Genomic DNA, 113,918 nt, shown 5'->3' on the forward strand with positions numbered 1-113,918 from the left:
GCGCGTGAATTCGCGTCAGAAGCTGCTGCAGCGACGGTGCCTGCGCGTCGAAGGCTAGGCCGACGATGTGGATGGTGATGCCACGATAGGTGCAGGACAGCTCGACGCCGTCAATCAGCTGCGCGTCATGCTGCTTCGCCGCTGCCCGCGCCTCGGGCAGACCGGCGACCGTGTCGTGGTCGGTCAGCGCGACGTGGCGCAGCCCCGCCTCGGCCGCCCGTGCCAGCAATGCGGTGGGTGACAGCACGCCGTCAGAGGCGTGCGAATGCATGTGCAGGTCGACGCCGCCGGGCGCCGGCGCACTTGGGTGCACCGGCGCATCGGGGGACGCTTGTGCTTCGGCGATGATCAGTTGCCCGCGTTCTTCAGCCACTCGAGGAAGGATACGCCGACACCCACGACCGCGGCGGCGGCGTCGTAGCTCATCAGCTTGAAGCGCTGCCAGAGTGTTCCCTCTCCCTGCTGCCGGTCCAGCTCCTGGTGCCCCAGCTCGATGAGATAGGCATGGACGGCCATGGCCTCATCCTTGGTCATGGTGCCGTCGAAGCCGGGCATGCCCTCATCCTTCTGGCTGCCGCCCAGCACGATGCCGAGAAAGTTGCGGTGCGTGGCTGCATCCATGGTGCGCAGGTCGGCGATGTTGGGATGGCCGATAGCGCGGGGCCCGTGGCAGTAGACGCAGTAGTAGTGGTACAGCTGATTGCCCTTGGCCAGCGTCTTCTTGTCAGCGACTTGCTCGGGGGGCTCGGGGGTACGCTTCTGGCGCAGGACTTCCGGCAGAACGCCCGGCCCGTCCAGCTTGAAGGTCAGCAGGCGTCCCTGCGTCGAAGGCTCCTCCAGGGTATTGCTGGCGAAACCGAAGGACATGCCGAAGGCACCGCCCCAGCCGACGAGAATGCTGACGTACTGCTCGCCGTCGATCGTGTAGGTGACAGGCGAGCCGATGATGCCCTGCTGGGCATTGAAGGACCACAGCTGCTCGCCGCTGGCGGCGTCGATGGCGCGGACCTCGCCACGGCCGGTGCCGTCAAAGACGAGCCCGCCGCCGGTGCACAGCGCGCCGCTGTTCCAGGGGCTGCCGGCGTCCGCGCGCCAGACTTCCTTCTGCGCCTGCGGATCCCAGGCTAGTAGGAAGCCCGCCGCCATGGCCGAGCCCACCTTGCTGACCAGCTCGGCATCCATCCAGGGTGGCACGGTAATGTCCTTCATGACATCCATGCCGACGTTCCAGAACTCGGGCTGGTACTCGAAGCCTTCCTCGGCACGGTAGATCATGGCGAGCTGGCGCGCCGGGATGTAGACGTAGCCGGTATCCCGCGAGTAGCACATCGGCTGCCAGTTGTGCCCGCCCATGGGCGAGGGGAACTGATAGACGGGGCCTTCGCGGTAGTCATTGTCGGTTTCGATGGGCCGGCCGGTTTGCATGTCGATGCCCTCGGCCCAGGAGACCGGGACATAGTTCTCGGCCGACAGCAGCTCGCCGGTTTTTCGGTCGAGCACGTAGAAGAAGCCGTTCTTAGGCGCCTGCATGATGACGTCACGCGGCTCGCCGTTGATCTCCAGCTCGGCGAGGATCAGGTGCTGCGTAGCGGTGTAGTCCCAGCCTTCGCCCGGGGTGGTCTGGTAGTGCCAGACGTACTCGCCGGTGTCCGGATCGAGCGCGACGATGGAGGAGAGGAAGAGATTGTCGCCACCGGCCGGGCTGCGGATGTGCTTGTTCCAGGGCGTTCCGTTGCCGACACCGATGTAGAGAAGGTCGAGGTCCGGGTCGTAGGCCATTGAATCCCATACGGTTCCTCCGCCACCAATCTCCCACCAGGGGCCGCCACCCCAGGTTTCCGCGGCTTTCTCCAGGATCGGGTTCTCGAAGGGTTCCTCGGGGTTGCCGGGTACGGTGTAGAAGCGCCAGAGCATCTCGCCGTCGTCGGCGTCGTAGGCGCTTATGTAGCCGCGCACGCCCAGTTCGCCGCCGCCGTTGCCGATGAGGACCATGCCGTCCACGACGCGCGGGGCGCCGGTGATGCTGTACGGCCGGTCGAGGTCGATGGTGAGCTTGTCCCAGATGATCTCGCCATCTTCGGGATCGAGGGCCACCAGCCGGCCGTCGATGGTGCCGACGAAGAGCTTGCCTTCCCAGACCGCCAGGCCGCGATTGACGACGTCACAGCACATGTACTTGGCGCGCGACTTGTCGACGTCGAGATCATTGCGCCACAGGATCCTGCCGCTGCGGCCGTCGACGGCGATTACTTCGCTGTATGTGCCCGTGAAGTAGAGCACGCCGTCGATGACCAGGGGCGTGGCCTCCAAGCCGCGCTTGGTGCCCAGGTCGGTGTACCAGGCCAGCCCAAGCTGGTCGACGTTGTCGCGATTGATGGCATCAAGCGGGCTGTAACGCTCCTCGGCGTAGTTGCGTCCGTGGGCGATCCAGTTTCCCGGCTCGCTGTCCGCGTTGATGATGCGCTCGGCATCGACGTCGAGAGAGGCGCTGGCGGGGGCGAGCGCGCAGGCGGCGATCAGGGCCGCGGCGAGCCGCAGCGGGAGGGTGGGGCGCGACATGAGGACGTGTCTCCTGCTTGTGCTTGCTATTTCTGTAGGAATCGTTTCACTGAACGATCATTCATTTATAGCACGGACGGGGGCTTTCGGGCAGCCCTCAGCCCAGAAGCTGATAGGGGCCACCGCGCTCCAGCGCGCGCTGATAGGCGGGCCGGGCCTGTGCGCGCTGGACGAAATCGGCGATGGCGGGCCGGTTTCCCTCGGTGCGCGCGCTCGCTGCTTCCAGCGGAAAGCTCATCAGAATGTCGGCGGCGCTCCAGCTGCTGCCCACGAAATGGCCGGTGCCCTGCAGCCGACCCTCGATGTAGTCGAGGTGCAGATCAAGCTGCGGGCCGAGGAAGCGCTTCATGACGTTGCCTTCGATGCCTCGCATAAGGGGTCGCATCAGCTTCGGCGCCTGCTTGGGCAGTTGGCCGAAGATCAGACGCATGACCAGCAGCGGCATGATCGAACCCTCCGCGTAATGCAGCCACTGTCGGTAGTCCAGGAACTCGGCACTGTCGCGCGCCGGCGCTAGTGCGCCGTCGTCGAAGCGTTCGACGAGATACTCGACGATGGCGCCGGACTCGGCGATGACGGTGTCGCCGTCGCTGATTAGCGGTGACTTGCCGAGCGGATGCACGGCCTTGAGTTCGGGTGGGGCGAGCATCGTCTTCGTGTCGCGCTGGTAGCGGCGTACTTCGTAGTCGGCCCCGAGTTCCTCCAGTAGCCACAGAATGCGCTGCGAGCGCGAATTCTCAAGATGGTGGACGACGATCATGCCTGCTCCCCTTCGTGTGCGATGGGCTCAGTCTGCCGGAGCCGTTCCACCGGTGTCGTCGCTGTACCAGTAGGCCATCGCGTCTCGTCGCACCCCTTCGCGTGTGCTGGCGGCCGGGCACCACTGCTGGTGGGAGCGCGCGGCCTGCATCAGAAACTCGAAGAGGGTGGTGTGCTGGCGCAGGATGCGACGATGCCGGTGTGGCGATAGCGGGTTGAAGATGCCCAGCCGGTTCAGCAGCTGCGAGGGCGATTTCTTGACCCAGAGCCAGGACCCCAGCTCCAGCGTCAGCGGCAGAAAGGTCGGTGCATGCGTCAGATCCCGGCTTTCCAGGTGCAGGTAATCCCAGAGGTCGCCATGGGTGGTGTAGCGGCGCGCCTGCGGCTCGATCTGATAGATGCTGTGGTACGGGTGTGCGGCTCGGAAGCGGCAGCGCAGGGCGTAGAGTTCGGCCAGGCAATCGATCGGCCGCCGCGTATAGGCATAGGGGAACCACAGCCTGTCCTGCGCACCAAAGCCGGAATGACAATCCAGAGTGATTGCGAAAGGGTGCGCGAGCAGTCGTTGCGTCACGAGCTCGCAGACCGCCTGCGCCTCGGCGGCCATCGGTGCGCCGGCGCGGCCGCGATACCAGGGCAGCCGTCGCGACAGCCGCTGTCCGCCCAGCGGCCAGGGCGGGCGCTCGGTGGCGTCGAGGGGGGCGTTGCGCATCAGGTCGATGCCTTCCGGATTTCCGCGGCGGCCGGCGCGCATGCCTTCGGGGTTGACCAGCGGCACGAAGACGACGCGCAGGTGGCGCAGCGTCTCCTGCAGCGTCTCGTCCCATTCCAGACGCTCGATCAGTGAATGCAGAAAGGCCAGCACCACCTGGCTGCCGATGCGCTCGACGCCGTGCACACCACCGAAGAAGCCGATGGCGGGCGCGGATGCAGACTGCGTGCCCAGCTCGATGCAGTGGATGGGCAGTTCCTCGGTGCCGACGCGGGCGATTACCTCGCTCCTCAGTCGATTGCCGCCGCGCGCGATCAGATAATGCAGATGCGCCAGTTCGGGCAGTGTGCCGGCACGCTGTAGGGGTTGCAGGGATTCCATCCGCGAATGTTGGTGGGTGCGCGTTTCAGCGAAATGACCTCCGCCGGCATCCCGATGCGCCTGCGGCACGTAAGGTGGACGATGAAAAGCAAAACAAGCATAAAGACAATCGTGCCCCGGCTCCGTGGCGCCGCCATTCTGGCCGCGAGCTTGCTGCTGGCAGCCTGCGCCACGCACAGCAACCGGCCCGAAACACCAGCCGCGTCGATGCCGGAGCGCGACTTCGAGCGCCACGAGCAGCTGCGCTACAGCCCGGAGGGCTGGCCCGAGGCGCTGCACGCCGACATCTACCAGCCGACGGGCCAGGGGCCATTCCCGGCCGTGCTGCTGGTGCACGGCGGTGGCTGGGCGCGCGGCGAGCCCGCCGACATGACCGCCATCGCCGAGGAGCTGGCCGGCGCCGGCTTCGTCGTGATGAACGCGGCCTACCGATTCGCGCCCGAATACCGCTTCCCGGCGCAGTTGCACGATTTGCAGCAGGCGCTGCGCTGGCTGCGCGAAGAGGCGCCGCAATTCGGCGTGGATTCCGAGCGTGTCGCCGGCTTCGGCTACTCGGCCGGCGCGCATCTGGTGGCCCTGCTTGGCCTCTCGGCGGCCGACGAGGCGCTGGATGCCCCGCACGGCAGCACTGATACGCGCCTGCAGGCCGTGGTCGCGGGCGGCACGCCCACCGATCTGCGCAAGTTCGACGGTGGAAAGCTGGTGCCGCAGTTCCTCGGTGGCGATCAGCGCCAGGCGCCGGAGGCGTACCGACTGGCTTCGCCAATCGTCCACGTCACACCGGCGGCGCCGCCCTTCTTCCTCTATCACGGCGGTAGCGACATGCTGGTCAATGTCGACCACGCAGAGGATTTCGCCGCGGCGTTGGAAGCCGCCGGCGTGCATGTCGAGCTTTACCGTATGCGATTGCGCGGGCATATCACCGCTTTCCTCAGCGATGGCACGGCGGTGGCGCGTGCCATCGCTTTTCTGCGGGTCCAGCTTATGTCCGAGTAAGCCTCGATCGCGCTCAGTTGCTGCACTGTGCGTGGCCGCGGGTCTGAAGGGCTTGGCGAAAGCGCCGAGGACTCTGGCCGCTCCAGCGCCGAAATGCGCGGGTGAAGGCGCTCTGCTCGGAATAGCTGAGTAACTGCGCGATCTCGCCGAGTTGCAGCCGCTGATCGGCGAGATGATCGCAGGCTAGCTGGTAGAGGCATTCGTCGCGCAGCGCGCGGAAGCTCTGGCCTTCGGCAGCCAGGTGGCGATGCAGGCTGCGCAGCGACAGGTGCAGGCGCCCGGCGACGGTTGGGGCATCGGCGCGCCCTTGCTGCAGCAGCTCGGGGATGAGGGTGCGGATGGCTGCGCCGAACTCGCCGCGTGGTGGCAGCCGCCGGAGCTGCTCCGCAGCCTGCGCGCGCAGCAGGGCGAGCAGCTGCGGGTCCGGATGGCGCAGCGGCATGGCCAGCCACTGCACGGGGATGCGCACGCGCGTGCTCGTGGAGTCGAATGCCACCGGGCAGCCGAGGATGGCCTCATGCGGGCTGCGATCGGCTGGCGCGGGATTGACGAAGTCGATGGAGATGGGCGCCATCGTCGGTGCCGCGGTTATGTCGCGTGCCAGGGTCACCAGCGCGGTGACGGCGGCTTCATCGGCCAGTGCTCCCGGCCGGCCCGCTTCGGTACCCCATTGCAGAATCAGTTGCTCGTCCTCGGCATGCACGCGCAGCGGACTCACGTCGTAGAAGAGGCGCTCGAACTCGCGCAGGCGTTGCAGTGCCGCAGCCAGATTCTCGCAGGCCAGCAACACATAGCCCATGAGGCCGAAATGCGCCGGGGTTACACGCTCGCCCAGATGGAGCCCCAGCAGCGGGTCGCCCAGGCGCGCGGCGGCGGTCTCCAGCAGGGCTTTCCAGCGCGTCACCGGAAAGCGGGTGGGGGACTCGGCGTGGCTCGCCGGAGGTGGCGCGCCCAGCAGCACGGTCGCGTCCAGTCCCTGCTCGGCGAGGTAGTCGTAGAGCAGCAGCACATAGCTGTTGGGTACCGCGCCGCGCAGTGGCAGATCCTGGCTCATGGCAGGAAGTGTCAAAAAATAGGCGCCGTCCGTCAATCGCAGGGCCCTGCTTTCGGGCACATTGGCGAACAGGACAAAAGCAGGTAACGACGATGGAGACGATCATCAGCCAGGTGCACGCCCTGCTAGGGCCGCACGTCGACTGGAAGCAGGTGCTGCTGAGCGCGATGGTGCCGTTGTTTCTGATGGCTTTCGTCATCGAGTACACGGCCATGCGTCGGCGCGGGCGTACCGAGCCCTTCGAGTGGCGCGACATCCTGACCAATCTCGGCCTCGGCGGCAGCTATCAGATCTTCGAGACCATCGCGCATCTGCTGGTCACCGGGGCTGCTGTGCTCTGGATCTGGCAGTTCCGGCTCTTCGAGATTCCGGTCAACGCCTGGACGATCGGGCCCATCTTCCTGGGCGTGGAGTTCTGCTACTACTGGTTCCATCGCGGCAGCCACCGCATCCGCTGGTTCTGGAGCGCGCACGTCGTGCATCACTCCAGCGAGCGCATGAATATGACCACGGCCATGCGCCAGAGCCTGCTGTATTCGATCACCGGCTGGTGGCTCTTCTTCATGCCGCTGGTGCTGCTCGGGGTGCATCCGGCCGTGGTCTTCTTCCTCTACGGCGTCAATCTCACCTACCAGTACTTCGTGCACACCGAGGCGGTCGGCAAGCTGCACCCCTGGATCGAGTACTGGTTCAACACGCCCAGTCACCATCGCGTGCATCACGGCAAGAATCCGCAGTACATCGACAGGAACTTCGGCGGCGTTCTGATCTGCTTCGACCGCTGGTTCGGGAGCTTCGAGCCGGAGGCCGAGAAGGTGATCTACGGCATCCCGCGCCAGATCCACAGCTACAACATCCTGACGCTGAACCTCCACGAGTTCCGGGATATGTGGCGCGACGTGCTGCGGCCGGGGCCGATGCGGCAGCGTCTGAAGCATCTGTGGGCGCCGCCCGAGTGGGAGCGGCCGGTGTCGGCGAGCGCAGATGGTCGCGCTGCGGCATCCTGAGGACACGCATATCGCATAACAAGAAGGAGACGCATGGTCGACAAGACCCGGAACCCCACCGGCTGGGGTTATGTGGAGGACGCGCTGGGCGCCGCCGAGCGCAAGGCCATCGCCCCCATGGCGGGTGCCCTCTTCGGCGGCGGGCTGCCCGATGCCCAGGCGGCGCCGGCGGCCGAGGCCATCGCGCTGCCCGATTCGCGCCTGCGAGTGCCCGATGCGCTGTCCGGCTGGGTTTCCACCGGGCACGCCGATCGGCTGCTGCACGCGCGCGGGCGCAGCTTTCCAGATCTGGTCGAGCTGCGTGGTGATGCGCTCGCGGATGTACCCGACGCCGTCGCCGAGCCCGGCAACGAGCAGGAACTCATGGCGGTCCTCGACTGGTGCGACAGCCGCCGCTATGCGGTGATTCCCTTCGGCGGCGGCTCCAGCGTGGTCGGCGGCGTCACGCCCGAGGGCGTCGGCGATGTCGCGGCCGTGGTGACCCTCTCGCTGCAGAAGATGCGCGCGGTACACGCCATCGACGCGCGCTCGGCGACCGTGCACGCCGACGCCGGCATCCTCGGTCCGGATCTCGAAGCGGCCGTGAAGCATCAGGGTCTGGCCGTGCGGCATTTTCCGCAGTCCTACTTCCACTCCTCGCTGGGCGGCTGGGTCGCCACACGCGGGGCGGGGCATTTCTCGACGCAGCACGCCAAGATCGAGGATCGCGTCCAGGCCCTGCGGATCATCCTGCCCGACGGGCGTATCTGCCAGACGCAACGCCTACCCGCGGGCAGCGTCGGTGTCGACCCGAACCGGCTGTGGTGCGGTTCCGAGGGCACGCTCGGCGTCATCAGCCAGGTCTGGCTGCGCTGCGTGCAGGCGCCGAGCCTGCGCGACGGCTGCGGTATCGCCTTCGCGCGCTTCGAGGACGCGCTGGAGGCGGCGCGCACGATGCTGCAGTCGGGCATCTATCCCACCCAGCTGCGCATTCTCGACCCCTACGAGCACATGGTCTCGCGCATGGTGGCCGGCAAGCCGGCGCAGGGCGCCCTGATGGTGCTGGCCTTCGAGTCGGCGGGCGCGCCTGTCGGGCCGCAGATGGCGGCTGCGCATGAGATCGCGCAGCAGCACGGCGGCAGCATCCAGGACTCGGCGGGCGAGGAGTCCACCGGCGACTGGAAGAACACCTTCTTCCGTCAGCCCTATCTGCGCGACGCCATGCTGGACCACGCCGTCGTGCTGGATACCTTCGAGACGGCCGTGCTCTGGTCACAGGTTCCGGCGGCCTATCACGGCATCCGCGAGGCCGTCATCAAGGCGCTGGAGGCCGAGTGCGGGGGCGGGGCGGTCACATGCCGCGTCACGCATGCCTATCCCGATGGCTGCTGTCTCTACTTCGGATTCTTCGCGGCCGGTCGTCGCGGCAGCCTCAATAGCCAGTGGCAGGCGATTCGCGACGCGGCGGCCGCGGCGGTTGCCGAGTATGGCGGCACGGCTTCGCATCATCACGCCATGGGGCGCACGCATCGCGGCTATGCGCGCGAGGAGCTGCCCGAGGCCTTCATCGACGCGCTACACGGCGCACGCGCGCGCCTCGACCCGCGCGGCATCATGAATCCAGGGCTGTTGCCGGATGCCTGACGGGACTTGACCGCAGGCGTAGTATTGCGCCGCAACATTACTTCGGAGAAAGGCCCAATGACCGAGTTCGATACCGACGCGCCGGTCTGTGTGACGGGTGCCTCCGGCTATATTGCCGGCTGGATCGTGCGCTATTTGCTCGAGGCGGGCCATACCGTGCACGCCACCGTGCGCGACCCAGGGAAGGCGAGCAGTGTCGCGCATCTGCAGGCCATCGCGGAGCAAGCCCCAGGCACGCTCAAGCTCTTCCAGGCCGATCTCAATGTGGAGGGCAGCTTCGACGAAGCCGTCTACGGCTGCGGCGTCGTCATGCATACGGCCTCGCCTTTCGTGCTCTCCGGTTATCGCGACGCGCGCAGCGCGCTGTTGCGACCGGCCGTGGAGGGCACCCGCAACGTACTGGGCTCCGTGGATCGCTGCGCGTCGGTGCAGCGGGTGGTGCTGACCAGCAGCGTTGCAGCCATCTTCGGGGACAATGCGGATATCGGCGACACGCCGGATGGCGTCTTCACCGAAGCCCAGTGGAATACCAGCAGCAGCCTGCACCACAACCCCTATCAGTACTCTAAGGCCGAGGCCGAGCGCATCGCCTGGCAGGTCTGCGAGGCGCAGTCGCGCTGGGACATGGTGAGCATCAACCCGGCGATGGTCTTCGGGCCCTCGCTGACGCCGGCCAGCCGATCGGGCAGCATCGACACCCTGCTGCAGCTCGGTGACGGACGCCTGCGCGACGGCGTGCCGCGTCTGGGCATGGGTGTGGTCGACGTGCGCGACGTGGCGCAGGCGCATCTACTCGCGGCCTTCACGCCCTCCGCCGAGGGTCGCTACATTCTCTGTGCTGGTACGCGCACCATGCTGCAGATGGCGAACAGTCTGCGCGGTCGCTTCAATGGCGCGTATTCCTTTCCGAGGCGCGAGTTGCCGAAGTCGCTGGTCTGGCTATTCGGCCCCATGAAAGGGCCGGTGACGCGGCGTTTCGTGATGCGTAATGTCGGGGTGCCGCCGCGCTTCGACAACAGCCGCAGCAAGGCGCTGGGCGTGCGCTACCGCGAGGTTGAAACCACGCTGGCCGAGCATTTCGAACAGGCGGTCAAGGACGGGCTGTTAAAGCCGGCAGGCAGAAGCGCCGCCTGAAGCAGCTGACATCGTAGCGTCATGCGTGCTTGGCAGCATTGCTCGGATGCAAATGCAAAAAAGAGAATCCCTGGACACCCGGGGTATCCAAGCTGATGTCACGCTCAGCGGCGAAGCCGCGCTGCATTTCCGCAAGCTGCTGCGCCACGGACGCGCCGTAGCCGCGTTGACACCCTCCGGGCGGGCTCTGGCGCGGGCCTGCTGCCGTTTCATCGACCCGACACGGCCGCAGACGATCGTCGAGCTGGGTGCGGGCACCGGCGCCGTGACGCGCTGTGCGGCCGCGCGCATGCACCCGGACAGCCGGCTGATCGCCATCGAGCGTGATCCCGATTTCGTAGCGATGCTGCGCGCCTCCTTGCCCCGAGCCGAAGCGCTGGAAGGCAACGCCGAGGCCATGTCGGCGCTGCTGGCGGAGCGTGGCGTTGCGCGCGTCGATGTCGTGCTCAACGGGCTGCCGATGCCGAGCCTGCCCGAGCCGGCGCGCGCCGCCGTGCTGGCCGCCATCGCGGCGCTGCCGGGAAATCCCTGGGTGGCGCAGATCACGGTCATGCCCTGGGTCTTCCGGCGCTTCTACACACGCTTCTTCGAAGAGGTGCGCTTCGAACTCGCCTGGCGCAATCTGCCGCCGGCCGGGGTGTACCACTGCCGCGGGGCGCTGGCCGCAGTCTGAGCGCTCAGCGCGAGGCGTTGGTGCCGGCGAGGTCGTGAACCCTGCCCGGCGCGCCCTTCTCCAGCGCGCTGCGGAAGGCCTCGGGAATCTCCCGCTTAGCGAGTTCGGCGGTGACACAGACGTAGATCGTTTCCGCGGTGGCCAGTGCCGTGCCATCGGTGGCGCGCAGGAAATCCGTGCGCAGGCGGAATGAGGTCGTTCCGATGTGGCTGACGTGGATGTCGGCTGCAATGATCTCGTCAAAGCGCGCCGGTGCGCGCCACTCGATGCTCTGGCGCACCAGCTGGTAGTCGAGCCCTCCCTGCACGAAGTCTTCGGCGAAGCCCAGTGCGCGGATGAATTCGGTGACGGCAACATCGATGTAGTCGCCGTAGCGGGCGTTGAAGACGACGTTCTGGGCGTCACAGTCGCCGTAGCGAACGCGCAGCAGGCAGCGATAGGGGGCTGCGCTCATCTGCGACGCTCCGTGCGTCGCGGCGCGGACTGAAGGATCATAGTTTGCATGCAAAGCTCATTTCGAAAGCGGTTGCGCATCCTGCCGCAGCTGCTGGTGCTGTTGCTAGTCGCGGCCTGCGGCAGCGGCTACGAAGGGCCACGTCTACCACCCCTGGGTGCGGACGCGACCATTCTCGCTTTCGGCGATAGCCTGACCTACGGCACCGGTGCGGAGGCGGATGAAGCCTATCCGGCGCAGCTGGAGCAGCTGTCCGGCCGCGAGGTCGTCAATGCCGGTGTGCCCGGCGAGACCACTGCCGAGGGCCGCGAGCGGCTTCCGGGTGTGCTCGAAGAAACCGACCCGGATCTGGTGCTGCTCTGCCTGGGCGGCAACGACATGCTCCAGCGCAAGTCGCGCAGCGCGATGGTGGAGAATCTACGCGCGATGATCGAGTCGATCGAAGCGCGCGGTATTCCGCTGCTGCTGATCTCGGTACCCGAGTTCAAGGGACTCTCGGTGACGCCGCAGCCCGTCTTCGCGGAGCTGGCGGCCGAGTATCAGCTGCCGCTGGCGGAGTCGACGCTTGCCGATGTGATTGGCAAGGGCCGCCTGCGCTCGGATGCCATCCACCCGAACGCGCGCGGTTACCGGCTGGTCGCCGAGGATCTGCACGATCTGCTGCGCGCGGCGGGTGCCTTGCGATGAGGTCGCCACATGGCGACGCGGTGAGATCACTGGCGAGAGAGATGCCATGGAGCAGGTAACACGCAATGTTATCGGCCGGCTGGATATTCGCGAGCAGCTGGAGCTGGCGCAGCACATCTCAAATTTCGGTGTTTACCATCTCGACCGCGAAGGCCGTATCCGGAGCTGGAACCCGGGGGCAGTGAAGCTGACTGGGCTGAGCGCCGATGCCGCGATCGGCGCGCCTTACGCGCAACTCTTTCATGAAGACGGCCGGCGCAACAATCAGCCGCAGCAGGCCCTTGAGTTCTGCCGTGCCTATCAGCATCTGCGCGAAGAGCAGATGCGCGCCAGGGCGGACGGCAGCTTTTTCACCGCCGATGTGTCGATGGATCTGGCGCGCGCCGACAGCGGTGAGATCCGGGCCTTCGTGGAAGTCTTCGAGGACATCACCGAGGCCAAGCAGAGAGAAGAGGCGCTCTATCGGCAGGCGACGCGTGACGCCCTCACCGGCGTAGCCAACCGCGGGCATTTCGGCGAAGTGGCCGGCAAGGAGATCGAGCGCGCGCTGCGCTTCCATGAGCCCTTGTCCATGGCGCTGCTCGACATCGACCACTTCAAGCAGGTCAACGATACCTACGGACACGAGCCCGGCGATCGCGCGCTCATCGCCTTTGCGCAGGAGACCGAGGCGAATGTACGCAGCATCGATCTCCTTGGCCGCATTGGCGGCGAGGAGTTCGCGCTGATGCTGCCGCGCGCCAATGCCAGCGCGGCCGCCGAGATGCTGCAGCGCCTGCGCCAGGTCGTCGCAGCCATCCGGGTGTCGGCGGACGTCGGTCAGGTCTTCGGCTTCACGATGAGTGTGGGGGTGTCAGAGCTGCGTCCGCAGGCGCGCAGTCAGAAGGATCTTCTGCGCGAGGCCGATGCGGCTCTCTACCGGGCCAAGCGCGAGGGGCGCAATCAGGTGCAGATCTGGCGCGACTACGAGCCGCAGCGCCCGCGGCGCTGAGTCAAGTGACGCTCGCGCCGGACAGCCAGCCTGGCAGCTCTGCGATGCTGGCGATGACGCCGTCCGGCGTGGTCTCGGAGCGCGCGACGAAGTCCGCGCGATACTTGCCGGTTTGCACCAGCAGCCCGCGCATGCCGGCGGCCTGGGCCCCGCCGATATCGCTGTCGACGTCATCGCCTACCACGACGACCTCGGAGGGCGGGCAATCGAAATCGCCGGCAGCGAGATTGAAGAAGGCCGCATCCGGCTTGCCGACGACCGTTGCCGCGCGGCCGGTGGTTGCCTCCAGCGCCGCGACGTAGGCGCCGATATCGAGGCGCAGGCCGTTACCTGTCTGCCAGAAGCGGTTGCGGTGCAGCGCCACCAGCTCCGCGCCCTGCATGAGGGCGGCGAAGATGCGTTCCAGCAGCTTGTGATCCCAGCTGGGACCGATGTCGCCGATGAGCACGCAGTCGGGCGTGGCCGTGTCGATGGCCCAATCGGCAAAGACCGGCCGGATGCCGTCACCGACAACGGGCCAGATGCGTCGGGCACCGCTGCGTTCGAGATGCCGCCGCGCCGCGCTGACCGCGCTGAAGATGGCGGCGTCGGCGACCGGCAGCCCCATGTCGCGCAGTTTCCCGCCCAGGGCTTCTGGGGTCCGTGTGCTGGTATTGGTGATGAAGCGCAGGGGAATCTCCGCTTCGCCCAGTGCCTCCAGGGTTTCGGCGGCTCCCGGCAGCGCTTGATCGCCGACGTGCAGCACGCCGTCGATGTCCAGCAGCAGACCTCTGGCACTGTTAGGCGTCGATTTCACCTTCATGACCGCTGCGACGCAGGATGCGTGCCAGCGGCGCTACTGCAGCGCGTGGCGCCGCAGGGTGTCGATATCCACAACCTCGAGCGTGGCTTCGTGACAGGCGCTGGGCACGATCGGCGGGGCGACGCCGGCTTCGACGGCCTCGGCCCAGCGCGCTGCGCACAGGCACCAGCGGTCGCCGGGCTGCAGGCCGGGAAAGCCCATCTCGGCGCGTGGCGTCGACAGATCATTGCCCTGCGCACGACTGAAGGCGAGGAACTCCTCGGTCACGATCGCACAAACGGTATGCAGGCCGGCGTCGCCGCGGCCGGTATTGCAGCTGCCATCGCGGTAGAAGCCCACCGGCGGGTCGTTGCAGCAGGCGACGAGGGCGCCGCCAAGAATGTTGCGTGCCGGCGAATTGCTCATGCCATGTGTCCAGAAGGCTTTGACCCATCATGCCAGTGCGGTAGGCGCGGCGTTGTGCGCTGCCTGGGCGTCCGGGCGCTCGCGTTAGTGCAGCGCATCATTCAGGCTTGGCGTTACATGCGCCATCTGCTCACGGATCCAGAGACTCCGGCGCAGCACATGTTCGTCCGGTGGTTCGGCTTTCCAACGCCGTGGTGCCGGAAGCACTGCCGCTAGTCGAGAGGCCTGATTGGCATCGAGTGTCGCGGCGCTGTGCTCGAAATAGTGCATCGCGGCCGCCTCGGCGCCGAAGACGCCGGGCGCGAGTTCGGCGATGTTCAGATAGATCTCGAGGATGCGCCGCTTTGGCCATAGCAGCTCGATGAGTACCGTCAGGCCGGCCTCGATGCCCTTGCGCGCGTAGCCGCCTCCCGGCCAGAGGAAGAGGTTCTTGGCAACCTGCTGGCTAATGGTGGAGGCGCCGCGCTGCGGTCCGCCGTCGCCGCCTTCCCGGATGGCGTCGCTAATGGCCGCGAAATCAAAGCCGTGATGACGTGGAAAGTTCTGATCCTCGGAGGCGACCACGGCCTGGGCGAGCACCGGCGCGATAGCCTCCAGCGGGGCCCATTGCTGGCGAACCGGCTGTACCGGGCTCTGCAGCATGAAGGCGGTCGTCGGCGGCGGCACCCAGCGCATTGCCGCGATCGCAACGACGGGGGTCGCCAGCAGCAGCAGAGCGGCAATGAGCAGCTTTCGCCGGATGCCGCTTCGGCGCCGCCGGCGGCTCATGTCACCCCGTGTCGCGGTGTATCAACGCCGATCGGGAGGCGGTGATCATTTGGCGTCATAACCCACAAGACCCTCGCGATAGCGCCGCCCATTATCGACATAGTGTTCCGCCGAGGCCGCGATCGCGGCGCGCTCCTTGTCGCCGCACTCGCGCACGACCTTGCCCGGCGCACCCATGACCAGGGAGCTGTCGGGAATTTCCTTACCCTCGGGGATGAGGGTGCCCGCGCCAATGATGCAGTTGCGCCCGATCTTCGCGCCGTTGAGCACGATGGCGCCGATACCGATCAGGCTGTTGTCCCCGATGCTGCAGCCGTGGAGCATCACCATGTGGCCCACGGTGACGTTCTCGCCCACCCGAAGCGGGAAGCCGGGATCGGCGTGCAGCACGCTGCCGTCCTGGATGTTGCTGCCGGTGCCGATGTGCAGCGCTTCGACGTCACCGCGCAGCACGCAGTTGAACCAGACGCTGGCGCCGGCTTCCAACCGGACGCGGCCGATGACCGTGGCATTGTCGGCGACGAAGACATCGTCGGCCAGCTCGGGTTGGATATCGTCGATGGTGTAGAGCAACGCGAGGCTCCCTGTTGGACAATGCCTTGTACTATGCCATTGCGCCTGAGCGCGCAGGGGGAAGCATGCAACTGCAGAACCGGGTTGTCTGGATCACGGGCGCTTCGGGCGGTATCGGCGAGCAGCTGGCGCTTCAGGCATCGCAGGCCGGGGCGCGGTTGGTGCTCAGCGCGCGACGGCAGGACGAGCTGGAGCGCGTGCGGGCTGCTTGTGCGAATCCGGGGCAATGCGCGGTACAGCCACTCGACCTCGCAGATTTCGACGCTGATTCCGCGCGCGAGCAGGCCGAGGCTTTCTTCGGCCCCATCGACATTCTGGTTAACAACGCCGGCATTTCGCAGCGCAGCCTGATTGCCGATACCGATATGGCTGTGTATCGACGACTGATGGAGCTGGATTTCTTCGCGGTGGTGGCGCTTTCCAAAGCCGTGCTGCCCGGCATGGTCGCGCGCGGCGGCGGTCATGTGGTGATCGTCAGCAGTGTTGTCGGCTACATCAGCTCGCCCCTTCGCAGCGGCTATTCCGCAGCCAAGCACGCTCTGCACGGCTTCTTCGATTCGGCCGCGGCGGAGTACTGGGACGTCGGTGTGCGCTTCACGCTGGCCTGCCCAGGCTTCGTTGCCACGCAGGTTTCGGCCAACGCGCTGACTGGTGATGGCAGCTCGAACGGGCGCGTCGAGGCCAGCACCGCAGGCGGCATGGACCCGGCCGAATGCGCGGCGCGCATCTGGAAGGCCGTGGCCGCCGGGCGCTATGAATTGCTGATGGGGCGGGAGCGCGTTTACGTTTATCTCAAGCGCTTCCTGCCGGGGCTCTTCGCGCGCTTGTTGCGCCGCGCCGAGCAGCGCTGAGCCGTCGCTATACTGGCGTTCCAGCTTTTCCCCTCGAGGACTCCGAAATGGCCATCTATGATCATTACGTACTGCCCGTCGTTCTCGACTGCTGCTGCGGCATGAAGCCGATTCAGAAAGAACGGGCCGGACTGTTGCCGCGGGCGCGTGGACGGGTTCTGGAGATCGGCATTGGAACCGGCCGTAATTTTCCCTTCTACGCGCCGGAGCAGGTGTCCTCGCTGATCGGCCTGGATCCGGCCGAGCAGATGAACGCCAAGGCGCGCAAGCGCGCCGCGGAAGCCGGCATGAGCGTTGAGTTGATGGGTGTTTCGGCCGAAGGTATTCCCGCCGAAGACAACAGTTTCGACACTGTCGTCTGCACCTTCTCGCTTTGCACGATTCCGGATCCGGTCGCCGCGCTGCACGAGATGCGACGGGTACTCAAGCCCGAAGGCGAGCTGCTCTTCTCCGAGCACGGTCTTGCTCCGGAGCCGAAGGTGCAGCGCTGGCAGCACCGTCTCTCGCCGGGGTGGAGCAAGATTGCCGGCGGATGTCAGCTGGACCGCGACATTCCACAGCTGCTGGATGCAGGCGGATTCGCCATCGACGAGATGCGCGAGGGCTACCTCAAGGGGCCGAAGCCCTGGACTTATGTGCGCACCGGCTGGGCGCGCGCCGCCTGAGAACCCTCAGCTGCGGTCGCGGCGCAGCAGGAAGAGGAAGACTTCGTCCATCCCCTTCATGTCCATCGCGCCGAGCACCGTGTCGTCGTCGACGCGGCGGAATACGTCATGGATAGGGCGCTGGTCGTAGCACATCGTCGCGCTGATCTTGCCGCGAAACTCGGTCATGCGCAGCCGCGCCTTCGAGCCACTGGTAGCCATGAGCGGTTGAATGAGGCGGAAGGCGCGTGCTGAGGCGTCGTTGTTGAGCTGCGGAAAGCGCAGACCTAGCGCCAGCGGCATCAGCGCCGGATTGACGCGGCGGATACCGCCACCGGCCGTCGAGAAGAGCAGGGGATGCACGTTGTCGGCATCGACGAATTCCTTGCCGTACCAGCCGAAGCGCTCCAGTACGCCGTCCAGGGCGTGGCCGGTACTGAAGCCGTCGCCGCGCCAGCGGCCGATCATGGCGTCGCAGTCGACCGGATCAAGGCTGTCGTAGAAGGCGAAGGCGGCCTCGGCGGATTCCCGTCCGGTGCCGAGTTGCTCAGTGGCGTCGAAAGCCATGCGCGTTCTCCTGATGAGGCCTACATATTACGCCGGTACTCGCCCCCCACCGCGTAGAGGGCGTGGCTGATCTGCCCGAGGGAGTAGTACTTCACGGCCTCCAGCAGCTGGTCGAAGGTGTTGCGGCGCTCGGTGGCCGTGCGCTGCAGCTCGGGGAGCACCTCGCCGGCAATGGCGTTGCGCGCGGCCCGGAAGCCCTCGACGTTGCGGATCTGCTGCAGGCGTTCCTCCTCGGTGGAACGGATCAGCTCGATCTCGGTGGTGATCTCGCCGCCGTGGTCCTTGGGCAGGAAGGTGTTGACACCGATGAGCGGGAGCGAGCCGTCGTACTTCTTGTGCTCGTAGTGCATCGACTCGTCCTGGATCTTGCCGCGCTGGTACATGGTGTCCATCGCACCCAGCACGCCGCCGCGCTCGCTGATGGCCTCGAACTCCTTGTAGACGGCCTCTTCCACCAGGTCGGTCATCTTGTCGATGAAGTGGCTGCCCTGCCAGGGGTTCTCGCAGAAGTTGATGCCCAGCTCCTTGTTGATGATGAGCTGGATCGCCACGGCACGGCGCACCGATTCCTCGGTGGGCGTGGTGATCGCCTCGTCGTAGGCGTTGGTATGCAGGCTGTTGCAGTTGTCGAGCAGCGCGTAGAGGGCCTGCAGCGTTGTGCGGATGTCGTTGAACTGGATCTCCTGCGCGTGCAGCGAACGGCCGGAGGTCTGGATGTGGTACTTCATCATCTGGCTGCGCGCCGAGCCGCCGTAGCGCTCCTTCATCGCGCGCGCCCAGATGCGGCGCGCGACACGGCCGATCACCGAGTACTCCGGATCCATGCCGTTGGAGAAGAAGAAGGAGAGATTCGGCGCGAAGTCGTCGATCTTCATGCCGCGCGCCAGGTAGTACTCGACGATGGTGAAGCCGTTGGAGAGCGTGAATGCGAGCTGGCTGATCGGGTTCGCGCCGGCCTCGGCGATGTGGTAGCCGGAGATGCTCACCGAATAGAAGTTGCGCACCTCCCGTTCCACGAAGGCCGCCTGGATATCGCCCATCATGCGCAGCGCGAACTCGGTGGAGAAGATGCAGGTGTTCTGCGCCTGATCCTCCTTGAGGATGTCCGCCTGCACGGTGCCGCGCACCACCGCCATGGTCTCGCGCTTGATGCGCTCGTAGGTCTCGGCGTCGACGACCTCGTCGCCGGTCACGCCCAGCAGGCCGAGGCCGAGGCCGTCGTTGCCCTCGGGCAGCTCGCCGCAGTATTCGGGGCGCGGCGTGTCCTTGTAGACCTCCGCGATCTTCTTCTCGGCGGCCTCCCAGCGCTTCGGGTCCTCGCGCAGGTACTTCTCGATCTGCTGGTCGATGGCGGTGTTCATGAACATCGCCAGGATCATCGGCGCCGGACCGTTGATGGTCATCGACACGGAGGTCGTCGGCGCACAGAGATCGAAGCCCGAGTAGAGCTTCTTCATGTCGTCCAGCGTGGCGATGGACACACCGGAATTGCCGACCTTGCCGAAGATGTCCGGGCGCTCGGCGGGATCCTCGCCGTAGAGGGTCACCGAGTCGAAGGCCGTCGAAAGCCGCGCAGCTTCGCCGCCCTGGGAGAGGTAATGGAAGCGGCGATTGGTGCGCTCCGGCGTACCCTCACCGGCGAACATGCGGGTCGGATCCTCGCCGGCGCGGCGATAGGGGTAGACGCCGCCGGTGTAGGGGTAGGCGCCGGGCAGGTTCTCCTTGAGCAGGAAGCGCAGCTGTTCGCCCCAGTCCTTCGTCTCGGGCGGAGCGATCTTGGGGATCTGCTGATGCGATAGCGATTCGCGGTAGTTTTCGACCTTGATGGTCTTGTCCCGCACGGTGTATTCGGCGACCTCCTCGGTCACCGCCTTGTAGCGCTCGGGCCATTCGCGCAGCGCCTGCAGGGCGTCGGCGTCGAGGCTGTCGATGGCGTCCTGATAGCACTGGCGCAGGCGCAGCAGGCTGCGGTCACCCTCGTCCTGCAGCGCATCGCGCTCGTAGCCGGCCAGCGGCTCGGGCAGCTTCGCGTCCTCCAGGCCGGCCAGCGCAGCGTGGTAGTGCTGCGCGCGCGCGGCGGCCTCGGCCTGTTCGTCGACCCGGCTGTTGGTCGCGCGGCCGCTCTCGGCGATCTCGGCAAGGTAGCGGTTGCGCGCGGCCGGAATCAGCACGGTTTCGCGCGGTTCCTTGAGGCTGGTGTCGACCGCCGGTGTCCACTCCTCGGCGGGCAGCTCGAGCCTCTCGCGCAGCAGCCGGCACAGCTCGGCGAACATCCAGGTGATCCCCGGGTCGTTGAACTGGCTGGCGATGGAGGGATAGACGGGGACCTCGTCGTCGGCAAGCGAGAAGGCCGTGCGGTTGCGCTTCCACTGTTTCTTGACGTCTCTGAGCGCGTCCTCGGCACCGCGGCGGTCGTACTTGTTGAGCACCACCAGTTCGGCGAAGTCGAGCATGTCGATCTTCTCGAGCTGGCTGGCCGCGCCGTAGTCGCTGGTCATGACATACATCGGGAAGTCGACCAGATCGACGATCTCGGAGTCGCTCTGGCCGATGCCGGCGGTCTCGACGATGACGAGGTCGAAGTCCTGAGCGCGCAGGAAAGCGATGGCGTCCTGCAGCATGGCCGTGGTGGCCGCGTGCGCGCGGCGCGTGGCCATCGAACGCATGTACAGACGCTCCGAGCGCAGGCTGTTCATGCGGATGCGATCGCCCAGCAGCGCGCCGCCGGACTTGCGCCGCGTCGGGTCCACGGCCAGCACGGCGATGCGCTTGTGCTCGAAAGCGCCGAGAAAGCGCAGCATGAGCTCGTCGACCACCGACGACTTGCCGGCGCCGCCGGTGCCGGTGATACCCACCACCGGCGTCTTGCCGCCGGCGAGCTGCCATTGGCGGTGCAGCTGGGCGCGCTCCTCCTCGGAATGGATGCCGTCCTCGATGGTGGACAGGGCCGTGGCCAGGGCCGGATCGTCGGCGCAGGGCTGACCCAGCGCCTCGGCCGTCGGCGGCGTATAGCCGCGCGCGGACCGTGCGTCAGCCGTGCGCTTCACGAGATCGTCGATCATGCCCTCGAGGCCGAGCTGCGCGCCGTCGTTGGGGTGGTAGATGCGCTCGACGCCCTTGTCGTGCAGCGCCTTGGCCTCGTCCGGCGTGATGGTGCCGCCGCCGCCGCCGAAGACGCGGATATGCCCGGCACCGCGCTCTTCCAGCATCTCGACCATGTAGGCGAAGAACTCGTTGTGGCCGCCCTGGTAGCTGGACAGCGCAATGGCGTCGGCGTCCTCCTGGATGGCCGCGCGCACGATGTCCGCCACCGAGCGGTTGTGGCCGAGGTGGATCACTTCGGCGCCTCTGGCCTGGATCATGCGCCGCATGATGTTGATGGCGGCGTCGTGGCCGTCGAAGAGGCTGGCGGCAGTAACGACGCGCAACGGGCTTTCGGTGGGCTCGGTCTGGGCTTTCTGGTCGTGCTGGCGGGCGGCGGCAGTGGTCATGGCGTACTCAAAATGAATCTGTATTCAGAATTGTGAGTATGCGCGCGTCGCCGATCATCGTCCAGCCACTGGTGAAGCAGGCTGATCGACGTCGTCGTCCCTGAAGATTCCCTCATGAGGCCGCGTCCGGCGTCATAGCCGTGCGGTTCGGCAGGGTGAGCGGCAGTAACGCGGCCAGGATTTGGGCCCAAAAAGCGATGATCCAGCGCATCAGCCACCGTAGGTTGTAGCCGGCAGCGGCCAGCACCGGGTTCATGGCATCGCCGAGCGCGCCCTTGAGGTGGCAGCGTCGCATGCGGTTCTCTTCCTTGAGGTGCCCGATGGTGGGTTCTACGGCCTGTCGGCGTTTGAGCAGGCGTTTCTGGCTGGGTGTCAGGGTCTTGGGCTTGCCGCGATGGATGACGGCGACGCCTTCAGGTTGGCGACCGCGATAGCCGAGGTCGACGATGGCGGTGGTTGGTGGGATGCCGGTGAGGATTTCGGTCTGTTCCAGATGCTCGGCCAGGGTGTCGCCGTCATAGGGATTGCCGGGGAAGCTGCGGGCGCCGACGATGAGGCCTTGCTTCGCGGTGATGGCGATGCCGGCCTTGACGCCGAACTCGTAGGGCTGGCGGGCCTTGCCCTTGCCAATGCACTCGACTTCCGGGGCGTGCAGGGCGTAGAGCTTGTGCTTGTCTTTCTTCTGCTGGCTGCGGATGCGCTCGGCGCGCGTCAGCAGGGTGGCGAGCTTCTGCTGTTGCTCGGTGGTGGCCTTGCGCTGGATATCGCGGATCAGCCGGCCAACGAGGGTGCGCTGCTTGCCCAACACGCGCCGCAGGCGCTTGTACTGCTTGGCATGCGCGTAGCCGCCGGCGCGGCGGCGCAGGCTGGGGCCGATGCGGGCGTAGCTTTGCCGCAGGCCGATGCCTTCTGCCTGGGCGGCTTGGACGAGCTTGCCTCGGGCAATCTCCAGCAGGCGGCTGTCGGTGGGATAAGCCACGGCCTTCTCCTGCACGGTGCTGTCGATGACCACGCGTTCCAGATCCCGAGGCCGGATGGCCTTCATGGCCTTGGCGGCTTCGATGGTCTGGGCCAGCAGCTCTTCGACACCGGCTTCGCCGAGGCGCTGGCGGAAGCGGGTCAATGAGGAGGGGTCGCAGGGCAAGGTGGTCTGAAAGTAGACCTCGCCGCAGAAGTGCTGCCAGTAGGGATTCTCCAGCCAGCGGGCACAGACCTGTTCGTCGGACAGGTTGTAGGCGTGCTTGAGATACAGCAGGCCGACAACCAGGCGCATGGGCAGCGCCGGGCGGCCCGCACCGGCCGGCTCCGGTGGCAGCACGCCGGAGAGCCGCTCGGCGATGGCCTCCCACGGCATCTTCTCGGCCAGCTTCACCAGCGGGTGCTCATTCCCGATCATCTGATCGAGCCGCGCCCGAAACAGATCGTCGCTTCGTCCTTCGGGGCCTTCGCAGGCCGCAGGCTTGTGGCGCATCAGCAGGCGTCCAAGTTTTGCAAGGTTTCGAGGCCCATTATCGCCGTTGCTGGCGATTTCGGAAAGCAGAAATCTCTGATTTCTCGCGCCTGGTCAATGGGTTGCGGATTGTTCAGGGCCGACGACGTCGCGACTCCGGGGATGGCGATCCGGCGCTGCGCCGGTGGAAGGCGAGCCCGTCTAGCCTTCGGCCGTATTCGGCGCCTGCCGCTGATGGCCGGATTCTTCCTGCACATCGCGCTCGTGGATGGCGTTTCGAATCTGGTCGAGATTCTCGCGCAGTATGTCCGCGACCAGCGCGTCGGTCCGCGGATCGTTGAGGATCTCGAGCACGACGCTCAGCGAAGTATCGGCGCTGACCTGGGCGACGTCGCGATAGAAGGGCAGGCGTGAGAGATAGCCCGTGCGCGAGTCCGCTGCTACCTTTTCCAGGATGGTTTTGGTCAGCGTCTGACGGTTGGCTTCGAGCGCGCGCGAGATGTTCTGCGTGTAGTGCCCCTTTTGCAGCACGTCAGCGACCTCGCCGATGATCGCAACCGTAAGCGGGCGCTTGATCATGCCGATGACCATGCCGAGTACCCGGCGCACGACGCGGTAGACGACCTCTTCGCCGAGCGCTCTGTCAGCTGCTCGGCCCAGTCGTGAGAGCAGGATGACCACCCGGATCACGCGCAGCAGCCGCAGCCCGCGCAGCGCCGGATCTGAGACCGGGATCATGCCCAGCACTTCGTACCAGCGACGTGCCGGGAAGCTGAGTTGCCAGCTCGCTTCGCGCCAGCGGAACAGAAACTCGACAAGAAAGATGCTGCAGACGACGTAATCGCCGATGACGACCCAGCGCATTGTCTCCTCGGAGACGTCGCCGAAGGTCGCCCAGCTCAGCACCACCACCGAAATCAGCGCCAGAGCCAGCATCAGCCAGTCGATCAGTCGCACGCTCTCGCGCCCGAAGACGGCGTTGAAACTCGGGTCCTGTGCGCTGGGCGCCGCTTCGGAAGCGTCTTGGGATGGTGCGGACACGGTTTGGCCTTGTTGTGCTTTGCTGGGCACGCTAGGGCGACGCTGCCGGGCGGTCAAGCGCGGCAGCACTCGGCCTTCGAGTCGGAAGGCCGCTGCGGGCACGAGTGTGCAGGCAGCGGTGCGCTCCCGCCGGCAGACCCTGCGCATGTCGCGAAGTCTGGGTAGTTCGCCTGCGAATTTCGCGCATCAATCGCGAACGTGCTGGCCGCATCTTCCGGCCGGACGCCGCGCTAAGCTACCGCCGAATACTGCGAGGATCCAGCATGACTACGCATCGTTGGGACGTCGCCATTATCGGCGCAGGTACCGCCGGCATGGTCGCCTATCGCGCCGCCACCGCCCATGGCGCAAAGACGCTGCTGATTGAGGGCGGCGTTTACGGCACTACCTGCGCGCGCATCGGCTGCATGCCTTCCAAGCTGCTGATCGCCGCAGCCAATGCCGCGCACGGGGCGCGTGAGGCGGATGGCTTCGGTGTGCAGATCCCGGAAGTGCGCATTGATGGTCCGGCCGTCATGCGGCGCGTGCGGGCCGAGCGCGACCGCTTCGTCGGTTTCGTCGTCGAAACGGTCCAAAGCTGGCCGCAGGCGCACCGCCTGCATGCCTACGCTCGCTTCGAGGCACCGGGCGCGCTGGCGCTGTCCAATGGCGACCGCGTCGAGGCGGCGCGTGTAGTCATCGCTACCGGCAGCACGTCGCAGTTGTCCGGCCCGCTGGGTGCGCTGCCGCGCGAGCGCCTGGACACCAACGAAACGATCTTCGAGTGGCCGGATCTGCCCGAGTCGGTGGCGGTATTCGGCACCGGAATCATTGGCCTGGAGCTTGGCCAGGCCTTGCACCGCTTGGGTGTGCGTGTGCACGTCTTCGGGCGCAGCCGGCGCCTTGCCGGCATTACGGATCCTGAAGTCGCTGCCCAGGCGCGGACCATCTTCGGCCGAGCGTTTCCATTGGTGCTCGAGAGCGAACTCCTCGATATCACCGACGAAGGCGAGGCCTTCAGCGTGCGCTGGCGCGACGACGAAGGCGAGCACAGCGAGCGCTTCGCACGCGTGCTGGCCGCGACCGGTCGTGCGCCGAATGTCGACGGCCTGAACCTGCAAGCCGCCGGTGTGCCGCTGAATGACGAGGGTCTGCCGCAGTTCGATCCGCTGACAGGGCAGTGCGGTGATAGCCCGGTCTTCATCGCCGGCGACGTCAACAACGAGAAACCGCTGCTGCACGAGGCCGCCGACGAGGGTCGCATCGCCGGCGACAACGCCGGCCGCTGGCCCGACGTGCGGCGGGGGTATCGCCGCACGCCACTATCGGTGGTCTTCAGCGAGCCGCAGGTGGTTGCGCTGGGGCAGTCCTTCCGCGCGCTCTGCGAGTCGGGCACCGATTTCGCGGTGGGTCAGGTCGATTTCGCCGGCCAGGGTCGCGCGCGCGTGATCCGCGAGAATGCCGGTCTGCTGCGCGTCTACGGCGCCCACGACAGCGGCCGGCTGCTGGGTGCCGAAATCATTGGCCCGCGCGCCGAGCATCTGGGCCATCTGCTGGCCTGGTCGGTTCAGGCGGGGCTTACGGTGGACGATGCGCTGGCGATGCCCTTCTATCACCCTGTCGTCGAGGAGGGGCTGCGCACGGCACTGCGCGATCTTGCCCACGCACTGAAGAAGGGGCCGGCGCCGGTTCCCGGCTGCGATATCGACGGCCCTGGCGGCTGAGCGTCGCCCGAGCTGATAATGTCGGCCTGTCGCCCGGGGTACGGGCAGCTCACCATATCCAGCCAGGACCGCTGCCATGCTGAAGAGTCTCGATCTCCCCTTTGAGAAGCGCGCGTCGGACAATATGCTTACGGCGGGCCAGCCGGATGCGGAGCAGTTCCGCGCGGCGGCCGATGCGGGTGTCCAGCACGTCATCAATCTGCGGCCGATTCCGGAGCAGGGCGAGGACCAGACGTCGATGGTCGAGGACCTGGGTATGCGCTATCACCATCTACCCATCGCCAGCGAGCACGACCTCAATCCACATACCGTGGCCATGCTCGACGGACTGCTCGGCGAGATCGGCGACAAGCCCACCGTCTTCCACTGCGCTTCGGGCAATCGTGTCGGCGCGCTGCTGGCGCTGCGCGCGGCCTGGCATGAGGGCAAGAGCGCCGAGGAGGCGCTCGAGATCGGTCGCGCCACCGGCATGACGAAGCTGGAGCCGGCGGTGGCACGGTTGCTGCAGCAGGGCAGCCCCCAGCAGTAGGCGCGCATGACTACGGCACCGCGAGCGGCGCGCGCGCTGCGCGTGCCCCACACCCTGGTACTGCTCTTCGGCATGATGGTGGCGGCCTGGGCGATGACCTGGCTGCTGCCGCAGGGAGTGTTCGAGACGGCGCAGAACGAGGCCGGCCGCGCCATCGTTGTTGCCGGCACCTACGAGACGGTCGACGAGCGGGTGCGATTGTCTCCGCTGGCACTGCTGACGGCGATTCCGCGTGCCATGGCGGACGCCGCGCCCATCATCTTCTTCGTGCTCATCGTCGGTGGGGCCGTGGGCACGCTGCGCGCCAGTGGTGCCATCGACGCCGGGCTGGGTCGGGCGCTCCATCTGCTCGGCGCCCGCCCGGGCTGGCTGATCAGCGGCGGTGTGACACTCTTCGCGATCGCTTCGGCCGCTCTGGGAACTTCGGCTGAATACATCCCGCTGGTCGCAATTCTGGCGGCGTTGGCGGTCAGCCTGCAGTTCGACCGCATGACCGCGGTAGGCATTGTGCTGGCCGGCTATGGCGCCGGCTACGGCGTCGCCTTTCTCAACCCCTTCACGGTTCTCGCCGCGCACGAGGTGGCCGAGCTGCCGCCAGGCTCGGGCATGTGGTATCGCTTGCTGCTCTTCGTGCCCTTCGTCGCCATCGGCGTGCACCACGTCTGGCGCTACGCCGCGCGCGTGCAGGCCGATCCGACGAAGAGCCTCGTTGCCGGTCTGCCAGCCAATATCGAGCCGGTCTCCGAGACGACCGCGCTTACTTGGCGGCACCGCGCCTGTCTGCTGGCCACCGCGGCGGCAGTAGGGCTGCTGATCTGGGGTATCGGCTCGCAGGGCTGGTACCTGAACGAGTTGACCGCGACCTTCTTCGGGCTGGCCGTTGCCATCATCGTCATAGGCCGGCTCGGGGCCAGTGACGGCGCCACGCATTTCGTCAACGGTGCGGCCGAGCTGGTGGGCACCGCCCTGCTCATTGGCTTCGCGCGCGGCATTAGTCTGCTGCTTGAGGATGGCCAAGTGCTGCACAGTATCGTGCACGGACTGTCCATCCCGCTGCAGATGGTGGGCGAGCACGCCGCGGCCGTGGGTATGCTGCTGGTGCAGACGCTGCTCAATCTCTTCATTCCATCTGGCAGCGGCCAAGCCTACGCCACCATGCCGATCATGGCGCCGGTCGCCGACATCGTCGGCATCCCGCGCCAGGTGGCCGTACTGGCCTTCCAGTTCGGCGACGGCTTCTCGAATATCGTCGTGCCGACGAATCCGGTGCTGATGGGGATCCTGGGCGCGGCCGCCATTCCCTACGGCCGCTGGTTGCGCTTCGTGCTGCCGTTGCTGGCGAAGTGGCTGGTGGCGGCGGCTGTGGCGTTGGTGGTGGCTGTGATGATTGGGTATCAGTGAGTTTGCGGTGGCAAATTCGTAGACGTTGTCCACCTCCACTTTTAAGGCCGTATCGACCCGGTTTCGCTTGCGGATTCCGCGCCGGGTACCTCAGAGCTACCGGATGTTCCCGCGCGATCGGTGCGGGTCACTTTGGTTACGGCCAAAGTGACCAAAGCCATGGTGCCCGCCGGGTGGCCTGCCGCGGGTGAGCCCGACCGAAGTGCCGGTCGCACTTCGCAGTGGGCGAACGCCCGGACAAGGAGGTCCGGGCCGGGTCACTTAGCGAGGCAGGAGCCGAGCTTAGTGACAGCGGCAGTTCGGCAGTAACGCTTGTGCCGGATAGCCCCTGTGTTCCGGAGCGCGAAGATCGCCGCAGTCACTAGGCTCGGTCATCCAGACCTCGCCAAGTGACCCAGGCTGGGCCTTCCATGGCCCAGCCGTAATCCGCGCTGCGACTTGCCACCGGCAAGTCGGTCGCGGATCACCCCTCAAAGGGCACAAGTCGTTCTGGCTCACCGCTTCGCGGCATCGCTGTTGGCCTATAGCGCCGTGCCGCTGAAGTCGAAGCGTAGGCCGAGATAGAGCGAGCGGCCGGGGCGGGGCGCGACATCCTTGAGGAAGGACGTGGCGTCGCGCCGGGTCTCGTCGAGCAGGTTGCGGCCGCGGGCGTAGAGGGTGACTTCGCCGGCGGTCGTGCGCAGCGTGTAGCCGATGTCGGCGGATAGCAGGTCGTGGGCCGGGGTGCTCGTCTCCAGCGGTGCGGTGCGGTCCTGCTCGGTGACGCGGGTGTAGGCGAGGTTGAGCGAGACGGCGCCGATGCGGCCGTCGGCGCCGATGCCGACGCGCGCCGGTGTGATGCGCGGCAAATTCTCGTCGTCGTCGCGTAACCGCCCGCGCACCAAGTCGCCGAAGGCGCGGACACCGAGCCCGTAATCGCCTGCGTCCAGCACGGCGAAACGCGTCTGCGCCTCGGCGCCGAAGAGTTCGGCGTCGCGCTGGCGATAGTCGAGCAGCAGCAGCTCGCCGTCCGGGTCGAAGTTGCCTTCTTCGTCGACACGGTCCGCTTCGCCGTCGCTTGCGGGCGTACCGCTGCCGTCGGCGTTCAGGCCTTCGTCGACCTCCTCGGCGAAGATGTAATCGTCGATGCGGTTGTAGAAGGCGGTCAGCTCCCAGGTCCAGCGTCCTTCGTCGCGGCTCAGGCTGACGTCGATGTTGTTGGCCGTCTCGGCGTCGATGTCGAGGCTGCCGCGCTCGAAGGAGCTAGTGGCGATGTGCGGGCCGAAGGCGTAGACCTCTTCGATGGCCGGTGCGCGCTGGGCACTCTGTGCATTGACACGCAGATGCAGGTGCTCGGAAATCAGGAAGGCGGTGCCGGCTGAGACGCTCCAGGTGGTGAAGTCGGTCCCCGGTTGATTGCCTTCGGGATCATGCAGGGTGCGGTCGACGCGGCCGCCGAGCTCCAGGCGGTGCGCACCGAAATCCCGGCCTTCTACGAGAAAGAGTCCCGCAGCGCGGGTGTCGGTGGGCGGCACGAAGGCTTCCTCGCCGATGGCCTCGAATTCGCGTTGGCGTAGCTGGGTTCCGGCCACACCGACCCAGTCGCCGAGCGGGACGTGCTCCATCTCGATGCGGGCTTCACGCTCGTCGACGTCGAAGATCGTGCCGACTTCGCCGCTGCCCTCGATCTCACGGTGCTCGTAATCGTTGACGCCGATGCGCGTCTCGGCGCGCGTGAAGCCGGGCAGGGGGTCGTAGAGCAGGCCGCGCAGATCGACGCGCGTCTGTTCCAGGTCGATGCGCACGCCGTCGTGGCCATGCGCTTCTTCCTCATGTCCGTGTTCCTCTTCCTCGTGGTCGTGCTCGCCTTCTTCCTCATCGTGCGCCTCCTCGTGGCCGTGGCCGGGAACGCCGTAGTTGGTCGTGAAGTGGCTGACAGCGGCGCCGAGCATGCCGCGATCGACCACCCAGGCTGCCGAGGCGCCGAATCGCTCGGTGTCGAGCTTGCTGTTGTCCAGAATGCCGCTGCTCTCTTCGGCTTCGTGCGCGTGTTCCTCGTGCTCTTCCTCTTCGTCGTGTGCGTGCTCGTCGTGCAGCTCGCGTTCGGCGGGGCCCGGAATCTCGAAGTTGTCGGCATCGCGTCGCGAGTAGCTCGCGCCGAACTGCCAGGAGCCGATGCCGTAGCCGGCACGCAGCGCGCCGTTCGTTTCGTCGGCGTTGTCGCCACGCGAGATATCACCGCGCAGGCGCAGCCCGGGCGTCACCATATTGGGCAGGCGATCGTCGATGACATTGACGACGCCGGCTGACGCACCACCACCGTAGATAAGCGTGGCGGGCCCCTTCAGAACCTCAATGCGCTCTGCCGATAGCGGGTCCACCGCGACGGCATGGTCGGCGCTAATGGAGGACGCGTCCATGGTGCTCAGGCCATTACTGAGTACCTGCACCCGCGCGCCACTCTGGCCGCGAATAACTGGTCTGCCGACACCGGGGCCGAAGCCAGCGTTGGAAATGCCGGGTCGCTCGGAAAGGGCGTCGCCGATGGTGCCTTGACGCTGGCGTTCGAGCGCCTCGCCGGACAGTACGTCAACGGGCTGTATGAGCTCTTCGGCGTTCTGGCGAAAGGGGCTCGTGACGACGATGGTTTCGAGCTGGGCCGGCTGCCCCTCTGAGCTTTCGGCGCCGAGCAGGGGGGCGTGCAGGGTATAGGCTGTCAGCGCGATGGCTGACAAACCGAGTGCTTGAATTCGGGACATGGGCTTCGATCACGGTTGCTTCCAGAGCGGGACGCCGCCGCGGGGGCTGGCGTCGTGGTTATTCCTTGTGTGGGAAGGAAGGCCCTGGCGGTCCTCGGATCGAGCAGATCGCCTCGTCACGGCGCGGGGTAACCGGGGCAGGCTCCAGCTCTGGCGCCTCACAGCTGCGAGGTGCCAGGGCGAGCTGTGCTGGCTGCATGACCGGCCCGCTGCCGGATCGCTCGGCATGCAGACAGATCTGGCAGCTGAGATCTTCTGCCGGCACCACATGCTCGCTGGCATGCCCCAGCATCAGCCACTGACTGAGTATCAGGGCCATCGCCAGCAGCAGCGTTCGCGTGGGGTTCAGGGACATGCAGTTAGCGATGGGACAGGGGCGCGTTGGTCCAGCGAAGCATGAAGAGTTATACCATAACATTACAACGTAATCGCCGCCGGTGACGGTGACGCAGTACTGTCATGGGGCGCAGCGCTCGCGGCAAGCGAGCCTCACTCTCACTCCCTCGCGATCAGGTGCAGAAGCTTGCCGTTGGCGCTGTCGGTCAGCAGATAGAGTGCGCCGCCGGGCCCGCTCTTCACCGTTCGGATGCGCCCGAACTCGTTACTGAAATGGCGCGCAACTTCCTCAAGGCGTCCAGCTTCAATATCCCAGCGCAGGCGTGACAGTAGCTGCGCCTTGAGTGCGCCCACTATCAGGTCACCCTGCCAGTCGGCGGGCATGGCGCCGTCGCGCGCGATGAAGGCCATGCCGCTGGGGGCGATGGAGGGCTTCCAGTAGAGGGCAGGCTGCGCCAGGCCCTCGGCTGCCGGTGGGCCGATTTCGCCGCCGCTGTAGTGGCGGCCGTAGGTGATCTCGGGCCAGCCGTAGTTGGTGCCGGCTTCAAGAATATTGATCTCGTCGCCGCCGCGCGGGCCGTGCTCGTGCGTCCAGACCGCTCCGGTTTCGGGATGCAGCGCCATGCCCTGGATGTTGCGATGCCCGTAGGTGAAGATCTTCGGGTCGCCGCCGCCCTCGGCGAAGGGGTTGCCCGCGGCCGGGCTGCCGTCTTCGTTCAACCGCAGCACCGTGCCGACGTGATTGCTCGTGTCCTGTACAGCCGCATTGTTCTCGGCCTCGCCGATGCCACGGTCGCCGATGGCTACGAACAGATGTCCCGCATCATCGAAGACCATCCGGCCTGCCATATGCCGCCCGCCCCGGTGGCAGGCATTGGCGCGCAGGACTTCCTCAGCCTCGGCCAGCCGCAGCGTGCCGTTGTTGTCGATCAGCCGCGCGCGCGTCACGGCAGTGGTAGCGCCGCCTTGTGCGCAACGGCTGCCGTAGGAGAGATAGAGCTGACGGTTCTCGGCGAAGTTGGGGTGCAGCAGCACGTCCAGCAGTCCCGACTGGTTCTCTGCGAAGACCTCGGGAACGCCGGAGATGGGCACGCTGACCGTGCCGTCGGTGGAGACGTGGCGCAGTTGCCCGGAGCGCACCGTTACCAGCATGGTGCCGTCCGGCAGAAAGGCGAGGTCCCACGGATGGTCGAAACCCTCGGCGAGCGTTTCCACTTGTAGCTCTGGTGCCTTGACGGACTCGGCTTGCGCGTGGACGGCGACGCCGCCGCCGCCGCCGCCAGCGGAAGCGCCATTGCAGGCCGAGAGCAGCAGCGTGATCGCCGGCAGAAAGCGGAGCATGGGGTTTCTCCATCGTTTGATATCGGTCATAGGGTGCCGTAGATGCTCGGTCAATACACGTCTGTCGGCCTTAGGTCACCGAATGGAAGGCAGGACACCGTGATATAGGCGCGAGAAAAGCTATGCTGCGCGCAGCCAACCTGGAGTCCCAAGAAGATGATCGACGACCTCGGCAACCTCGGCATTCTCGGCATCATTCACCTGGTGATCGTGATCTGGGCGGTGCTGCACATCGTTCAGAGTGGCGCTTCGCCGTTGGCGAAGGCGCTGTGGGTTGTCTTTGTGCTGCTTCTGCCGCTACTGGGCGTCATCGTCTGGTTCTTCTTTGGCCCACGGAGCCGCTGATGACAATGCGCACTGCGTTGTTACTGTTCGTGTCGGCGTTGCTCGCCGGCTGTGGTTCACAGAACGACGCCGTCGACATCACGCTGGGCGATAGCGCAGGCAGCGGCCCTGCCGGAATCTATGAAGCGAGACTGTCTTCCAGCACCGAGAATCGCGAGGAAGACTGGGTCTTCGTGCTGGCGCCACGGCGGCCGATGGGTGAAGACCCACGTATCGCCGGCTACATGCCGGCTGACCCGCAGCGCGTGATGGTGGGGCGCTACCGGCGCGGTCCGGGACAAACGCTGACCGGTGCGCTACGCCTCTACGACGTCATTGAGGTCGAGCGCCCCGTGCTCGACGAGGAAGGCGAGGAGACGGAGGAGACCGAGACCGTGCTGCGGCGACGTGTGCGCCCCTTGAGTATCACCGGCATCTTTAGCCCGGCCGAGAGCCTGAGCGTCTTCTTCTCGGGCCAGGGCGGGAACGACGCCGCTGACGCTGGCGATGGCAGCATCAGCGGTAGCTATCGGGAGCGGCTCTCCGAGCGGCCCAGTAGGCAGGAGCGGATGGTCAGCGGTTGGCGACGCACCGACGAGTTCGGCTCGGATGTCGTGACCTTTAACATCGGGCCGGATGCCGGCATTGCCGGCAACGCGCCGGACCCGGTCTCAGAGCAGCTGTGCCGCTACGATGGCCGCTTCGCCCTGATCAATGCCGCCTTCAACATCTACGAGATCAGCTTCGACCAGAGCCAGTGCGGCGGCGACCCCGACGCCGACGAGGCGCCGCCGCTGCGCACGATGTTCGGGCTCGCATTCCTAGACGACTTTGTGCGCGAAGAGGACGAAGAACTTGCGCGGCCGCGCGAACTGGTCTTCATCATGGGGTCCGCCCCGATTGAGGACGGCAGCGCTGAGGCACGGGTCTATGAGCTGCGCCGGCGGACCGGTCTCTAGGGAATACTCTCCAGGCGGCTATTGACGCTTCGTCGGTCGCTGCGCAGGAGGTCATTGCGCAGCAGGCGAAGGGCAGACGAGCGTCGTGTATAACTGACATATGAGCGAGGATGGACGCGGGCCTGCCGCACAATGGGTGTGTCGCTGGCCCGGGTTCGCCCCAACTCCCGTCATGCGGCGTCATACCCCCCTTATTTGGCGGAACCAAAGGCCCTCCTCGTCCTTACCTGGCACGATTCAGGACTGCAACGCAGTGATCGCCGAAGTGGTAATAGCCCCTAAGGCCAGAGCGGCGGTGGCGCCGGCGGCACGCGGATCGGCTCGGCGGATTCCGTAGTCTGCTGCTGTGTTTCCTCGCGCCCGCGCTGCGCCATATGTGCGAGCCAGTTCTCGGTTTCCAGCAGGTTTTCAGTGATGGTCGCGTCGTCCGGAGCCAGACGCTCGGCGCGCTGAAGCAACTCCGCTGCGCGGCGGAAATCTCCGGTCTCGGCGTAGGCCACGGCCAGGTTGTTGAGCACGACGGGATCGAAGGGATTGCGGCCCAGCGCGTTCTCAAGCTGTGCGATGGCACGGGCGGTCTGACCGTCGCTGAGCAGCTCTGCACCGGTTGCCGCTTCGGGCTGAGCGGTAAGCGTGCCTGGCAGTAGCAAGGCGAGCGCCACGATCAGAGATCTAGCATTCATAGGCCTGAGCCCTCGTAATGGGACGGCAGCCCGCGCGGCGACGCGGGCAGCTCGGGCTGGGCGTTAAAGTAATAACGCAGGAAGGCGGCGAATTGGTACTCGTTGAAGTCGCGGGCATTATCGGTGGCCAGACGGCCGCCGGCGAAGAAATGCCGATTGAGACGATATTCCGCGGCGGCACCAAAGGCGTAGCCGAGGCCGCTCTGCGAGTTGTCGCTGTAGCCGGCGACGAGATCGCTTTCCGGATCAAGCGCGATGCGCTCCTCCAGCTGCGCCTGCAGACCCGGATTGTTCGGGTAGTAGGCGGCGCCATCCTCGTTGAAGGCCTGCAGCCCGACCGCCCCATGCAGCCGCCAGACGAGTTCGTGGTAGCGGCCCTCCAGGCTCACCGGCACGCCCACCGACACGAAGCTCTGCGGTGAGAAGTAACCACCGTGCCCCAGCGTGAAAAAGCGACGGTTCTTGTCGTAGAAGAAGCTGGTGATATTCAGGCCGTAGGTCAGCTCCATGGCGCGACTACGCAGCGCGCGCGCGTAGGCGCCGGCACCTATCTCGAAGGCGCTGTTGTCGTCGGTGTTACGCCCGTCGTAGCCGCGGAATCCGGCGTTGCCGTAGACGCCGTAATCGCCGAATTCGTAGGCGATATCGACGCGCGCGCCGGTGCGGTTGACGCCGCCGAAGCTGAGGCCGGTCAGTGGGTCGCGCGTGCCTGCGTAGCTGAGCACGCTGTCGCTGACGGCGCGCCGCGACAGCGCCATCTCGATCTGCCAGGGGCCGAAGCTGGGCGCCCAGCGGATGCCGCCCACCAGACGCTCCTCGGCGAAGCCTAGCGGCGTGCTACCGACGTCGGCGCGGAAGCTGCCCATGGCGTAGCGCAGTCCGACCGCAATGCCACTGTCGCTTTGGTCGAGATCGAGATCGGTATCGCCGCCGTCGATGAGCGCCAGCGTGCCGAAGCGCAGCCGGCGCGGTCCGGTGATGTCGCCGCTGTCGACGAGCACCGGCGTGACGCGTAGCCCGAAGCGCCCGAGACGGGTCGCTGCAGAGTACAGCTCCATTGGCACCTCGAGGTTGAACAGGCGCGACAAACCGGCTTCGCCGTCGCGCACGCGGCTGTGGAAGCCGCCCGCCGCCCAGCCGCTGGTGCGGCCGCTCAAGGTGTCGATGCGCCGGGCGGTGGCTTCGCCCGCGCCGCCACTCGCGCCCTCGGACGCGCGGGCGGCGCCGGCCGAACGGGCCTCGCGCTGGGCAGGCGCCACGGGTTCGGCGAAGGCGCCGGGGCGAGGGCGCAGCACCTGCTCCGGGGCCTCCGGGCTGCGCTCCTGCATGGCGTCGCGTACCGGTCGCGGAGTCAGCGGCTCGTTGCGCCGGACCTGCTCGATAATGGCGAGTTGTGGCGGCTGTAGGGAAGCTCGGCCCTCGGGCTCACGCGCCCGCAGGCTGCGCGCGCGCTGGTAGTGGCGCAGCGCGAGTCCCTCGTTGCCGCGGGCGTCAGCAAGACGCGCGCGCAGCTCGTACAGCTCAGGATCATCCTTGCCTTCGGTTTCAAGCTCGCGCAGTGCGTGCTCGGCGGGATCGAGATGACCGGCAGCCAACAGAGCGTTGACTCGCGCACGGAGCAACTCCGGTTCCGGATTCTCAAGGCGCGCGACGAGGTTGTCGTAAATCGCCAGCGCCTCGGCGTGGTCGCCCCCGGCCTCGAAGACGCGCGCCAGCGCCATCTGCACGCGCGGTTCGCGTGGGCGCCGGCGCACGACGTCGCGCAGCAGCGAATAGGCCGCGTCGAGCTCGCCTTCCTGACGCTCGCGGTCGGCCATGGCGATGCGGAAACCGATAATGAGTTCTTCGAGCTGCGCCGATTGCGCGGTGTTGAGATCCTGCTCAAGAAGATGCTCGGCTTGGGCCTCGAATTCGGCGTAATGGCCCATCTCCAGTAGCAGGCCGGCGTATTGCAGGCGCTGGCCGATGTCGTCCGGGGCGTCGGCGAAGGCGCGTCGCAGATAGGCGAGCGCGCGCGCCGGGTCGCCCAGCTCGGCCCAGCCGCCCGCGAGCACGCCGGCGAAGCGGGCCTCGTTGCCCGCCGCCGCATCGGCTTCGGATATGGCGCGGAAGGCTAGCGCGTAGTCGCCTGCCTCGCGCGCCAGACGTGCGCGTTCGATCTGGTAGCGGATCCAGGCTCGCCGCTGCAAGGCCTCGGCCTCGCGATCGCGTTGCGCAGCAGGCAGGGCCTCCAGTATTTCCAAGACTTCGCCCCAGCGCTCGGCGTCGGCAAGTGCATAGGCCTGAGCCAGCCGCACCGCCTCGAGTTCCGGATGTGTGCTTGCCAGGCTGTCGAGGAGGCGGTCGGCCTCGCGCTGTTGGCCTTCCTCGCGCAGAATGCGCGCAAGATCAAGGCGGGGCCAGGGCGAGTCCGGTGCCAGCGCGATGGCCTCGCGCAGCATTGCTTTGGCGCGCTCGCGATCGCCGGCGGCATTTGCCTCGCCAGCGCGTTCGCGCAGCGCGCGCGCGCGCGCCGGTGCCAGCGCTGCGCGCGCCTCCGGCGGGGCATCTTCGGCGAGAGCCTCGGCTTCGGCAATCTCGCCGCGCTGGATCAGAATGCGCACCAGCAGCGCTACGGCATTGCCGCTCTCCGGCCGCGCTTGGCGGACCTGGCGCGTCAGCGATTCGGCTTCGGCGATACGTCCCTGGCGCAGGAGCAATTCGGCATAGGGCAGGCGTAGCGCCGGATCCAGACCGGCCGGAGGCGCGGAGAAGGCGCGTTCGTAGGCCGCCAGCGCCAGTTCGTCCTCGCCTTCGGCCTCGGCGGACTGCGCCTGCTCGAAGTTCTGGAAAAAGCGCGCGCTGCGGGCTGCGCTCTCCCAGCGGCCGGCAGTTGCAGGCTGCAGGCGCATGGCCTCGTCGAGCAGCTCGCTGGCTTCGGCGAAGCGCTCCTGGCACAGCCGGACCAAGCCTAATCCGCCGGCCGCCTCGGCGCTGCGCGGGCTTTGGCGGCGCAGCGCGCTGAAGGCGCTCTCGGCAGCGCCTACATCGCCTGAATCGAGTTCCGTAAAGGCCTCCTGTACTGCGGCGTCGCGGCGCGCGCGTGGTGAGCCCGGCAGTCGGTCGGCGAGAGCGGCGCGCTGCTGCGCGACTTCCGCATCCGGGGCATGCTGCGCGAGATAGCGCTCGTAGCGCGGCATATCCGCCGGCTCGGCATCTAGCCACAGCAGAGTCTGGCGCCAGGCGGCCTTCAGCCCTTCCGGTGGATCGGTACGCCGTTGCAGTGATTCGAAGGTGTCCAGGGCGGCGCGGCGGGTGGCCGCCTGGTAGCTCTGTACCCGCGCGCGGGCCAGCGTGTAGCGGGGATCTTCGGGATGGCGGTTTTCCTGATCGCGGAGTCCCTCGATAGCCTCGGCCCGTCGTTCGGGCATGCCACCCATCACCTCAAAGTATTCGCGCGCCAGTGTTCCGGGGGGTGGTGTCTCGCCGTCAAAGGCGCGTCGATAGGCCTCCAGTGCCTCCTCGGGGCGGTCGGTGCCGGCAAGCTCGCGGGCGCGGCGCAGCGCCTCGCGGTCGACCTCCGCATTCAGCCGTGCTTCGCGATAGGTCTGTAGCCAGCGGGAGTCGGGGTTGCGGGCGCGCAGGCGCTCGGCCAGCGCTTCGGCCTCGCCGCGTTCGCCAGCGGTTACGCGCAACGCGGCGAGGCGCCCGAGCGCTTCTTCGTTGTCGGGGTCCGCAGCCAGAACGCGTTGCCAGGCCTCGCTCGCGCGCTGCTCGGCGTCGCGTGCCTCCCAGAAGCGCGCCTGCTCGACGAGCTGCAGCAGCGCCTCGCCGTCTTCGGGCTGCGCTGGGGCTGCCAGTGGCGCCATCATTGCGATAGCAATCAGCAGCGCTCGGAATTGCCGCTTCATGAGGATGTCCATGTCGGGATCAGGCGGCCATCGGCCGCGAATCGGAAGCGCTGTTGTTTCCAGCCATTGGCGAACAATGCCAGCACCTGGTCGTAATAGCGCGCTGGCTCGCCGTAAAGTCCGCCGTTCAAAGAGGCCTCCGCACGCTCGGTGAAGCGTGCAGCGGCAGTGTCGTGACCGGTGTCGTGGAGCCAGGCGGCCGCGCAGAGCTGGAAGCCGGGCGGACCTTCGCCCTGCATCTCGGCGCTGGCAACATCCCAGGACTCCGGCATGGCCTGGCGCTGCCGGATCATGGGCAAGGCGCGCGCCAGCCGCTCGCGCAGCGGCGAGACGACGTCCAGGCCGGGTACGCGCATCGTTGACCAGAGGTAGCAGCGAATCGCGTCAAAGCTGCCGCGCGTTCCAGTGGTCTCGTCCGGGCGGTAACCATCAGCGACAAGCATCAGCCAGTCAGGCGGCAGGCCGTTGGGCAGGAAGTCGGCGCTGGCGCGTACGTGCTCCGCCAGAATTCCGGCCCATGGCCCGTCCGGGTCGTGCTCGGCGAAGAAGCGCATCTGGAAGGGGACAATGTAGCTCGGGTTCAGGCGCACCGACATGTCATCGGTAAAACCCTCCGGCGCTGGCAGCAGCAGTTGCCGTCCGAAGCGTTGCACCGTTTCCCGTTCGCGGACCTGTCGGAGCATGGCACGACCGGTCGCGGTGTGGTCTGCGAGCCGCCAGAGGCGCCCGGCCTCGAGTAGCGTGTAGGCAATGAAGAGGTCGGCGTCCGACGCGGGGTTGGCGTCGAGGACGCCCCATCGGTCGGTATTTTCGTCGTGCCCCCATAGCCAGGCCGGAAGCTGGCTGCTCAGGTCGCCTGCCGCCAGGTTGTCGCGCGTCCACTCGAGGATGCGCCGAAAGGCGGCGCGATCATCGGCGACCAGGGCAAAGAAGAGCGCGTAGGCCTGGCCTTCGGAAACCGTGCGACCGCCGTCCGTCCAGTCAATGACGCGACCGTCGTCCTGAACGAAGCCGTCCAGAAAGCTCTGCCAATGCGGCCAGGCGCCATCTGCCCGTTCGCGCAGCAGCGAGAAGGCTATCGCCTCACCACCCAGCAGCCAGGCCGGTGCGGTCGTTGCAAGCCGAAGCAGGTCGCGGCGGTACAAATCAGGCATCGCCCTTCAGGCGGCGCTGAGCGCGATTCCTGAGCGCGGCACGCAGCGCCCAGACGGCGATCAGAGCGGCCAGTGGCAGCAGTATGAAGACCATCCAGGGGCGCTCGGCAATCCAGCGTTGCAGCGCCCAGTCCCAGGGGAGACTGCCCACGGCGTAATCCGGTCCGAGGGTGTAGCCGGAAACTTCCTCGCGATCGCTGAGGGTCAGGCCGCCCCGAATGAACTGGCGCGTGCCGGCTTCGAGCAGCAATCGCGCGGTGTCCAGTACCGAGCCCTTGTTGCCCGCGGTCACTACGAGGACGCTGGCGCCGTCTGTAAAGGTTGATTCGGCCGCCATGATGGCCCCGAGGCGGTTGCCGGCATCGTGGACAACGCGGGCCGCATAGCTGTGCGCTTCGAGATAATCGGTGCCTCGCATGCGGCCCGAAAGCTGCGCCAGCGTGCCGATATCGCGCAGCGTCACGTCGTTCTCGTCGAAATGCAGAGGCAGTCCCAGCTGTTCGTCCGAGGCAGCTTGCAATCGTTCTGCGCCGCCGACGTACAGCAGGTCAAGGGCGGTATCGGCACCCACGGCGCGTTCGGGGAGGACCCCGGCGCGATTGAGCACTGCACCCGTGGTTGCGCCAAGGAAGCCAGCCACGGTCAGGGTCGCGGCAATATCTTCGTTGTTGGGCGAATCCGGCAGGACGAAGGCCATGCCGGCACCGTCGGCAAATCGGCTGAAGGGGAAGCCGCCATTGGCGAAGAGGGCGAGCTCGGGCAGGCGCGCGTAGTAAGCGTGCCGGGGCAGCTCCAGACGGATGTCCTCGTCCACGGAGGCGCGTAGCAGCTGCGGCTCGAAGACTTCGCAGTATTCGCGCTGCGACCTCAGGATGTCGAAGTCCAGAGTGATTCGGTTCGAATAGCGCGCGGCCATGGCCGGTAGTTTCATACGCAGCGACTGCTGAAAACCTCTGCTGCCGTCATCGTACAGACGCACGTCGTTGACGAATTGGTCGTTGAAGCGCAATCCCATCATGGAGCCCTCGGCGGCTGCGGCGCCGGCGCGCGCAGTCAGCGCCAGCTCCATAGCGCCACTCTCATGCATGTAGAGATGCGGTGCCAGACGGAAGTCGAAGCGCAGGCCGCGCGTTCCCAGCCCCTGCACCGACAGGCCCTCGCGCGCCATTTCAGCAATCTTTGCCGGATCCTCCGGCGATAGCCAGCGCGGTGCTTCGTGCTCGGGCAGGGCGGCGGGGCGTTCGAAGTTGCGGATGCGCGCTCTCTCGCCACGCATGGAAGACGCGCCGAAGGCGAGAGCCTCCGCGGCGCGTTGAAGCCCACGCACGTCCGGTGCGCTGATCAGCAGTACACGCAAGGCGCGCTGATCGGGATGGGGCAGTATCCGGATCTCGGGTTCGTCGCTGAGCGGGATATGCTCGAAGGCTGGAATGTCGCGTGCCGATGTGCGCAGCGCAACGCTGTGCATGTCATCGGCCAGCGTGGCGCGCACCGGGAACTCAGCGCCGCGCCAGTCCGCGAGGCCTCCGAACCAGGAACTCAGGGTGACAGCGGCGCGGATAGTCGCGTGATCGGCGTTCGCAGGGAGGACAAAGGGTAGGCGCAGCCGCCGGGTATCGGCCTCGTCAAAGAAGGGGGCCGGCAGCCTGGTGAGATCCGGTTGCAGCGCAAGCGGGGCCAATTCCAGGTCCAGATGGCTGTCGCCGTCGATATCGATCCACAGGCTGGGATGTGTCGGATCCTCGCATTCGTCGCGCGCATAGCTAGCCACCGAAGCAAGCTGCAGGTCGTTGTAGCGACCGAAGAGCTTGGGGTCGATCGCGATCTCCCGGCGGTTTTCAGCAGGCGTTTCGCTGTCCAGCAACCAGGTATCGACGACCTCGCCATTGAGCAGCAGGCGCAATTGGCTGATGTCGGGCCGCAGCGCTGGCGAGTAGCGGTAGTCCAGCGTGAGCTTGGCGTTGGTGACGACCTGATCGTCCCGCACATTGACCGGCAGGCTGCGCGCAGCAGCGATGTTGCGCATGCGGATGGTCGATTCGGTGCCGAGATCGGAAAGGCTCAGGACGCGTTCGGTGTCATCCAGCCGCGTGACCGGAATGTCTTCCTGTGCCGGCGCGGGGGCGGCTTGCATGAGGCCGGCCAAGGCGACACTGAGCACGATGGCGCCGGCGGCGCGGCTGGTACGGCGAAAAGGAGCGAGCATGCTGGTCCACATCCAGGTCAGAAAGATAAACAGGCCCTCGTAGCCGAAGTGCAGCACGCTTCGGAAGGCCTGCAATGGTTTGTCGGGGCGAGCGTTGTTGCGCCAGCGCAGCCAAGCGTCGGCGCGGCCGTAGATGGCGTAGACGAGCTGGCGTTCCTGCTCGAGATCCAGCGGTTCGAAGGAGAGGGCGGCGAGCCCGTTGTCGAGACGCCTGACTGTCGCCGGCGTCCAGACCTCGGCAAACTCCGGGATCAGCGCGACCCAGATCCGATCGCCTTCCTGCAGGTCGTGGTTATCGGGCAGATGGACGGCGGCTCCGCCATAGGAAAGGTTCAGGGTTGTCGTTTCCAGCGTCGCACCGTCGCGCTCGCGCTGGATGCTGGCAGGTACCTGGCAAGCGACGCGGACGGTATGTCGTATCTGCCGCTTCTCCGACGCCACACGCAGGGCCGCGCCAATCAGCACAAGGTTGAAGACCGTCCAGCCCATGGTGATATAGAGCGTGTCGACGTCCGGGTCGAAGAAGAGGAGTCGAACGACGCCGAAGATGACACCGAAGGTATTGATCAGGAAGAGCCAGAGGTAGGGTTTGGCGAGATCCTTGTCGAAATAGTCCCGGTCGACGATGCCGCCTTTGGCGGTGACGTTGAAGGCGCCCGAATGCGGTCGGATGATGGCCAGTGTCGTCGGGATGATGATGAATACCGCCAGCACCGTTTCGTAGACCTCGGCGAAGAACGAATGCCGAAAGCGGCCCTGCAGGCGCGAGTTGGTCAGGATGGCGCAGAGCAGGTGGGGCAAGGCGAAAGAGATGATCATCAGGCCCTGCGCGGCGATGATGCGCGCATCCAGCAGCAAGAAGGCCAGCGGTGCCGTGAGGAAGACCAGCCGCGGAAAGCCATAGAAGAAGTGCAGCATGGCGGTGCCATAGCACAGCCGCTGCCCGATGCCGAGCCCGCGCCCGAAAAAGGGGTTATCCAGTCGGAAGATCTGGGCCATGCCGCGAGCCCAGCGGATGCGTTGTCCGACGTGCGCGGATAGCGATTCGGTGGCGAGCCCGGCCGCCTGAGGAATATTGATGTAGGCGGTGCGCCAGCCGCGTCGGTGCATCTTCAGCGAGGTGTGAGCGTCCTCGGTGACGGTTTCGACGGCGACCCCGCCGATCTCTTCGAGGGCCGCACGGTTTAGCACGGCGCAGCTGCCGCAGAAGAAGGTGGCATTCCAGTAGTCGTTGCCGTCCTGCAACAGACCGTAGAAGAGCTCGCCTTCGTTCGGCGACTCGCGGAAGACTTCGAGATTGCGTTCGAAGGGGTCGGCGGAGAAGAAGTGGTGCGGCGTCTGCACCATCGCCAGCCCCGGATCCGCCACCAGCGCGCCCATCGTCATCTGCAGGAAGGAACGCGTCGGGATATGGTCCGCGTCGAAGATCGCGACGTACTCGGCTGAAGTCTGCTTCAGCGCCGCGTTGATGTTCCCGGCCTTGGCGTGACGATTGTCGTCACGCGTGAGGTGGATGGCGCCGACCTTCTCGCAGAATGCCGCGAAGTCGCTGCGGCGGCCGTCGTCGAGCACATACACACGCAGCTTGTCGCGCGGCCAGTCGAGATCCAGCGCCGCGACCACGGTCGGTCGCACAACGTCGAGCGATTCGTTATAGGTCGGGATGAAGACATCCACAACCGGCCACTGCGCGGGATCTTCGGGCAACGGGACGGGCTTGCGCTGCAGTGGTTGCAACACCTGGAAGAAGCCCAGCACCAGAATCGCCCAGGCATAGATTTCGGCGAGCAGCAGGCCCACCGCGAAGGCGAGATCGAAGGCGTCGAAGCCCCGGCCGATGGGTAGCGTCTCGGTGATGCGCCAGTAGATGTATCGTGAGGTGGTGAGGGTCGATATTGCCATCAGCGCGTAGGAGGGCCCCCAGCCACCGGGTGCGCGCTTTAGCAGCAACGCTGCGAGCACGGACATCACGCCGAGCAGCATCTGCCAATAGAGGGAGAGATCGGCCGTGATGAAGAGCCAGCCGACTCCTGCAACCAAAAGGAAGGCAGTTGCGATCAGCAGGCGCTGATGCAATGGCATGCGAGCGCTAACCGGGCCCTCGGTTGGCCTATTCATGCCGGTCCATCCCCCCTGTACAGTGCGCGCCGACTACTGTCGGCCGCCCTGTGATTCGAGCAGCTCGAACAGATCCGCGAGCGGCATGTGCATTGGATCGACTGCCGCAGCATCGTCAGCGGCCTTCGTGACGCCCGTTTTGTGCGTATCAAGTTCGGCGAGGCGTTCGAATAGCCCCTTCAGTGGGCTCGGCGGTGTGTCCTGGGGCTTCTCGGGTGCGCTACGCACGAGGTCCAGACGCCGGGCCTTGGGCTCGGACTCGGTCTGCTGCTGGGGCTGCGGTTGCACCGGGACCGCGGGACGCGGCGCGGTTGGCCGCTCGCCGAACTCGCGATAGCCACCGGACAGCCCCTGCGCCTGAAAGAGATTGCGGATGTCCTCGCGCGAGTCGCTCATGCCCTGCTCCCCTGTGCTACGCGCAACTTGGTGCGATGAGCGAAACGGTAGCGCAGCGTGACCGCTACTTCGTCGGTAGCGCCGTCCTCCGACACGTGGCGAACCGCCAGCATTTCACCGGCTCCCATTTGCCGTAGCCACTCGGCGAGCACGCCTTCGAATAGGCCGCAACACCATTCGCCGTGATCGGCGCCGAACCAGGCTGCAAGCGGTGGCGCGCCGTGCCAAAAATCCACTGCTTCGCTGTCGGCTTCGGCCCGAAGCGTGCCCCAACCGCTCTCGCGGAAGGAACGATCTGCCGCTTCGGCAAAAGCCGCGAGATCCGCGCATTCACCGAGCGGTCGCTCCTCTGCCAGTTTGCGGCCGGCTTCGTAGGCGAGGCTGCGGAGTTGCTCGCTGTCGCCGAAATCACGCAGAACACCGCATAGCGCGCGCAGCGTGGAGGCTGCGGCTGCGTCGCGAGGCAGTCCTTCAAGATACTTCAGCGTTGCATCATTCATAAGTTGTTTTACCCCCGGAAACAAAGCCTACGCGAGTTTTCGCTCCAAAAGTAGCTTTACGATCGGCTCTGGCCCGCCGTTTGTCGTTCAACCTGTGCGGCGAGGTTCTCGGGGCTGAGGGCTGCGCCGTCCTTATCGCGTTCCAGTGCGTGCAGCACGCTGCAGATTGCCTCGTTGAAGGGGGCGATATCTCCGTTGCGCGCCGCGATGCGCACAATCTCGCCGTTGAGGGCATCAACTTCGGTGGGTCGCCCGTGCGTCAGATCGCTGACCATTGAGGGATAGGCGTAGTCCGCAATGCCCTGGCGGCGTTGTGCGACCCACCAGGCTGCGTTACCGGGCACTTTCAGGAGTCGCAGGAACAGCGGCGCTGGAACGGCTACTGGCAACTGGTAGCGAATGCCGGCGGCATCCAGGCTACGCATGCCCTCCGCCAGGAGCCGAGCGTAGATGCGGCGGAGTCTGGCTTCGATCAGGACTTCGCGGAAGCTGCTGTGCGTGGCGGCAGCCACTGCTGCGCAAAGGTTGAAGAGCAGCTTGCCCCAGGCGCCGGCTTCACCGCGCGCCTGCAGAATGCCGATGCCGCTGGGCGCGAAGAGCTCTGCCATCTCGGGGTTGTCGCGAGGGATGCCCAGGCGGGGGCGTGCACTGACCCGAGCGTGCAGCGGCTCCAGTCGTTGGGCGTTGAACTGCACGGTCACCGGCACGATACGCTGCGCTGGTAGAGCCTCCCGTAGCTGACGGAGCGCGCCGGCCGCGTTGCCCGTCACACCGATCAGCAGTCCGTCCGGCAGGTCTGGAGGGAGCGCGGCGACGACATCATCGAGATCGGGGTGCTTGATGCAGAGCAGAATCGCGCTGGTGCTGCCGGCATCCACGGTCGTGCCCAGCGGCGGTCGTGGCAGTTGCAGCGGCGGCCCGCCGGTGACGCGCTCCACGATGAGCCCTTCGACGGCCTGTGCCGCGGCGATGTCCTTGGGCGTGCCGATCAGGCGCAACGGGCGGCCGGCGGCGCCGAGATAGCCTGCGAGCACAGTGCCGACCGCGCCGGGTCCGATGATTGCGAGCATCTGCGTCCCCTCGGAGTTGGTTCGGACCTTTTAGCGCAGTCGGCGCCGGGGCGCCAGGTGTACGTCGGTCGCGGCCGGCACGCTACAGTGCGCGTTCTGGATGAAAGCGGTTGAAAGGGAGTAATGATGACAGGGCAATGGCTGGTGGGCCTCGGGCTGGCGGCGGCGGTAGTTGTCGCTGTGGCTGAGGATGGCGCCGCTGAGCGTGACAGCGCGCAGGCAGTGATGGATTGCATGCGTGCGAATATCCCTCAGCGCCTGCAACTGCGCGAGCTGGAGCTGCGCAACCGCGACGCGGAGGGCGAGTCGTCGCGTATCTACCGTGCCCGCGTCTATCTACAGCGTGCGGACGGCCGGGCGCACATGACGAGTTATATAGAGGCTCCGGTTGACATGCGTGGCACGGCCTATCTCTGGCGCGAGCTGGAGTCGCGCGATGAGACTTTCGTCTTCATCCCCGAGCTTAACCGCGTGCGCCGGGTCGTCGGCAGCGGGGCGGACGCCGGTGTGCTCGACTCCGAGTTCAGCATGCGCGACCTGCAGCAGGCTCAGGGCGCCTTTTCAAGCGGCCAGCAGGAGCTGCTGGGCAGTGATGAGTTGGACGGGCGACCCGTATGGCGCATGCGCTTTACGCCCGCCCCGGAAGAGCCGACGCCCTATCTGCATGTTGATGCGGCCGTTGATCGCGAAAGCTGTGTCACGCTGCAGGCCGAGTTCATTGACGGCAAGGGCGTGGTCAAGCGTTACCACGCCGATCCGGACAGCTTGCAGACCATCGGTGATCTGCACTTCGCGCAGCACATCCGCATGGACAATCTCCGCAACGAGCGCAGCAGCAGCGCGCGACTCCGCGAGCTGGAGCTGCCCGAAGAACTGCCGCGTCGCGTCTTCATGCCCAGCGCCTTTTATCACGGTCGCTGAGGCGGTCACTGAGGATGCGCTGGTTAGACGTGATGATGGACCGGCCGCGTCTGGTCATTGCGGCCGTTACGCTGATTTGTGCGCTTTCGGCCGTGGCCGTGGCGCTGACGCGCGACGGTGGTGAATTGATCCGGGTCGACGCCGATCTCAGCGCGCTGACGAGCAGCGATCGGCCGGCGTCTGCCCTGCACGATCGCTACGCCGCGCGCTTCGGTGAATCCGGACTGCTGCTCGCCACCGCGCGGCATGAAGATCTGCTGTCCGCGCCAGGGCTCCGAGCGGTGGCTCAGGCCCACGACGCGCTCGCCGCCTTGCCTGGGGCGGGGCGGGTGCGCTCGCTGGCTTCGGTGCCCAACCTGCTGCGCAACGCCCCGGATGATCCGGTGCTCGACGTCGGCTCGGTGACCGAGCAGCTCGCGCGCGTACCCGACGCTCAGCCCGAGATTGCCGCCAGCGCGCGACGCAACCCCATGCTGGCCGATGTCTTCTTCAATGCCGAGACCGGCACGGCCGCCTTCGTGGTGGTGCCAGAAGGCGAAGGCACGGGCGAGGCGCTGCGCGCGCTGGCTGCGTCGGTGTCGGAGACGCTTGCAACCGTCGATGGTCTGCACGGCGTGGCGGTGACGGGAAACGGCCTGGTCGACGCCGCGGTTGCAGATGCGGTCTGGGACGGGCTCATGGTAACGATGCCGGTGGCCGTGCTGCTGGTGATCGCCCTGCTCGCCTTTTCCTTCCGCAGCGCGCTGGTGGTGGTGCTCGGCGCAATGAGCATCGGCGTCTCGCTGCTGGTGATGTGGGCGGTTGGCGGCATGGCCGGCATTTCGCTCAATATGGTCTCGGCCATCGCGCCACCGGTGGTGGTGGCCTTCGGCATCATGTTCAGCATCCACATGGTTTCGGAATGGTTGCGCCACGATGTCGGCGAGGATGTCGCGCGCGCGCGACGCGCGGTGGGGGGAGTGGCCCTGCCTTTGCTGCTCAACGGCCTGACCACCAGCATCGGTCTGGCGGCACTGGCTCTGTCGCCGTTGCAGGCGGTCAAGGAGTTCTCGCTGCTGGCGGTTACGGGCGTGCTGTCGCTGACCCTGCTCAGCGTGAGCTATCTGCCGGCGCTGCTGCTGCTCATGGGCTCTCATATCGGTCAGCGCAAGCTGCCCGGCGAGGCCCTAGCCGCCGCCGCGGCGCGCGCGTTGGCGAATTTTGCGGTGCGCTGGCGCGTGCCGGTTGTACTGACTGCCGCCCTCGTGCTGCTGCTGGGCCTGTTGGCAGCGCAACGCATCGAGCCCGGCTCGTCCTACATCGCCAACTTCTCGCAGGATGCGCCGGTGCGCGTCGACTATGAGCGTGTCAACCACGATCTGGGCGGTGCTGTTGCTATCGACGTCTATCTGGAGGCGCCGCTGGATCACGTGCTGCTGGAACCGGAGATCGCCACCGCTGTCGATGATTTCGTGCGCTGGGCGCGCATACAACCCGAAGTCGGCGCCGCTGTCAGCTACGCCGATCATCTGAAGGTGCTCAACGCGGCTATGCAGCCGGAGGCCGAGGGCGAGCCCAGCTACCCGGCTTCGCTACGCCTTGCGCGGCAGTTGCTGAGCTTCGGCGGCAGAGACGCCGTGCGCGGTCTTATCGACGACCGCCAGCGTAGCGCCGTAGTTCGCTTGCGCATCCGCGACGATCACAGCGCCCGGGTCACGGCCCTGGCGGAGCGCATGCAGCAGCAGCTTCGCGCTCTGCCGCCGGCGGTGCGCGCGGAGGTGGTCGGGGCGCCGGTGCGCGCGGCGGAGACCGTCGGCCGTATCGTCGATCGGCAGTGGGTGTCAGTGGCGGCGGCGCTGGGTGCGATCGCGCTGGTGCTTTACGGACTCTTCATGTCGGCGCGCGCCGCCATGGTGGCGATGCTGCCCAATCTCGTGCCGGTGGGGGTTTACTTCGGCCTGCTCGGCGTCAGCGGTATCGGGTTGAATCCCGCGACCAGTCTGGTTGCTTGCCTGGTCATCGGTGTGGCGGTGGATGACACCATCCATTTTCTCGCGCGTTTCAACGCCGAAGCCCGCGCGCGCGGCAGCGAGCGGGAGGCAGTGGGGTACGCCCTGGGCAGCATCCTGCGCCCAGTGACGCTGACCACGGCTGCGCTCTGCCTGAGCTTCACGGCCTTCCTGCTGTCGCCGCTCGCCTCGCACGCCGAGTTCGGCGTACTGGCGGCGTTGGCCCTGTTGCTGGCCTGGCTGACTGACATCCTGGTGACGCCGGCGCTGGGCTCGATGGTGCGCATCGTTACCCTCTGGGATCTGCTGCGCGTGGATCTGGGTAGCTCGCCACAGCTCACGATTCCGCTGCTCAGCGGGCTGAGCAATCGGCAGGCGCGGTTGTTCGCCCTGACCGCGCGTTACGAGCGAATCCCGGCCGGTGTCGACGTCATGTGCGAAGGCGACGTTTCTGCCGATATCTGCGTCTGTGTCGATGGGCAGATGGAGGTCTGGGTCAAGCGCGACGGCGAGCGCCGTGTGCTGAACACCATTTTCCGCGGCGCGACCCTGGGCGAGGCCGGCTACTTCGGTCAACGGCGTACGGCGAATGTCACCACGACGCGTGCGACGCGGCTACTGCGCTTCGACGCTAGCGACCTTGAGCGGCTGCGGCGTCGGCATCCGCGCATTGCAGCCATCGTGCTGCGCAATCTGAACCGCATCCAGGCCGAACGCCTGGCGCGAGCGACGGCAATGCTGCGATAAAAAACATATATTTACGGGATAAACCTGCACTGTTTTATTCATTAATATGATCACGAGACGAGGAGATTCCAAATGAGCTTGAAGGACAAGACCCTGTTCATCTCTGGCGGCAGCCGAGGTATCGGTTTGGCGATTGCGCTGCGCGCGGCGCGCGACGGCGCCAAGATCGCCATCGCTGCCAAGACGGACCAGCCGCACCCCAAGCTGGAGGGCACCGTGCACACCGCGGCGGAGGCCATCCGCGAGGCCGGTGGGCAGGCGCTGCCCCTGGTCTGCGATATCCGTGACGAGCGGCAGGTAACCGAAGCCGTGGCCGAGACAGTGGAGCGCTTCGGCGGCATTGACGTACTCGTCAACAACGCCAGCGCCATCTCCCTGACCGGCACGATGTCCACCGACATGAAGCGCTACGACCTGATGAACCAGATCAACGCGCGCGGCACCTTTCTGTGCGGCCAGAAGTGCATTCCGCATCTGAAGAAGGCCGACAATCCACACATCCTGACCTTGTCGCCGCCGCTGGATATGCGGCCGAAGTGGTTTGCGCCGCATGTTGCCTATTCGATGGCCAAGTACGGCATGAGCCTGTGCACACTGGGCTGGGCCGAGGAGTTCCGCAGCGGCGGCATCGCTGCCAACTCGCTATGGCCACGCACCGGCATCGCCACCGCCGCCATCGAGATGATCGGGGGCGACGAACTCGCGCGGCGCTCGCGCTCGCCGGAGATCATGGCCGACGCCGCGCACATCATCCTGACGCAGGACAGCCGCAGCTTCAGCGGCAATTTCTGCATCGACGACGTGCTGCTGCATGAGCACGGGGTACGCGATTTCTCCAAGTATCGGCGCGAGGACGTTCCAGAATCGGAGCTGATGCCGGACTTCTTCGTGCCTGACGATCTGCCCAAGGTGTCATGAGCCGCTGGCGGCCACCGAGCACCGAGCGGGCTTCGCCCTACATCACATCCGCCGGCTACCGGCGGATGCAGCAGGAGTACGACCATCTCTGGCGCGAGAGGCGCCCGGCGGTGGTACGGGCGCTGGCGGCCGCTGCCGCGGAGGGGGATCGCTCCGAGAACGCCGAGTATCAATACCGCAAGAAGGAGCTCGGCGAGATCGATCGGCGCGTGCGTTATCTGCAGCGCCGTCTGCCCGCCTTGCGCGTGCCGCCGTTTCCCGATGATCGGAGCCGCATCCATTTCGCGGCATGCGTTCGTATCAGCGTGGACGGCGATGTCGAGCGCGAACTGCAGCTCGTCGGCGCCGATGAGGCCGAGGCCGCCAGCGGGATGGTCTCGGTGGATGCGCCGCTGCCGCGTGCTCTCCTCGGCCGTTCTGAGGGCGATGTCTTCGTGCATTCCACCCCGGGTGGCGAGCAGGAAATCGAGATCCTGGAGGTGCGCTACCCGGAACCAGAGTGCGCAGATTGAGTCCAATCCACGCTGATGAGCAGGAGAAGCAAATGCTACGAGTGATCCCCCTGACACTGGTTCTTTTTCTGGCCGCATGCGCGACCGCCACGCCCTATCAGCCGAAGATCGGCGGTTATGGCTACGCCGAGCAGCGCATCGCCGAGAACCGCTTTCGTGTGACCTTTTCCGGCAACAGCGCGACTGAGCGCTCCCGGGTCGAGGACTATCTGCTTTACCGCGCCGCGGAGATCACCCTCTCGGAGGGTGGCACGCACTTTCTGATGATGGACTCTTCCACTGAAGCCGAAACGACCTACACCCAGACCATCAACACCGGCTTCGGTTTCGGGCATTTCAGCCACTTCGGTGCGGGCATCGGCGTGGGCACTTCGCGGCCGCAGTCCTCGAGCTATGACGCCCAGGCCATCATCGTCGTGCTGGATGAGGCGACCGAGCGCGACAACCTGCGCGCCTTCAACGCGCGCGACGTCAAGAAGCACATTGGTGAGCGAATCGAGCGTCCGGAGGCCTGAACACCGGCGAGGTAGGGGCCACGCGATAGCGGCGAGCTATGCACGCGATGGGGCAAATGCGCTTGTTTCGCAAATGCGGTTAGATATCATTCTCGGAAATAGAAGCGGAGCATTCCGAGATGACCAAGACCCTCACTTTCGCGATTCTGCATATGAGCGTGGCCTTTTCCGTGGTCTACCTTATGACCGGCAGCGCGATGGCGGGCGGGTTGGTCGCTCTGATCGAGCCGGCCTGCAACACCGTCGCCTACCACTTCCACGAGAAGGTCTGGGCGCGCCGCGAGGCGCGGCGGCGCGAGCAGGCTTCGGGCCTGGCCGTCGGCCACGCCTGAGCGCAACTAAGCCATCCGGACGAGATCAGTGGCCTTGCAGCCGATGTCGTGAGTGCTAGAGTCTTCCCGCACAACGCGGAGGAGACCCGTACTTGACGCACCACAGCGTGCTGGTGACCGGCGCCGCAGCCGGAATCGGCCGGGCAGTTGCCCGGCATTTTCTTGCTGAAGGCTGGCAGGTTGGCGCGATAGACCGCGACCGCGCGGCGCTTGCCGCGCTCAGTGAAGAGTGCGCCTGTGCGCGCTTGTGGACGCAGAGCTGCGACGTTTCCGACGGCGCAGCGTTGGCGTCGAGCATCGAGGCTTTCATGACCGCCACCGGTGGACGGCTCGATCTGCTCGTCAACAATGCCGGTGTGCTCGCCACCGGCGATTTCGAGGCGGTGGCGCCGGCGCGCTACGACGCCCTCATCGACATCAATATCAAGGCCGTCGTGCGTGGCTGTCACGCGGCGCTGCCTTTCCTAATGACCACGCCCGGCGCGCGCGTTATCAACCTCTGCTCGGCTTCTGCGGCATATGGTGCGCCGGGGTTCGCGGTCTATTCCGCCAGCAAATTCGCTGTGCGTGGCCTTACCGAAGCTCTGGATGCCGAATGGCGACGCCACGGCATTCGGGTGATGGCGATCTGGCCGCTGTTCGTGGGCACGGGCATGCTGGCAGGACACGAAACGCGCTCGACCATGCAGCGTTTGGGCGTGCATCTCGGACCGGAAGACGTCGCACGGGTCGTGGGACGGGCGGCGCGTTGCCCGCGCTGGTGGCCCCAGGTGCACTGGAACGTTGGCTTGCGTGGAGCGATCAGTGTGTTGCTGCTGCGCTTTTTACCGACCTGGATCAACCGTCTTGTTGTGCGCAAGCTGGCCGATTACTGATGCGAGCAAGACATCCCGGAAACGGAGGAGATTTCATGACGCGATCACTGCCCGCGGTGGTCATTAGCGGCTGCCTACTGGGACTGCTGGGCAGTACTCCGGCGCTGGCACAGGATGCTGGCGACGCAGTCGAGCGCACTGAGCAGCAGCGCGAATCCGATGCCGCCTCGCAGCGCCGCATCGATCGGCTCGACGATACCGAGCGCGAGGCGCTGCAGGCCTATCGCGCCGCGGTCTGGGAAACCCAGCAGCTCAACGTCTACCGCGAGCAGCTGCAGGAGCTGATCGACCGTCAGGCGGACAAGCTGTCGTCGCTGGAGAATCAGCTCGAGGAGTTGGCCCGTACCGAGCGCGATATTATGCCGCTGATGAAGCGCATGGTGGACGCGCTGGAGCGCTTCATCGCAATGGACATGCCCTTCCTGCAGGACGAGCGGCAACGCCGCGTCGCGGATCTGCGCGACGCGATGACCGACCCCGGTGTTTCGGTCGCCGACCGCTACCAGGCGATCATGGAGGCGTACGCCGCCGAGACCGACTACGGGCGCGGCATCGGCCACGAACGCAGCGAGATCGACGGCCAGGTGCACGACCTCATTCGCATCGGGCGCGTGGCGCTCTATGCGCTGGCGCTGGACGGCAGCGAGGCCAAGCGCTGGGATGCGGCCACCGAGCAGTGGCAGCCGCTGGCCGGGCACTACATCCCGGTGCTGCGCAAGGCCATGCGCATCTCGCGCGAGGTCGTGGCGCCGGAGCTGATGATGCTGCCTGTCGGCGCCCCCGGGAGCCGCCAGGCCTCGCCGGCAGCCCCCGAGCTCGGTGCGGTGCCCGAAGGCGCCGATGACGAAGGCGCTGAAGCGGGCGCTGCCACCGACGAAGAGGGGGAGCAGTAATGCGGGGACATCGATTCGTGATGACCTTGGCGCTGTGCGGCCTGCTGACCGGACTGGTGAGTGCGCCCGCCGCGGCGCAGGATATGCAGGCGCTGCTTCAGGAGATCCGCGAGGCCGGGCGCGAGCAGCAGCGCATCAACCGCGAGCGCGAGCAGCGATTCCTGCGCGAGCGGGACAAGCAGCAGCAGCGTCTGCGCGAGGCGCGCGCCGAGCGCGACGCCGCCCGACGGAAGGCCGAGGCCGCGCGCGCCGAATACGAGGCGGGCCAGCGCGCCATCGCCGAGCGTGAGCAGGAGCTGCAGGAAGCCAGTTCCGATCTCGGTCGGCTGTTCAGCGCCGCACGCAGCACGGCCGGCGATCTGCACGAGCAGGCGCGCACCGCGCCGGTCACCATCGAGATCCCGGAGCGTCTCGACCAGCTCGCGGCAATCGCCGACAACCCGGAGTTGCCCAGCATCAGCCAGCTGGAATCGCTCTGGTTCCTGCTGGTGCAGGACATGACGGCCACCGGTCAGGTAACCCGCTTCGATGGCGAAATCACCGACATCTTCGGCAACAAGCGCGAGGCCGAACTCATTCGGGTCGGCGATTTCAGCGCCTTCACGCGCGACGGCTATGTGCTTCTGCCCGAAGGCGGTCGACGTGCACAGCTGCTGCCCAATCAGCCGGGCGGCGGCTACGTTTCCGCTGCCGAAGATCTCTTCGCCGCCGAAGACGGCGCGCTGAAGCCGGCGTTGATCGATCCTTCGCGCGGGCGCCTGCTCGAGGTCGAGGCCGACAAGCCGGACCTGATGGCGCGCGTGCATCAGGGTGGCGTGGTTGGCTACACCATCCTCGGCATCGGCGCAGTCGGCCTGTTGCTTGCGCTGCTGCAGCTCGGCTATCTGGTGATCACCGGGCGGCGCGTACGCCGCCAGCTGGACGACACCGCGCAGCCGAGCGACAGCAATCCGCTGGGTCGCGTGCTGGGCGCGGCCGGCAGCGACAAGGGAGAAGAGGACGCCGAGCTGCTGGAGCTGCAGCTCTCCGAGGCCGTCGTCAAGGAGACCCCGCGTCTGGAGCGCTTCCAGTCGCTGCTCAAGCTCTTCGTGGCGGTGGCGCCGCTGATGGGCCTTCTGGGCACCGTGACCGGAATGATCCTGACCTTCCAGTCCATCACGCTCTTCGGTACCAGCGATCCCAAGCTGATGGCCGGCGGCATCTCGCAGGCGCTGGTGACCACGGTGCTGGGCCTGTGCGTCGCGATCCCCTTGCTCTTTCTGAACTCGCTGCTCGGCGCACGTTCACGCGCGCTGGTGCAGACGCTCGACGAGGAATCGGCTCTGGTGCTGGCGCGGCGCCTGGAGGAACCCGGCAATGCTTGAGACGCTGATCTGGCGGTTGGCCGGTACGGGGCCGCTGGCCGATGTCGTCGATTTCATCAGCGACGGCGGCCCGGTGCTGCTCATCGTCGGCGCGGCCGGTCTGCTGCTGTGGCTACTGATCCTCGAGCGCTGGGTCTATTTCCGCTTCGTGTTCCCACGCCTGGAGCGCCAGCTGCTCGCCGAATGGCGCGCGCGGCGCTCGAAGCGCAGCTGGAGCGCGCGCCGCGTGCGCGAGGTGCTGATCCGGCGCGCGCATTCGCGGCTCTCTGCGACGCTTCCGCTGATTCAGACGCTGATCGCGGCCTGCCCGTTGCTCGGCCTGCTGGGCACGGTGACCGGCATGATCGCGGTCTTCGATGTCGTGGCGCTGGTCGGTACCGGCGACGCGCAGGCCATGGCGGCCGGCGTGTCGCGTGCCACCATCCCGACCATGGCAGGCATGGTCGTGGGGATCTCGGGCCTGTTTCCGCTCTACCGCTTCAGCGCGCGTGCGCGTGCGGCCACCGACCGCCTTTCCGACCGGCTCGATACCGGCAGGCGGGCCGCGGCATGAAGATGCGGCGTCACAGCCAGCCGGCGGAGGACACGGGCATCGACCTGACGCCGATGCTGGACGTGGTCTTCATCATGCTGATCTTCTTCATCGTCACGACGACCTTCGTGCGCGAGGCTGGCATCAACGTCAACCGTCCGAGCGCGCAGACTGCCGAGCAGCAGGATCAGCAGACCATCCTGGTGGCGATCTCCGCCAAGAACGAGATCTACATCGACGGCCGGCAGACCGATGTGCGCGGCCTGCGCGCGGAGATCGAGCGACTGAAGGGCCAGGCCCCGGATGCGACGGTCGTGGTGCAGGCTGATCGCGACGCTGGTGCCGGCATCATGGTCGAAGTCATGGACCAGGCCCGGCTGGCGGGGGCGCGCAACGTCTCGGTCGCGGCCGAACAGCAGCGCTGAGGCTCACTATGTCGCTGCGCCTCGCGCTGCTGCTGCCGCTCTCCATTCTCATCATCGTCGCGCTGTTCTGGTTGATGCAATGGATGATCGCGCCCGGCGACGTCGTGACTGTTGAGCGTCAGGAGATGCCGGGCATCGATATCGTGCGCGTCGAGGAGGAGGATCCGGCAGAGAATCCGGACAACAGCCCGGCCTCCAGCCCGCCGCCACCGCCGCCGACGCCGCCTTCGCTGCAGCGTCCGGATCTGCCGTCATTCTCGGTGCCCGTGCCGGAGTCCCCATCGGTGTCGGATGTGACGGCACCGATGGATTTCTCGTCGTCGCAATCGCTGGCGGATGGCGAGTTCGGCGGCTTTGTCGGTGGCACAGGGCAGGGGGCCGGAGACGGCTACGGCAGCGGCAAAGGTTTCAAGGGCCGCGAGCTGGTCCCGCTCTCCACCGCCCGGCCGATGATGCCGGAGTGGGCCTGCGAGCAGGAGATCAAGGGCTGGGTCGAGGTCATCTTCACCGTCATGCCCAATGGTCGCGTGCGCGACGTGCGCATCATCGACGCCGAGCCCAAGGGCGTCTACGAGACGGCGGCCATCAAGACCGTCTCCGAGTGGATCTACGAAAGCAGCAGCCGGGCGCGTGAGGTCAAGCAGCGCGTGGAAATGGATCCGGCAGATTGCGCCTTCGACTACCGATGATCATGCTGAAAGCCTTCCGCGGAACCTTGTTGCCGGTCGTATTGCTGATGCTGCCGCTCGCGCTTCCGGCACAGCAGTACCGCAGCGAGACGCGTGTGCTGGATGAAGTTCCGGAGGAGCGGGGCAAGGTCGATCCGGAGAGCCTGCTCGATCAGGCCGATTCCAGCTATGAGCGTGCCCTGCTGCTGCGCGAACTCGCGGGTCGCGCTGCGCGGCAGGAGCGCTACGAGCAGGCCGCCGATTTCCTGGGGCGCGCCTTGCAGGAGGGCGCGCTGTCGCGGCCTGCCCAGCGCGCCATGGAAGAGCAATTGTCGCAGCTGCTGGTCGCCTCCGGCGATCCTGCCGCCATCATCCGCGGCCTCGAGGACAAGGTGCGCGGCAATCGCGATGCGGCGCCGGCGCAGCAGGCTGCGCTGGGCAGCGCCTATGCGGCGCGCGAGCGCTTCCGGGACGCGCTGCCCTTGCTGGAGCAAGCGGTCAGACGCTCGCGCGAGCCGCAGGAAAGCTGGCTGCGCGCGCTGCTCGCCACGCAGATCGGCCTGGATCGCAGCAATGACGCGCGCCGCACGGTCGATCGCCTGCTTGTACGCAATCCGCGCGAGGCTCAGTACTGGCGCCAGGCGGTGGCACTGCACCGCAAGGCGGGCGACGACAAGCAGGCGCAGGCCGCCTTGGAGGTCGCGGCGCGGCTCGGCTTCGTCGCTGACGCCGCGCAGCGCCGCCATCTCGCCGGGCTGACCGCGCGCATCGGCGCGCCCTATTACGCGGCGACGCAGCTTGAGGACTGGATGGAGAGCGGCGCAGTACCGCGCACGCGCGAGACCCTGCGCGAGCTGGCCGGCTACTGGCTGGCATCGCGCGAGGATGGCGCTGCCGTCGAAGCCGTGCGCGCCTTCCTCGCCACTGGCGGCGACGTCGAGATGCGTCGCCAGCTCGGCCAGCTGCACATGGACCGCGAGGAGTATGGCCAGGCCATCGACGCTTTCGAGCGCGTGCTGGCCGCGGTGCCTGACGAGGTCGATACCCGCATGTCACTCGCCGTGGCGCGTTACCAGACCGCCGACATCGAGGGTGCGCTGGCCGCCTTCAAGAAGGCGGCGCAGAGCGACAGGCACGCCGCGCTCGCTGCCGACTGGATCGAGTACCTGGAAAGCGGCCGCGCACGTGACCAGGCGATGAGCGCCGCGCGCGAGCGTGCCGCCTCGCGCGGCGATACCGAGACCGAGCTGGCGCGCGCCGTGCTGGGCGATCCGATGTCGCTGGAAGGAGGCGAGGAGACCGATGCGCACAGCCGTGGCGGACTTACCCCGGTGGGCGCCAACGCGGGCCCCAGCGCCGACGGCGTGATCCCGCCCTGGAACGGAGGCATCACGCCCGATCGCTGGCCGGAAAGCTTTGCTGAAGGCGACCGCCTGGTTGATCCCTTCGCCAGCGACGAGCCCGTCGCTACCGTTACGGCCGGGAACATGGCCGAACATTCCAAGTATCTGAGCGACGGGCACAAGGCGCTGCTGCGCAGCCGCGAAGGCTTCCGGATGCCCGTCTATCCGACACGGCGCAGCGTCAGCTATCCCAAGCGCATTTACGAGGCTACGCGCGCCAACTCGGACCGCGCGCGCCTGATCGGCTCGGACTCACTCGAAGGCGCGCGGCTGGGCTTCCCTTTCCGCGAGCCCGAGAATGGCGTGGAGGCGATGTGGAATCACCGTGTGCGTTATCGCGGCGACTCGGTCATGGCGCGCACCGAGCAGGCGGTGGTGGCGCCCTCGGGCGACGTCGAGCGCCGGCTGTATCAGACCGAGCGCGTCTACTTCCGCTACGGCAATCTGGATGATCCGGTCGACATCGATCGACAGAACATCCTGCTCTACTACCTGAGCTGGTTCTCGCGCGATCGCAGCGGCGTGGATTTCCTGACGCTGGTGCATGAGACCGCCAACGCCGCGGACCGTGGGCGCGCGGTCTGGGTGTTGCCGCCGCGCAGCAATCGACTCTTCCGCGTACCCCCGGTGGGCTACGATCAGCCTTTCCCGGGGTCCGGTGGGCTCTACTTCGTCGATATGCTGGATATGTACAACGGCGCTTTCGACCGTTACGACTGGAAGCTGATCGGCAAGAGGGAGATGTACATCCCCTACAACGGTTTCAAATGGGTCGACGGCAGCTACGAGGTCGACGAGCTGTTGCAGGGTGGTCAGCCCAACCCTGACGCAATGCGCTTCGAGCGTCATCGGGTCTGGATTGTCGAGGCCACCGAGCGTGCCGGCAAGTCGCACGCCTTCGGCAAGCGCGTCTTCTATATCGACGAGGACAGCTGGAATGTTGCCCTGGTCGAGAACTACGATAACCAGGGCAACCTCTGGCGCGTCCAGGAAGGGCACATCCTGCCGCTCTACAACGCGCAGGCGGCGAATGCCTCGCCGGTGGTGACCTACGATCTCAAAGACGGCCGCTACTTCATCAACCGTATCGCCGCTGAAACCGATCCGCCGCAATACGATGTACCCGGCATCCGAGCCGGCGACTATCTGCCCTCGTCGGTGCGCTCGCGCTACGCACGCTGAGTCGCAGGCCGCTCAGTCGGCCTCGCGATTCTGCGTGTTCAGCTCGCGCGCGATCAGCGTGGCCAGCTCCGGGAAGACGCGCTCGACGTCCTTGCGCGCGCCGCCGCGCATGCGGCTGTAGATCGAAGTCACCACACGGTTACTGGAGCGCTGCGCGCGCGCATCGGCCACGGCCAGTACCGCGTCGCAGGCAGCATCCTCGTGGCGCATCAGCTGTGCAGCAAAGTCCGGCTCGGTGCTCGGGTCCCACTTCTGGTAGTAGGGATCGAGGGCGTCCAGGAATTCGGGCAGCAGACGGCGCGAGGATTGTTCGAGCAGATCAGGGCGCGCGCGCTGGGCCGTGTGCAGCGCCGAGCGCAGCGTGAAGCCTTTCATGCCGCCGGCGCCGGAGAGAAAAGATTCGATCATGTGCGCGCACTCGCGCACGACGGTCGCTTCGCGCGGACTCTGCATGATGCGGTCGCGTAACTGGGACATGCGGCTAACGGGGTACTTTGCCCTTGGGGGCGCCATGCTAGCCCAGCAGCGCTGGGAGCGCCTTCACTTGTTCGGGCGAGCGGGCATACTGCGCGCGTTTGTGTACGACGACGAGCGAGCATGGCAAGCGACGACGACAAACCCAAGCGCGCCAGCATGGATCGGCTGACGACGAACCCGATGGCACGCAACTGGGCCATGACGCGACTGGGCGTCGGCACCGGCGCCCGTTTCGCAGCGCACAGCTTCGGCAACTTCTTCCGCGGCGCGGACGGGCGGCGCGATGCCGACCGCACCTTCTATCGCGAGGAGGCCGAGAAGCTGGCTGACGCTTTGGGCAATCTCAAGGGCAGCGTCATGAAGGCGGGGCAGATGCTGTCGCTCTACGCACAGTATTTTCTGCCACCGGAGGCCGTGGAAGTGCTCTCGGGGCTTCAGGACGACACTGCGCCGGTGTCCTGGTCTGTGCTTGAGCCTGTGCTGGAGCGCAGCCTGGGAGCGCGTCGACTCGCGGAGCTCGAGATCGATCGCGAGCCGCTGGCGGCAGCCTCGCTGGGGCAGGTGCACCGCGCGCGCCGAAAGAGCGACAGCGCCGAGCTGGTACTCAAGGTCCAGTATCCCGGCGTGGGCGATGCCATCGAAAGCGATGTGCGTACGCTGCGCCGGCTGCTGGGGATGACGCGGTTGGCGCCGAAGGGACTGGATCTGGAGCCGCTCTTCAACGAAGTGCGCGAGATGCTGCACCGCGAGGTTGATTACGCCAGCGAAGCGCGCTACACCAAGGATTACGGGCGGCGGCTGGCCGAGGACGAGCGCTTCATCGTGCCGCAGCTGTACGAGGAATACTGCGCGGACATGGTGCTGGCGCTGTCCTACGAATCCGGTGTCAGCGTACGCGACGAATCGGTGACGACGCTGCCGCAGGAGCAACGCAATGACCTGGGCTATGCCTTCATGGAGCTCTTCCTGCGCGAGTTCTTCTCCTGGGGCATGGTGCAGACCGACCCGCATTTCGGGAACTACCGCATTCGTATCGAAGAAGGTGCATCTCCGCGCATCGTGCTGCTGGATTTCGGCGCCACCCGCGTCTTCGGCCGCGGTTTCATCGATGGCTATCGACGACTGCTCTCGGGCGCTCTCTTCGGGCCGCGTGAGGACATTTTCGAGGGTGCCACGCAGATCGGTCTGATGGACAAGGGGCACCCGCAGAACGTGCTGGATGCCTTTGCCGAGCTCGTGGAGTTGATCATGGAGCCCTTCCGCCAGCCCGACGAGCCGGGCGCGCGCACCGAGTTGCTCACGGCGGATAAGGCCTATCGCTTCGGCGACTCCGACCTGCTGCCGCGCGCCGCGCAGAAGGCGGCGCGCAATTCGCTGTCTCGCTGGTTCCGTGTGCCGCCGCGCGAAATCGTCTTCCTGCACCGGCGCTTGGCGGGCACCTTCATGGCCTGCGGTGTGCTGGATGCGCAGCTGCGCGGGCGCGGTTTGCTCATGCATGCGCTGGGGTGGAAGGACCCGAATCCGGGCGCAGGCAAATGAACCCTTGTTCATCTACTGTACGCCTGTGCCTCGTATTCTCGTGCAGCGGATGGCAGCGAATGCGTTATTATTGAACGAATGTTTACCCCCCGGAAGGAGACCCATCGGATGACATTTACAAGGAAAACTCTCGCTATTGCAGTAGGTGCCCTGTGGGCGCTGTCGTCGAGCGCGCTGGCCGCGGTGAGCGCGGAAGAGGCGAAGAAGCTGGGCAACGAGCTGACCCCCATCGGTGCCAACCCTGAGGGCAATGAGGCAGGCACGATCCCGGAGTGGACTCCCCAGGATCAGAAGGGCCCGCTGAGCGGCGAGTACCCGAGCGATCCCGAGATCGACGCCGAGGATCCCAAGTTCACCATCACCGCCGCCAATATGGCGGAGTACGAAGACAAGCTGTCGGAAGGGCACAAGCTGCTGCTCGAGCGCTTTCCGGATAGCTACAAGATGAACATCTACCCGAGCCACCGCAACGTCAACTGGCCGGAAGAGATCAAGGAAGCCAGCAAGCGTAACGCCACCACCTGCGAGTTCCGTGGCCCGGACGACATCACCAACTGCAAGCTCGGCTTTCCCTTCCCGGTCCCGCAGAGCGGCGCCGAGGTCATCTGGAACCACAAGGTGAAATGGCGCGGTAACAACGCCCGGCGCTACAACAACCAGATGATCGTGCAGCCGGATGGCGAGTATCAGTTCACGAAGATCGTCGAGGACGTCACCTTCAGCTACGCCAACATCGACGATCCGCAGCCGATCAAGGATGGGCAGGGCGAGTATCTGCGCTATCTCTCCGAGACGGTGGCGCCGGTCCGCCTGGCGGGCACCTTCATTCTGGTGCACGAGAAGGTCGGCACCGGTGAGGCCGGTCGTCGCGCCTGGCTGTATTCGCCCGGTCTGCGCCGCATTCGTCGTGCGCCCTCGGTGTGCTGCGACAACCCTTACGAAGGCACCGACGGCCACCAGTTCTACGACCAGGTCGATATGTTCAACGGTGTCAAGGAGCGCTTCACCTGGAAGCTGCTGGGCAAGAAGGAGATGTACGTTCCGTACAACTCTCACAAGATCGCCGGTCCGGACACCACCTACGATGATCTGGCCTCGCCGCGCCACCTGAACCAGGAGCTGCCGCGCTACGAGCTGCACCGCGTCTGGGTGGTCGAGGCGGAGAACAAGGAAGACCTGCGACATACCTTCGGCAAGAAGGTGCTCTACGTCGACGAGGACAGCTGGAACATCGTGATGATCGATAACTACGACCATCGCGGCGAGCTGATGCAGTTCCAGGAAGGTCATCTCTCCTTCGCCCGGAACGTCCTGGCCACCGGTACGAGCCCCGAGGTGATCTATCACTTCAACACTGGGCGCTACTTCCTGACTGCGCTGGCGCAGCAGGACCGGCCTATCGACAACTCGGTCGAGTACGATGACAGCTTCTTCACCGCCTCCGCGGTGCAGCGCAAGACCTCGCGCTGATCGCAGCGATTATCATGACCGCCGGACCCTCGGGCCCGGCGGTTTTTTTTGGCGGAAGAAAAAAGGAAAGGCATGGCCACCATCGAACGCAGTCAGCAGCTCGATTTCGACGCACCCGTTGACGCCGTCTTGCGCATGCTGACGGACGCGGATTTCTATCGCGCCAAGTACGAGACGCTGGGATTCGAAGCGCTGAAGGTGACCGAAGAGAAGGCCGGCGACGCCGACTTCGCCGTGCGTGCCAACTACCGGACGCAGACCGAGCTACCGCTGCCCGGCTGGGCACGTAAAGTTATGCCCGACACCATCCAGGTCGAGCAGATCGATCAATGGCAGCAGGATGGCGCCGCCGGCAACATCACGATCCGAATCCAGGGCACGCCGGTGCAGATCGAGGCGCGCATGGGGCTCAAGGACCGGGGCGGAGCGTCCTCGAATCACATCGACTGGCGCTTCAGCTGCAGTGTGCCGCTGATCGGCGGCCGCGTCGCCGAGCTGTTGGCCGATGACGTCTGCAGCAAGGCGGAGCGCGACCACGAGTACGGTCGCAAGCGTGCGGCGGAGTACCAGGAGTGAGTCCAACACCCGGCAAGGACAAGTCGCGGAAGGACGAAGATCGTTTGAGCTTCATGCAGTTGCTGCAGAGCGTGCTCGCGGCGCTGCTGGGCGTGCAGAGCGAGTCGGCTCGGACCCGCGACTTCAGCAAGGGTCGGCCGCTGCATTTCATTATCATCGGTGTGGCGGCGACAGTGCTTCTCGTGCTTATTTTCGCCGGCATCGTGCGCCTGGTCCTGAGCGTCTCGGGCGCCGGCTGAGCTAGTCGGCGAGGCCCTTCAGGCGATAGAGCAGCTCCAGCGCTTCGCGCGGGCTGAGCGCGTCTGGGTCGGCTTCCGCCAGCAACGCGCGCAGGCGGTCGTCGCCGCCACTGCCAAAGAGCGGGATCTGCGGAGCGTCCGCTGCCGGAGCAGCAGGCTGGGTCTGCTCCAGTCCCGCAAGTACCTCGCGCGCCCGAGTCAGCACTTCGGCCGGAACGCCGGCCAGCCGCGCCACCTGCACGCCGAAGCTGCGGCTGGCCGCCCCTGGGCGCACCTGATGCAGCAGTACGAAGCGGTCGCCGTACTCGGCGGCCTGCAGATGCAGATTGCCGATGCCCGCAAAGAGCTCGGGCAACTCGGTAAGCTCGAAGTAGTGCGTGGCGAAGAGGCACAGGCAGCCATTGCGCTCGGCCAGCGCCTCCGCCGTGGCCCGCGCCAGCGCCAGGCCGTCGTAGGTGCTGGTGCCGCGGCCGATTTCGTCCATCAGCACCAGACTGTGGCCGTCGGCGTGGTGCAGGATATGGGCGGTTTCGGTCATCTCCACCATGAAGGTGGACTGCCCGCCGGCCAGATCATCGGCAGCGCCGATGCGCGTGAAGATACGCCGGATGTCGCCGATGGTGGCGGCATCTGCCGGCACGAAGCTGCCGGCCAGCGCCATCAGCGCAATGAGGGCGGTCTGACGCATGTAGGTCGATTTGCCGCCCATGTTGGGGCCGGTGACGATCTGCATCCGCGTAGCGGCATCCAGGCTGGCGTCGTTGGCCACGAAGGCGTGATCGGCCTTGATCTCGACGACCGGGTGCCGGCCGCCGGTGATGCGAATCTCGGGCGCGTCGCTGAGCTGCGGGCGGACGTAGCGGTTGGCCTCGGCGCGTTCGGCGAGGCAAGCCAGCGTATCGAGCTCGGCCAGCGCCGAGGCGGTGGCACGCAGCGCCGCCAGCTCGCCGACGAGGCTGTCCAGCATGGCGTCGAAGAGCTCGCGTTCCCGCGCCAGCGCGCGCTCGCGTGCGGACAGCACCTGATCCTCGAAGTGTTTCAGCTCCTCGGTGATGTAGCGCTCGACGTTCTTCAGCGTCTGGCGGCGGCTGTAGTCGACCGGGGCATCGGCCGCCCGGCCGCGCGGAATCTCGATGTAGTAGCCGTGCACGCGGTTGTAGCCGACGCGCAGGGTGTCGATGCCACTGCGCGTCCGTTCACGCGTCTCCAGCTCGGCGAGAAATCCGTCGGCGTTGGTCGACAGCGCGCGCAGCTCGTCAAGGGTGGCGTCGAAGCCCTCGGCGAAGACGCCGCCGTCCTTCACGGATTGCGGCAGCGTTGCGGCGAGCGCCTTGTCGAGATGCTCCGCCAGTTCGCGGTGGGGACCGAGGTCGCCGGCGAGTGTCTGAAGGCGCTCACAGTCCAGTGGCTGCAGGGCGTCGCGCACGGCGGGCAGCGCCGCCAGCGTCTCGGCCAGGGCGGCGAGATCGCGCGGGCGCGCGCTTCTCAAGGCCACGCGCGCCAGCGCGCGTTCGATGTCGTGGACCTCGCGCAGGCTGCGGCGCAGCCCGGCGTGGCGGCCGCCATCAAGCAGGCGCTCGATGGCGTCATAACGCGCGGTGATCTCGGTGCGGTCGCGCAGCGGATGCGCCAGCCAGGCGCGCAGGCGCCGGCTGCCCATGGCCGTGGCGCAGCGATCGAGCACGCCGACCAGGCTGTGGCCTTCCTCGCCGGCCAGCGAGCTGGTGATCTCGAGGTTGCGCCGGCTGCCGGCGTCGATGTGCAGCGCGCGCGCCAGATCCTCGGTACGCAGCGCCGTGATGTGGGGCAGGGCGCTGCGCTGGGTATCGCGCACATAGGCCAGCAGCGCCCCGGCTGCGGCGACGGCCGCCGGCAACTCGTCGCAGCCGAAGGCCTTGAGGTGGGGCGTGCCGAGTTGGCCGCAGAGCAGCCTGCGGGCGGTGGTGGGGTCGAAATGCATGCCCGCCCAGGCCACCGCACCGTCGGTGGCGGCATCTTCTGGCATGAGCAGTTCGGCCGGCTGCAGACGCGCCAGCTCGGCCGCAACGGCGTCGGATTCCGTGTTCTGCAGGCAGGCGAAGTCGCCAGAGGCGAGGTCGAGCCAGGCGAGGCCCTCGGCTTCGCCGTGGCGGCAGTGTGCGGCCAGCAGCGTTGTGCGTGTGGGCTCCAGCAGCGCCTCATCGGTGGTCGTGCCGGCGGTGAGAATGCGCACGACCTCGCGTTCCACCGGGCCCTTGCCGCCGGGCTCGGTCATCTGCTCGGCGATGGCGATGGACTCGCCCATTTTCAGCAGGCGTGCGGCGTACTGCTCGAGAGCGTGCACTGGCACGCCGGCCATGGGGATGGGCTCGCCGGCGGACTCGCCGCGCTTGGTCAGGGTCAGCGCGAGCAGGCGTGCGGCGCGCTTGGCGTCGTCGTAGAAGAGCTCGTAGAAGTCCCCCATGCGGAAGAAAAGCAGCCGCTCGGGATGCTGCGCCTTCAGGCGCAGGAACTGCTGCATGACCGGGGTATGGGCCTCGATGCCGGCGATATCGCTCATGCGGGGCAGACGGTGATGGATGGCGAGCCGCGGATGCTACAGGCAAGCGCACCCGTATGGCGCGCCACGACGTACCATGCGGCCATGAGTCAGGACGCCGGTATTGCCGATCATGTCGCCACCATCGCCGAGACGCTGCTCGCGCGCGGGCAGTGGCTGGCGACCGCCGAATCGTGCACCGGCGGTGGCATCGCCGCGGCCTGTACGGATCGCGCCGGCAGCTCGGGCTGGTTCGAGCGCGCCATGATCAGCTACAGCAACCGCGCCAAGCAGGAGATGCTCGGCGTCGATGCCGGATTGATCGAAGCGCACGGCGCCGTCAGCGAGGCCGTCGTCGAAGCTATGGCGGCAGGCGTGCTGGCGCGCGCGCCGGTGCAGTGGAGCATCGCCGTCAGCGGCATCGCCGGCCCGAGCGGCGGCAGCGCCGACAAGCCGGTGGGCACGGTCTGCTTCGGCTGGGGCACCCCGCAGGGGGTGGTGGTGGAGACGCGCGTGCTGCCCGGAGACCGTGCGGCGGTCCGCGCAGCGACGGTTTTGCACGCGCTTGCGGGGCTGGCCGCCCGGCTGTGAAATAATCGCGCGTCTGGGAACCCCCGAACGCTAGGCAGCTATGGACGACAACCGCAAGAAGGCGCTGGAAGCAGCGCTGTCGCAGATCGAAAAGCAGTTCGGCAAGGGCGCGGTCATGCGCCTCGGCGCCGACGACCCGGCGCGCGATGTCGCATCCGTGTCCAGCGGCTCGCTGTCGCTGGATGTGGCGCTGGGCATCGGCGGTCTGCCGCGTGGCCGCGTCATCGAGATCTACGGCCCGGAATCTTCGGGCAAGACGACGCTGACCCTGCACGCCATCGCCGAAGTCCAGAAACTGGGAGGGGTCGCCGCCTTCGTCGACGCCGAGCATGCGCTGGATACCGGCTACGCCGAGAAGCTGGGCGTCAAGGTCGACGATCTGCTGATCTCGCAGCCGGACACCGGTGAGCAGGCGCTGGAGATCTCGGACATGCTGGTGCGCTCCGGCGCCGTCGACGTCGTCGTCATCGACTCGGTGGCCGCGCTGACGCCGAAGCAGGAGATCGAGGGCGAGATGGGGGATTCGCTCCCCGGTCTGCAGGCGCGCCTGATGAGCCAGGCGCTGCGCAAGCTGACGGCCAACATCAAGCGCACCAACACGATGGTGATCTTCATCAACCAGATCCGCATGAAGATCGGTGTGATGTTCGGTTCGCCGGAAACCACCACCGGCGGCAATGCGCTTAAGTTCTATTCTTCGGTGCGTCTCGATATCCGCCGCACCGGCACCATCAAGAAGGGCGACGAGGCGATGGGCAACGAGACCCGCGTCAAGGTCGTCAAGAACAAGATGGCGCCGCCCTTCCGGCAGGCGACCTTCGAGATTCTCTTCAACGAGGGCATCTCGCGGCACGGCGAGCTGGTCGAGCTGGGCGTGGAGAACAGCCTGATCGAGAAGTCCGGCGCCTGGTACAGCTACAAGGGCGACAAGATCGGGCAGGGCAAGGAGAACGCCAAGCAGTTCCTGCGCGACAACCCCGAGGTTGCCGACACTATCGACCGCGAGCTGCGCGAGCTGCTCCTTCCCAAGCGCAAGCAGCGTGCCGAAGCGGAGCCCGAAGCGCAGGAATAGCGGCGAGCCGCCCTCGGCCAAGGCGCGCGCGGTGGATCTGCTCTCCCGCCGCGAGCACGGCGCCGAGGAGATGACCCGCAAGCTGGCCGCGCGTGGTCTGGATGCCGCCGAAGTGCGGCAGGCCGTCGCCGAGCTGTCCGAGGCCGGCTGGCAGTCCGACGAGCGCTATGCCCAGGCCGTCATTCGCCAGCGTGCAGCTCAAGGCTATGGCCCGCGGCGCGTGCGCTTCGAGTTGTCGCAGGCCGGTGTCGCGGAGGCGGCCGTCGAGGCAGCCATGGCGGCGGAGGCCGTGGACTGGCTGGAAGTCGCGCGCGACTGGGCGAGCCGGCGGCTGGCGGCGACTGCCGATGCACGCGAGCAGGCCAAGCAGTGGCGCCGGCTGGCCGGGCGCGGCTTCGAGGAGGCTGAGGTACGTGCCGTAATGCGTGAAGGGCCTGGCTCCGCAGCCGACTAAGGGCGGGATTGTCGACGGCTATCAACGCCCGGGGCGCGAAGCCATCGCGCCATCGGCTACCATACCGCCTCTTTTGCCCGCGCCGCGGACCCATGGACAGCAATACCCTGCGCAGCCGCTTTCTGAGCTACTTCGAGGCGCGCGACCACCGTGTCGTGCCGTCGGCCTCCCTCGTGCCCACCAATGACCCGACGCTGCTGTTCACGAATGCCGGCATGGTGCCCTTCAAGGAGGTCTTCCTTGGCCGCGAGAAGCGCGATTATCAGCGCGCGGCGAGCAGCCAGCGCTGCGTGCGCGCCGGCGGCAAGCACAACGATCTCGAGAACGTCGGCTACACGGCGCGGCATCACACCTTCTTCGAGATGCTGGGCAATTTCAGCTTCGGTGACTATTTCAAGCGCGAAGCCATCGTCTATGCCTGGGAGTTCCTAACCTCCGAGGAATGGCTGGGCCTGCCGGCCGACAAGCTGCTGGCTACGGTCTACGAAAGCGACGACGAGGCCTATGCCGTCTGGCGCGACGATATCGGCCTGCCCGAGGCGCGCATCCTGCGCATCGGCGACAAGCCCGATGGCGGCTCGGACAACTTCTGGCAGATGGGCGACACCGGCCCCTGCGGGCCCTGCAGCGAGATCTTCTTTGACCACGGCCCCGACGTTCCGGGCGGCCCGCCCGGTACCCCCGAAGAGGACGGCGACCGCTTCATCGAGATCTGGAATCTGGTCTTCATGCAGTACGACCGCGCCGCCGACGGCACACTGACGCCGCTGCCGGCGCCCAGCGTCGATACGGGCATGGGACTCGAGCGGCTGGCCGCCGTGCTGCAGGGCAAGCATTCCAACTATGACACCGACGCCTTCCAGCGTCTGATGGCGGCGGCGGCCGAAGTCCTGGGTGTGCCGCAGGACAATGCCGCTTCGCTGAAGGTCATCGCTGACCACATCCGCGCCACCAGCTTCCTCATCTGCGACGGCGTGCTGCCGGGCAACGAGGGGCGCGGCTACGTGTTGCGCCGGATCATCCGGCGGGCGGCGCGTCATGGCCACAAGCTGGGCGCGCGCAGCCCCTTCCTGCATCGCCTGGTCGCGCCGCTGGGCGAGGTCATGGGCGAGGCCTACGGCGAGCTGGCGACGATGCGCGAGCAACTGGAGCGCACGATCCATGGCGAGGAAGAAGCCTTCGCGCAGATGCTTGATCGCGGCCTGAAGTTGCTCGACGAGCAGCTGCAGCAGCACACCGGCAAGATCCTGCCGGGCGAGGTGGCCTTCCACCTCTACGACACGCACGGTTTTCCGGTCGATCTCACCGCCGACATCCTGCGCGAGCGCGGCATGCACGTGGACATGGAAGGCTTCGAGGCCTCCATGGCAGAGCAGCGCAGCCGCGCGCGCGCGGCCAGCCGCTTCGAGGGCGACTACGGCCAGCTGCCGGAAGATCTGGCGCCATCCGAGTTCACCGGCTACGAGGCCCTGGAGCATGGCGCCGTCGTGCAGGCCATCCTGATCGATGGTCAGCCCGCCGAGACGCTGGAGGCCGGGCAGGGTGGTCAGGCCGTGGTTTTCCTCGACCGGACGCCTTTCTACGGCGAAGCCGGCGGGCAGGTGGGCGATACCGGCGTTATCAGCGCGCCCGGCACGCGCTTCGAAGTGCGCGACACGCAGGCGCTGCGCGCCGCCACGCCCGGTCACATCGGCGAGTTGGCTGAGGGAAGGCTGCGCGTGGGCGATCACGTCAAGGCCGAGATCGATGCCGATCGGCGCGGGCAAGTTGTACGCAATCATTCCGCTACGCATCTGCTGCACGCCGCGCTGCGCAAGGTGCTGGGCACGCATGTGGCGCAGAAGGGCTCGCTGGTGGCACCCGAGCGCCTGCGTTTCGATTTCTCGCACACGCAGCCGGTGAGCGCCGAGGAGCTGACGCGCATCGAGGACGAGGTCAACGCGCAGATCCGCGCCAATGTCGCAGCCGAAACCGATGTCTGTGCCTATCAGGAGGCCATCGACCGCGGCGCCATCGCCATGTTCGGGGAGAAGTACGGCGACACTGTGCGCGTGCTGGCGCTGGGCGACTACTCAGTTGAGCTATGCGGCGGCACGCACGTGGCGCGCACCGGCGACATCGGCGCCTTCCGTATCGTCCACGAGGGCGGCGTCTCGGCTGGCGTGCGACGCATTGAGGCCATCACGGGCGAAGCCGTGATCCGGCATATGCGCGACACCGAATCCCGCCTGCGCGAAGCGGCCGAGCTGCTGCGCGCCACGCCGGACGATCTGGTCAGCAAGCTGCAGGGCCTGGTCACGCGCAACCGTGAGACCGAGCGCGCGCTGCAGCAGGCGCGCGACAAGCTCGCCCAGGGCACGGGCGGCGATCTGCTGGCGCAGGCCAAGGAGATCGCCGGCGTCAATCTGCTTGCCAGCCGCGTGGAAATCGACGACGCCGGTGCACTGCGCGGAATGATGGACAAGCTGAAGGAGCGCCTCGGCAGCGGGGTCATCGTTCTCGGCGCCGAGAAGGATGGTAAGGCCGTGCTCATCGCCGGCGTGACCAAGGATCTCACCGACAAGCTCTCGGCGGGCGCTCTCATCAAGGAGATCGCCGCGCAGGTCGGCGGCAAGGGCGGTGGCCGGCCGGATATGGCGCAGGCCGGCGGCCCGCAGCCCGAGCATCTCGACGTCGCCCTCGGCAAGGCTGCCGACTGGGTCGCCGCGCAGCTGGAGGGCTGACATGGCGCTGCTCGTCCAGAAGTACGGCGGTACCTCCGTCGGCGACACCAAGCGCATCTGCCACGTCGCGGACAAGGTCGCGGCGGCGCGTGCGCGTGGCGACCAGGTCGTGGTCGTGGTTTCGGCCATGTCCGGAGAAACGAATCGCCTGATTGGGCTGGTCGGCGAGGTAAGCGCGGCCCCAAGCCAGCGAGAGTACGACCAGATCGTTGCCACGGGCGAGCAAGTCACCATTGGCCTGCTCGCTATTGCACTGCAGGCGCGCGGCGTTTCGGCGCGCTCCTTCCTCGGCCACCAGGTGCCCATTCGCACCGACAGCGCACACGGCAAGGCGCGCATTCGCAAGATCGAGACCGAGGCGCTGCGCGTCACCCTCGACGAGGGGGCGGTGGCCGTGGTCGCCGGCTTCCAGGGTGTGGATGACGCCGGTAATATTACGACGCTGGGTCGTGGTGGCTCCGATACCACGGGCGTGGCGCTCGCCGCTGCGCTGGGCGCCGATGAGTGCCAGATTTACACTGACGTCGACGGCGTCTACACCACCGACCCGCGCGTCGAGCCGCGTGCACGCCGACTGTCCCAGATCACCTTCGAAGAGATGTTGGAGCTGGCCAGTCTCGGCTCCAAGGTGCTACAGATCCGTGCCGTCGAATTCGCCGGCAAGTACCGTGTTCCCTTGCGCGTGCTGTCGACTTTCGAGGAAGGTCCCGGCACGCTGATCACCCTAGATCAGGAGTCCAATGGCGTGGAAGAACCACTGATTTCCGGCATCGCCTTCAATCGTGACGAGGCGCAGATCACGCTGCAGGGTGTGCCCGACCGGCCCGGCATCGCCGCGCGCGTGCTCGGCCCCATCGGTGCGGCCAACATCGAGGTCGACATGATCGTGCAGAACGTCGGTGCCGATGGTACGACGGACTTCACCTTCACCGTGCACAAGAACGATTACGCCCGCGCCCGCGCCCTGATGGACGATATCTGTCGCGATCTGGGCGCGCGCAGCGCCACCGGCGACGACAATATCGCCAAGCTGAGCGTCGTCGGCGTCGGCATGCGTAGCCATGCCGGCATTGCCTCGGAGATGTTCAACGCGCTGGCCGCCGAGAACATCAATATCCGTATGATCTCGACCTCCGAGATCAAGATCTCGGTGGTCATCGAGGAGAAGTACGTCGAGCTCGCCGTACGCACGCTGCACCGAGCTTTCCGGCTCGACGAAGAGTCCGCGGTAACGCCATGATTCGATATAACTATATAGGAGCACCCCCTTGCTGATTCTTACCCGTCGCGTCGGCGAGACGCTGAATATCGGTGATGATGTTTCGCTGACGGTATTGGGCATCAAGGGCAACCAGGTGCGTATCGGCATCAAGGCCCCGCCGGATGTGGCTGTGCATCGCGAGGAAGTCGCCGAGCGCTTGCGCCAGGGCGAAGTCTCCCGAAAGAAGAGCGAAGACGAGGAAGATTGAGGCGCGTTGCGCGCAGCGGGAAGACAGCGCTGCCGCAAATCCTTACAATGCGCGCACCGGCTTGACGGCCGGCACAGTGGAATGATCACGGAGAGATGGCCGAGCGGTCGAAGGCGCTCCCCTGCTAAGGGAGTATGGGGCTAACACCCCATCGAGGGTTCGAATCCCTCTCTCTCCGCCAAGCAAACGAATCCGGTGGCCAGGCGCAACGCACGAGTGGCGCCAAGTGCCCAGGATTCGAACCCTCGATAAGACAGTGCCCGGGTTCGACCACCCGGCGGCAGCCGGGTGGCGCGAGGGAAGCGAGCCCGAAGGGCGGTGGCGCAGCCGCCGCAGTCCCTCTATCCCACAAGTGCTCGTTTCCGGCTGATCGGTCCGGAGCAAGGCGCGTCGCATTCGGGCCGCAGTGCCCGCGCCGCCTGGAGAAGCTCTACGTCCTAGGTGAGCCCGAACAGCCCCATGCGTCTAGCCGAAGCGCTGGCGGCGTTCCGCAAGCGCCGCTTCCACGCCGCGCTCGGCCACGGTCGCGAAGAAGCTCACGAAGCTCTCACTCTGGTGAAAGACGGCATCGAGATCCGCGGCTTGCTCCCCCGAGGCGAACAGCCCCATGTTCTCGTAGAAGCAGCTGGTCGCCTTCTTGAGCAGCGTCAGGTTGGCGGTCGGGGTTCGCGCCACGTCCTGCGCCAGCTCGTTGACGGTCCCATCCAGCTGGTCCGGTGTTACCACCCGATTGACGAGGCCAAGGCGCTCCGCCTCGGTCGCGCTGAACAACCTTGCTGTGTAGAGGAACTCCCGGGTTTTGCGCATGCCGATCAGCATGGGCCAGAGGAACACCGTCGGCGGGATGCCGAGATCGCGGCTGGCTGGATGACCGAAGCGGGCGGAATCGGCCGCCACCACAAGGTCACACATGGCGATGAGCTCTCCGCCGCCGGACAGGCACAAGCCCTGTACCTGGGCAATGATCGGTTTGGGGAACTTCCAAATTGTCCACCAGTACTCCAGTAGCTCCCGGATATCCTCGCGATCGCGGGCGATGTCCAGGCGCCCACCGGACTCAGCCGGGTTCTGTGAAAGGACCCAGTCGCCACCCTGCAAGTCGTAGCCGGTGGTGAAGGCTTTTCCGGTCGCCTTGAGCACGACGACGGAAATCGCGTCGTCGTGGCGCACGGCCTCCAGCTCGGCCTTTAGATCAGCCAGGAAGCTGCGCGTCATCGCGTTCAGTTTGTCTTCGCGGTTGAAGGTGACGGTCAGGATGTTGCCGTCGCGGGATGACAGCAGATTGGAGTCGCTCATGATCGCAGGCGAGGGGAACGATGCTGGATGGACGGGTGACTCGCCCGCGATGTGCTCGGGCCGAGACGCCGGGGCTAAGGAAAGTCGCGCGTCACGGTCTGCCCGGCGCGCACGCGGACGTTGGCGGTCGCGATGAAGTTGACGTCTGCTTCGACCTCGTCGGGGTCCGGGTCGTCTATGCCGGCATCGCAAGTGACCGCGATGGTGTATTCCCCGTCGTCGATCGCCTCAATGCGATAAGGCGCGCCAGTGATGTTGACGTTGCGCGGCACCTTTGAAACCAGCGGAGGATCGTCGCTCCCGAGCGTGGTCGGGGACTGGTCGAAGCCTTCGTAGACATAGACGCCGGGGCTGCACTGGGCTCGGTTGACGACATTGGGGCCTAGGGTGCCCGCGATGGCGCCGGCATCCCCGGTTACGACGGCCCGCATCTGAGGAATAAAGCGTAGTCGAGCATTACCGATATCCTCATCGTTCTCGCGCACACTGCGACGGAGGTCGAGATCGAGAAGCAGGTTCTCGCTGTCGAAGTCGTCGATCGAGAATTCGACCTCGAAGCGCGCCTCTTCTTCTTCGTAGCGGATGTCGAGCTGATCGCCGTTGAAACGGGCTGCCGGACGGCCACCGCCGGTATTCGTGGGGGGCTCGAAGCGGAGTTGCACGGCGCGATAATCGTCGGCATCGACGCGCGCGGCATCGATGAGGGTGATGCTGTTGCCGTCGCGCAGGGGGACAATGTCGATCACGCGCGGCGGATCAAAGTCGAATCGCGTGGTGTCGCCGTCCTCGTGCTCGATATCGACTCCCGCAAGACCGATCTCGAAGCGAGTGAGGTCGTCAGCGGGTGCGTCGGTAAGGCGGATGGTGATCTCGCCTTCCTCGCAGGCAGCTAGAAGCAGGGCAAGAGGCGTCAGCAGAAGAAGTGTGCGCACGGAGATGCCGGTATCCGATGGAAGGTGGCTCAGGGGGAGGGAACAGGGCGATGGCGCGTTGACGTCGGATCGCGCTACGAACACTATAGATTGCTCTTCATAGGGATGCATGCATGGCGGTCAATCCGCAGGCAATTGCCGCAAACAAAGGCTATCTCGGAGGTCTCGCCCGGCGCATGGTCGCCGAGGGCGTGCTCAGCGAGGAGCGGGCGCGCGCCGCACAGCAGCGCTTGCAAAAGGGTGATCAGTCCCTGGTCTCCTACGCCGTCGAGCAGAACTGGGCTTCAGCGCGCCGGCTCGCCAGCGTCGCCAGCCGCGAGTTCGGACTGCCGCTGGTGGACCTCTCGGCGCTTCACTTCGACCCCGCGCTCGCCGAGGAGATGGGCGAGAAGCTGCTGCGCAAGCATCGGGCGCTGCCCATTCACAAGCGCGGCAAACGGCTCTTCGTGGCGCTATCGGATCCATCGCAGATCCAGATCCTCGAAGAGATCAAGTTCGCGACCGGCCTGCAGGCCGAAGCGGTGGTGGTCGAGGACGACAAGCTGGGAAAGGCTCTCGAAACCGCGCTCTCAGCGGCCGATGCCGCCAGCCTGTCGGCCGATGAGGCGGGGCTGGAAGATCTCGATCTCGAGAGCCAGGAGGTGGATCAGAAAGGCGTCGAGGCTACAGCCAGCGAGGCTGAAGATGCGCCAATCGTCCGGTACATCAACAAGATCCTGCTCGATGCGATTCGACGCGGGGCCTCCGATATCCACTTCGAGCCCTATGAACGCTTCTTTCGCGTGCGCATGCGTGTCGACGGGCAGCTCAAGGAGTTCGCCAAGCCGCCCATCCAGATGGCGAATCGACTGGCTGCGCGCCTGAAGGTACTGTCGCGGCTGGATATCGCGGAGCGCCGTGTGCCGCAGGATGGTCGCATCAAGCTCAGACTCTCGGCGCAGCGCTCCATCGACTTTCGCATGAGCACCTGCCCGACGTTGTGGGGCGAGAAGATCGTGCTGCGTATCCTCGATTCCAACAGCGCGATGCTCGGCATCGAGGCGCTGGGCTACGAGGACGACCAGCGCGAGCTCTACGAGAAAGCGCTGCAGCGGCCGCAGGGAATGATTCTTGTGACTGGCCCCACCGGTTCGGGCAAGACGGTGTCGCTGTACACCGGCATCAATATTCTCAACCAGGAAGGCGTGAATATTTCCACGGCCGAGGACCCGGCCGAAATCAACCTGCCCGGTATCAACCAGGTCAACGTCAATCCACGCGTCGGCCTGACCTTTGCCTCGGCGCTGAAGGCTTTCCTGCGCCAGGATCCGGACGTGATCATGGTCGGCGAGGTACGTGATCTGGAAACCGCCGAGATCGCCATCAAGGCCGCGCAGACCGGCCACCTGGTTCTCTCGACATTGCATACCAACGATGCGCCGCAGACGCTGACGCGCCTGCTCAATATGGGCGTGCCGGCCTACAACATCGCCTCCAGTGTCAGTTTGATCATCGCTCAGCGCCTCGCGCGCCGCCTTTGCCAAGTGTGCCGCAAGCCGGCTGACATCCCGCGCCTGGAGCTGATCAAGGAGGGCTTCAGCGAGGAGCAGGTCGATTCTGAGGACTTCCAGATCTTCGAGGCGAACGTCGAAGGCTGCGAGGAGTGCAACAACGGCTACAAGGGGCGGACGGGCATCTATCAGGTCATGCCTGTGACCGAGGCCATCGGCCGGATCATCATGGAAGGCGGCAATGCGATCGACATCGCGGATCAGGCGGAGAAGGAAGGCGTGCGTGATCTCCGCCAGTCCGTGCTCAAGAAGGTGGCGGATGGCGCCATCGACCTCAAGGAAGCCAACCGCGTGACGGTCGAATAGGCGCGGCACTACGAACTTCGGAGAAAGAATGGCGGAGGCAGCCAGCAAGGACGTGCTCTTCAGCTGGGAGGGCAAGGACCGCAAGGGCAAGCGGGTCAAGGGCCAGACCAGCGGACGCAGCGAAACCGATGTCAAGCGTGCATTGCGCAAGCAGGGCATCAACCCGCTGCGCGTGCGCAAGCAGTCCGGTCTTTTCGGGCCGCGCAAGAAGAAAATCCAGACCGAGGATATCGCCATCTTCGCGCGCCAGATGGCGACGATGATGACGGCGGGTCTGCCACTGGTTCAGGCGCTGGAGCTTGTCGGGCAAGGGCACGACAACCCCTCGATGGGCGAGCTCATTCTGGCGCTGAAGGCGGATGTCGAGGCCGGCAACTCCTTCTCGGAGGCGCTGTCGCGACACCCGGCGCACTTCGATGATCTTTTCGTGAACCTGGTCGATGCCGGCGAGAAGTCCGGCACGCTGGAGAATCTGCTCGACAAGGTCGCGATCTACAAGGAGAAGACCGAGGCCATCCGCAAGAAGGTCAAGAAAGCGCTGACCTATCCGGCGGCCGTGGTGGTGGTGGCCTTCATCGTAACCGGCATCCTGCTCTACTTCGTCGTGCCGCAGTTCCAGGACCTCTTCCAGGGTTTCGGTGCCGATCTGCCGGTCTTCACGCTCTTCGTTATCGCGCTGTCTGAATTTGTCCAGGAATGGTGGTGGATCATTCTGCTCGGCATCGGCGCTGTCGGCTTCGCCTTTACCTGGACCAAGAAGCGATCACCGCGTCTGCGACGTCTGATCGACCGGGTGATGCTGCGCATGCCCATTGTCGGGGTCATCCTCCACAAGTCTGCACTGGCGCGCTATCACCGCACGCTTTCGACCATGTTCGCCGCCGGCGTGCCGCTGGTGGAGGCATTGGACCCGGTGGCTCGCGCGGCCGGCAACGTCATCTTTGAAGAGGCGATCTACGAGATCCGCGACGAGGTGGCTAGCGGCACGCAGCTGAATCAGGGCATGCAGGCCGCCGGGCTATTCCCGCCGATGGCGACGCAGATGGTGGCCATCGGCGAGGAGTCGGGCTCTCTGGACGCCATGTGCGCCAAGGTCGCTGATTACTATGAGTCGGAGGTCGATTCTCTGGTCGACTCGCTATCGAGTCTGCTCGAGCCGTTGATCATGGCGGTGCTGGGCATTCTCGTCGGCGGCCTCGTCGTGGCGATGTACCTGCCCATCTTCCAGCTCGGCCAGGTCGTCTAGTGGGTATCGTCGAGTTGCTCGCCGCCTCGCCGGCGGCGCTGGTTGCCGTCTGCGCGCTCTTCGGCCTGATGGTCGGCAGCTTTCTCAACGTCGTCATCCTGCGCTTGCCGCGCATGCTGGAGAACGCTTGGCAGAGCGAGGCGCGCGTGGTGCTGGAGATGCCGGCAGAGCAGGGCGAGCGCCTCAGCCTGATACGGCCGGCCTCGCGCTGCCCGCACTGCGGCACGCCGATCGCGCCCTGGCGCAATATCCCTGTTCTGTCCTGGCTGCTGCTGCGGGGTCGCGCGGCTTGCTGTGGCAAGCCGGTCTCGATGCAGTATCCGTTGGTGGAGGCCGGAGCCGGCCTGCTGGCGGCGGCCTGCGCCTGGCGCTTCGGTTTCGGCTGGGAGCTCGCCGCCGCTCTGGTCCTGGTCTTCACGCTGCTGGCCGCAGCCGTGATCGACTGGAACACCCAGCTGCTCCCGGACAATCTCACGCTACCTTTGCTGTGGCTCGGGCTTCTGCTGAACCTGAATGGCTTCTTCGCGCCGCTGTCGCAGGCGGTCATTGGTGCGGCGGCCGGTTATCTGGTGCTCTGGAGTGTCTTCGTACTCTTCAAACTGGTTACCGGCAAGGAGGGCATGGGCTACGGTGATTTCAAGCTGCTGGCGGTACTGGGGGCCTGGTTCGGCTGGCCGGCATTGCCCATGCTGCTGCTCATGGCCTCCGGAGCCGGCGCCGTGGTGGGTATCGGCATGCGCGTCTCCGGTCAGCTGGGCGCCGGCCACGCGATGCCCTTCGGTCCCTTCATCGCTGCGGCGGGCGTGCTCTGGCTGCTATTGCCGATCCCGCCGGCGCTGGTGATGCCATGAGCCTGGTCGTCGGCCTGACCGGCGGCGTGGCCAGCGGCAAGTCCACGGTCGAGCGGGCCTTTGCCGCCCTCGGCGTGCCCGTGATCGATGCAGATCAGGTCGCGCGCGAGGTGGTCGCCCCCGGGGAGCCCGCGCTGGCTGCCATCGCCGAGCGCTTCGGCGAGGCGGTGCTGGATGCCGAGGGTTGTCTGGATCGATCGGGTTTGCGCGCGATCGTCTTCAACGACGAGGGTGCGCGTCGCGATCTCGAGGCGATCACGCACCCCGCTATCCGTGAGCGCCTGCTGGCGTGGCGAGAGGCTCTAACGGCGCCGTACGGCGTGCTCTCGGCGGCGCTGATGGTGGAGGGCGGTCTCGCGCGGCTTTGTGACCGCGTACTGGTGGTGGATGCCGAGGAGGCCCAGCAGCGAGATCGTGTCATGGCGCGCGACGCGGTCGACGCCGACATGGCCGAGCGCATGCTCGCTGCCCAGGTCAACCGTCAGACGCGACTGTCGGCGGCCGACGATGTGCTGTGCAACAGCAGTGATGTGACGGCGCTGGAAGCCGGTGTCGAGCGCCTGCACGATTTCTATAGCCGCCTTGCGGCTGGCGAGGCCGACACCTCTGAGCGGATTCGGCTGCCATGAGCGGGCGCATTGAAAGGGGGCAGGTGCGCGCGCACAATGCACGCCTCCTTCACGAGCCATCGGAGACGGTGTGAGCCAGAACGGCTGGGTGGCATTCGAGCAACCGCTGAACGAGCGTGTGCGCACTTTCTTGCGCCTGGAGACGCTTTTTGCCCAGCATGCGCACCACGCTGCGGATGATTCCGAATGGGGGCTGCGTGCCACGCTGCACAGCCTGCTCGACATCATGTCGGTGGTTTCGCGCTCCGATCTCAAGGTGGAGATCGTCAAGGAACTCTCTGAGCAGCACGACAATCTCGCGCAGCTCGCAGAAAAGCCTGGGGTCGATCCGCAGCGCCTGCAGAGCACGCTCGACGAGATCGACGCAGTGGTCAATGCGCTGAATGCGCTCAGTTCACAGTTCGCCCAGCAGATGCTGCGCGACAATGAATTCCTCGTCTCCATCCTCAACCGGGCGACGATTCCCGGCGGCACCTGCGGCTTCGACCTGCCGCTGTTGCATCACTGGCTGGGAATGCCGGAACAGCGCGCGCGCCGTGATCTCGAAGCCTGGTATGCCGATCTCGAGCCTTTCCGGCGGGCGATCACGCTCTACATGCAGCTGCTGCGATCGAGCACGACCCCCAGCGAGCAGCGCGCGGAGCAGGGCACCTATGTCTACACCCCTGAGCGCACCTATACCCTGGTAAGAGTGCTGCTGGCGCAGGACAAGTGCCTCTTTCCGGAGATCAGCGCCGGGCGACATCGTTTCTCCATCCGCTTCCTCTACTGCAGCGACGTCAACAAGCGGCCCGAGGCGGTCGAGGACAACGTCGACTTTCGGCTGCAGTGCTGCGCGCTGTGACGGGCGCACGGCAAAAGAAGAGCGCTGCGCGCTGCCCGCAGTGCGATGCGGTGGTGGCAGTTGGGTCCGAGAACCCCTGGCGGCCCTTCTGCTCGCGCCGCTGCAAGCTCATTGATCTGGAGGGCTGGTTCACCGAACGCCACGTCATTCCCGGCGAGTCCGAGGACTGGGCGTCGCCGGATGGCAATGACGAGCGTAGCCACTGAGCCCGATCGGCGGGCTGCAGACGATGCCGCCTGGATGCGCCGCGCGCTCAGCGCAGCGCGTGCGGCGGCGAAGCGCGGCGAAGTGCCCGTGGGGGCCGTCATTACTCTCGATGGGCAGCACGTCGCAACTGCGGCCAACCGACCGGTCGCCGGTCACGATCCGACCGCGCACGCCGAGATTCGCGCGCTGCGTGCAGCGGGTCGCCGCCAGGCGAACTATCGACTTTCCGGAAGCACCCTCTACGTGACGCTGGAGCCCTGCGCGATGTGCGTGGGAGCGATCTTGCACGCGCGCGTCGCCCGCTTGGTCTTTGGCGCATACGACCCGCTCGCTGGTGCGGTGGTGTCGCGACACCTTCTTCTCGATGAGGCGCGGAATCACCAGCCGCCGGAGTGGACGGGCGGCGTGCTCGCCGATCCCTGCCGGGATGTTCTGCGCGAATTCTTTCGCGCGCGACGCGGCGATTCGCTCAGTTCGTCTCGCTGAGCCGCTCGCGTACGGCGTTCTCGAGGCTCGTCAGGCCCCAGCGTTTGCCCTCGGCAATGGCGGCCTCAGTCGGCCTGCCCTCTATCCAGGCGGCGCGCAGGGCGATCAGCGCGCCCACACGGTTGCCGGAGGCGCAGTGCAGTACTGCCGCCTCATCGACGATCTCGCGCAGCACATCGTCCAGCCATATCGCCGCGTCACGGTCTAGATCGTCGGCGCCGGCGATGGGTCGGTGGTGATGTTGGATGCCCAGTGTCTTGGCCTCTCCTGCCTCGTCGAAGTCCGGGTGCTCGTCGCGCGGCTGCAGGCTGATGACGTGCGGAATATCCGCTTCGGCTATGGCTTGCAGCTTCTGCGGGTCGAGGGCGCCGGTGACGATACGGTCGGGCTCCGGTGTGAACTGTTCCGGCAGGCTGAGGCGTTCGGCGGCAGGTGAAGCCGTCCGGCTTTCGTCGCCGCAGGCGGCGAGGGTCAGGGCGGCAGCGACCAGCAGTGTCGCGAAGGTGGTGCGGGGTAGGGGCATGGCTCTGTGCACTACCGGGCTCCGACCGTTTTGTCGTGCAGCAGAGCGCCGGCGATCATTGCGGCAACGAAGGCCAGGATGACCGGCATGCCGGAAGCGATATCCGCCAGCGCCGGGCCGGGGCACAGGCCGGCGACGCCCCAGCCTAGGCCGAAAATTGCCGCGCCGCCTAGCAGCCGGCCGTCGATATCGCGGCGCGTCGGCAGGTGGAAATCGGTGGCGAAAAGCGGCCGGGAACGTCGACGCATGAAGTAGAAGCCCGGTGTTGTCACGCAGAGCGCGCCGCCCATGACGAAGGCCAGTGTGGGGTCCCAGCTGCCTGCGACGTCCAGAAAGTTCAGCACCTTGGCCGGGTCGCTCATGCCGGACAGCGCCAGGCCGATGCCGAAAACGATGCCGGCGAGGGCCGCGACGAGGATCTTCATGCGGCACCTCCCGCAACCAGTACGTGCCGAATGACGAAAACGGTGAGCGCGGCCACCAGCATGAAGGTAGCGGTGGCGAGGATGGAGCGATTCGACAGCCGCGCGATGCCGCAGACGCCGTGCCCGGAGGTGCAGCCGTTGCCCATGCGCGTGCCGAAGCCGACCAGCAGCCCACCGATCAGCATCAGCGGCAGGCCCACCTGAGGTTGGATCTGCAGCCCGCCGCCGGTCAGGACGTCATAGATCAGCGCGCCCGCTGGCAGGCCGATCAGGAAGGCGATGCGCCAGCCGCGGCCACCTTCTGGATTCTGCTGCATGGCTGTGCCCAGAAGGCCGCTTATGCCAGCAATGCGCCCCTGCGCCAGCAGCACGATGAGTGCGGCAGCCCCGATCATGAGGCCGCCGACGAAGCCGCTCAACGGCGTGAATTCGGTCATCCCGCGCTCCGATAAATGCTGTCAGAGAATAAGCATATATTAAACTGCGCCTGCGGTTTCCGCGGTCGTGGTGGTGCGCTCGAAGGCGATGGCCCCGTCGCGCGCCTGCACGCTGATGTGGTCGCCCGGCACGAAGGCGCCGTCCAGCAGCTGGCGCGCCAATGGGTTTTCCACCTGCGTCTGCAGCGCGCGCTTCAGCGGTCGTGCACCGTAGACCGGATCGAAGCCGGCTTCCGCGAGCAGGTCGAGCGCGCTGTCTTCCAGCGTGATGCCGATCTGCCGGTCGGCCAGTCTGTCGACCAGGTTCTGCGCCTGGATGCGCGCGATGTCGCGAATCTGCAGGCGGTCGAGGGCGTGGAAGACCACCGCCTCGTCGATGCGGTTGATGAACTCCGGCCGGAAGTGCTGGCGCACGGTTTCCATCACCGCCGCCTTGATGCCGGCATAGTCCTCACTGTCGCCCAGGTCCTGGATCATCTGTGAGCCGAGATTGCTGGTCATGACGATGACCGCGTTGCGGAAATCCACCGTGCGGCCCTGACCGTCCGTCAGGCGGCCGTCGTCGAGCACCTGCAGCAGGATGTTGAAGACGTCGCTGTGTGCCTTCTCGATTTCATCGAGGAGGATCACGCAGTAGGGCCGGCGGCGGACGGTCTCGGTGAGATAGCCGCCTTCCTCGTAGCCGACGTAGCCGGGCGGGGCGCCGATTAGGCGCGCCACGCTGTGGCGCTCCATGAACTCGCTCATGTCGATGCGCACCATCGCTTCCTCGGTATCAAAGAGGAAGTTGGCCAGTGCTTTCGACAGCTCGGTCTTGCCGACTCCGGTGGGGCCGAGAAAGAGGAAGGAGCCGATGGGCCGGTTCGGGTCCGACAGCCCGGCGCGCGAGCGGCGAATGGCATCGGAGACGGCAGTGACGGCCTCTTCCTGCCCGATGACGCGGGCGTGCAGCGCCTCTTCCATGCGCAGCAGCTTGTCGCGCTCGCCCTCGACGAGCTTGGCAACCGGGATGCCGGTCCAGCGCGCGACCACCTCGGCCACTTCCTCGTCGGTGACGGCCGTGCGCAGCAGTCGGTGCTTGGTCGCGCCATCGGCGGATTGCTCGGCAGTCTCTGCTTCGGCCGCCTTCTGCTCCTCGGCCAGCTTGCGCTCCAGCTCGGGGATGGTGCCGTACTGCAGCTCCGCCATGCGGCTCAGGTCGCCGGCACGCCGTGCCGCCTCCAGCTCCGTGCGGACGCGGTCGATCTGCTCCTTGATGTCCTGGCTGCCGGCGACCTCGGCTTTCTCACCCTGCCACTGGGACTCCAGCTCTGCGTACTCGGCCTCGAGCTTGGTGATCTCCTCGTTGAGGGAGGCTTTGCCGCGCCGGGCGGATTCGTCCTCGTCGCTGCCGATGGCCTCGCGCTCGATCTTGAGCTGGATGAGGCGCCGCTCCAGGCGGTCGAGCGCCTCGGGCTTGGAGTCGATCTCGATACGGATACGCGAGGCGGCCTCGTCGATCAGGTCGATGGCTTTGTCGGGGAGCTGACGGTCCGTGATGTAGCGATGCGATAGGCGCGCCGCGGCGATGATAGCGGCGTCGGTGATGTCGACGCCGTGATGCAACTCGTAACGCTCCTTCAGGCCGCGCAGGATGGCCACGGTATCCTCGACGGAGGGCTCGGCGACAATCACTTTCTGGAAGCGCCGCTCCAGCGCGGCGTCCTTCTCGATGTGCTTGCGATACTCGTCGAGGGTGGTGGCGCCCACGCAGTGCAGCTCGCCACGGGCCAGCGCCGGCTTGAGCATATTGCCGGCGTCCATGGAGCCCTCGGCCTTGCCGGCGCCGACCATGGTGTGCAGCTCGTCGATGAAGAGGATGACCTGACCTTCTTCCTTGGAAAGGTCCTTGAGCACGCCCTTCAGGCGCTCCTCGAACTCGCCACGGAACTTGGCCCCCGCGATCAGTGCAGCCATGTCCAGCGACAGAACGCGCTTGGACTTCAGGCTCTCGGGCACCTCGCCGTTGACGATGCGCTGCGCCAGGCCCTCGACGATGGCTGTCTTGCCGACGCCGGGCTCGCCGATGAGCACAGGGTTGTTCTTGGTACGGCGTGACAGCACCTGCACGACGCGGCGGATCTCCTCGTCGCGGCCAATGACCGGATCGAGCTTGCCGGCCTCGGCGCGCTGGGTGAGGTCCAGGGTGTACTTTTCCAGCGCCTGGCGCTGGTCCTCGGCGTTGGGGTCGTCGACGTTTTCGCCACCGCGAACCTCGTCGATGGCCTTCTCCAGCAACTCCTTGCGGGCGCCCGCCTCGCGCAGCAGCTCGCCGAGGCGATCCTTGTCGTCTAGGGCCGCCAACGGGAAGAGTTCGGTGGCGATGTACTGGTCGCCGCGCTTCTGCGCCAGCCGGTCGCAGAGATTGAGGATCCGACCGAGGGGCTGCGAGATGCCCACCTCTCCGGTGGCCTGTTTGACGGTTGGCAGCTCGCCGAGCGCGCGCGCCAGCGCATTGCGCAGCCGGGCGATGTCGCCGCCGCCCGTCTCGATCAGCTTGCCCGTATGCCCGTTCTGGGCGTCGAGCAGCGCCTGCATGAGATGCACAGGCGCGATCTCGTTGTGATCGCGCCCGACTGCCAGTGATTGGGCGTCGGCCAGCGCCTGCTGAAACTGGCTGGTGAGTTTGTCGGTGCGCATGGAGTACCTGCTTGCGAGTGAACTCCCTCTAATGTGAGGGCGCGGCGTTCGGCTTCAAGCGGCGCTGGGGCGGCGCTTGGCGTAGGGTGTCGGCTCCCTTTCGCGCGATACCGTGACCATGCAGACGACCAAGGCCTACAAAAACAACGAGTTCCTGATGAGTGAGGAGGCACGGACCGTGCGCATCCTCTGCGAGTACCTGGAGCCGCAGCGCCGTCTGGCACAGCAGAACATCCGACGGGCGGTGGCCTTCTTCGGCTCGGCGCGCTCGGAGCCGCACACCGAGGGGGAGGCTGGACCTACGCCGGACTACTACAGCATCGCTGTCGACATGGCCGAGCGGCTGGCGCACTGGACCTGCGAGACGCATCGCCCGAATGATCGCTACTACCTCGTCACCGGCGGCGGGCCGGGCATCATGCAGGCTGTTCACGAGGGCGCGGCGCGCGTGCACGCGGGGCTGAACGTCGGGCTGAACATCTCCTTGCCCTTTGAGCAGCATCTCAATGACCACCTGACGGCGCAGAACGCCTTCGAGTTCCACTACTTCTTCATGCGCAAATTCTGGTTCATGAATCTTGCGCGCGGGGCGGTGGTATTCCCGGGCGGTTTCGGTACTTTCGACGAACTTTTCGAGCTGCTGACGCTGGTGCAGACCGGCAAGGCGCCGCTCATGCCGGTTGTGCTCTTCGGCAGCGAGTTCTGGAACGAGGCACTCGACTTCCAAGCGCTGGCGCGCCGCGGGCTGATCAGCGAAGAGGATCTGGAGCTGTTCCGGATCTGCGACGACATCGACGTCGCCGTGTCTCACATGGTGAGCGGTCTGGAGCCGGAGGCGCGCCCGCGCCGCTGAGTCCGCTGTGGCGGCTCAGTCGTCGTCGAAGAGCAGGTCGTCCTCGGCGAGGAGGCGGCGCAACGCGCGATCCTCGCGGAAGCGCTCGACATCGCGCCAGTCGCGCAGGCGCACGCCCGGCGGGGCGGCGCTGCGTTGCTTGCCGTTCTCGTCGACGCTCTCGCTATCGTCATCCTTCCAGTCGACGGAGTCGCTGTCGTCGAATGCGTCTTCGCTGTCGTCGAAATCGGTTTCGGGGCGGGGCTTCTTCTTGGCTGCCATCGCAATTCCCACGAAGCAGAAAATAGGTCTTAGGGAAGCGTCTTTTAGCAGTGTTTGGCGGCAGAAAAAAGAGGGGGCGCGCAAGTGATTGTCATTGGCTCCTAACTCGGCCTCGACTAGGCTTGAAAATACGCTACAGCAGTGGCACGGGGCTGATAACCTAGGAGCATGAAACGCGCATTGGCAATGCTGCTGCTGGGTGCTGGCGTGGGCCTCAGCGCGCTGCAGGTCGCCGGCCAGGAAGGCGCGACCGATGCGGACGCCGCGCGCGCACAGTTGGGCGTCATCACTATCGACGGCGCTATCAGCCCCGCCACCTCGGACTACCTGGAAAGCGCCCACGCCGAGGCGGTCGAAGACGGTGCCACCGTTGTATTGATCGAGCTGGATACCCCCGGCGGGCTGGTCACAGCGACGCGCGACATGATCCAGATCATCCTGCAGTCGGAAGTGCCGGTCATCACCTGGGTGACGCCCGAAGGCGCGCGCGCCGCCAGCGCCGGCACCTATATTCTCTACGCCTCGCATGTGGCAGCGATGGCACCGGCTACCAATGTTGGTGCTGCTACGCCCGTGCAGATGGGCGGAGCACCGCAGCCGCAGCCCGGTGACCGTGACGCTCCGGACAAGAGCAGCGACAGCGAGGCCAAGGGCGGCGAGGACGCCAATGACGAAGATCGGGACCAGTCGGGGGAGAAGGAGTCCGAGTCCGCGTCGGAGCCGAAAAGCGACAGCAGCGGCGGCAGCGCCATGGAGAAGAAGGCGATCAACGATGCTGTCGCCTATATCCGCTCGCTCGCCGAGCGGCGCGGGCGCAATGCCGACTGGGCCGAGGAGGCCGTGCGTGAAGGCGTCAGCATCTCGGCCAACGCCGCGCTGGAGCGCAACGTCATAGATCTTGTCGCCGGCTCGCTCGACGAGCTGCTGAGTTCGGCGCATGGCATGGAAGTGGAAATGCATGGCGGTGCCACGCGCACGCTGGCGCTGGAGAATGCCGATATCCGGCGTTACGAGCCCGGCTGGCGTCATCAGTTCCTGGCGATCATCACCAATCCCACTATTGCCTACGTGCTGATGATGATCGGCATCTACGGCCTGCTGCTCGAAGGTTACAGTCCGGGCGCCATCCTGCCCGGCACAGTGGGCGCCATTGCGCTGCTGCTCGCGCTCTACGCCTTCCAGCTCATGCCGGTTAACTACGTGGGGCTGGGCCTGCTGCTGCTGGGTATCGTGCTGATGATTGCCGAGGCGCTGGCCCCCAGTTTCGGTATCCTCGGCTTCGGCGGTCTGGCCGCCTTCGTGCTGGGCTCCATCTTCCTCATGGATAGCGACGTGCCGGGATACGACGTGAACATCGGCCTTATCGTGGGCCTCGCGCTGGCCATGGGTCTGCTGCTGGCGATTACCTTCTACATGCTCTATCGGTCTCGCAAGGCGCGTATATCGACCGGCGAAGAGGGCACGCTGGACGGGCAGATCGGCGAGGTCGTCGAGTTCGCCGACGGCCGCGGATGGATGCGCCTGAACGGCGAGCGCTGGCAGATTCGCAGCAACGAAAGCCTTTCACCGGGGCAGCGCGTGCGCGTTACCGGGCACGACGGCTTCACGGCCCATGTTGTCGCCGCCGACGGATCGTCGGGCGGTCCCCAGTCTTCCTACTGACCGGAGTCATCCATGTTCAGCGCAATTCTCACCCTGGTTGTAGTCCTCGTCGCGCTGATTGCCTCGGCCTTCAAGGTCCTGGCCGAGTACGAACGCGGCGTCATTCTCACCCTCGGGCGTTATACGGCGATGAAGGGGCCGGGCCTGATCATCGTCATCCCGGTGCTGCAGCGCATGCTCAAGGTCGACCTGCGTACCGTGGTCATGGACGTGCCGCCGCAGGACGTCATCTCCCGCGACAATGTCTCGGTCTCGGTCAACGCGGTGGTCTATTTCCGCGTCATGGAGCCCTCCAAGGCCATGCTGCAGGTGGAGAACTACTACGAGGCCATCAGCCAGCTCGCGCAGACGACGCTGCGTTCGGTGCTTGGCCAGCACGAACTCGACGAGATGCTCACCGAGCGCGACAAGCTCAATGCCGACGTTCAGAAGATCCTGGACGAGCAGTCCGAGCCGTGGGGCGTCAAGGTGGCGAATGTCGAGATCAAGCATGTCGACCTCAACGACTCGATGATCCGCGCCATGGCCCGTCAAGCCGAGGCCGAGCGCTCGCGGCGGGCCAAGGTGATCCACGCAACCGGCGAGCAGGAAGCGGCCGAGAAGCTCAGCCAGGCTGCAAAGGAGCTTTCGGCCCAGCCGCAGGCGCTGCAGCTGCGCTACATGCAGACGCTGATCGACGTCGCCGGCGACAAGAACTCGACCATCGTCTTCCCGCTGCCCATGGATCTGATCAAGCCCTTCATGGAGAAGGCCTGGGCCGACGCCGACAGGGCCAAGCGGGAACGCGAGCAGGGCTGAAGAACCCCTGGTATTTTCGGCGCTGGCTGCTAAACTACGCGGCCGCGTGGGGCGGTAGCTCAGCTGGGAGAGCGTCGCGTTCGCAATGCGAAGGTCGGGAGTTCGATCCTCCTCCGCTCCACCATTTCCGCTTGAAGCCGGCCATGCGCCGGCTTTTTCGTTTGTATGCCATGAATCAGACCCATTCGGCCGCCCCCTCGGCAGCCCGCTACTTCGACCTGATGGTCCCCAACTACGCACCGGCGGACTTCGTGCCGGTGCGCGGCGAGGGCGCGCGCGTGTGGACAGCCGACGGTCGCGAGCTGATCGATCTCGGCGGCGGCATCGCCGTCAATAGCCTGGGCCACTGCCATCCCGAACTGATTGCGGCGCTCACCGAGCAGGCCGGCATGCTCTGGCACGTCTCGAATGTCGTGACCAACGTTCCGGCGCTGGCGCTGGCGGAGAAACTGTGTGCGGAGACTTTCGCCGAGCGCGCCTTCTTCTGCAATTCCGGCGCCGAAGCGAACGAGGCCGCACTCAAGTTGGCGCGGCGCTACGCCAGCCTGAAGCACGGCGAGCACAAGCACGAGATCGTGAGCTTCTCGAATTCCTTCCACGGCCGGACACTGTTCACGGTCAGTGTTGGTGGCCAGCCGAAGTACAGCGAGCATTTCGGCCCGCTTCCCGGAGGCATCCGCCATCTGCCCTACAACGACATCGCCGCCGCCGAAGCCGCCATCGGTCCGCAGACCTGCGCGGTGATCGTCGAGCCTCTGCAGGGCGAGGGTGGCGTGATGCCAGCCGACCCGGCTTTTCTGGCGGCACTGCGCGCGGCCTGTGACCGGCACGATGCGCTGCTCGTCTTCGACGAAGTGCAGTCCGGCGTCGGCCGGACCGGCAGCCTCTACGCCTACATGCAGACGGAAGTGACACCCGATGTGCTGAGCACGGCGAAGGGGCTGGGCGGCGGTTTTCCTATCGGCGCGATGCTGACCACTGCGGAGATTGCCGCTTATCTGCCGGCTGGTACGCACGGCACCACTTTCGGCGGCAACCCGCTCGGCTGCGCGGTAGCCAAGCGCGTGCTGGACATCATCACCGAGCCGGACTTCCTGCACGGCGTGCAGCAGCGTGGCCTGGCCATGCGCGCGGCGCTGCAGGACATGGCGGCGCGCCACGGCATCTTCGCGGGCGTGCGCGGCAGCGGTCTGCTGCTGGGGGCGGTGACGGCCGAACCCTGGCGCGGGCGCGCCGGGGAGATCGTCAGGGCCGGTCAGGCGGCCGGCGTCTGGTGCCTGGTTGCCGGCCCCGATGTCGTGCGCTTCGCGCCACCCTTGAATATCGACGAAGCCGAGCTGCAGGACGGTCTCGCCCGACTGGACAGCGCGCTGTCCAAGCTGAGCTCAGCGGCCTAGGCGGCGCATCAGGCGCTGCCCGCGCCATTCCAGAACGACGCCGTCGCGGGCGATACGCGCGATGCGCGCGCCGTTGGGCAGGCTGTCGCCCTCTACGAGACGGCGGCCGTCCACCCGGATGAAGCGCTCCTCGGCCTCTGGTGCCCAAGCGTGTACCTGGATCGTGAAATCGGGCATGCCGGCGCTGCGCGTGCTGGGTAGATCGCTTGCCTCGCTGGAAGCGCTCGATGCCGGGATCTTGGTTTCCGAGGGGGCCTCCCCGGGCGTCTGAAAAACGTCACGTGGTTCTAGGCTGGTCTCGCTGCTGTTGTCGACGGTTGCCGGCGTCGGCGGTGCGGTTTGTTCTTGCTCCGCGAAAAGTGCGTCCAGGTTCTGGATGCGCCCAGCTTCATCCAGGCGCGCTCGTGGCAGCTCGGGTGCGTCAGACGAGAGCTCGGCGGGCGCGGCCGGTGGCGCAGGCGTGGGCGCCTGCTTCGTCTGCGGTGACGGAGCTGGCGGCGCGGTAGCGATGGGCGGCAGAGGCGTCGTAGAGGACGCAGTTGAGGACGCGGGGGGCGCGCCATCATTCCGGGGGGCCAGCTCCCGATAGGCGAGCACGGCCGCGACCGCGAGCAGGAGTGCCCCGATAATCGATAGCCACCGCCTGTGATTTGCGCGCGGGTGATTGCTGCGTAGCGGGCCGGCGATCATGCCTCGGTCCGGCGGCTTGCCGAGGCGACGCTCGTCCTCGGCGCGGCGCAAGGCTTCCAGGATATGCGACATCAGCCACCCTCCGGGCGCAAACGCGGTCCGTCATCCGGATGCAGCTTCTGCATCAGCATGAGCCGCGTCTTCTCGCCGACATGGCCGTCAACCTTCAATGCCTGGCTGCTCTGGAAGGCCTCGACGCGATCGCGCAGAGCGTTGTCGAAGTCCGACGCGGCCTCGGTGAGCATCGGCTGCTCCTCAATTTGAGCGAGGCTGCGGCGCAACCAGCGTACGGCCTCACCGCTGTCGCCCGGCCGGATCACTCCTTCCGGGCCGTAGTCACGCCAGAAGAGCAGGAACTCGCCGCTCCAGAGTCGATCGAGCGCCGCGCGCGGCACCAAGGCGAGGCGGTCGTCAACGACGATCTCGGCGTGCGCATCGAAGAGCCGGCGCAGAAGGGCGTAGCGCTGCTCGCCGTCGGGCTCGACCAGCGTAAGAATGGCGGGACGGTCGTAGCGCCCCAGCGCCGCCCAGTCATTGCGCTCGCGTAGGCAGCGAAGTTGGGCATCGCGGATCGCCTCGCAGACCGGCTGCTCGCCGTCGAGGCGGATGGCGGCATCCCACTGGCCGAGCAGCAGAGCGACCTGCTCTCCGAGTGAAGGCAGGCCGGCGAGCATGGCCGCGGTGTCGGTAACGCGCGGCATGCGGAGTGGCTCGATGGCGGGCTCATCAACGCCGCGCGAGTCGGGATCGGGGCTCTCGGTAACGGATTCGGGCGCGGTCGGCGGCGTGGCGGGGGGCTCCGGTCGAGGTGTTTGGGGGGCTTGGGGCGTCACCGCTGCGGCGTCCACTTGCGCGTCGGGCGCAGCGTTCGGCGCGGGGTCCAGGCTCCACCACCAGGCGGAGGCGATCATGCCGGCGAGTGCCACGCCAGGAACCCAAGGCAGTGCGGGTCGCCAGCGCTGCCAGGCCGAGGTGCCCGGCCGGCGGCCGTGGCCGAGGCTGCGCGCGGCCTCGGCTACTCGTGCGGCGCTGACTCGCGCCTCGTTGGCCCCGTAGGCGGCGAGCAGCGCGCGGTCGCAGAGCACATTGATCAAACGCGGCACGCCGCCCGAATGGCGGTAGACGGCGCGCATGGCCGCCGCGTCAAAGATGGCGGCCTCGCCGCCGGCTACGCGCAGGCGGTGGGCGATGTACTCGCAGGTCTCGTCACGGCTCAGCGCAGTGAGATGGAAGCACGCGGTGATGCGCTGTGCCAGCTGGCGCAGACCGGGCCGAGCCAGCAACTCGTCGAGCTCGGGCTGACCGATCAGCATGATGCGCAGCAGCTTCTGCTTGCTGGTCTCCAGATTGGTCAGCAGGCGCACCTGCTCCAGCAGATCCTCCGAGAGGTTCTGTGCCTCGTCGATGATCAGCACCGTGCGCCGATTCTGCGAGTGCGTGGCGAGCAGGTGCCGGTTGAGCGCGTCGACCAGGCCCTTGAGCGAGATGGGTTCTGCATAGGCGACGTCCAGCTCGTCGCAAATCGACTGCAGGAACTCCGGCGCGGTCTGGCGCGGGTTCAGGATCAGCGCAACGTCGACCTCCGGCATGCGCTGCTCCAGCAGCGTGCGGATGACAGTGGTCTTGCCGGTGCCCACCTCGCCGGTAAGCTGTACGAAGCCACCCGACTCGCCGGTGCCGTAGAGCAGATGTGCCAGCGCCTCGTGATGGCGCGGCGACAGATACAGGAAGGCCGGATCCGGCGTGATCGAGAACGGCGGCTCGCGGAAGTGGAAGAAGTGCGTGTACAAGGTCGGCGCCCGGAGCGCCCTCCGGGAAGAGCGAAGAGATGGCGTCCCTGGCAGGATTCGAACCTGCGACCTGCCGCTTAGGAGGCGGCCGCTCTATCCGACTGAGCTACAGGGACCGGCAGCTGCACAGGATAACGGTTCGCAAATTCGCTGGTAGCGGCGTGAGCGGTCCGATTCGGCCGATGCAATGGCTTGTGGCGGCCGGCCAGCACCCGTAGTATCCGGCGGAATACAATCACGAAATCAGCGTGCAAGGGGATTCGATGCGCAAGCACGATGTTCGGAATCTGGGCGGGATCTTCCTGCTGTCCATCTTTGCGGCCGCCTGTGGGGGGGACGCCGAACTCGGTGGGCCGGGCGGCGATGACGATACGGACGACGACACCACCGTCAGCAGCATCGTTTTGTTGACGAGCAGCACGCAGCTTCCTTCCAGCGCCAGCGTTGCCGAGGATGGTGTCGAGCTGACGGCCATCGCCAGGAATGCTGGTGGCACTGTGGTGGAAGGCGCGACGATCAGCTTCGGCGCTAGTTCCGGCGCCACGCTGCAGGTGCTTGATGCGGAAACGACGGAAGCCGGCCGCGCTTCGGCAATTCTGACGACTCCCGGCGATGCCCGCAATCGCAGCATCACCGTTACCGCATCCGGAGGCGGGGCACAAAGCAGCCAGACGGTGGATGTGGTGGGAACCCGATTGGAAATATCCGGGCCGCAGGCAATCCGCCCTTCGGCGAGCGAGTCCTTCGAGGTGCGTCTCGTTGATGCAGCCGGGCGGCCGATTTCGGGCCAGCGTATCGATATCGGCTCGTCAAACGGCAATACAGTTGATCCCGCATCCGTCACCACGGATGGTACCGGCCGCGCGAGCGTTACCGTCACTGCAACGGTGCCGGGTGAGGACACGCTGAGCTTCGAGGGTTTCGGCTTGAGCGAAGAGGCGAGCTTTCTCACCTCCCGTTTCCAGATCGAGTTCCTGGATCCGGAGGAGGATCTGGAAGCCAGCTTTCAGGATGACGTCGATATCGAGGTCGAGATCAGCGAGCAGGGTAGCCCGGCGGTTGGCGAGAATGTTGAGTTCTCTGCGACGCGTGGGGATCTTTCGGCTCTGAGCGGTCAGACCGACGCGCAGGGTCGTGCCCGAGTCACGCTAAGTTCGCAGAGCAGCGATGGTGCGGGCCCGGTGTTGATTACCGCCAAAGGTCCCGAAGGCGACGAAAGCGTGGAGCGTTCGCGCCAGATTGAGTTGGTCAGTACCATGCCGGAGTTCATTACCCTGCAGCCTGAGCCAGCGACCCTCGGTCGTAACGAGGAGTCCGTCATCACTGCCCGAGTGACTGACGGCGACGGTAATCCGGTGAAGAACGAGACAGTTCGGTTCTCGCTCTCGGATAACTCGGCCGGCGGGATCACGGTTGGTATTGCTACCACCGATACGCAGGGTATTGCTCGTACGACTTACCAACCCGGTGAAACGGGATCTGACACCGAGTCCGTGGTCGTCACGGCGAGCATCGGTGACCCTGAGATCGCTAGCGATGACGTAAATCTGACGGTGCGCGCCGCGCCGCTTTTCATCGTCCTGGGCTCGGATAACCAAATTTCGAAGAACGGCGAGGATGCCACTTATTCGAAGATCTACAACGCGATCATCACGGATGCCGCGGGGAATCCGCCCCCGGAGGACACCGAGTTTCGCTTGACCTTGCGTTCGCTGGAGTATCAGAAAGGGGCTTACACGCGAGGCGCCGAGCGCTGGATCCAGGTGACGACCGTGGACAGTAGCGATCCCTTCTACGGCACGCCGAATCCGGATCCGGCACGTGAATTTGGGCCCTATTTCGGGCAGGGGCCCTTCGGTTGCCGCTCGGAGGATCCGCTGGGCACCGGCGATCTCAACCGGTCGGATGATTACAACGGCAACGGCAACATCGATCCGCCGGCGGTCGCCAGCGCGCCCAACACTGCGGAGATCAACGAAAATGGTGTAGCCAGCTTCGAGCTGCGCTGGGCGCAGAGCGTGGCGCAGTGGGTGCTGGTGCGGCTCAGCGTTACGGCGCGGGTGGACGGCACCGAGAGCACACGTCGACTTGATTTCACGCTTCCGGTGGCGGCCGAGGACGTCAACGATCTCGACATCACGCCCCCTAACCTCATCAGCCCCTTCGGCACCGCCGACGAGTGCGTGAATCCGAGTTGAAGTGGCTCCGCAGGCGACCGCTGCGCGCGGTCGCCGTCTAGCGGTCTTCCTGGCGGGTCATCCAACGTATGGATAGGCCGTGGCCGAGCCCGATAATCAGCGCGGCCAGCCCGGCGAAGAACCAGCGCTCGGCCTCGCGCTTGGGGCGCTCGTGTACGCCGCGAATCTCCGCCTGAAGGCGCTGCTCCAGCGCCTGGCGGCGCTCGCCCTGGATAGGGCTGAGGTGCGGGCCGCGGCGCTCTTCCAGCGCTTCCAGCTGCTGGATCGCTTGCTGCTCGATCTGCCGTTCGCTCATCGGCTCGAAGCGATAGAGCGTTTCGCCGTGATAGGCGACTAGCCCTCCACCCACCGCAACCAGTAGTAGCGGGATCGTGTAGGGATTGCGTCGGCGCAGCATGCGGATTCCTTGATCGGGCAGGTGCAAAGGGTTGCGGGAGCGGGCAGCATACTTGTCCGTCCGGACATATGTCCCCGCTGGCACTATCCTCGGCGATGCACTTGGCTGCCGTTTTTCAGGTGGGGATCAGGCCCCCGAGCCACGCACGATATCCAGGTTGGGGCGCCTCAGTATTTCCCGCGCGCGCCGCAGCTGGGGCGGCAGGCGGGTTACACCGATAGTGCCGGCGTCGACGGCATTAGTGCCGATGCCGCCGAGGATTGCGCCGACGGTGACCAGAACGCCGACAGCGCGTCCTTCCTGGTCGAGCACACCGGCGCCAGAGTCGCCGGGCGTGGCGACTCCGGTCAGTATGATTTGGTCGGGATTGGTCATGGACAGCGCCAGCGCGCTGCGAGCAGGGAGCAGCTGGCCGGTCACCAGCCCGCTGCCGTAGTAGCGCAGCACGGTGGGGCCGCTGCTCAGTTCCTCGTTGATGCCGGTCGGGCCCCCAAAGTGGCAGCTGCTAGGGTTCGACGCTACGCCGTTGGCGATGCGGATCAGGGCAAAATCCTTGGGTGGGGAAAGCACGGCGTAGGCGAAGCGCCCGATGCGGTTGCCGTTGATATCGAACGCCTCCGGCCCGGAACCGGTGTGCCAACTCGTTTCGCCGGCATCCTCGCCGCCGAGCGCGCTCTCGCCGAGTACACAGTGGCCGGCTGTGCCGATGTACTCAGTGCCGGCACCGTCGCGGTAGACGAAGTTCAAGGTGCACTGGCTGCCTCCGACGAAAACGGCAGCACCGGGGCGCACGCCCTCGCAGCGACTGATACCTACGGGAGCGGCATCCCGGGGCGCGGGCCCACTGCTACTGTCGGCCATCGGGGCGCCGTCGCTGGATTGGTCAGTTTCCGGCCCGCAGCCGGCGAACAGGGCAACCGTCAGCAGTGACAGGATGCTTATCGTGTGTCGTTTCATTGTGGCCTCCCCGCGGCGCGACGCGCTTCGCTCCCTTTCGGCGAGAGGGTAGCGCTTTGGCAGATATCCGGCATAAGGGCTCGGCAAACGGTGCCGCATTTTTCGTCGGTTTCCCGGTTTGCGATGCAACAGGATCGGCTATGGCGCTGCATACTAGAGAGTGCCGCGCGCATGTTGTCAGCGCGTTCTGATACCGCGAGCATGGGAGATACAGGGATGAGCGGGCAACAGGAGATCGCCGCGTGGCTGGAAGGGCGCAGCGGCCTCTTCGCGCTGTTCCATATCGATGTGCGCGCCATGCGCCGCGTGAATCTGGCATTCGGCCTGGATCATGGCGACGCCTTGCTCGCGGCAGTGGCCAAGCAACTCGAGAGTTGGATGCAGGGTGAGGGGTACCTGGGCCGACCCTGGGGGGGAGAGTTCAGCCTGATTCTGGCGGTGGACAGCCCCATGGACGCCATCGAGCAGGCATCGAGAATGCTGCAGTGCTTGCAGGAATCCCCCGAGCTCGGTGCGCTGTTTCCGGTGGATTTCGGCGCCCTGAACCGATATGCCGTGGGCGTGGTCGTCATGCGGTCGGAGGATTCGGTGGACGCGAGCCTGCGCGCGGCAATGGCTTCCTGTGCGGAGGCCAAGCGTCGTGGTAGCAGTGAGGTGGTCTTCCACGCGCCGGATCAGCTGCGGCGCGGAGCGATGGAGGAGGATCTGCACAATCTGCGATTGCTGCAGCGCTGCCTGCAGGAGGGGCAGCTGGAGGTGCACGCGCAACCTATCGTGCGCCTGCAGGAACGGGGTTTTCCCATCGCCAAGGCAGAGATGCTGGTGCGCCTGGATCCGCGCGACGCCTTCGGCAAGGCGCCGCAGCACTTGCTGGAGACCGCGCGTTCGATGCGGGTAATGCCGGATGTCGACGCCTATATCGTGCGTCATGCCATTGATGCTCTGCGTGAGCATCCGGGTGTTTTGGCGGCGCTGGATAGTGTGTCGATCAACCTCTCGGCGCAGACCTTGATGGACGCGCCAACGATGCACGCCATCTTCGCGATGGTTACGGGCTCCGGCATTGCTGCCAGCAAGCTCGCCTTCGAGATCACCGAGACCGAAGCCGTGGAGCAAATGGAGGAGACACGGCAAAAGATCGAGAATCTGCGCCGCCTCGGCTGCCGCTTTGTGCTCGATGACTTTGGCGTCGGCTATTGCTCCTTCGGCTATCTGAGTCGCTTGCCGGTGGACGAAGTGAAGATCGACGGGCTTTTCGTGCGCGAGATTGATGAGCGCGTGGAGAATGAGCTGATCATTCGCGCCATCCATACGGTATCCGCGGCCACTGGCAAGAAGACAACGGCGGAGTTCATCGAAAACGATGAGGTCGCGCATCGGCTGCGGGGCATTGGCATCGACTATGGTCAGGGCTGGGCGTTTCATCCGGCGATGACGCTGCAGGAACTGGAGAAGCTGCTGTGACGACAGGGCAGGGTGGTTGCTGTGGCCAATCGAGCTAGTTCGGGCGCCAACGGGGCAGGGGCTGCGGCGGAACCGACATCACCCGTCGTCGGGCTCGCGCTGGGCAGCGGCTCGGCGCGAGGGTGGGCGCATATCGGCATCATCCAGGCGCTGGAGGAGATGGGCGTGCGTCCCAGCGTGGTGGCGGGGACGTCCATCGGCGCCTTGGTCGGTGCCGTCTATGTGTCAGGGCAGCTCGACGACTTCGCGGCCTGGGTGCGCAAGCTGACACCGCGCGATGTCTTCAATCTCATGGACATCAAGTTCGCGGGCGGGGTCGTCAAGGGCGAGAAGCTTTTCGGCTTTTTCCAGGATGGCTATCGGAATCCGAACATCGAGGACCTGGAGCAGCGCTACGCCAGCGTTGCGACCGAAATGAAGAGCGGACGCGAGCGCTGGTTCACGCGTGGCCCGATCTTGCCCGCCGCGCGCGCATCCTGCGCGATTCCCGGTGTCTTTTCGCCGGTGAAGATTGAGGGCCGATGGATGCTCGACGGCGGGTTGGTCAACCCCGTGCCCGTTTCGACGGCGCGGGCGCTGGGTGCCGACGTCGTCATTGCCGTGAATCTCAACGCCCAGCTCGTGCGCGCGCATCTGTCGCGCGCCAGCCGCGAGCAGGCGCGCCGGCAGGCGGAAAGCCGCGGTGATATCGGATTCCTGGAACGCGCGCTTGCCTACTTCTCGAGCAACTACGGGGATGACGATGGTGACGATCCGGGGCTCTTTGACGTTATTGCTAACAGCGTCAACATCATGCAGGACCGCGTCACCCGCAGCCGCATGGCCGGGGACCCGCCCGAAATCACCCTGAATCCCTTGCTTCCTGACTTCGCCTTCATGGATTTTCATCGCGCCGACGAGGCCATTGCCGAGGGGCGGAGACTCATTGAGCAGCATGCCGAGATCATCCACGCATGGGTGGGGGAAGCCGAGCCGGAGCCGGATTCCTGAGCGGGCGCTTGGTAGCGGGCTGAGAGGCAGGTATCGTGCGCGAAACGAGCGCCGCGGGTGCCGTAATCAATTGATCAAGGAGACGCTATGACCGAGGAGGCCGCGAAGGCGACCCATGTGCATTGCCTACTGCACTGGGCCAATGCCACGCCTGATGAGATCTTCCTGACGCAGCCTTATCCCGACGGGCGTTCGGAGGACATCAGCTGGGCGCAGGCGGCCGACCAGGTTGCTCGCGTTGCAGGGCACCTGCGCGCGCTGGATTTGCCGCCCGGCAGCTGCATCGCGCTGCTCGGCCGCAACTCGGCGCACTGGATCCTGGCGGATCTCGCGATCTGGATGGCCGGTCACGTCACGGTACCGCTCTATCCGACCCTGAATGCCGAAACCGCCAACTACGTGCTGGAGCACAGCGAATCGAAGCTGCTCATGCTCGGAAAGATGGATGGCTCCGCGGACGGTTGGAATGAGCTGAAGGACGCTCTTCCGCAGGACCTTCCCGTGATCTCGCTACCCATGTCGCCACGAGAGGATACGCCCAGCTGGGAGCGGATCTGCCAGGAGACGGAGCCGGAGAAGGAGCCAAAGCTACCGGGTGTTGATGACCTGGCTACCCTCGTTTATACCTCGGGGAGCACCGGGCGTCCTAAGGGCGTTATGCACAGCTTCCGCACGATGCTGCAGGGGGCGCATGGTCTGTACGAGATCTTCCCGGTCGACCAGAACGACCGCATGCTTTCCTACCTGCCGCTGGCGCACGTTGCCGAGCGTGCCGCGGTCGAGACCTCCGCGCTGTATTTCGGCTTCCACATCTATTTTGCGAACTCGCTGGATACCTTCCAGGAGGACCTGCAACGCGCGCGCCCGACGCTCTTCTTCTCGGTGCCCCGTCTCTGGATGAAGTTCTATCTCGGCATCTGCGAGAAGCTGCCGCCGAAAAAGCAGAAGGTTCTGTTCAGCATTCCCATCCTCTCCGGACTGATTAAAAAGAAGATCCTCAAGCAACTGGGTCTTGAGCATTGTCGGGCTGCGCTCACCGGCGCTGCGCCGCTGCCGGGCGAGATCGTCTCCTGGTACCGCAAGCTCGGGCTCGAGCTGCTTGAGGTCTACGGCATGTCCGAAAACTTCGGCTACTCGCACGCCAACCGGCCGGGCCGGGCGAAGATCGGCACGGTGGGCGTACCGAACCCGGGTGTCGAGTGCCGTATCGACAAGGAGACCAGCGAGGTGCTGGTCAAGTCGCCGAGCCAGATGCTCGGCTACTACAAGAACGAAGAGAAAACCAAGGAGGACCTCACCGAGGGCGGCTTCCTCAAGACCGGCGACATGGGCGAGATCGACGGCGAGGGTTATCTGCGCATCACCGGCCGCGTCAAGGACATCTTCAAGACCGCCAAGGGCAAGTACGTGGTCCCGGTGCCCATCGAGAACCGCTTCAACCATCCTAAAGTCGAGGTGGTCTGTGTCGCCGGTGCCAATCAGCCCCAGCCTTGCGCCCTCGTTCTGCTGTCGGACGAGGCGCGGCAGGAACTGGCATCCGGGGGCGACCGTCAGCAGCTCGAAGCCGAGCTGGAAGCGCTACTCACCGAGGTCAATACGGGCTGCGAGGACCACGAGAAGTTGGCCTGCATCGTCATCGTCAAGGAGCCCTGGACCATGGATAACGGCTTCCTGACCCCGACCATGAAGATCAAGCGCAACGTCATCGAGAGCCATTACCAGAACCGTTTCGATGCGTGGTACGAGCAGAAGAAGAAGGTCGTCTGGGAGTAGGCGCCCGACCGGCGCAGGACGGGCGCTGGCCCGGCTGCGCTAGACGGTGAAAACGAAGCGTTCGCGGGCAAAGCGCAGGCGCGGGTAATAGACCCCGTTGGCCGCGCGCTCGCCGGCGCCGATGATCATGGGGATGGAGGCGCTCGCAGGCAGCTTGAGCATGCGGGCGACGCGCGACTCATCAAAGCCCTCCATCGGGCAGCTGTCGAAGCCATGGGCGCGCAGCGCCAGCATCAGGTTCTCGGCAGCCAGCGCCGTGCTCTTCACGGCCCAGACCTTCATCTCATTGGTGCTGAAGGGGCCACGGATCATCGGCCGGAATTGACCGATGACGTTCGTGACGACGCCCTTGGCGATTCCCAGCGCGCCCAGCGGGCCCTGGCTGTACATCAGCGGGACCAGCTTGCCGTAATAGTCGCGGACGACCTTCGGTATCTGTCCCTCTGGCCAGCTCGAAAGATTCAGGCGAGCGTTCTCCAGGTAGGTGTCGGTGCGCGCGACCACCACGATGAGCTCGGCAGCCGTCTTGGCGGCGTTCTGACCGAGGCAGGCGTCGATCACCAGCTTGCGGGCCTTCGGACTCTGCACCTTATAGAAGGCCCAAGGCTGCAGATTCGAGGAGTTGGGGGCCAGCATCGCCATGTCGATGCAGTCGTCCAGAACCTCGGCCGGGATCGGGGTATCCGTGAAGCGCCGCACGGAGCGACGCGTCAGCACGGTCTGTCGAAAGGCCTCGGTTTCGATCGATGGCGGTGTCGGTTCGATATGGCGCTCGGGCTTCGATGCCTTTCGCGCCGCCGAAGCCGGCTTGCCAGCGCGTTTGCCGCCGGCAGATTGCCCGCTGGTGGATTTTCGGGGAGATGGGCTCGCCATGTTGCTCGTTTCCGGGTCGTGAAATGACGCGGGAGCATAGCGCCCCGCATCGGCACATGGCGGGTACGTCCATCCTGACACGGCTTTGTCAGGAACAAAGCCGTACGGACCCGCGTAGCGGAGGGCTGGGTACAAGGATGCCAGCACGATTTTGTCTGGAACAAAATCGCGCGCAAGCCCGAAGGGCTAGGTACAGGAGGTACCTAGCAACCTACGACGAAGTCGTAGGTGAGAGCCCCATGAAGCGCAAACAAAAAATCCCGGCAAAAAGGCCGGGATTCTCAATAACTGGCTCCGCGAGTAGGACTCGACCGTTTTGTCCGGAACAAAACGGCGCGGAGCCGCGTAGCGGCGGAGCCCGGAGCGAAGCGGAGGGCTGAGTACAGGATGTACTCAGCAACCTACGACGAAGTCGTAGGTGAGAGCCCCATGAAGCGCAAACAAAAAATCCCGGCAAAAAGGCCGGGATTCTCAATAACTGGCTCCGCGAGTAGGACTCGAACCTACGACCCAGTGATTAACAGTCACTTGCTCTACCAACTGAGCTATCGCGGAAGAGGCGCGCATTCTAAGGGGCGGTGCGCTTGCCCGCAAGGCTTGCCGCGGCCCTCATTCACGCAGAAGCTCGCCGAGGCGCTCGACCGCCTTGTCGAGCACGCTTTCGGCGGTGGCGAAGGACAGACGCATGCAGCCGGGCGAGCCGAAGGCCGAGCCCGGCACCAGCGCTACCTTGGCCTTGTCGAGAATGTGGTTGGCGTAGGCGACGTCGTCGTCGAAGCCCGCGGCGTGCATGGCTTCGGAGAAGTCGGGAAAGGCATAGAAGGTGCCGTCACCCGCGTGGCAGTGCACGCCGGGCAGCGCGGACAGGCCGGCCACCAACTTGTCGTGTCGCGCCCTGAAGGCGGCGGTCATTTCAGCGACGCAGGCCTGATCGCCCTCGAGCGCGGCGATGGCGGCTTCCTGGGCGATCGAGGTCGGGTTCGAGGTCGATTGCGACTGGATATTCGCCATGGCGCCGATGAGCCATTCCGGGCCGGCCGACCAGCCCAGGCGCCAGCCGGTCATGGAGTAGGTCTTGGATACGGCGTGGATGACCACCGTGCGCTCGTAAAGCTCCGGGCAGGCGTTGATGATGTTGGCGAAAGGCTCGTCCGCCCACAGGATCTTCTCGTACATGTCGTCGCTGGCAATGACGATGCGCGGATGACGTAGCAGCACCTCGCCCAGCGCGGCCAGCTCGGCGCGCGTGTAGGCCATGCCGGAAGGATTCGACGGGCTGTTGAGGAAGAGCAGCCGCGAATTCGGCGTGATGGCGGCTTCCAGCGCCTCCGGCGTCATCTTGAAGCGGCTCTCGGCTGTGGTCGGGATGATCACCGGCTCGCCATCGGCGAGCAGCGCCATATCCGGGTAGGACACCCAGTAGGGCGCCGGGATCAGCACCTCGTCGCCAGCGTTGAGTAGCGCCTGGCAGACGTTGTAGCAGGCCTGCTTGCCGCCCACCGAGGCGAGGATCTGCGATGCTTTGTAATCCAGGCCGTTGTCGCGCGCGTGCTTGGCGATGATGGCCTTCTTCAGCGCTGGCGTGCCGCCCACCGGGGTGTACTTGGTCTTGCCGTCGCGCAGCGCGCGAATGGCGGCCTCCTTGACGTGCTCGGGCGTGTCGAAGTCCGGCTCACCCGCGGCCAGCGAGAGTACATCCTCGCCGGCGGCGCGCAGCTCAGCGGCCTTGGCGGTTACGGCGAGGGTGGGGGAGGGCTTGATGCGCGTGACGCGCACGGCAAGTGTCGTATCCAAGTGCAGGCCTGCGGACAGAGAAGGGGTCGGCGCGCAATAATACCCGGCTCCCATTCCGGCTTCACGGTGCGATGAGCGACGACAGCAAGCAGGAAGCAGCTCCGAGCGGTGAGGACAAGGTCGTCCGCCTGCAGCGCCGGCGTGACAGCCGCTTCGCGCTGGAATCCGACTGGCCGCCGGCCGGCGACCAGCCGCAGGCCATCGAGCAGCTCGTGCAGGGACTGAATGATGGCCTGCTGCACCAGACGCTGCTGGGCGTCACTGGCTCCGGCAAGACCTACACCATCGCAAACGTCATCAGCCAGGTGCAGCGCCCGACGCTGATCATGGCGCCGAACAAGACGCTGGCAGCGCAGCTCTACGGCGAGTTCAAGAGCTTCTTCCCGAACAACGCGGTGGAGTACTTCGTCAGCTATTACGACTACTACCAGCCGGAAGCCTACGTCCCCAGCACCGACACCTTCATCGAGAAGGACAGCTCGATCAACGATCACATCGAGCAGATGCGGTTGTCCGCCACCAAGGCGCTGATGGAGCGCCGGGACGCCATCATCGTGGCCTCGGTCTCCGCCATTTACGGTCTTGGTGATCCCGAATCCTACTTCAAGATGGTGCTGCACGTGGTTGTCGGCGACCGCATGGATCAGCGCGAGGTCATCCGGCGGCTGACCGAGATGCAATACACGCGCAACGACACGGAGCTCAAGCGCGGCACTTACCGAGTGCGCGGCGAGACCATCGACATCCATCCGGCGGAGTCGGAAGAGCAGGCTGTACGCATCGAGCTCTTCGACGACGAGATCGAGACTATCAGCTACTTCGACCCGCTGACCGGCGAGGTCTACCAGAAGGTGCCGCGCGCGACCATCTACGCCAAGTCGCACTACGTCACACCGCGCCAGCGCCTGCTCGACATGTTCGACAGCATCAAGCAAGAGCTTCGCGACCGCCTCGCACAGTTCCGCGAGAACGACAAGCTGCTGGAAGCGCAGCGTCTGGAGCAGCGCACGACCTTCGATCTGGAAATGATCCAGGAGATCGGCTACTGCTCCGGCATCGAGAACTACTCGCGCTACCTCTCCGGGCGCGCGCCCGGCGAGCCACCGCCGTGTCTTTTCGACTATCTGCCGCCGGATGCGTTGGTGGTGATCGACGAGTCGCACGTGACGGTTCCGCAGATCGGCGGCATGTACAAGGGCGATCGCGCGCGCAAGGAGACGTTGGTCGAATACGGCTTCCGGCTGCCTTCGGCGCTGGACAACCGCCCGCTGAAGTTCGAGGAGTTCGAACGGCTGGTGCCGCAGTCGATCTTCGTGTCGGCCACGCCCGGCCCCTATGAAGCCGAGCACGCCGCGCAGACGGTCGAGCAGGTGGTGCGGCCCACTGGTCTCGTCGACCCCGCCGTCGAAGTCCGCCCCGTGGGCAGCCAGGTCGACGATCTACTGAGCGAGGCGCGCATCCGGGCCGACCGCAGCGAGCGCGTGCTTGTTACGACGCTCACCAAGCGCATGGCCGAGGATCTGACCGATTATCTGCACGAGAACGGCGTCAAGGTCCGTTACATGCACTCCGACGTTGATACCGTCGAGCGTGCCGAGATCATCCGCGACTTGCGCCTAGGGCATTTCGACGTCCTGGTGGGCATCAATCTGCTGCGCGAGGGGCTGGATCTGCCCGAGGTGTCATTGGTGGCCATTCTCGACGCGGACAAGGAAGGTTTCCTGCGCTCCGAGCGCTCATTGATCCAGACCATCGGTCGTGCCGCCCGGCACATCGAGGGCAGGGCAATTCTCTACGCCGACAGCATTACCAATTCGATGCGCCGGGCCATCGACGAGACCGATCGGCGTCGCGACAAGCAGCTGGCGCACAACAAGTCGCAAGGCATCACCCCGCAGGGCATCCGCAAGCGTATCGATGATGTCATGCACGCCGGCTACGAAAAGGCCGTCGAAGGTGGCACCGAGCGGGGGGCGAAGGTCGCGGAAGCGCCGGCAGGCTACCGACGTGTCCCTCCCGAGAAGCTGGGCCGCAAGATCGCCGAGATGGAGAAGGAGATGTACGCCGCGGCGCAGAATCTGGAGTTCGAGAAGGCCGCTCGGCTGCGTGATGCGCTGCACAAACTCAAGGAGGACGGGCTCATCAGCGCTGCATAAGCCGGATGCTGGTGTGCAGCGAAATGACGCGACTGTGCGCTGATATCGAGAAATTCGCCCGATTCGTTACATCAGGGAACTGCTGCCGCTCTGCGCGCCGATAAGCGTGTCGGTAAGATGCGCGCCCGTCACTCGCCCTCGGAAGCATCATGCGCTACCTGCTGACCGCGCTCTGCGGCATGTTCCCCCTCGCCGCCGCCGCTGCCGAGACTGCCTCGGCGCCGCTGGACATGACCCAGACCACCGTCGGCATCATCGCGCTCATCGTCTTTGCCTTGGCCTATGTGCTGGTGGTCATGGAAGAGTGGCTGCACCTGCGCAAGTCGATTCCGGTGCTGCTGGGGGCGGTCATCATCTGGGGCATGATCGGTGCGACCTACGCGCAGATAGGTAATACCGAGATCGTTGGCGACACCGTCCGCCACAGTCTCGTCGAGTACGCCGAGCTCTTCCTCTTCCTGCTGGTGGCGATGACCTATATCAATACCCTCGATGAGCGCGGCGTCTTCAACGCCCTGCGCGGCTGGCTGGTATCGCGCGGGTTTTCGCTGCGCACGCTTTTTTGGCTGACCGGCCTTATCGCCTTCTTCCTGTCGCCGGTTGCGGACAACATGACCACGGCGCTGGTCATGGCCTCGGTCGCCATCGCCGTCGGCAGCGGACATCCGAAATTCGTCACGGTGGCCTGCATCAATATCGTTGTTGCGGCCAACGCCGGCGGCGCCTGGAGCCCCTTTGGCGACATCACTACCCTGATGGTTTGGCAGAAGGGCGTATTCCCTGCGCACGAGTTCCTGGTGCTCTTCTTCCCGTCGCTGGTCAGCTGGCTGATTCCGGCCGTCATCATGTCCACCCAGGTGCCGAAGGCCACGCCCGAGCCGCTGGCCGTGCGGCCCGTGATCCGCTACGGCGGCATCGTCGTTTGCTTCATGTTTCTCGGCACCATCGCGTTGACCGTAACCCTGCACGCCGCGCTGCACCTGCCGCCGGCCCTGGGCATGATGGGAGGGCTGGGCGCTCTGATGCTGACCAGCTATGCGCTTAATCGTGTGGGCAAGCGCGGCGCCGAGGACGAGATGCACCACCAGTTCATCGACCAGGGCGGGTTGAGCGACGCCGAGGGCAGCGACCCGCACCGACCGCGGCGCCTGAATACCTTCAACCAGGTAGCGCGCTCGGAGTGGGACACCCTGCTCTTCTTCTACGGGATCATCATGTGCGTGGGCGGCCTGGGCACCCTGGGTTATCTCGCCGTGGGCTCCCAGATGCTCTACGGTGTGCTGGGCCCGACGGTAGCCAATGTGTTGGTCGGGATCATCTCGGCGGTCATTGACAACATCCCTGTCATGTTCGCGGTGCTCAGCATGTTCCCGGAGATGAGCGACGGACAATGGTTGCTGGCGACGCTGACCGCCGGAATCGGCGGCTCGCTGCTGGCCATCGGTTCGGCGGCGGGCGTTGCAGTAATGGGCACTGCGCGTGGCTATTACACCTTCTTCGGCCATCTGCGCTGGTCATGGGCCATCGGCCTCGGCTATGCCGCCGGCATCTGGGTGCATTTCCTCATTAATGGCGAGTACTTTGCGCCCGGCTGTTGCTAGCCGGGGCGCGCCTCTATAAACTGCGCGCTCTGCAGGCGCGTAGCTCAGCTGGTTAGAGCACCACCTTGACATGGTGGGGGTCGTTGGTTCGAGTCCAATCGCGCCTACCAAGCGTAGGAGAAGCCCCGTTCGCCGGGGCTTTTTCGTGTCTGGCGCTGGCGTACCGAGGCGTGGATTTTTGCCGCACCGACCACTGCTTCGCTCCGGGTTTCGCGCGCAACTGCCTTCTGTGGCTTCGTCGAGTCCACTTGCGCCTACCAAGTCGTAGACGAGGCCCCGCTCACTGGGGCTTCTTCGTATTCGGTACGGGGATCGGGGATGAGTGGGAGTAGCTGCACGAACGTCTTCCGCCGCATGGACGATGTACTGGCTGTGGGCGGCTACTTGTTGGACGCCCATCAAGGCGAGGAGCGTCACAGCGTCGGAGCCATGCGTTGGCTCGTCGGGTCGCGCCATGCGAGCGAAAGCTGCGGCGCGACGGCTTCCCGGGGTTCTGTTGGCCGAATGCGGTGATAAACTTGCGACACAGACTAAACGGGCGCGTGGCGTCCGGGCTGCGAGTCTGAACACGCCATTTCCCTATCCGCGCGCCGCCGGCAGGCCGAGCGCCGCATCAAGACTGGAGTAGCTTGACGATGGACGAAAAGATTCTTGCCGACACCGCTCGCAGGATGGTGGCCCCGGGGCGTGGCCTGTTGGCCGCCGACGAGTCCACCGGCACCATCAAGAAGCGCTTCGACTCGATTTCTGTGGAAAACACCGAGGAGAACCGGCGCGCTTATCGCGACCTGTTGTTCACCACGGTGGGCGCCGAGGATTACGTCAGCGGCGTGATCCTCTTCGAGGAAACGCTCTTCCAGAGTAGCGCTGACGGTACCCCCTTCCCCAAACTGCTCGCTTCGCGCGACATCATCCCGGGAATCAAGGTCGACAAGGGCGCCAAGCCTTTGGTCGCTTGCCCGGGCGAGACCGTGACGGAAGGCCTCGACGGCTTGCGCGAGCGGCTGGAGAAGTACCGCGAGGCCGGGGCGCGCTTTGCCAAGTGGCGCGCGGTAATCACCATTGGCGAGAACATGCCGAGCGACTGCGCCATTGATGTCAACGCGCACGCGCTGGCCCGCTATGCCGCGCTTTGCCAGGAAGCCAACATCACGCCAATCGTCGAGCCGGAAGTGCTGATGGATGGTGACAACAGCAACGAAGTCTGCGAGGCAGTAACCACACGCGTGCTGGAAGCCACTTTCGCTGCCCTGCGACTGCAGCGCGTGCTGCTGGAGGGCATGGTCCTCAAGCCGAACATGGTACTGCCGGGCAAGAATTGCCCGCAGCAGGTCGATGTGCAGACTGTGGCGGCCGCTACCGTGCGGACCCTGCGACGCTGCGTGCCTGCCGCGGTACCGGGTATTGCCTTCCTTTCGGGCGGGCAGTCGGACGAACTGGCCACGCAGCATCTGGACGCGATGAACAAGATGGAGGGCGCGCCTTGGTCGCTGACCTTCAGTTATGGGCGCGCACTGCAGGCTCCGGCGCTGAAAGCATGGGCGGGGCAGTCGGGGAATGCCGAAGCCGCGCAGAAGGCTTATTTTCACCGCGCCAAGCTCAACGGTTTGGCAGCTACCGGCCGCTATAGCGAGGCCATGGAAGAAGCGGCCTGATCGACGCGGCCCGGGCCAACTGACTGCATTCCTTGGCCTCGGCGATGAGCGCGGATCGCATCGCCGAAGCCCTGCGCGCCTCTGACATTTTTGCAGGCATCGGGCGCGTGGGGATGGCGCGTGTTGTGCGTGCCTGCAGCCTCCAGCGCCTGCCGGGTGGCGAGGTGCTCTACGAGCAGGGCACTTCGCCGGACGGCCTCTACCTAGTCGCGCACGGACGCATGCGTGCGGAGCGGCGCGACGAGCATGGTGTGGTACACGTGCTCCGCGAGCTGCGTGCCGGGGACACGATGGGCGGTCTCTCGCTGATGGCCGGCAAGCCGCATCGCGCGACCTTGCGCGCGATGCGTGACACCGAGGTGGTGTGTATCGGCGAAGCAGCCGTCGAGCGCTTGCTGTATCGCCACCCGAACTTCGGCCGCGAGGCGGTGCGCCAGTGGCTGCGTGCTGTTCTCTATACCCCGCCACCGCGCACTGGCGACGAGCGGCGCAGCGCGCGAACACTGGCAGTCGTGCCGGCGCATGAAGGTGCACCGGTGGAGGTGGTCGCAGACGCACTACTGACCTCCCTGCGCGATCGCGGCAGCGTCGTACGCAGCGATGGCCAATGCATCGACGGGCCGGATACGCTGCGTCAGTGTGATCGCGACCTCTCCGATGATGAGAGCGTGCCTCTTCTGGACGGGCTCGAGCGCGACTACCGCTTCGTGGTTTACATGGCGCGGCATACGGATGACGCTTGGTGCGCGCGTAGCCTGCGTCAAGCTGATCGCATCATTGTGGTGGCGGCCTCCGGCATGGCCGCGAGCAGCAGCCCGCTGACGCGGCATCTCGCGGGACTGCGCGGCAAGGCCGAGCCGGAGGTGGTCATCGTCGGCAGCGGGGCCAGCGACCCGCTGGCGTGGCGGGCGCTGGTGGGGGCACGCATGCACCATCGGGTGCGGGTCGGCGAGCGCGCCGGATTTGATCGCATGGTGCGCCTGCTGACGGGGCAGGCAATCGGCGTTGCACTCGGTGGCGGTGGCGCGCGCGGATTCGCGCACATCGGGTTGCTGCAAGCGATGGAGAAGCTCGGGCTGCAGGCCGATCTCGTGGTGGGTACGAGCATGGGGGCGCTGATCGGCGCGCTCTCCGCCACAGGGCGTGACGCGACACAGGTACGAGCGGTGGCTCACGATATGTTCGTGGCGCGCAACCTGCTGAACGACTTCACACTGCCGCGTGTCTCGCTGATTCGTGCGCGGCGGGCGCGCCAGCATCTGGAGCAGATATTCGGCTCCACGCGTATCGAGGAGATGCGCGGTTACTTCGCCTGCACGACCACGAATCTGACCCGTGCCCGCGCCGAGATTCACGACCGTGGTCTGCTCGCGCACTGGCTCGTCGCGAGCATGTCGGTGCCCGGGGTTGCTCCGCCGGTAATCTATAACGGCGACGTCCTCGTCGACGGTGGCGTGCTCAGTCCGGTGCCCTCCGGTCTGCTCGCCGATCTCGGCCGTGGACCTGTGCTCGCTTCCGATGTATCGGCGGACGAGCGCTTTGGCGCTGGCTCCGGAGAAGGCGGACTGCGCGCGGGCGAGGACGTCAATATCTTCCGGGTGCTCTACCGTACCGCCACGCTGTCGACCGAGGAGGAACTCGAAGCCCGGGCCGCACGTACCGACTGCTATCTGCGCATGCCGGTGTCGGGCGTTGGCATGTTCGAGTGGGAGCGGCTCGATGAGCTCGTGGATCGCGCCAGAGCGCACGCTGAGGAGCGGCTTGAGCGCTGGCTGAGGGAGGTCGAAGAGGCCGCCTGAAGTCGCTGCCGAAGCGTAGCGACTCTGGAAGCTGCACCTGCCCCTGTGGTGTCAGTGGAACCTGATCGTTGTGCCTCGGCAACCGCCGGGCGGGAAGGCTGTTCAAGCTCAGTTCGATGGCTGAATGCCCTCATCAGCGAGGCAGACCGTCAGGCAGTGGTCGATCCAGCTGTCCATGCGCAGGTTCTCGATGAAGCCGCAGTGACCGCCGTGCTCGGTGGCGATTAGGCGGATCGACGGGCTGCGGCGGATGTGTTCGAAAGCTGACCACGGCACAACCGGGTCGTCCTTGGCGGTGATGACGGTGGTGGGTGTAACCGTACCGAGATCTGCGTTTCGGCTGATGTCGTGGCTGGCGAGGTAGTCGTCGAGGCCGGGGTAGGGGGTGTGCTCGTGGCTGAAACGCTCGGTAATGGTGACGAAGCCGGATAGCTGGCGCAGCTCCGAGAAGTCGTAGTGATCGGGCCAGGCCGCTTGCTTAGCATGCAGCGATCGGCGCCATTTACGCTCGAAATAGCGCCGAATGGGTTTCGGGCAATGATCCAGTGCTTCGAGAGTAGCGCGCGGTGCGATAGCCGGACAAACCGCGATGCACTGGCTGACTGGCAGATCCTTCTCCGTGCGCGCCTCGCCGAGGCGCAGCGCGAAGTTTCCGCCGAGCGAAAAACCGACTACACGAAGGTCGCCGCCTACCATGGCGGCAATCGCCTTGAGCGCTCCGCAGACTTCATCGAGGCGTCCGGAATGGAACATTTCCGGATTCAGGTCGTGCGTATAGCCGTGATCGCGCAGATTCAGGCGGGTGACCTGCCAGCCGGCATCGAATAGCGCGCGCGCCGCGCTCATGAGATACACCGAATCGTGGCAGCCTTCCCAGCCGTGCAGCAGGACGACGCGCCCTCGGCAGTCAGACGGCGGTGCGCTGATCCAGGCAACCAGGCGGACGCCGTCGCCGCAGTCCAGGACCTGTCGCTCGGCACTGGTGACGACCGGATGACGGCGGATGCGGCGGCGCCGCAGCCGGAAAGAGGCCAGCGCCGTCTGCAGCAGCGGTGCGCGCAGCCAGGGTGCCGGGCGGAAGTCGGGAATCACGCTGGCTCTTCGACCAGCAGTCGCCGCAGCACGCCCTCGTAGATGCGCGCGAGCGGATCGAGGTCGGCGAGCCGGACATGTTCGTCGATCTGGTGGATGCTGGCGTTGATGGGGCCGATCTCGATCACCTGGGTGCCAGCGGGCGCGATGAAGCGCGCGTCGGAGGTGCCTCCCGCCGTGGAGAGCGCTGGATCGAGGCCGGTGACCGTCTGAATGCTGGCGGCGGCAGCCTGGCTGAGGCGGCCCCGGGGCGTGACGAAGGGGTCGCCCGAAACCTGCCATTCGGCGTCGTAGTCCGCACAGTGCCGGGCGATCAAGGCCTCCGCTCGGCGCCGGATCTCAGCGGCCGGGCTGGCCGGGCTGTGCCGGAAGTTGCACTGTGCCCAGGCACTGCCCGGCACGACATTGTTGGCGCCGGTACCACCGCCGACGTTGGAGACCTGGAAGGAAGTTGGCGGAAAGTCGCGGTCGCCTTCGTCCCAGCGCTCGTCGGCCAGCGCGGCCAGCGCGCGGCTCAGGCGGTGGATGGGGTTGTCGACGCGGTGCGGATAGGCGACATGGCCCTGCCGGCCGTCAACGGTCAGCTGAAGGTTCAGGGAGCCGCGCCGGCCGATCATGATGCGGTCGCCGAGCTTGTCGACGCTGGATGCCTCGCCGACGATGGCGTAGTCCGGTCGCACATTCATCGCTCGGAGCTGCTCCATGACATGGCGCGTCCCAAAACGGGCCGGACCTTCCTCGTCGCTGGTCAGCAGAAAGGCGATGCTACCGGCCGGTTCGTGGCCGTCGGCGAGCAGGCGCTGCACGGCAGTGACCATCGCGGCCAGCCCGGACTTCATGTCCGCCGCGCCGCGGCCGTAGAGGCAGCCGTCGCGCTCGGTAGGGCTGAAGGGCGGGCTCGACCAGCGCGCTTCAGGGCCGGGCGGCACGACATCCGTGTGCCCGGCGAACACGAAGAGGGGCGCGCGCGTGCCGCGCCGCAGCCACAGATTGCGCACGCCATCGGCGTCGAAGGCGTGTGCCTGAAAGCCCAGTGGCGCCAGCTCGGCGGCGAGGATGTCGCAGCAGCCGGCGTCGTCCGGCGTCACCGAGGCGCGGGCGATCAGGCGCTTGAGCAGCGCGCGCGTCGGGTCGCCGGGCCGGTCGCTGGTCATCGGCTCAGACGTCGCGCAGCAGTGCGTTGAGGCCGACCTTGGCGCGGGTCGCGGCGTCGACGCGCTTGACGATGACGGCGCAGTTGATGCTGTAGGCGCCGTTGTCGCGCGGCAGCGATCCGGCAACAACCACCGAGCCGGCGGGGACGCGGCCACGCAGGATCTCGCCGGATTCGCGATCGTAGATGGGGGTTGACTGCGTGATAAAGACGCCCATCGAGATCACCGAGCCCTGTTCGACAACCACGCCTTCGACAATCTCCGAGCGCGCGCCGATGAAGCAATCGTCCTCGATGATCGTGGGGTTGGCCTGCAGCGGCTCCAGCACGCCGCCAATGCCAGCACCTGCCGAAACGTGAACGTTGCTGCCGATCTGGGCGCAGGAGCCAATGCTGGCCCACGTATCGACCATGGTGCCTTTACCGACCCAGGCGCCGATGTTGACGAAGGATGGCATCAGCACGACGTTGGGTGCGATATAGGCGCCACGGCGCACGGCCGCCGGTGGCACCACGCGCGCGCCCTGGTCGCGAAAGTCCGCTTCGCTCCAATTCGCGTACTTCAGCGGTACCTTGTCCCAGCCGCGCAGCGCGCCCATCTCGACGGGCTCGTTGCCCTGCAGACGGAAAGACAGCAGCACCGCCTTCTTCAGCCACTCATTGACGCGCCAGCCGCCGTTTCCGTCCGGCTCGGCGACGCGGCCCTGTCCGCTGTCCAACAGCTGGATGCAGGCCTCGACGGATTCCGCGACCTCCCGATTCGCCGGGGTGATCGAGTCGCGGGCCTCCCAGGCCTGCTCGATGGCGGATTGCAGCTCGGTGCTCATTGCAGTGCTTTCTCCTTAGTTCTTCGGAATATGCATCGGGAAGGGTCAGTTCTGCGCGTCGTCGCGGATACGTGCGGTGAGCGCTTCGCACAGCGCCTGCAGCCGCTGGTCATCCTGCAGCGCCTGCTGCTGCGCGTCGGTGACGTAGAAGACGTCCTCGGCGCGTTCGCCAATGGTGGCGATCTTCGCCGCGTCCAGACGAACCCCGTGCTCGGCGAAGATCTCGCCGACGCGCGACAGCAGGCCGGGACGATCGGCGCTGACCAGTTCGATGGCGGTGCGCGCGCGGCCTTCCTCGGGGTAATAGTGCGCCGTGGTGGGCGTGTTGAAGTGCCGCAGCTGGCGCGACGGCTTCTGCGAGACGGTTACGCGCGTCAGCTGCGGGCCGGTAAGCTTGGCCAGCAGGGCGTCGCGGATCTCCTTGCGGCGGCCGTCGCTGTCGATCGGGCTGCCGTCGCCCTCGACCACGACATAGGAGTCGAGCGCATAGCCGTCCGCGGTGGTGTTCAGGCGGGCGTCCAGAATGGTGAGCCCCAGTTGCGCGAGCACGCCGGTGCTGACCGCGAAGAGCAGATCCCGGTCGCGGGTATAGACGAAGACCGTGGTGCCGCGCTCGGCGACATCGTCGACCAGCGCGAGCGTGTCGCTCTGCCGGGATTCCAGCAGCGCCGGCAGATGCCAGGCCAGTTCCTCGGGCGTGTGGCGCAGGAAGTAGTCGGTGTCGAAGCGCTGCCAGATTGCTTCTGCGCGTGCGGCGTCGATGCCGCTGATCTCCAGGGCGCGGGCGCGCCGGTCGGCGACGACCTCGGTGGTGTCCTGCGGATGCTCGGTGCCGCGCTCGAAGGCTGCGGCGGTAGCGCGGTACAGCTCTTCAAGCAGCGACTTGCGCCAGCTGTTCCAGAGCTTGGGGTTGGTGGCGCGGATGTCGGCGCAGGTCAGCAGGAAGAGGTAATCCAGCCGCGCCCGCGAGCCGACCTTCTGCGCGAACTCGTTGACGACTTCCGGATCGGAAATATCCATGCGCTGGGCGGTCAGCGACATCAGCAGATGGCTGCGCACCAGCCAATCCACGAGCTCGGCGTCAGCGTGGGACAGGCCGTGCTCCAGGCAGAAGCGACGCGCAGTCTCGGCGCCGATGGTGGAATGGTCGCCGCCCTGGCCCTTGCCAATGTCATGGAAGAGCCCGCCCAGATAGAGCAGATCCTTGCGGGGGATGCGCTTCATCACCTTGTGGGCGAAGGGCAATTCCTCGCGGAAGCGCTCCATGGCCATGCGGCGCAGGTTGCGCACGACATAGAGGGTGTGCTCATCCACCGTCAATGTGTGGAAGAGGTCGTACTGCATGTGCCCGATGACCCGTCCGAATGTGGGCAGGTAGCGGCCCAGCACGCCGTAACGGTTCATGCGGCGCAGTGCCCGCGTCAGACCCCGGCCTTCGCGGAACATGGTGATGAAGAGTTCACGCGCGAGCACGGTCTCGCGCAGGCCTTCGTCGACCAGGCGGCGGTCGCGCCGAATCAGGCGCAGCGTGCCGGCGCTGATGCCTTGCACCTCGGGGTGACGCTGCAGCAGGAGGAATATCTCGATGAGCGCCCAGGGCTGTTCGCGGAATACGTTGTCGCGGCGGGCCTCGATGAAATGGTTGCGCGTGCAGAAGCGGGCGTTGATGTCGGTAGTTTCGCCGGCGTTCTCGTCGCCCAGGATCGCCTGCTCGAAGAGTTGCAGCAGCATGTCGTTCAGGCAGATCAGCATCTTGATCGTGCGGTAGTACAGCTGCATAAACTGCTCGACGGCCAGCGAAGAGTCGGCGTCCTCGTAGCCGAAGAGCTCGGCGACGCGCGCTTGGTGATCGAAGAGCAGGCGGTCCTCTTCACGCCCGGTGAGCATGTGCAGTGCGAAGCGCACGCGCCAGAGGAAATCTTGCCCGGCGTAGAGCTCGTCGCACTCCTGCTTG

99 protein-coding genes and 5 tRNA genes (2 of these 104 cut by a window edge) are annotated in these 113,918 nt (G+C 66.1%); 59 read left to right on the forward strand and 45 right to left on the reverse strand.

The genetic code is table 11. The annotated features are described in order from the left end of the window. The 4 genes from U743_RS05465 to U743_RS05480 form a co-directional block, all read right to left on the reverse strand. Positions 1-313: the 5' end (the start) of a PHP domain-containing protein gene (locus tag U743_RS05465; RefSeq protein WP_232226727.1), read on the reverse strand. Its footprint begins 584 nt before the window's first position; the window shows 313 of its 897 coding nt (coding positions 1-313); it begins with the start codon at positions 311-313; its stop codon lies beyond the left edge, outside the window. A gap of 35 nt (positions 314-348) precedes the next feature. Next, complete coding sequence (locus U743_RS05470; protein WP_084191382.1) at positions 349-2,559, reverse strand: PQQ-dependent dehydrogenase, methanol/ethanol family; 2,211 nt, start codon at positions 2,557-2,559, stop codon at positions 349-351. A 97-nt stretch (positions 2,560-2,656) separates the two neighbouring features. Continuing rightward, on the reverse strand, positions 2,657-3,319 hold the full coding sequence (locus U743_RS05475; protein WP_043766181.1) for a glutathione S-transferase family protein: 663 nt from the start codon (positions 3,317-3,319) through the stop codon (positions 2,657-2,659). Positions 3,320-3,346: 27 nt separating this feature from the next. Then, on the reverse strand, positions 3,347-4,411 hold the full coding sequence (locus U743_RS05480) for a DUF2817 domain-containing protein (protein WP_052367570.1): 1,065 nt from the start codon (positions 4,409-4,411) through the stop codon (positions 3,347-3,349). 111 nt (positions 4,412-4,522) lie between these two features. Here U743_RS05480 and U743_RS05485 point away from each other — a divergent pair, with 111 nt between their 5' ends. After that, on the forward strand, positions 4,523-5,407 hold the full coding sequence (locus U743_RS05485; RefSeq protein ID WP_232226728.1) for an alpha/beta hydrolase: 885 nt from the start codon (positions 4,523-4,525) through the stop codon (positions 5,405-5,407). 13 nt (positions 5,408-5,420) lie between these two features. Here U743_RS05485 and U743_RS05490 read toward each other — a convergent pair whose 3' ends face one another. Continuing rightward, positions 5,421-6,461 (reverse strand): AraC family transcriptional regulator, encoded by a 1,041-nt coding sequence (locus U743_RS05490; protein ID WP_052367571.1) that lies wholly within the window; start codon positions 6,459-6,461, stop codon positions 5,421-5,423. 92 nt (positions 6,462-6,553) lie between these two features. Between U743_RS05490 and U743_RS05495 the strand changes: the two genes are divergently transcribed. From U743_RS05495 to U743_RS05510, 4 genes are read left to right on the forward strand one after another with little or no spacing between them, the layout of a single operon-like run. Further along, positions 6,554-7,468 carry a sterol desaturase family protein gene (locus U743_RS05495; RefSeq protein WP_043766183.1) on the forward strand — a complete coding sequence of 305 codons (915 nt, stop codon included), beginning with the start codon at positions 6,554-6,556 and terminating at the stop codon, positions 7,466-7,468. Positions 7,469-7,501: 33 nt separating this feature from the next. After that, positions 7,502-9,091: an FAD-binding oxidoreductase gene (locus U743_RS05500; protein ID WP_043766185.1), complete on the forward strand. Its 1,590-nt coding sequence runs from the start codon at positions 7,502-7,504 to the stop codon at positions 9,089-9,091. Between the two features lie 57 nt (positions 9,092-9,148). After that, positions 9,149-10,225, forward strand: coding sequence for an NAD-dependent epimerase/dehydratase family protein (locus tag U743_RS05505; RefSeq protein ID WP_043766187.1), 1,077 nt, complete (start codon positions 9,149-9,151; stop codon positions 10,223-10,225). Positions 10,226-10,277: 52 nt separating this feature from the next. Further along, positions 10,278-10,898: a methyltransferase domain-containing protein gene (locus U743_RS05510; protein WP_198021947.1), complete on the forward strand. Its 621-nt coding sequence runs from the start codon at positions 10,278-10,280 to the stop codon at positions 10,896-10,898. A 4-nt stretch (positions 10,899-10,902) separates the two neighbouring features. Here the strand turns inward: U743_RS05510 and U743_RS05515 are convergent, their stop codons facing one another. Beyond that, the gene (locus U743_RS05515) at positions 10,903-11,352 is read right to left on the reverse strand and encodes an acyl-CoA thioesterase (RefSeq protein ID WP_043766189.1); all 450 of its coding nucleotides are present in this window, start codon (positions 11,350-11,352) and stop codon (positions 10,903-10,905) included. A 48-nt stretch (positions 11,353-11,400) separates the two neighbouring features. On the opposite strand from U743_RS05515, the gene U743_RS05520 reads away from it, so the two are divergent. Continuing rightward, entirely contained in the window at positions 11,401-12,039 is a 639-nt protein-coding gene (locus tag U743_RS05520; RefSeq protein ID WP_043766191.1) for an arylesterase, read from the forward strand. A 46-nt stretch (positions 12,040-12,085) separates the two neighbouring features. Beyond that, positions 12,086-13,030: a sensor domain-containing diguanylate cyclase gene (locus tag U743_RS17965; RefSeq protein ID WP_052367573.1), complete on the forward strand. Its 945-nt coding sequence runs from the start codon at positions 12,086-12,088 to the stop codon at positions 13,028-13,030. Position 13,031: 1 nt separating this feature from the next. Here U743_RS17965 and U743_RS05530 read toward each other — a convergent pair whose 3' ends face one another. The 4 genes from U743_RS05530 to U743_RS05545 form a co-directional block, all read right to left on the reverse strand. Then, positions 13,032-13,832 carry a TIGR01458 family HAD-type hydrolase gene (locus U743_RS05530; protein ID WP_043766193.1) on the reverse strand — a complete coding sequence of 267 codons (801 nt, stop codon included), beginning with the start codon at positions 13,830-13,832 and terminating at the stop codon, positions 13,032-13,034. A gap of 33 nt (positions 13,833-13,865) precedes the next feature. Next, positions 13,866-14,237: a DUF2237 family protein gene (locus U743_RS05535; protein ID WP_043766196.1), complete on the reverse strand. Its 372-nt coding sequence runs from the start codon at positions 14,235-14,237 to the stop codon at positions 13,866-13,868. Between the two features lie 84 nt (positions 14,238-14,321). Then, a complete protein-coding gene (gene mtgA / locus U743_RS05540) occupies positions 14,322-15,005 on the reverse strand; it encodes a monofunctional biosynthetic peptidoglycan transglycosylase (protein ID WP_043766199.1) in 684 nt (227 codons plus the stop codon). A gap of 45 nt (positions 15,006-15,050) precedes the next feature. Beyond that, complete coding sequence (locus U743_RS05545; RefSeq protein WP_043766201.1) at positions 15,051-15,578, reverse strand: gamma carbonic anhydrase family protein; 528 nt, start codon at positions 15,576-15,578, stop codon at positions 15,051-15,053. Between the two features lie 65 nt (positions 15,579-15,643). Here U743_RS05545 and U743_RS05550 point away from each other — a divergent pair, with 65 nt between their 5' ends. Both U743_RS05550 and U743_RS05555 read left to right on the forward strand, forming a co-directional pair. Further along, positions 15,644-16,429: an SDR family oxidoreductase gene (locus U743_RS05550; RefSeq protein WP_043766204.1), complete on the forward strand. Its 786-nt coding sequence runs from the start codon at positions 15,644-15,646 to the stop codon at positions 16,427-16,429. A 47-nt stretch (positions 16,430-16,476) separates the two neighbouring features. Next, positions 16,477-17,094: a class I SAM-dependent methyltransferase gene (locus tag U743_RS05555; RefSeq protein WP_043766208.1), complete on the forward strand. Its 618-nt coding sequence runs from the start codon at positions 16,477-16,479 to the stop codon at positions 17,092-17,094. A gap of 6 nt (positions 17,095-17,100) precedes the next feature. Here U743_RS05555 and U743_RS05560 read toward each other — a convergent pair whose 3' ends face one another. The 4 genes from U743_RS05560 to U743_RS05575 all read right to left on the reverse strand — a co-directional run bounded on the left by U743_RS05560 (position 17,101) and on the right by U743_RS05575 (position 23,622). Further along, a complete protein-coding gene (locus tag U743_RS05560; protein ID WP_043766211.1) occupies positions 17,101-17,640 on the reverse strand; it encodes a DUF4334 domain-containing protein in 540 nt (179 codons plus the stop codon). 20 nt (positions 17,641-17,660) lie between these two features. Further along, on the reverse strand, positions 17,661-21,131 hold the full coding sequence (locus U743_RS05565; protein ID WP_043766214.1) for a methylmalonyl-CoA mutase family protein: 3,471 nt from the start codon (positions 21,129-21,131) through the stop codon (positions 17,661-17,663). 112 nt (positions 21,132-21,243) lie between these two features. Then, complete coding sequence (locus tag U743_RS05570; protein WP_052367386.1) at positions 21,244-22,602, reverse strand: IS5 family transposase; 1,359 nt, start codon at positions 22,600-22,602, stop codon at positions 21,244-21,246. A 180-nt stretch (positions 22,603-22,782) separates the two neighbouring features. After that, complete coding sequence (locus U743_RS05575; protein ID WP_198021948.1) at positions 22,783-23,622, reverse strand: ion transporter; 840 nt, start codon at positions 23,620-23,622, stop codon at positions 22,783-22,785. A 263-nt stretch (positions 23,623-23,885) separates the two neighbouring features. Here U743_RS05575 and U743_RS05580 point away from each other — a divergent pair, with 263 nt between their 5' ends. The 3 genes from U743_RS05580 (at position 23,886) to U743_RS05590 (ending at position 27,255) form a co-directional block, all read left to right on the forward strand. Beyond that, positions 23,886-25,325, forward strand: coding sequence for a dihydrolipoyl dehydrogenase (locus U743_RS05580; RefSeq protein ID WP_043766216.1), 1,440 nt, complete (start codon positions 23,886-23,888; stop codon positions 25,323-25,325). Positions 25,326-25,401: 76 nt separating this feature from the next. Further along, on the forward strand, positions 25,402-25,854 hold the full coding sequence (locus U743_RS05585; protein ID WP_052367574.1) for a beta-lactamase hydrolase domain-containing protein: 453 nt from the start codon (positions 25,402-25,404) through the stop codon (positions 25,852-25,854). 6 nt (positions 25,855-25,860) lie between these two features. Further along, positions 25,861-27,255, forward strand: a complete 1,395-nt coding sequence (locus U743_RS05590; RefSeq protein WP_043766217.1) for a YfcC family protein — start codon at positions 25,861-25,863, stop codon at positions 27,253-27,255. A gap of 521 nt (positions 27,256-27,776) precedes the next feature. Here the strand turns inward: U743_RS05590 and U743_RS05595 are convergent. The 3 genes from U743_RS05595 to U743_RS05605 form a co-directional block, all read right to left on the reverse strand. Next, positions 27,777-29,993: a TonB-dependent receptor gene (locus U743_RS05595; RefSeq protein ID WP_084191384.1), complete on the reverse strand. Its 2,217-nt coding sequence runs from the start codon at positions 29,991-29,993 to the stop codon at positions 27,777-27,779. A gap of 58 nt (positions 29,994-30,051) precedes the next feature. Continuing rightward, complete coding sequence (locus tag U743_RS05600) at positions 30,052-30,348, reverse strand: hypothetical protein (RefSeq protein WP_043766222.1); 297 nt, start codon at positions 30,346-30,348, stop codon at positions 30,052-30,054. Positions 30,349-30,488: 140 nt separating this feature from the next. Beyond that, positions 30,489-31,670, reverse strand: a complete 1,182-nt coding sequence (locus tag U743_RS05605) for a PQQ-dependent sugar dehydrogenase (RefSeq protein ID WP_043766226.1) — start codon at positions 31,668-31,670, stop codon at positions 30,489-30,491. A gap of 156 nt (positions 31,671-31,826) precedes the next feature. Here U743_RS05605 and U743_RS05610 point away from each other — a divergent pair, with 156 nt between their 5' ends. Then, positions 31,827-32,015: a PLDc N-terminal domain-containing protein gene (locus tag U743_RS05610; RefSeq protein ID WP_043766229.1), complete on the forward strand. Its 189-nt coding sequence runs from the start codon at positions 31,827-31,829 to the stop codon at positions 32,013-32,015. Continuing rightward, entirely contained in the window at positions 32,015-32,953 is a 939-nt protein-coding gene (locus tag U743_RS05615; RefSeq protein WP_043766232.1) for a hypothetical protein, read from the forward strand. The genes U743_RS05610 and U743_RS05615 overlap by 1 nt, the downstream gene beginning before the upstream one ends. 278 nt (positions 32,954-33,231) lie before the next feature. Here the strand turns inward: U743_RS05615 and U743_RS05620 are convergent, their stop codons facing one another. Genes U743_RS05620 through U743_RS05650 form a run of 7 tightly spaced genes read right to left on the reverse strand, consistent with a single transcriptional unit; the run spans position 33,232 to position 44,970 of the window. Continuing rightward, positions 33,232-33,636 (reverse strand): tetratricopeptide repeat protein, encoded by a 405-nt coding sequence (locus tag U743_RS05620; RefSeq protein ID WP_043766236.1) that lies wholly within the window; start codon positions 33,634-33,636, stop codon positions 33,232-33,234. Beyond that, complete coding sequence (locus U743_RS05625; RefSeq protein WP_198021949.1) at positions 33,633-37,526, reverse strand: cellulose biosynthesis protein BcsC; 3,894 nt, start codon at positions 37,524-37,526, stop codon at positions 33,633-33,635. Before U743_RS05625 ends, U743_RS05620 begins: the two co-directional genes overlap by 4 nt. After that, positions 37,523-38,680, reverse strand: a complete 1,158-nt coding sequence (bcsZ, locus tag U743_RS05630) for a cellulose synthase complex periplasmic endoglucanase BcsZ (RefSeq protein WP_084191385.1) — start codon at positions 38,678-38,680, stop codon at positions 37,523-37,525. Before bcsZ ends, U743_RS05625 begins: the two co-directional genes overlap by 4 nt. Beyond that, complete coding sequence (bcsA, locus tag U743_RS18675; RefSeq protein ID WP_156966346.1) at positions 38,673-43,004, reverse strand: UDP-forming cellulose synthase catalytic subunit; 4,332 nt, start codon at positions 43,002-43,004, stop codon at positions 38,673-38,675. The genes bcsZ and bcsA overlap by 8 nt, the downstream gene beginning before the upstream one ends. A 33-nt stretch (positions 43,005-43,037) precedes the next feature. Beyond that, positions 43,038-43,400, reverse strand: coding sequence for a hypothetical protein (locus tag U743_RS05640; RefSeq protein ID WP_043766242.1), 363 nt, complete (start codon positions 43,398-43,400; stop codon positions 43,038-43,040). Further along, positions 43,397-43,900, reverse strand: a complete 504-nt coding sequence (gene bcsD, locus U743_RS05645) for a cellulose biosynthesis protein BcsD (RefSeq protein ID WP_043766244.1) — start codon at positions 43,898-43,900, stop codon at positions 43,397-43,399. The genes U743_RS05640 and bcsD overlap by 4 nt, the downstream gene beginning before the upstream one ends. Before the next feature lie 56 nt (positions 43,901-43,956). Beyond that, a complete protein-coding gene (locus tag U743_RS05650; protein WP_043766247.1) occupies positions 43,957-44,970 on the reverse strand; it encodes a ketopantoate reductase family protein in 1,014 nt (337 codons plus the stop codon). A 123-nt stretch (positions 44,971-45,093) separates the two neighbouring features. On the opposite strand from U743_RS05650, the gene U743_RS05655 reads away from it, so the two are divergent. From U743_RS05655 to U743_RS05715, 13 genes are all read left to right on the forward strand, one after another. Then, positions 45,094-45,891: an outer membrane lipoprotein-sorting protein gene (locus tag U743_RS05655; RefSeq protein ID WP_043766251.1), complete on the forward strand. Its 798-nt coding sequence runs from the start codon at positions 45,094-45,096 to the stop codon at positions 45,889-45,891. Between the two features lie 14 nt (positions 45,892-45,905). Beyond that, positions 45,906-48,626 carry an MMPL family transporter gene (locus U743_RS05660; protein ID WP_084191387.1) on the forward strand — a complete coding sequence of 907 codons (2,721 nt, stop codon included), beginning with the start codon at positions 45,906-45,908 and terminating at the stop codon, positions 48,624-48,626. Positions 48,627-48,698: 72 nt separating this feature from the next. Then, positions 48,699-49,544 carry an SDR family oxidoreductase gene (locus U743_RS05665; RefSeq protein ID WP_043766257.1) on the forward strand — a complete coding sequence of 282 codons (846 nt, stop codon included), beginning with the start codon at positions 48,699-48,701 and terminating at the stop codon, positions 49,542-49,544. After that, positions 49,541-50,056 carry a GreA/GreB family elongation factor gene (locus U743_RS05670; RefSeq protein ID WP_043766259.1) on the forward strand — a complete coding sequence of 172 codons (516 nt, stop codon included), beginning with the start codon at positions 49,541-49,543 and terminating at the stop codon, positions 50,054-50,056. The genes U743_RS05665 and U743_RS05670 overlap by 4 nt, the downstream gene beginning before the upstream one ends. Positions 50,057-50,088: 32 nt before the next feature. Then, entirely contained in the window at positions 50,089-50,571 is a 483-nt protein-coding gene (locus U743_RS05675) for a CC0125/CC1285 family lipoprotein (protein ID WP_052367576.1), read from the forward strand. A gap of 119 nt (positions 50,572-50,690) precedes the next feature. Continuing rightward, positions 50,691-50,903: a DUF2061 domain-containing protein gene (locus U743_RS05680; RefSeq protein WP_043766262.1), complete on the forward strand. Its 213-nt coding sequence runs from the start codon at positions 50,691-50,693 to the stop codon at positions 50,901-50,903. Positions 50,904-50,995: 92 nt separating this feature from the next. Next, on the forward strand, positions 50,996-51,778 hold the full coding sequence (locus U743_RS05685) for an SDR family oxidoreductase (protein WP_043766264.1): 783 nt from the start codon (positions 50,996-50,998) through the stop codon (positions 51,776-51,778). Between the two features lie 35 nt (positions 51,779-51,813). Continuing rightward, complete coding sequence (locus U743_RS05690) at positions 51,814-52,671, forward strand: DUF3450 domain-containing protein (RefSeq protein WP_052367577.1); 858 nt, start codon at positions 51,814-51,816, stop codon at positions 52,669-52,671. Then, positions 52,671-54,035: a MotA/TolQ/ExbB proton channel family protein gene (locus tag U743_RS05695; protein ID WP_052367578.1), complete on the forward strand. Its 1,365-nt coding sequence runs from the start codon at positions 52,671-52,673 to the stop codon at positions 54,033-54,035. Before U743_RS05690 ends, U743_RS05695 begins: the two co-directional genes overlap by 1 nt. Next, positions 54,028-54,588, forward strand: coding sequence for a MotA/TolQ/ExbB proton channel family protein (locus U743_RS05700; protein WP_052367579.1), 561 nt, complete (start codon positions 54,028-54,030; stop codon positions 54,586-54,588). The genes U743_RS05695 and U743_RS05700 overlap by 8 nt, the downstream gene beginning before the upstream one ends. Then, positions 54,585-54,992, forward strand: a complete 408-nt coding sequence (locus U743_RS05705) for an ExbD/TolR family protein (RefSeq protein ID WP_043766270.1) — start codon at positions 54,585-54,587, stop codon at positions 54,990-54,992. The genes U743_RS05700 and U743_RS05705 overlap by 4 nt, the downstream gene beginning before the upstream one ends. Positions 54,993-55,000: 8 nt before the next feature. Then, on the forward strand, positions 55,001-55,681 hold the full coding sequence (locus tag U743_RS17970; RefSeq protein WP_052367580.1) for an energy transducer TonB: 681 nt from the start codon (positions 55,001-55,003) through the stop codon (positions 55,679-55,681). Between the two features lie 2 nt (positions 55,682-55,683). Beyond that, complete coding sequence (locus tag U743_RS05715; protein WP_043771316.1) at positions 55,684-58,245, forward strand: DUF1329 domain-containing protein; 2,562 nt, start codon at positions 55,684-55,686, stop codon at positions 58,243-58,245. A 12-nt stretch (positions 58,246-58,257) separates the two neighbouring features. Here the strand turns inward: U743_RS05715 and U743_RS05720 are convergent, their stop codons facing one another. Further along, positions 58,258-58,722, reverse strand: coding sequence for a DUF6918 family protein (locus tag U743_RS05720; RefSeq protein WP_043766273.1), 465 nt, complete (start codon positions 58,720-58,722; stop codon positions 58,258-58,260). Between the two features lie 120 nt (positions 58,723-58,842). Here U743_RS05720 and U743_RS05725 point away from each other — a divergent pair, with 120 nt between their 5' ends. The 4 genes from U743_RS05725 to U743_RS05740 all read left to right on the forward strand — a co-directional run bounded on the left by U743_RS05725 (position 58,843) and on the right by U743_RS05740 (position 62,546). Continuing rightward, entirely contained in the window at positions 58,843-60,261 is a 1,419-nt protein-coding gene (locus tag U743_RS05725; RefSeq protein ID WP_043766276.1) for an ABC1 kinase family protein, read from the forward strand. Positions 60,262-60,369: 108 nt separating this feature from the next. Further along, the gene (locus U743_RS05730) at positions 60,370-61,731 is read left to right on the forward strand and encodes a DUF1329 domain-containing protein (RefSeq protein ID WP_043766280.1); all 1,362 of its coding nucleotides are present in this window, start codon (positions 60,370-60,372) and stop codon (positions 61,729-61,731) included. A gap of 72 nt (positions 61,732-61,803) precedes the next feature. Next, positions 61,804-62,307 (forward strand): DUF2505 domain-containing protein, encoded by a 504-nt coding sequence (locus U743_RS05735; protein WP_043766283.1) that lies wholly within the window; start codon positions 61,804-61,806, stop codon positions 62,305-62,307. 53 nt (positions 62,308-62,360) lie between these two features. Next, complete coding sequence (locus U743_RS05740; RefSeq protein ID WP_052368393.1) at positions 62,361-62,546, forward strand: DUF2970 domain-containing protein; 186 nt, start codon at positions 62,361-62,363, stop codon at positions 62,544-62,546. A gap of 1 nt (position 62,547) precedes the next feature. On the opposite strand, the gene mutS is transcribed toward U743_RS05740, so the two are convergent. Then, positions 62,548-65,085, reverse strand: a complete 2,538-nt coding sequence (gene mutS / locus U743_RS05745) for a DNA mismatch repair protein MutS (RefSeq protein ID WP_043766285.1) — start codon at positions 65,083-65,085, stop codon at positions 62,548-62,550. An 84-nt stretch (positions 65,086-65,169) separates the two neighbouring features. Between mutS and U743_RS05750 the strand changes: the two genes are divergently transcribed. The 7 genes from U743_RS05750 to U743_RS05780 all read left to right on the forward strand — a co-directional run bounded on the left by U743_RS05750 (position 65,170) and on the right by U743_RS05780 (position 71,554). Continuing rightward, a complete protein-coding gene (locus tag U743_RS05750) occupies positions 65,170-65,655 on the forward strand; it encodes a CinA family protein (protein ID WP_043771322.1) in 486 nt (161 codons plus the stop codon). Between the two features lie 40 nt (positions 65,656-65,695). Further along, positions 65,696-66,727 (forward strand): recombinase RecA, encoded by a 1,032-nt coding sequence (gene recA / locus U743_RS05755; protein ID WP_043766287.1) that lies wholly within the window; start codon positions 65,696-65,698, stop codon positions 66,725-66,727. After that, entirely contained in the window at positions 66,696-67,181 is a 486-nt protein-coding gene (locus tag U743_RS05760; protein ID WP_043766290.1) for a regulatory protein RecX, read from the forward strand. The genes recA and U743_RS05760 overlap by 32 nt, the downstream gene beginning before the upstream one ends. A 92-nt stretch (positions 67,182-67,273) precedes the next feature. Next, positions 67,274-69,904: an alanine--tRNA ligase gene (gene alaS / locus U743_RS05765; protein WP_043766292.1), complete on the forward strand. Its 2,631-nt coding sequence runs from the start codon at positions 67,274-67,276 to the stop codon at positions 69,902-69,904. A gap of 1 nt (position 69,905) precedes the next feature. Further along, entirely contained in the window at positions 69,906-71,144 is a 1,239-nt protein-coding gene (locus U743_RS05770; RefSeq protein ID WP_043766295.1) for an aspartate kinase, read from the forward strand. A gap of 28 nt (positions 71,145-71,172) precedes the next feature. Then, complete coding sequence (gene csrA, locus U743_RS05775) at positions 71,173-71,373, forward strand: carbon storage regulator CsrA (protein WP_043766296.1); 201 nt, start codon at positions 71,173-71,175, stop codon at positions 71,371-71,373. Positions 71,374-71,462: 89 nt separating this feature from the next. After that, positions 71,463-71,554, forward strand: a tRNA-Ser gene (locus tag U743_RS05780). Positions 71,555-71,838: 284 nt separating this feature from the next. Here the strand turns inward: U743_RS05780 and U743_RS05785 are convergent. Together U743_RS05785 and U743_RS05790 are read right to left on the reverse strand one after the other, a co-directional pair. Beyond that, positions 71,839-72,669 (reverse strand): enoyl-CoA hydratase/isomerase family protein, encoded by an 831-nt coding sequence (locus U743_RS05785; protein ID WP_052367582.1) that lies wholly within the window; start codon positions 72,667-72,669, stop codon positions 71,839-71,841. 74 nt (positions 72,670-72,743) lie between these two features. Next, positions 72,744-73,601, reverse strand: a complete 858-nt coding sequence (locus tag U743_RS05790; RefSeq protein ID WP_043766298.1) for a DUF4382 domain-containing protein — start codon at positions 73,599-73,601, stop codon at positions 72,744-72,746. Positions 73,602-73,714: 113 nt separating this feature from the next. On the opposite strand from U743_RS05790, the gene pilB reads away from it, so the two are divergent. The 7 genes from pilB (at position 73,715) to tadA (ending at position 79,720) form a co-directional block, all read left to right on the forward strand. Next, positions 73,715-75,457, forward strand: a complete 1,743-nt coding sequence (gene pilB, locus U743_RS05795; RefSeq protein WP_052367583.1) for a type IV-A pilus assembly ATPase PilB — start codon at positions 73,715-73,717, stop codon at positions 75,455-75,457. A 28-nt stretch (positions 75,458-75,485) separates the two neighbouring features. Further along, the gene (locus U743_RS05800; protein WP_043766301.1) at positions 75,486-76,703 is read left to right on the forward strand and encodes a type II secretion system F family protein; all 1,218 of its coding nucleotides are present in this window, start codon (positions 75,486-75,488) and stop codon (positions 76,701-76,703) included. Next, positions 76,703-77,554 (forward strand): prepilin peptidase, encoded by an 852-nt coding sequence (locus U743_RS05805; protein ID WP_043766303.1) that lies wholly within the window; start codon positions 76,703-76,705, stop codon positions 77,552-77,554. Before U743_RS05800 ends, U743_RS05805 begins: the two co-directional genes overlap by 1 nt. Beyond that, positions 77,551-78,183, forward strand: a complete 633-nt coding sequence (gene coaE, locus U743_RS05810; protein ID WP_043766305.1) for a dephospho-CoA kinase — start codon at positions 77,551-77,553, stop codon at positions 78,181-78,183. Before U743_RS05805 ends, coaE begins: the two co-directional genes overlap by 4 nt. Positions 78,184-78,253: 70 nt before the next feature. Continuing rightward, positions 78,254-79,027: a cell division protein ZapD gene (zapD, locus tag U743_RS05815; RefSeq protein ID WP_043766309.1), complete on the forward strand. Its 774-nt coding sequence runs from the start codon at positions 78,254-78,256 to the stop codon at positions 79,025-79,027. Next, positions 79,024-79,233 carry a DNA gyrase inhibitor YacG gene (locus U743_RS05820; protein WP_043771330.1) on the forward strand — a complete coding sequence of 70 codons (210 nt, stop codon included), beginning with the start codon at positions 79,024-79,026 and terminating at the stop codon, positions 79,231-79,233. Before zapD ends, U743_RS05820 begins: the two co-directional genes overlap by 4 nt. Continuing rightward, complete coding sequence (gene tadA, locus U743_RS05825; protein ID WP_043766312.1) at positions 79,214-79,720, forward strand: tRNA adenosine(34) deaminase TadA; 507 nt, start codon at positions 79,214-79,216, stop codon at positions 79,718-79,720. Before U743_RS05820 ends, tadA begins: the two co-directional genes overlap by 20 nt. Here tadA and U743_RS19040 read toward each other — a convergent pair. The 4 genes from U743_RS19040 to clpB are packed head-to-tail and all read right to left on the reverse strand — an operon-like array spanning position 79,704 to position 83,784. Beyond that, positions 79,704-80,243 carry a protein-tyrosine phosphatase family protein gene (locus U743_RS19040; RefSeq protein WP_052367586.1) on the reverse strand — a complete coding sequence of 180 codons (540 nt, stop codon included), beginning with the start codon at positions 80,241-80,243 and terminating at the stop codon, positions 79,704-79,706. The two genes, tadA and U743_RS19040, sit on opposite strands and share 17 nt — an antisense overlap. Positions 80,244-80,254: 11 nt before the next feature. Then, entirely contained in the window at positions 80,255-80,668 is a 414-nt protein-coding gene (locus U743_RS05835) for a YeeE/YedE family protein (RefSeq protein ID WP_043766315.1), read from the reverse strand. After that, a complete protein-coding gene (locus tag U743_RS05840; RefSeq protein WP_043766318.1) occupies positions 80,665-81,105 on the reverse strand; it encodes a YeeE/YedE family protein in 441 nt (146 codons plus the stop codon). Before U743_RS05840 ends, U743_RS05835 begins: the two co-directional genes overlap by 4 nt. Before the next feature lie 39 nt (positions 81,106-81,144). Continuing rightward, positions 81,145-83,784 (reverse strand): ATP-dependent chaperone ClpB, encoded by a 2,640-nt coding sequence (clpB, locus tag U743_RS05845; RefSeq protein ID WP_043766321.1) that lies wholly within the window; start codon positions 83,782-83,784, stop codon positions 81,145-81,147. 118 nt (positions 83,785-83,902) lie between these two features. Here clpB and U743_RS05850 point away from each other — a divergent pair, with 118 nt between their 5' ends. After that, a complete protein-coding gene (locus tag U743_RS05850) occupies positions 83,903-84,637 on the forward strand; it encodes an LOG family protein (protein ID WP_043766324.1) in 735 nt (244 codons plus the stop codon). A 15-nt stretch (positions 84,638-84,652) separates the two neighbouring features. Here the strand turns inward: U743_RS05850 and U743_RS05855 are convergent, their stop codons facing one another. Then, positions 84,653-84,898, reverse strand: a complete 246-nt coding sequence (locus U743_RS05855; protein WP_043766326.1) for a hypothetical protein — start codon at positions 84,896-84,898, stop codon at positions 84,653-84,655. Between the two features lie 168 nt (positions 84,899-85,066). Here U743_RS05855 and U743_RS05860 point away from each other — a divergent pair, with 168 nt between their 5' ends. The 4 genes from U743_RS05860 to U743_RS05875 all read left to right on the forward strand — a co-directional run bounded on the left by U743_RS05860 (position 85,067) and on the right by U743_RS05875 (position 88,755). Further along, entirely contained in the window at positions 85,067-86,560 is a 1,494-nt protein-coding gene (locus U743_RS05860; RefSeq protein ID WP_198021951.1) for an NfeD family protein, read from the forward strand. A 12-nt stretch (positions 86,561-86,572) separates the two neighbouring features. Then, the gene (locus U743_RS05865; RefSeq protein WP_043766328.1) at positions 86,573-87,358 is read left to right on the forward strand and encodes a slipin family protein; all 786 of its coding nucleotides are present in this window, start codon (positions 86,573-86,575) and stop codon (positions 87,356-87,358) included. A 48-nt stretch (positions 87,359-87,406) separates the two neighbouring features. Next, positions 87,407-87,482: transfer RNA gene (locus U743_RS05870), tRNA-Ala, on the forward strand. Positions 87,483-87,528: 46 nt separating this feature from the next. Beyond that, on the forward strand, positions 87,529-88,755 hold the full coding sequence (locus U743_RS05875) for an acetylornithine/succinyldiaminopimelate transaminase (RefSeq protein ID WP_043771338.1): 1,227 nt from the start codon (positions 87,529-87,531) through the stop codon (positions 88,753-88,755). Here the strand turns inward: U743_RS05875 and U743_RS05880 are convergent. The 3 genes from U743_RS05880 to U743_RS05890 form a co-directional block, all read right to left on the reverse strand. Then, positions 88,744-89,517 carry a general secretion pathway protein GspB gene (locus U743_RS05880; protein ID WP_043766331.1) on the reverse strand — a complete coding sequence of 258 codons (774 nt, stop codon included), beginning with the start codon at positions 89,515-89,517 and terminating at the stop codon, positions 88,744-88,746. The two genes, U743_RS05875 and U743_RS05880, sit on opposite strands and share 12 nt — an antisense overlap. Further along, a complete protein-coding gene (locus U743_RS05885; RefSeq protein ID WP_043766335.1) occupies positions 89,517-91,235 on the reverse strand; it encodes an ExeA family protein in 1,719 nt (572 codons plus the stop codon). Before U743_RS05885 ends, U743_RS05880 begins: the two co-directional genes overlap by 1 nt. A gap of 39 nt (positions 91,236-91,274) precedes the next feature. Continuing rightward, positions 91,275-91,351 (reverse strand) — tRNA-Arg (locus tag U743_RS05890). A gap of 147 nt (positions 91,352-91,498) precedes the next feature. On the opposite strand from U743_RS05890, the gene U743_RS05895 reads away from it, so the two are divergent. Continuing rightward, positions 91,499-93,433 carry an Ig-like domain-containing protein gene (locus tag U743_RS05895; protein WP_043766337.1) on the forward strand — a complete coding sequence of 645 codons (1,935 nt, stop codon included), beginning with the start codon at positions 91,499-91,501 and terminating at the stop codon, positions 93,431-93,433. A gap of 37 nt (positions 93,434-93,470) precedes the next feature. Here the strand turns inward: U743_RS05895 and U743_RS05900 are convergent, their stop codons facing one another. Together U743_RS05900 and U743_RS05905 are read right to left on the reverse strand one after the other, a co-directional pair. Further along, on the reverse strand, positions 93,471-93,830 hold the full coding sequence (locus tag U743_RS05900; RefSeq protein WP_043766340.1) for a hypothetical protein: 360 nt from the start codon (positions 93,828-93,830) through the stop codon (positions 93,471-93,473). 126 nt (positions 93,831-93,956) lie between these two features. Next, a complete protein-coding gene (locus U743_RS05905) occupies positions 93,957-94,787 on the reverse strand; it encodes a chymotrypsin family serine protease (protein WP_043766345.1) in 831 nt (276 codons plus the stop codon). Positions 94,788-95,003: 216 nt separating this feature from the next. Between U743_RS05905 and U743_RS05910 the strand changes: the two genes are divergently transcribed. The 3 genes from U743_RS05910 to U743_RS05920 all read left to right on the forward strand — a co-directional run bounded on the left by U743_RS05910 (position 95,004) and on the right by U743_RS05920 (position 99,014). Beyond that, positions 95,004-96,251 carry a GGDEF domain-containing phosphodiesterase gene (locus U743_RS05910; protein ID WP_043766347.1) on the forward strand — a complete coding sequence of 416 codons (1,248 nt, stop codon included), beginning with the start codon at positions 95,004-95,006 and terminating at the stop codon, positions 96,249-96,251. A gap of 21 nt (positions 96,252-96,272) precedes the next feature. Further along, complete coding sequence (gene rssA / locus U743_RS05915; protein ID WP_052367588.1) at positions 96,273-97,241, forward strand: patatin-like phospholipase RssA; 969 nt, start codon at positions 96,273-96,275, stop codon at positions 97,239-97,241. A gap of 87 nt (positions 97,242-97,328) precedes the next feature. Continuing rightward, entirely contained in the window at positions 97,329-99,014 is a 1,686-nt protein-coding gene (locus U743_RS05920; RefSeq protein WP_043766349.1) for an AMP-binding protein, read from the forward strand. Positions 99,015-99,053: 39 nt separating this feature from the next. On the opposite strand, the gene U743_RS05925 is transcribed toward U743_RS05920, so the two are convergent. The 3 genes from U743_RS05925 to U743_RS05935 all read right to left on the reverse strand — a co-directional run bounded on the left by U743_RS05925 (position 99,054) and on the right by U743_RS05935 (position 101,681). After that, positions 99,054-99,887, reverse strand: a complete 834-nt coding sequence (locus tag U743_RS05925) for a nitroreductase family protein (RefSeq protein WP_084191392.1) — start codon at positions 99,885-99,887, stop codon at positions 99,054-99,056. Between the two features lie 479 nt (positions 99,888-100,366). Then, positions 100,367-100,442: transfer RNA gene (locus tag U743_RS05930), tRNA-Asn, on the reverse strand. A gap of 54 nt (positions 100,443-100,496) precedes the next feature. Beyond that, positions 100,497-101,681 (reverse strand): pyridoxal phosphate-dependent aminotransferase, encoded by a 1,185-nt coding sequence (locus U743_RS05935; RefSeq protein WP_043766350.1) that lies wholly within the window; start codon positions 101,679-101,681, stop codon positions 100,497-100,499. 71 nt (positions 101,682-101,752) lie between these two features. Here U743_RS05935 and uvrB point away from each other — a divergent pair, with 71 nt between their 5' ends. The 5 genes from uvrB (at position 101,753) to U743_RS05960 (ending at position 108,892) form a co-directional block, all read left to right on the forward strand. Next, on the forward strand, positions 101,753-103,837 hold the full coding sequence (uvrB, locus tag U743_RS05940) for an excinuclease ABC subunit UvrB (RefSeq protein ID WP_084191393.1): 2,085 nt from the start codon (positions 101,753-101,755) through the stop codon (positions 103,835-103,837). 149 nt (positions 103,838-103,986) lie between these two features. Further along, positions 103,987-105,438, forward strand: a complete 1,452-nt coding sequence (nhaD, locus tag U743_RS05945) for a sodium:proton antiporter NhaD (RefSeq protein ID WP_052367589.1) — start codon at positions 103,987-103,989, stop codon at positions 105,436-105,438. 33 nt (positions 105,439-105,471) lie between these two features. Next, positions 105,472-105,548, forward strand: a tRNA-Val gene (locus U743_RS05950). A gap of 525 nt (positions 105,549-106,073) precedes the next feature. Continuing rightward, on the forward strand, positions 106,074-107,093 hold the full coding sequence (locus U743_RS05955) for a class I fructose-bisphosphate aldolase (RefSeq protein ID WP_043766354.1): 1,020 nt from the start codon (positions 106,074-106,076) through the stop codon (positions 107,091-107,093). A gap of 44 nt (positions 107,094-107,137) precedes the next feature. Continuing rightward, positions 107,138-108,892 carry a patatin-like phospholipase family protein gene (locus tag U743_RS05960; RefSeq protein WP_043766356.1) on the forward strand — a complete coding sequence of 585 codons (1,755 nt, stop codon included), beginning with the start codon at positions 107,138-107,140 and terminating at the stop codon, positions 108,890-108,892. Between the two features lie 108 nt (positions 108,893-109,000). Here the strand turns inward: U743_RS05960 and U743_RS05965 are convergent, their stop codons facing one another. The 4 genes in view from U743_RS05965 to glnD are tightly spaced (at most 45 nt apart) and all read right to left on the reverse strand, a layout consistent with a single transcriptional unit that may run on beyond the window. Next, complete coding sequence (locus tag U743_RS05965) at positions 109,001-109,984, reverse strand: YheT family hydrolase (protein ID WP_052367590.1); 984 nt, start codon at positions 109,982-109,984, stop codon at positions 109,001-109,003. Further along, a complete protein-coding gene (gene dapE, locus U743_RS05970; RefSeq protein ID WP_043766359.1) occupies positions 109,981-111,138 on the reverse strand; it encodes a succinyl-diaminopimelate desuccinylase in 1,158 nt (385 codons plus the stop codon). Before dapE ends, U743_RS05965 begins: the two co-directional genes overlap by 4 nt. 4 nt (positions 111,139-111,142) lie before the next feature. Then, complete coding sequence (gene dapD / locus U743_RS05975; protein WP_043766362.1) at positions 111,143-111,964, reverse strand: 2,3,4,5-tetrahydropyridine-2,6-dicarboxylate N-succinyltransferase; 822 nt, start codon at positions 111,962-111,964, stop codon at positions 111,143-111,145. A gap of 45 nt (positions 111,965-112,009) precedes the next feature. Further along, on the reverse strand, positions 112,010-113,918 hold the 3' portion of the coding sequence (gene glnD, locus U743_RS05980; protein ID WP_043766364.1) for a [protein-PII] uridylyltransferase. Its footprint extends 758 nt past the window's final position; the window shows 1,909 of its 2,667 coding nt (coding positions 759-2,667); the start codon falls outside the window, past its right edge; the stop codon is at positions 112,010-112,012.

The organism is Algiphilus aromaticivorans DG1253 (genome assembly GCF_000733765.1).
Taxonomy (GTDB): Bacteria; Pseudomonadota; Gammaproteobacteria; order Nevskiales; family Nevskiaceae; genus Algiphilus; species Algiphilus aromaticivorans.

What these genes read in the sequence shown, in the direction of transcription:
- U743_RS05470 (WP_084191382.1), bottom strand. Translation starts at nt 2,559, where the DNA reads ATGTCGCGCCCCACCCTCCCGCTGCGGCTCGCCGCGGCCCTGATCGCC.
- U743_RS05475 (WP_043766181.1), bottom strand. Translation starts at nt 3,319, where the DNA reads ATGATCGTCGTCCACCATCTTGAGAATTCGCGCTCGCAGCGCATTCTG.
- U743_RS05480 (WP_052367570.1), bottom strand. Translation starts at nt 4,411, where the DNA reads ATGGAATCCCTGCAACCCCTACAGCGTGCCGGCACACTGCCCGAACTG.
- U743_RS05490 (WP_052367571.1), bottom strand. Translation starts at nt 6,461, where the DNA reads ATGAGCCAGGATCTGCCACTGCGCGGCGCGGTACCCAACAGCTATGTG.
- U743_RS05495 (WP_043766183.1), top strand. Translation starts at nt 6,554, where the DNA reads ATGGAGACGATCATCAGCCAGGTGCACGCCCTGCTAGGGCCGCACGTC.
- U743_RS05500 (WP_043766185.1), top strand. Translation starts at nt 7,502, where the DNA reads ATGGTCGACAAGACCCGGAACCCCACCGGCTGGGGTTATGTGGAGGAC.
- U743_RS05505 (WP_043766187.1), top strand. Translation starts at nt 9,149, where the DNA reads ATGACCGAGTTCGATACCGACGCGCCGGTCTGTGTGACGGGTGCCTCC.
- U743_RS05510 (WP_198021947.1), top strand. Translation starts at nt 10,278, where the DNA reads ATGCAAAAAAGAGAATCCCTGGACACCCGGGGTATCCAAGCTGATGTC.
- U743_RS05515 (WP_043766189.1), bottom strand. Translation starts at nt 11,352, where the DNA reads ATGAGCGCAGCCCCCTATCGCTGCCTGCTGCGCGTTCGCTACGGCGAC.
- U743_RS05520 (WP_043766191.1), top strand. Translation starts at nt 11,401, where the DNA reads ATGCAAAGCTCATTTCGAAAGCGGTTGCGCATCCTGCCGCAGCTGCTG.
- U743_RS17965 (WP_052367573.1), top strand. Translation starts at nt 12,086, where the DNA reads ATGGAGCAGGTAACACGCAATGTTATCGGCCGGCTGGATATTCGCGAG.
- U743_RS05530 (WP_043766193.1), bottom strand. Translation starts at nt 13,832, where the DNA reads ATGAAGGTGAAATCGACGCCTAACAGTGCCAGAGGTCTGCTGCTGGAC.
- U743_RS05535 (WP_043766196.1), bottom strand. Translation starts at nt 14,237, where the DNA reads ATGAGCAATTCGCCGGCACGCAACATTCTTGGCGGCGCCCTCGTCGCC.
- mtgA (WP_043766199.1), bottom strand. Translation starts at nt 15,005, where the DNA reads ATGAGCCGCCGGCGGCGCCGAAGCGGCATCCGGCGAAAGCTGCTCATT.
- U743_RS05550 (WP_043766204.1), top strand. Translation starts at nt 15,644, where the DNA reads ATGCAACTGCAGAACCGGGTTGTCTGGATCACGGGCGCTTCGGGCGGT.
- U743_RS05555 (WP_043766208.1), top strand. Translation starts at nt 16,477, where the DNA reads ATGGCCATCTATGATCATTACGTACTGCCCGTCGTTCTCGACTGCTGC.
- U743_RS05560 (WP_043766211.1), bottom strand. Translation starts at nt 17,640, where the DNA reads ATGGCTTTCGACGCCACTGAGCAACTCGGCACCGGACGGGAATCCGCC.
- U743_RS05565 (WP_043766214.1), bottom strand. Translation starts at nt 21,131, where the DNA reads ATGACCACTGCCGCCGCCCGCCAGCACGACCAGAAAGCCCAGACCGAG.
- U743_RS05570 (WP_052367386.1), bottom strand. Translation starts at nt 22,602, where the DNA reads ATGCGCCACAAGCCTGCGGCCTGCGAAGGCCCCGAAGGACGAAGCGAC.
- U743_RS05580 (WP_043766216.1), top strand. Translation starts at nt 23,886, where the DNA reads ATGACTACGCATCGTTGGGACGTCGCCATTATCGGCGCAGGTACCGCC.
- U743_RS05585 (WP_052367574.1), top strand. Translation starts at nt 25,402, where the DNA reads ATGCTGAAGAGTCTCGATCTCCCCTTTGAGAAGCGCGCGTCGGACAAT.
- U743_RS05590 (WP_043766217.1), top strand. Translation starts at nt 25,861, where the DNA reads ATGACTACGGCACCGCGAGCGGCGCGCGCGCTGCGCGTGCCCCACACC.
- U743_RS05595 (WP_084191384.1), bottom strand. Translation starts at nt 29,993, where the DNA reads ATGTCCCGAATTCAAGCACTCGGTTTGTCAGCCATCGCGCTGACAGCC.
- U743_RS05600 (WP_043766222.1), bottom strand. Translation starts at nt 30,348, where the DNA reads ATGTCCCTGAACCCCACGCGAACGCTGCTGCTGGCGATGGCCCTGATA.
- U743_RS05605 (WP_043766226.1), bottom strand. Translation starts at nt 31,670, where the DNA reads ATGCTCCGCTTTCTGCCGGCGATCACGCTGCTGCTCTCGGCCTGCAAT.
- U743_RS05610 (WP_043766229.1), top strand. Translation starts at nt 31,827, where the DNA reads ATGATCGACGACCTCGGCAACCTCGGCATTCTCGGCATCATTCACCTG.
- U743_RS05615 (WP_043766232.1), top strand. Translation starts at nt 32,015, where the DNA reads ATGACAATGCGCACTGCGTTGTTACTGTTCGTGTCGGCGTTGCTCGCC.
- U743_RS05620 (WP_043766236.1), bottom strand. Translation starts at nt 33,636, where the DNA reads ATGAATGCTAGATCTCTGATCGTGGCGCTCGCCTTGCTACTGCCAGGC.
- U743_RS05625 (WP_198021949.1), bottom strand. Translation starts at nt 37,526, where the DNA reads ATGAAGCGGCAATTCCGAGCGCTGCTGATTGCTATCGCAATGATGGCG.
- bcsZ (WP_084191385.1), bottom strand. Translation starts at nt 38,680, where the DNA reads ATGCCTGATTTGTACCGCCGCGACCTGCTTCGGCTTGCAACGACCGCA.
- bcsA (WP_156966346.1), bottom strand. Translation starts at nt 43,004, where the DNA reads ATGAATAGGCCAACCGAGGGCCCGGTTAGCGCTCGCATGCCATTGCAT.
- U743_RS05640 (WP_043766242.1), bottom strand. Translation starts at nt 43,400, where the DNA reads ATGAGCGACTCGCGCGAGGACATCCGCAATCTCTTTCAGGCGCAGGGG.
- bcsD (WP_043766244.1), bottom strand. Translation starts at nt 43,900, where the DNA reads ATGAATGATGCAACGCTGAAGTATCTTGAAGGACTGCCTCGCGACGCA.
- U743_RS05650 (WP_043766247.1), bottom strand. Translation starts at nt 44,970, where the DNA reads ATGCTCGCAATCATCGGACCCGGCGCGGTCGGCACTGTGCTCGCAGGC.
- U743_RS05655 (WP_043766251.1), top strand. Translation starts at nt 45,094, where the DNA reads ATGATGACAGGGCAATGGCTGGTGGGCCTCGGGCTGGCGGCGGCGGTA.
- U743_RS05660 (WP_084191387.1), top strand. Translation starts at nt 45,906, where the DNA reads ATGCGCTGGTTAGACGTGATGATGGACCGGCCGCGTCTGGTCATTGCG.
- U743_RS05665 (WP_043766257.1), top strand. Translation starts at nt 48,699, where the DNA reads ATGAGCTTGAAGGACAAGACCCTGTTCATCTCTGGCGGCAGCCGAGGT.
- U743_RS05670 (WP_043766259.1), top strand. Translation starts at nt 49,541, where the DNA reads ATGAGCCGCTGGCGGCCACCGAGCACCGAGCGGGCTTCGCCCTACATC.
- U743_RS05675 (WP_052367576.1), top strand. Translation starts at nt 50,089, where the DNA reads ATGCTACGAGTGATCCCCCTGACACTGGTTCTTTTTCTGGCCGCATGC.
- U743_RS05680 (WP_043766262.1), top strand. Translation starts at nt 50,691, where the DNA reads ATGACCAAGACCCTCACTTTCGCGATTCTGCATATGAGCGTGGCCTTT.
- U743_RS05690 (WP_052367577.1), top strand. Translation starts at nt 51,814, where the DNA reads ATGACGCGATCACTGCCCGCGGTGGTCATTAGCGGCTGCCTACTGGGA.
- U743_RS05695 (WP_052367578.1), top strand. Translation starts at nt 52,671, where the DNA reads ATGCGGGGACATCGATTCGTGATGACCTTGGCGCTGTGCGGCCTGCTG.
- U743_RS05700 (WP_052367579.1), top strand. Translation starts at nt 54,028, where the DNA reads ATGCTTGAGACGCTGATCTGGCGGTTGGCCGGTACGGGGCCGCTGGCC.
- U743_RS05705 (WP_043766270.1), top strand. Translation starts at nt 54,585, where the DNA reads ATGAAGATGCGGCGTCACAGCCAGCCGGCGGAGGACACGGGCATCGAC.
- U743_RS17970 (WP_052367580.1), top strand. Translation starts at nt 55,001, where the DNA reads ATGTCGCTGCGCCTCGCGCTGCTGCTGCCGCTCTCCATTCTCATCATC.
- U743_RS05715 (WP_043771316.1), top strand. Translation starts at nt 55,684, where the DNA reads ATGCTGAAAGCCTTCCGCGGAACCTTGTTGCCGGTCGTATTGCTGATG.
- U743_RS05720 (WP_043766273.1), bottom strand. Translation starts at nt 58,722, where the DNA reads ATGTCCCAGTTACGCGACCGCATCATGCAGAGTCCGCGCGAAGCGACC.
- U743_RS05725 (WP_043766276.1), top strand. Translation starts at nt 58,843, where the DNA reads ATGGCAAGCGACGACGACAAACCCAAGCGCGCCAGCATGGATCGGCTG.
- U743_RS05730 (WP_043766280.1), top strand. Translation starts at nt 60,370, where the DNA reads ATGACATTTACAAGGAAAACTCTCGCTATTGCAGTAGGTGCCCTGTGG.
- U743_RS05735 (WP_043766283.1), top strand. Translation starts at nt 61,804, where the DNA reads ATGGCCACCATCGAACGCAGTCAGCAGCTCGATTTCGACGCACCCGTT.
- U743_RS05740 (WP_052368393.1), top strand. Translation starts at nt 62,361, where the DNA reads ATGCAGTTGCTGCAGAGCGTGCTCGCGGCGCTGCTGGGCGTGCAGAGC.
- mutS (WP_043766285.1), bottom strand. Translation starts at nt 65,085, where the DNA reads ATGAGCGATATCGCCGGCATCGAGGCCCATACCCCGGTCATGCAGCAG.
- U743_RS05750 (WP_043771322.1), top strand. Translation starts at nt 65,170, where the DNA reads ATGAGTCAGGACGCCGGTATTGCCGATCATGTCGCCACCATCGCCGAG.
- recA (WP_043766287.1), top strand. Translation starts at nt 65,696, where the DNA reads ATGGACGACAACCGCAAGAAGGCGCTGGAAGCAGCGCTGTCGCAGATC.
- alaS (WP_043766292.1), top strand. Translation starts at nt 67,274, where the DNA reads ATGGACAGCAATACCCTGCGCAGCCGCTTTCTGAGCTACTTCGAGGCG.
- U743_RS05770 (WP_043766295.1), top strand. Translation starts at nt 69,906, where the DNA reads ATGGCGCTGCTCGTCCAGAAGTACGGCGGTACCTCCGTCGGCGACACC.
- U743_RS05785 (WP_052367582.1), bottom strand. Translation starts at nt 72,669, where the DNA reads ATGAGCGACTCCAATCTGCTGTCATCCCGCGACGGCAACATCCTGACC.
- pilB (WP_052367583.1), top strand. Translation starts at nt 73,715, where the DNA reads ATGGCGGTCAATCCGCAGGCAATTGCCGCAAACAAAGGCTATCTCGGA.
- U743_RS05800 (WP_043766301.1), top strand. Translation starts at nt 75,486, where the DNA reads ATGGCGGAGGCAGCCAGCAAGGACGTGCTCTTCAGCTGGGAGGGCAAG.
- coaE (WP_043766305.1), top strand. Translation starts at nt 77,551, where the DNA reads ATGAGCCTGGTCGTCGGCCTGACCGGCGGCGTGGCCAGCGGCAAGTCC.
- tadA (WP_043766312.1), top strand. Translation starts at nt 79,214, where the DNA reads ATGACGAGCGTAGCCACTGAGCCCGATCGGCGGGCTGCAGACGATGCC.
- U743_RS19040 (WP_052367586.1), bottom strand. Translation starts at nt 80,243, where the DNA reads ATGCCCCTACCCCGCACCACCTTCGCGACACTGCTGGTCGCTGCCGCC.
- U743_RS05835 (WP_043766315.1), bottom strand. Translation starts at nt 80,668, where the DNA reads ATGAAGATCCTCGTCGCGGCCCTCGCCGGCATCGTTTTCGGCATCGGC.
- U743_RS05840 (WP_043766318.1), bottom strand. Translation starts at nt 81,105, where the DNA reads ATGACCGAATTCACGCCGTTGAGCGGCTTCGTCGGCGGCCTCATGATC.
- clpB (WP_043766321.1), bottom strand. Translation starts at nt 83,784, where the DNA reads ATGCGCACCGACAAACTCACCAGCCAGTTTCAGCAGGCGCTGGCCGAC.
- U743_RS05850 (WP_043766324.1), top strand. Translation starts at nt 83,903, where the DNA reads ATGCAGACGACCAAGGCCTACAAAAACAACGAGTTCCTGATGAGTGAG.
- U743_RS05855 (WP_043766326.1), bottom strand. Translation starts at nt 84,898, where the DNA reads ATGGCAGCCAAGAAGAAGCCCCGCCCCGAAACCGATTTCGACGACAGC.
- U743_RS05860 (WP_198021951.1), top strand. Translation starts at nt 85,067, where the DNA reads ATGAAACGCGCATTGGCAATGCTGCTGCTGGGTGCTGGCGTGGGCCTC.
- U743_RS05865 (WP_043766328.1), top strand. Translation starts at nt 86,573, where the DNA reads ATGTTCAGCGCAATTCTCACCCTGGTTGTAGTCCTCGTCGCGCTGATT.
- U743_RS05875 (WP_043771338.1), top strand. Translation starts at nt 87,529, where the DNA reads ATGAATCAGACCCATTCGGCCGCCCCCTCGGCAGCCCGCTACTTCGAC.
- U743_RS05880 (WP_043766331.1), bottom strand. Translation starts at nt 89,517, where the DNA reads ATGTCGCATATCCTGGAAGCCTTGCGCCGCGCCGAGGACGAGCGTCGC.
- U743_RS05895 (WP_043766337.1), top strand. Translation starts at nt 91,499, where the DNA reads ATGCGCAAGCACGATGTTCGGAATCTGGGCGGGATCTTCCTGCTGTCC.
- U743_RS05900 (WP_043766340.1), bottom strand. Translation starts at nt 93,830, where the DNA reads ATGCTGCGCCGACGCAATCCCTACACGATCCCGCTACTACTGGTTGCG.
- U743_RS05905 (WP_043766345.1), bottom strand. Translation starts at nt 94,787, where the DNA reads ATGAAACGACACACGATAAGCATCCTGTCACTGCTGACGGTTGCCCTG.
- U743_RS05910 (WP_043766347.1), top strand. Translation starts at nt 95,004, where the DNA reads ATGAGCGGGCAACAGGAGATCGCCGCGTGGCTGGAAGGGCGCAGCGGC.
- U743_RS05920 (WP_043766349.1), top strand. Translation starts at nt 97,329, where the DNA reads ATGACCGAGGAGGCCGCGAAGGCGACCCATGTGCATTGCCTACTGCAC.
- U743_RS05925 (WP_084191392.1), bottom strand. Translation starts at nt 99,887, where the DNA reads ATGGCGAGCCCATCTCCCCGAAAATCCACCAGCGGGCAATCTGCCGGC.
- uvrB (WP_084191393.1), top strand. Translation starts at nt 101,753, where the DNA reads ATGAGCGACGACAGCAAGCAGGAAGCAGCTCCGAGCGGTGAGGACAAG.
- nhaD (WP_052367589.1), top strand. Translation starts at nt 103,987, where the DNA reads ATGCGCTACCTGCTGACCGCGCTCTGCGGCATGTTCCCCCTCGCCGCC.
- U743_RS05955 (WP_043766354.1), top strand. Translation starts at nt 106,074, where the DNA reads ATGGACGAAAAGATTCTTGCCGACACCGCTCGCAGGATGGTGGCCCCG.
- U743_RS05960 (WP_043766356.1), top strand. Translation starts at nt 107,138, where the DNA reads ATGAGCGCGGATCGCATCGCCGAAGCCCTGCGCGCCTCTGACATTTTT.
- dapE (WP_043766359.1), bottom strand. Translation starts at nt 111,138, where the DNA reads ATGACCAGCGACCGGCCCGGCGACCCGACGCGCGCGCTGCTCAAGCGC.
- dapD (WP_043766362.1), bottom strand. Translation starts at nt 111,964, where the DNA reads ATGAGCACCGAGCTGCAATCCGCCATCGAGCAGGCCTGGGAGGCCCGC.